This is a genomic window from Bacillus sp. SRL337, assembly GCF_984799155.1.
In genome coordinates, this window is the sequence record NZ_OZ481793.1 from 4,546,403 (window position 1) to 4,654,916 (window position 108,514).

Annotated in this window: 99 protein-coding genes, 3 tRNA genes, 1 pseudogene and 1 riboswitch (1 of these 104 only partly in view); of the genes and pseudogenes, 34 read left to right on the top strand and 69 right to left on the bottom strand. The window is 42.7% G+C overall.

All coding sequences use genetic code 11. The annotated features are described in order from the left end of the window. A protein-coding gene (locus tag AC4E8A_RS22710) for a DinB family protein (protein ID WP_490196085.1) crosses the window boundary here: on the top strand, positions 1-24 show its final stretch. Its footprint begins 471 nt before the window's first position; only the last 24 of its 495 coding nucleotides appear in the window; its start codon lies beyond the left edge, outside the window; its stop codon occupies positions 22-24. A 42-nt stretch (positions 25-66) separates the two neighbouring features. Here the strand turns inward: AC4E8A_RS22710 and AC4E8A_RS22715 are convergent, their stop codons facing one another. Next, positions 67-264, bottom strand: coding sequence for a DUF378 domain-containing protein (locus AC4E8A_RS22715; protein WP_490196086.1), 198 nt, complete (start codon positions 262-264; stop codon positions 67-69). Positions 265-469: 205 nt separating this feature from the next. Next, a complete protein-coding gene (locus tag AC4E8A_RS22720) occupies positions 470-1,471 on the bottom strand; it encodes a Gfo/Idh/MocA family protein (protein ID WP_490196087.1) in 1,002 nt (333 codons plus the stop codon). 249 nt (positions 1,472-1,720) lie between these two features. On the opposite strand from AC4E8A_RS22720, the gene AC4E8A_RS22725 reads away from it, so the two are divergent. After that, complete coding sequence (locus tag AC4E8A_RS22725; RefSeq protein ID WP_490196088.1) at positions 1,721-3,241, top strand: UDP-N-acetylmuramoyl-L-alanyl-D-glutamate--2,6-diaminopimelate ligase; 1,521 nt, start codon at positions 1,721-1,723, stop codon at positions 3,239-3,241. Positions 3,242-3,382: 141 nt separating this feature from the next. On the opposite strand, the gene AC4E8A_RS22730 is transcribed toward AC4E8A_RS22725, so the two are convergent. Continuing rightward, positions 3,383-3,826: a hypothetical protein gene (locus tag AC4E8A_RS22730; protein WP_490196089.1), complete on the bottom strand. Its 444-nt coding sequence runs from the start codon at positions 3,824-3,826 to the stop codon at positions 3,383-3,385. A gap of 48 nt (positions 3,827-3,874) precedes the next feature. Beyond that, complete coding sequence (locus AC4E8A_RS22735) at positions 3,875-4,114, bottom strand: hypothetical protein (protein ID WP_490196090.1); 240 nt, start codon at positions 4,112-4,114, stop codon at positions 3,875-3,877. A 267-nt stretch (positions 4,115-4,381) separates the two neighbouring features. Here AC4E8A_RS22735 and AC4E8A_RS22740 point away from each other — a divergent pair, with 267 nt between their 5' ends. After that, complete coding sequence (locus AC4E8A_RS22740) at positions 4,382-5,689, top strand: alkaline phosphatase family protein (protein WP_490196091.1); 1,308 nt, start codon at positions 4,382-4,384, stop codon at positions 5,687-5,689. A gap of 89 nt (positions 5,690-5,778) precedes the next feature. Next, positions 5,779-7,059 carry an MFS transporter gene (locus AC4E8A_RS22745; protein ID WP_490196092.1) on the top strand — a complete coding sequence of 427 codons (1,281 nt, stop codon included), beginning with the start codon at positions 5,779-5,781 and terminating at the stop codon, positions 7,057-7,059. A 63-nt stretch (positions 7,060-7,122) separates the two neighbouring features. Here AC4E8A_RS22745 and msrA read toward each other — a convergent pair whose 3' ends face one another. The 3 genes from msrA to AC4E8A_RS22760 all read right to left on the bottom strand — a co-directional run bounded on the left by msrA (position 7,123) and on the right by AC4E8A_RS22760 (position 9,400). Then, positions 7,123-8,082 (bottom strand): peptide-methionine (S)-S-oxide reductase MsrA, encoded by a 960-nt coding sequence (msrA, locus tag AC4E8A_RS22750; RefSeq protein WP_490196093.1) that lies wholly within the window; start codon positions 8,080-8,082, stop codon positions 7,123-7,125. Between the two features lie 61 nt (positions 8,083-8,143). Beyond that, positions 8,144-8,557 (bottom strand): VOC family protein, encoded by a 414-nt coding sequence (locus AC4E8A_RS22755; RefSeq protein WP_490196094.1) that lies wholly within the window; start codon positions 8,555-8,557, stop codon positions 8,144-8,146. A gap of 36 nt (positions 8,558-8,593) precedes the next feature. Further along, entirely contained in the window at positions 8,594-9,400 is an 807-nt protein-coding gene (locus AC4E8A_RS22760) for an AAC(3) family N-acetyltransferase (protein ID WP_490196096.1), read from the bottom strand. 229 nt (positions 9,401-9,629) lie between these two features. Here AC4E8A_RS22760 and AC4E8A_RS22765 point away from each other — a divergent pair, with 229 nt between their 5' ends. From AC4E8A_RS22765 to AC4E8A_RS22785, 5 genes and pseudogenes are all read left to right on the top strand, one after another. Then, positions 9,630-10,511, top strand: a complete 882-nt coding sequence (locus AC4E8A_RS22765) for an ABC transporter permease subunit (protein WP_490196097.1) — start codon at positions 9,630-9,632, stop codon at positions 10,509-10,511. Continuing rightward, positions 10,508-11,548: an ABC transporter permease subunit gene (locus tag AC4E8A_RS22770; RefSeq protein WP_490196098.1), complete on the top strand. Its 1,041-nt coding sequence runs from the start codon at positions 10,508-10,510 to the stop codon at positions 11,546-11,548. Before AC4E8A_RS22765 ends, AC4E8A_RS22770 begins: the two co-directional genes overlap by 4 nt. After that, complete coding sequence (locus AC4E8A_RS22775) at positions 11,542-12,153, top strand: hypothetical protein (protein WP_490196099.1); 612 nt, start codon at positions 11,542-11,544, stop codon at positions 12,151-12,153. The genes AC4E8A_RS22770 and AC4E8A_RS22775 overlap by 7 nt, the downstream gene beginning before the upstream one ends. A 280-nt stretch (positions 12,154-12,433) precedes the next feature. Continuing rightward, positions 12,434-13,924: a peptide MFS transporter gene (locus AC4E8A_RS22780; RefSeq protein WP_490196101.1), complete on the top strand. Its 1,491-nt coding sequence runs from the start codon at positions 12,434-12,436 to the stop codon at positions 13,922-13,924. 443 nt (positions 13,925-14,367) lie between these two features. Further along, positions 14,368-14,618, top strand: a pseudogene (locus tag AC4E8A_RS22785) (transposase); the annotation flags it as partial. 576 nt (positions 14,619-15,194) lie between these two features. Here the strand turns inward: AC4E8A_RS22785 and AC4E8A_RS22790 are convergent. The 5 genes from AC4E8A_RS22790 to AC4E8A_RS22810 all read right to left on the bottom strand — a co-directional run bounded on the left by AC4E8A_RS22790 (position 15,195) and on the right by AC4E8A_RS22810 (position 20,905). Further along, entirely contained in the window at positions 15,195-16,229 is a 1,035-nt protein-coding gene (locus tag AC4E8A_RS22790; protein WP_490196102.1) for a Gfo/Idh/MocA family protein, read from the bottom strand. 11 nt (positions 16,230-16,240) lie between these two features. Then, on the bottom strand, positions 16,241-17,218 hold the full coding sequence (locus AC4E8A_RS22795) for an ABC transporter permease (RefSeq protein ID WP_490196103.1): 978 nt from the start codon (positions 17,216-17,218) through the stop codon (positions 16,241-16,243). Next, positions 17,211-18,725 (bottom strand): sugar ABC transporter ATP-binding protein, encoded by a 1,515-nt coding sequence (locus AC4E8A_RS22800; RefSeq protein WP_490196104.1) that lies wholly within the window; start codon positions 18,723-18,725, stop codon positions 17,211-17,213. Before AC4E8A_RS22800 ends, AC4E8A_RS22795 begins: the two co-directional genes overlap by 8 nt. An 85-nt stretch (positions 18,726-18,810) precedes the next feature. After that, positions 18,811-19,782, bottom strand: coding sequence for a substrate-binding domain-containing protein (locus tag AC4E8A_RS22805; protein ID WP_490196105.1), 972 nt, complete (start codon positions 19,780-19,782; stop codon positions 18,811-18,813). Between the two features lie 133 nt (positions 19,783-19,915). Then, positions 19,916-20,905, bottom strand: a complete 990-nt coding sequence (locus AC4E8A_RS22810; protein WP_490196106.1) for a LacI family DNA-binding transcriptional regulator — start codon at positions 20,903-20,905, stop codon at positions 19,916-19,918. 198 nt (positions 20,906-21,103) lie between these two features. Here AC4E8A_RS22810 and AC4E8A_RS22815 point away from each other — a divergent pair, with 198 nt between their 5' ends. The 3 genes from AC4E8A_RS22815 (at position 21,104) to AC4E8A_RS22825 (ending at position 25,332) form a co-directional block, all read left to right on the top strand. Beyond that, positions 21,104-22,072, top strand: coding sequence for a sugar phosphate isomerase/epimerase family protein (locus AC4E8A_RS22815; protein ID WP_490196107.1), 969 nt, complete (start codon positions 21,104-21,106; stop codon positions 22,070-22,072). Positions 22,073-22,432: 360 nt separating this feature from the next. Beyond that, positions 22,433-23,896, top strand: a complete 1,464-nt coding sequence (locus AC4E8A_RS22820; protein WP_490196108.1) for a M20 family peptidase — start codon at positions 22,433-22,435, stop codon at positions 23,894-23,896. Positions 23,897-24,438: 542 nt separating this feature from the next. After that, positions 24,439-25,332, top strand: coding sequence for a vanadium-dependent haloperoxidase (locus AC4E8A_RS22825; protein ID WP_490196109.1), 894 nt, complete (start codon positions 24,439-24,441; stop codon positions 25,330-25,332). Positions 25,333-25,379: 47 nt separating this feature from the next. Here the strand turns inward: AC4E8A_RS22825 and AC4E8A_RS22830 are convergent, their stop codons facing one another. Both AC4E8A_RS22830 and folE read right to left on the bottom strand, forming a co-directional pair. Beyond that, positions 25,380-26,150, bottom strand: a complete 771-nt coding sequence (locus AC4E8A_RS22830; RefSeq protein ID WP_490196110.1) for an SDR family oxidoreductase — start codon at positions 26,148-26,150, stop codon at positions 25,380-25,382. Positions 26,151-26,174: 24 nt separating this feature from the next. Next, positions 26,175-26,807 carry a GTP cyclohydrolase I FolE gene (gene folE / locus AC4E8A_RS22835; protein ID WP_490198966.1) on the bottom strand — a complete coding sequence of 211 codons (633 nt, stop codon included), beginning with the start codon at positions 26,805-26,807 and terminating at the stop codon, positions 26,175-26,177. A gap of 296 nt (positions 26,808-27,103) precedes the next feature. On the opposite strand from folE, the gene AC4E8A_RS22840 reads away from it, so the two are divergent. From AC4E8A_RS22840 to AC4E8A_RS22885, 10 genes are all read left to right on the top strand, one after another. Beyond that, the gene (locus AC4E8A_RS22840; protein ID WP_490196111.1) at positions 27,104-27,982 is read left to right on the top strand and encodes a dimethylarginine dimethylaminohydrolase family protein; all 879 of its coding nucleotides are present in this window, start codon (positions 27,104-27,106) and stop codon (positions 27,980-27,982) included. A 277-nt stretch (positions 27,983-28,259) separates the two neighbouring features. Beyond that, entirely contained in the window at positions 28,260-28,949 is a 690-nt protein-coding gene (locus AC4E8A_RS22845; RefSeq protein ID WP_490196112.1) for a response regulator transcription factor, read from the top strand. After that, on the top strand, positions 28,946-29,950 hold the full coding sequence (locus AC4E8A_RS22850; protein WP_490196113.1) for a sensor histidine kinase: 1,005 nt from the start codon (positions 28,946-28,948) through the stop codon (positions 29,948-29,950). The genes AC4E8A_RS22845 and AC4E8A_RS22850 overlap by 4 nt, the downstream gene beginning before the upstream one ends. A gap of 101 nt (positions 29,951-30,051) precedes the next feature. Beyond that, entirely contained in the window at positions 30,052-30,813 is a 762-nt protein-coding gene (locus AC4E8A_RS22855; protein WP_490196114.1) for an ABC transporter ATP-binding protein, read from the top strand. After that, positions 30,803-32,749 (top strand): ABC transporter permease, encoded by a 1,947-nt coding sequence (locus tag AC4E8A_RS22860; RefSeq protein WP_490196115.1) that lies wholly within the window; start codon positions 30,803-30,805, stop codon positions 32,747-32,749. The genes AC4E8A_RS22855 and AC4E8A_RS22860 overlap by 11 nt, the downstream gene beginning before the upstream one ends. Positions 32,750-32,925: 176 nt before the next feature. Beyond that, positions 32,926-33,642: a 23S rRNA pseudouridine(2604) synthase RluF gene (gene rluF / locus AC4E8A_RS22865; protein ID WP_490196116.1), complete on the top strand. Its 717-nt coding sequence runs from the start codon at positions 32,926-32,928 to the stop codon at positions 33,640-33,642. Positions 33,643-35,640: 1,998 nt separating this feature from the next. Continuing rightward, positions 35,641-36,423, top strand: a complete 783-nt coding sequence (locus AC4E8A_RS22870; RefSeq protein ID WP_490196117.1) for an HAD-IIB family hydrolase — start codon at positions 35,641-35,643, stop codon at positions 36,421-36,423. A 132-nt stretch (positions 36,424-36,555) separates the two neighbouring features. Then, positions 36,556-38,046: a glycine betaine uptake BCCT transporter gene (locus AC4E8A_RS22875; protein WP_490196118.1), complete on the top strand. Its 1,491-nt coding sequence runs from the start codon at positions 36,556-36,558 to the stop codon at positions 38,044-38,046. 143 nt (positions 38,047-38,189) lie between these two features. Continuing rightward, a complete protein-coding gene (locus AC4E8A_RS22880; protein ID WP_490196119.1) occupies positions 38,190-39,038 on the top strand; it encodes a helix-turn-helix domain-containing protein in 849 nt (282 codons plus the stop codon). Positions 39,039-39,080: 42 nt separating this feature from the next. Then, positions 39,081-39,458, top strand: a complete 378-nt coding sequence (locus AC4E8A_RS22885) for a VOC family protein (RefSeq protein ID WP_490196120.1) — start codon at positions 39,081-39,083, stop codon at positions 39,456-39,458. Positions 39,459-39,612: 154 nt separating this feature from the next. Here AC4E8A_RS22885 and htpX read toward each other — a convergent pair whose 3' ends face one another. Continuing rightward, entirely contained in the window at positions 39,613-40,494 is an 882-nt protein-coding gene (gene htpX, locus AC4E8A_RS22890; protein ID WP_490196121.1) for a protease HtpX, read from the bottom strand. A gap of 201 nt (positions 40,495-40,695) precedes the next feature. Here htpX and AC4E8A_RS22895 point away from each other — a divergent pair, with 201 nt between their 5' ends. Beyond that, complete coding sequence (locus tag AC4E8A_RS22895) at positions 40,696-41,460, top strand: DUF1836 domain-containing protein (RefSeq protein WP_490196122.1); 765 nt, start codon at positions 40,696-40,698, stop codon at positions 41,458-41,460. A gap of 69 nt (positions 41,461-41,529) precedes the next feature. On the opposite strand, the gene AC4E8A_RS22900 is transcribed toward AC4E8A_RS22895, so the two are convergent. Then, positions 41,530-41,928 (bottom strand): DUF2062 domain-containing protein, encoded by a 399-nt coding sequence (locus AC4E8A_RS22900; RefSeq protein ID WP_490196123.1) that lies wholly within the window; start codon positions 41,926-41,928, stop codon positions 41,530-41,532. 208 nt (positions 41,929-42,136) lie between these two features. Between AC4E8A_RS22900 and AC4E8A_RS22905 the strand changes: the two genes are divergently transcribed. Beyond that, a complete protein-coding gene (locus tag AC4E8A_RS22905; RefSeq protein WP_490196124.1) occupies positions 42,137-43,825 on the top strand; it encodes a methyl-accepting chemotaxis protein in 1,689 nt (562 codons plus the stop codon). Between the two features lie 52 nt (positions 43,826-43,877). On the opposite strand, the gene AC4E8A_RS22910 is transcribed toward AC4E8A_RS22905, so the two are convergent. The 5 genes from AC4E8A_RS22910 to AC4E8A_RS22930 all read right to left on the bottom strand — a co-directional run bounded on the left by AC4E8A_RS22910 (position 43,878) and on the right by AC4E8A_RS22930 (position 48,801). Further along, positions 43,878-44,777, bottom strand: coding sequence for a YitT family protein (locus AC4E8A_RS22910; RefSeq protein WP_490196125.1), 900 nt, complete (start codon positions 44,775-44,777; stop codon positions 43,878-43,880). Between the two features lie 18 nt (positions 44,778-44,795). Beyond that, positions 44,796-46,268 (bottom strand): potassium/proton antiporter, encoded by a 1,473-nt coding sequence (locus AC4E8A_RS22915; RefSeq protein ID WP_490196126.1) that lies wholly within the window; start codon positions 46,266-46,268, stop codon positions 44,796-44,798. Positions 46,269-46,297: 29 nt separating this feature from the next. Continuing rightward, a complete protein-coding gene (locus AC4E8A_RS22920) occupies positions 46,298-46,849 on the bottom strand; it encodes a site-specific integrase (RefSeq protein ID WP_490196127.1) in 552 nt (183 codons plus the stop codon). Positions 46,850-47,028: 179 nt separating this feature from the next. Next, entirely contained in the window at positions 47,029-47,805 is a 777-nt protein-coding gene (locus tag AC4E8A_RS22925; protein WP_490196128.1) for a TerC family protein, read from the bottom strand. A gap of 285 nt (positions 47,806-48,090) precedes the next feature. Beyond that, positions 48,091-48,801: a DUF421 domain-containing protein gene (locus tag AC4E8A_RS22930; RefSeq protein WP_490196129.1), complete on the bottom strand. Its 711-nt coding sequence runs from the start codon at positions 48,799-48,801 to the stop codon at positions 48,091-48,093. Between the two features lie 185 nt (positions 48,802-48,986). On the opposite strand from AC4E8A_RS22930, the gene AC4E8A_RS22935 reads away from it, so the two are divergent. Beyond that, positions 48,987-49,124 (top strand): hypothetical protein, encoded by a 138-nt coding sequence (locus AC4E8A_RS22935; protein WP_490196130.1) that lies wholly within the window; start codon positions 48,987-48,989, stop codon positions 49,122-49,124. Positions 49,125-49,370: 246 nt separating this feature from the next. Here the strand turns inward: AC4E8A_RS22935 and AC4E8A_RS22940 are convergent, their stop codons facing one another. The 5 genes from AC4E8A_RS22940 to AC4E8A_RS22960 all read right to left on the bottom strand — a co-directional run bounded on the left by AC4E8A_RS22940 (position 49,371) and on the right by AC4E8A_RS22960 (position 55,456). Further along, complete coding sequence (locus AC4E8A_RS22940; protein WP_490196131.1) at positions 49,371-50,060, bottom strand: ECF transporter S component; 690 nt, start codon at positions 50,058-50,060, stop codon at positions 49,371-49,373. Then, positions 50,036-51,685, bottom strand: a complete 1,650-nt coding sequence (locus tag AC4E8A_RS22945; protein WP_490196132.1) for an ABC transporter ATP-binding protein — start codon at positions 51,683-51,685, stop codon at positions 50,036-50,038. Before AC4E8A_RS22945 ends, AC4E8A_RS22940 begins: the two co-directional genes overlap by 25 nt. Then, positions 51,658-52,545, bottom strand: coding sequence for an energy-coupling factor transporter transmembrane component T (locus AC4E8A_RS22950; RefSeq protein ID WP_490196133.1), 888 nt, complete (start codon positions 52,543-52,545; stop codon positions 51,658-51,660). Before AC4E8A_RS22950 ends, AC4E8A_RS22945 begins: the two co-directional genes overlap by 28 nt. Positions 52,546-52,556: 11 nt before the next feature. Continuing rightward, positions 52,557-53,396 (bottom strand): DUF4430 domain-containing protein, encoded by an 840-nt coding sequence (locus tag AC4E8A_RS22955; RefSeq protein WP_490196134.1) that lies wholly within the window; start codon positions 53,394-53,396, stop codon positions 52,557-52,559. 65 nt (positions 53,397-53,461) lie between these two features. Beyond that, complete coding sequence (locus tag AC4E8A_RS22960; protein ID WP_490196135.1) at positions 53,462-55,456, bottom strand: DUF4430 domain-containing protein; 1,995 nt, start codon at positions 55,454-55,456, stop codon at positions 53,462-53,464. Between the two features lie 146 nt (positions 55,457-55,602). After that, positions 55,603-55,791, bottom strand: a riboswitch (cobalamin riboswitch). 401 nt (positions 55,792-56,192) lie between these two features. On the opposite strand from AC4E8A_RS22960, the gene ahpC reads away from it, so the two are divergent. Both ahpC and ahpF read left to right on the top strand, forming a co-directional pair. Continuing rightward, positions 56,193-56,756, top strand: coding sequence for an alkyl hydroperoxide reductase subunit C (gene ahpC / locus AC4E8A_RS22965; RefSeq protein WP_490196136.1), 564 nt, complete (start codon positions 56,193-56,195; stop codon positions 56,754-56,756). Between the two features lie 13 nt (positions 56,757-56,769). Beyond that, on the top strand, positions 56,770-58,299 hold the full coding sequence (ahpF, locus tag AC4E8A_RS22970) for an alkyl hydroperoxide reductase subunit F (RefSeq protein WP_490196137.1): 1,530 nt from the start codon (positions 56,770-56,772) through the stop codon (positions 58,297-58,299). Positions 58,300-58,341: 42 nt separating this feature from the next. On the opposite strand, the gene AC4E8A_RS22975 is transcribed toward ahpF, so the two are convergent. From AC4E8A_RS22975 to AC4E8A_RS22990, 4 genes are all read right to left on the bottom strand, one after another. Next, positions 58,342-59,916, bottom strand: coding sequence for a histidine kinase N-terminal 7TM domain-containing diguanylate cyclase (locus AC4E8A_RS22975; RefSeq protein WP_490196138.1), 1,575 nt, complete (start codon positions 59,914-59,916; stop codon positions 58,342-58,344). A gap of 131 nt (positions 59,917-60,047) precedes the next feature. Beyond that, positions 60,048-61,592 (bottom strand): malate:quinone oxidoreductase, encoded by a 1,545-nt coding sequence (locus tag AC4E8A_RS22980; RefSeq protein WP_490196139.1) that lies wholly within the window; start codon positions 61,590-61,592, stop codon positions 60,048-60,050. A gap of 481 nt (positions 61,593-62,073) precedes the next feature. Beyond that, a complete protein-coding gene (locus AC4E8A_RS22985) occupies positions 62,074-62,679 on the bottom strand; it encodes a hypothetical protein (RefSeq protein ID WP_490196140.1) in 606 nt (201 codons plus the stop codon). Positions 62,680-62,688: 9 nt separating this feature from the next. Next, positions 62,689-63,873 (bottom strand): Alp7A family actin-like protein, encoded by a 1,185-nt coding sequence (locus AC4E8A_RS22990; protein WP_490196141.1) that lies wholly within the window; start codon positions 63,871-63,873, stop codon positions 62,689-62,691. A 413-nt stretch (positions 63,874-64,286) separates the two neighbouring features. Here AC4E8A_RS22990 and AC4E8A_RS22995 point away from each other — a divergent pair, with 413 nt between their 5' ends. Both AC4E8A_RS22995 and AC4E8A_RS23000 read left to right on the top strand, forming a co-directional pair. Next, the gene (locus tag AC4E8A_RS22995; RefSeq protein WP_490198967.1) at positions 64,287-64,682 is read left to right on the top strand and encodes a MarR family winged helix-turn-helix transcriptional regulator; all 396 of its coding nucleotides are present in this window, start codon (positions 64,287-64,289) and stop codon (positions 64,680-64,682) included. 1 nt (position 64,683) lies between these two features. Next, entirely contained in the window at positions 64,684-65,871 is a 1,188-nt protein-coding gene (locus AC4E8A_RS23000) for an MFS transporter (protein ID WP_490196142.1), read from the top strand. A 232-nt stretch (positions 65,872-66,103) separates the two neighbouring features. Here the strand turns inward: AC4E8A_RS23000 and yiaA are convergent, their stop codons facing one another. The 3 genes from yiaA to AC4E8A_RS23015 all read right to left on the bottom strand — a co-directional run bounded on the left by yiaA (position 66,104) and on the right by AC4E8A_RS23015 (position 68,065). Continuing rightward, positions 66,104-66,574, bottom strand: coding sequence for an inner membrane protein YiaA (gene yiaA, locus AC4E8A_RS23005; RefSeq protein ID WP_490196143.1), 471 nt, complete (start codon positions 66,572-66,574; stop codon positions 66,104-66,106). A gap of 143 nt (positions 66,575-66,717) precedes the next feature. Further along, positions 66,718-67,443 (bottom strand): sulfite exporter TauE/SafE family protein, encoded by a 726-nt coding sequence (locus tag AC4E8A_RS23010; protein ID WP_490196144.1) that lies wholly within the window; start codon positions 67,441-67,443, stop codon positions 66,718-66,720. Positions 67,444-67,618: 175 nt separating this feature from the next. Next, positions 67,619-68,065, bottom strand: a complete 447-nt coding sequence (locus tag AC4E8A_RS23015; protein WP_490196145.1) for a DUF4385 domain-containing protein — start codon at positions 68,063-68,065, stop codon at positions 67,619-67,621. Between the two features lie 349 nt (positions 68,066-68,414). Between AC4E8A_RS23015 and AC4E8A_RS23020 the strand changes: the two genes are divergently transcribed. The 3 genes from AC4E8A_RS23020 (at position 68,415) to AC4E8A_RS23030 (ending at position 71,451) form a co-directional block, all read left to right on the top strand. Then, positions 68,415-69,860 (top strand): DEAD/DEAH box helicase, encoded by a 1,446-nt coding sequence (locus AC4E8A_RS23020; protein ID WP_490196146.1) that lies wholly within the window; start codon positions 68,415-68,417, stop codon positions 69,858-69,860. A 444-nt stretch (positions 69,861-70,304) separates the two neighbouring features. Then, positions 70,305-70,787: an RNA polymerase sigma factor gene (locus tag AC4E8A_RS23025; protein WP_490196147.1), complete on the top strand. Its 483-nt coding sequence runs from the start codon at positions 70,305-70,307 to the stop codon at positions 70,785-70,787. Positions 70,788-70,791: 4 nt separating this feature from the next. Next, the gene (locus AC4E8A_RS23030) at positions 70,792-71,451 is read left to right on the top strand and encodes a zf-HC2 domain-containing protein (protein ID WP_490196148.1); all 660 of its coding nucleotides are present in this window, start codon (positions 70,792-70,794) and stop codon (positions 71,449-71,451) included. 114 nt (positions 71,452-71,565) lie between these two features. Here AC4E8A_RS23030 and rlmH read toward each other — a convergent pair whose 3' ends face one another. The 12 genes from rlmH to AC4E8A_RS23090 form a co-directional block, all read right to left on the bottom strand. Continuing rightward, positions 71,566-72,045, bottom strand: coding sequence for a 23S rRNA (pseudouridine(1915)-N(3))-methyltransferase RlmH (rlmH, locus tag AC4E8A_RS23035; protein ID WP_490196149.1), 480 nt, complete (start codon positions 72,043-72,045; stop codon positions 71,566-71,568). 94 nt (positions 72,046-72,139) lie between these two features. Continuing rightward, positions 72,140-72,298 carry a CxxH/CxxC protein gene (locus AC4E8A_RS23040; RefSeq protein ID WP_490196150.1) on the bottom strand — a complete coding sequence of 53 codons (159 nt, stop codon included), beginning with the start codon at positions 72,296-72,298 and terminating at the stop codon, positions 72,140-72,142. A 118-nt stretch (positions 72,299-72,416) separates the two neighbouring features. Further along, the gene (locus AC4E8A_RS23045; RefSeq protein WP_490196151.1) at positions 72,417-73,637 is read right to left on the bottom strand and encodes a S1C family serine protease; all 1,221 of its coding nucleotides are present in this window, start codon (positions 73,635-73,637) and stop codon (positions 72,417-72,419) included. 201 nt (positions 73,638-73,838) lie between these two features. Next, positions 73,839-74,633 carry an MBL fold metallo-hydrolase gene (locus tag AC4E8A_RS23050; protein WP_490196152.1) on the bottom strand — a complete coding sequence of 265 codons (795 nt, stop codon included), beginning with the start codon at positions 74,631-74,633 and terminating at the stop codon, positions 73,839-73,841. A 5-nt stretch (positions 74,634-74,638) separates the two neighbouring features. Then, positions 74,639-75,448 carry a two-component system regulatory protein YycI gene (locus tag AC4E8A_RS23055; protein ID WP_490196153.1) on the bottom strand — a complete coding sequence of 270 codons (810 nt, stop codon included), beginning with the start codon at positions 75,446-75,448 and terminating at the stop codon, positions 74,639-74,641. Next, the gene (locus AC4E8A_RS23060) at positions 75,435-76,763 is read right to left on the bottom strand and encodes a YycH family regulatory protein (protein ID WP_490196154.1); all 1,329 of its coding nucleotides are present in this window, start codon (positions 76,761-76,763) and stop codon (positions 75,435-75,437) included. Before AC4E8A_RS23060 ends, AC4E8A_RS23055 begins: the two co-directional genes overlap by 14 nt. Then, entirely contained in the window at positions 76,760-78,535 is a 1,776-nt protein-coding gene (gene walK / locus AC4E8A_RS23065) for a cell wall metabolism sensor histidine kinase WalK (protein ID WP_490198968.1), read from the bottom strand. Before walK ends, AC4E8A_RS23060 begins: the two co-directional genes overlap by 4 nt. A 49-nt stretch (positions 78,536-78,584) precedes the next feature. After that, the gene (gene yycF / locus AC4E8A_RS23070) at positions 78,585-79,295 is read right to left on the bottom strand and encodes a response regulator YycF (RefSeq protein WP_119548086.1); all 711 of its coding nucleotides are present in this window, start codon (positions 79,293-79,295) and stop codon (positions 78,585-78,587) included. 283 nt (positions 79,296-79,578) lie between these two features. Beyond that, entirely contained in the window at positions 79,579-81,027 is a 1,449-nt protein-coding gene (locus AC4E8A_RS23075; protein ID WP_490196155.1) for a peptidoglycan DD-metalloendopeptidase family protein, read from the bottom strand. Positions 81,028-81,346: 319 nt separating this feature from the next. Next, positions 81,347-81,419: transfer RNA gene (locus AC4E8A_RS23080), tRNA-Phe, on the bottom strand. Positions 81,420-81,592: 173 nt separating this feature from the next. After that, positions 81,593-81,669: transfer RNA gene (locus tag AC4E8A_RS23085), tRNA-Asp, on the bottom strand. A gap of 101 nt (positions 81,670-81,770) precedes the next feature. Further along, positions 81,771-81,842, bottom strand: a tRNA-Glu gene (locus AC4E8A_RS23090). Between the two features lie 208 nt (positions 81,843-82,050). On the opposite strand from AC4E8A_RS23090, the gene AC4E8A_RS23095 reads away from it, so the two are divergent. Continuing rightward, complete coding sequence (locus tag AC4E8A_RS23095; RefSeq protein ID WP_490196156.1) at positions 82,051-83,079, top strand: ion channel; 1,029 nt, start codon at positions 82,051-82,053, stop codon at positions 83,077-83,079. Positions 83,080-83,277: 198 nt separating this feature from the next. On the opposite strand, the gene AC4E8A_RS23100 is transcribed toward AC4E8A_RS23095, so the two are convergent. From AC4E8A_RS23100 to AC4E8A_RS23160, 13 genes are all read right to left on the bottom strand, one after another. Further along, complete coding sequence (locus AC4E8A_RS23100) at positions 83,278-84,564, bottom strand: adenylosuccinate synthase (RefSeq protein ID WP_490196157.1); 1,287 nt, start codon at positions 84,562-84,564, stop codon at positions 83,278-83,280. A 550-nt stretch (positions 84,565-85,114) separates the two neighbouring features. After that, positions 85,115-86,479 (bottom strand): replicative DNA helicase, encoded by a 1,365-nt coding sequence (gene dnaB, locus AC4E8A_RS23105; protein ID WP_490196158.1) that lies wholly within the window; start codon positions 86,477-86,479, stop codon positions 85,115-85,117. 127 nt (positions 86,480-86,606) lie between these two features. Then, positions 86,607-87,056: a 50S ribosomal protein L9 gene (rplI, locus tag AC4E8A_RS23110; protein WP_490196159.1), complete on the bottom strand. Its 450-nt coding sequence runs from the start codon at positions 87,054-87,056 to the stop codon at positions 86,607-86,609. After that, complete coding sequence (locus AC4E8A_RS23115; protein WP_490196160.1) at positions 87,053-89,026, bottom strand: DHH family phosphoesterase; 1,974 nt, start codon at positions 89,024-89,026, stop codon at positions 87,053-87,055. Before AC4E8A_RS23115 ends, rplI begins: the two co-directional genes overlap by 4 nt. A 31-nt stretch (positions 89,027-89,057) precedes the next feature. Next, positions 89,058-89,993 carry a YybS family protein gene (locus tag AC4E8A_RS23120; RefSeq protein ID WP_490196162.1) on the bottom strand — a complete coding sequence of 312 codons (936 nt, stop codon included), beginning with the start codon at positions 89,991-89,993 and terminating at the stop codon, positions 89,058-89,060. 310 nt (positions 89,994-90,303) lie between these two features. Continuing rightward, entirely contained in the window at positions 90,304-90,537 is a 234-nt protein-coding gene (gene rpsR, locus AC4E8A_RS23125) for a 30S ribosomal protein S18 (RefSeq protein WP_044022817.1), read from the bottom strand. Between the two features lie 43 nt (positions 90,538-90,580). Beyond that, entirely contained in the window at positions 90,581-91,120 is a 540-nt protein-coding gene (gene ssb / locus AC4E8A_RS23130; protein ID WP_490196164.1) for a single-stranded DNA-binding protein, read from the bottom strand. A 77-nt stretch (positions 91,121-91,197) separates the two neighbouring features. Next, entirely contained in the window at positions 91,198-91,485 is a 288-nt protein-coding gene (gene rpsF / locus AC4E8A_RS23135) for a 30S ribosomal protein S6 (RefSeq protein WP_490196165.1), read from the bottom strand. A gap of 474 nt (positions 91,486-91,959) precedes the next feature. Then, positions 91,960-92,604, bottom strand: coding sequence for a DUF1129 family protein (locus AC4E8A_RS23140; RefSeq protein ID WP_490196166.1), 645 nt, complete (start codon positions 92,602-92,604; stop codon positions 91,960-91,962). Then, positions 92,582-92,935, bottom strand: coding sequence for a PadR family transcriptional regulator (locus tag AC4E8A_RS23145; protein WP_490196167.1), 354 nt, complete (start codon positions 92,933-92,935; stop codon positions 92,582-92,584). Before AC4E8A_RS23145 ends, AC4E8A_RS23140 begins: the two co-directional genes overlap by 23 nt. A gap of 145 nt (positions 92,936-93,080) precedes the next feature. Beyond that, positions 93,081-94,181, bottom strand: a complete 1,101-nt coding sequence (ychF, locus tag AC4E8A_RS23150; protein WP_490196168.1) for a redox-regulated ATPase YchF — start codon at positions 94,179-94,181, stop codon at positions 93,081-93,083. Positions 94,182-94,430: 249 nt separating this feature from the next. Then, positions 94,431-94,628, bottom strand: coding sequence for a DUF951 domain-containing protein (locus AC4E8A_RS23155; RefSeq protein WP_490196170.1), 198 nt, complete (start codon positions 94,626-94,628; stop codon positions 94,431-94,433). A gap of 13 nt (positions 94,629-94,641) precedes the next feature. After that, entirely contained in the window at positions 94,642-95,592 is a 951-nt protein-coding gene (locus AC4E8A_RS23160; RefSeq protein WP_490196171.1) for a mechanosensitive ion channel family protein, read from the bottom strand. A gap of 193 nt (positions 95,593-95,785) precedes the next feature. On the opposite strand from AC4E8A_RS23160, the gene yyaC reads away from it, so the two are divergent. Next, positions 95,786-96,406: a spore protease YyaC gene (yyaC, locus tag AC4E8A_RS23165; RefSeq protein WP_490196173.1), complete on the top strand. Its 621-nt coding sequence runs from the start codon at positions 95,786-95,788 to the stop codon at positions 96,404-96,406. Positions 96,407-96,448: 42 nt separating this feature from the next. Here the strand turns inward: yyaC and AC4E8A_RS23170 are convergent, their stop codons facing one another. The 11 genes from AC4E8A_RS23170 to rpmH form a co-directional block, all read right to left on the bottom strand. Beyond that, entirely contained in the window at positions 96,449-97,165 is a 717-nt protein-coding gene (locus AC4E8A_RS23170) for a DUF554 domain-containing protein (RefSeq protein WP_490198969.1), read from the bottom strand. Positions 97,166-97,330: 165 nt separating this feature from the next. Then, complete coding sequence (locus tag AC4E8A_RS23175) at positions 97,331-98,179, bottom strand: ParB/RepB/Spo0J family partition protein (protein ID WP_490196174.1); 849 nt, start codon at positions 98,177-98,179, stop codon at positions 97,331-97,333. Next, a complete protein-coding gene (locus AC4E8A_RS23180; protein WP_490196176.1) occupies positions 98,172-98,933 on the bottom strand; it encodes a ParA family protein in 762 nt (253 codons plus the stop codon). The genes AC4E8A_RS23175 and AC4E8A_RS23180 overlap by 8 nt, the downstream gene beginning before the upstream one ends. A 305-nt stretch (positions 98,934-99,238) precedes the next feature. Next, positions 99,239-100,132 (bottom strand): nucleoid occlusion protein, encoded by an 894-nt coding sequence (gene noc / locus AC4E8A_RS23185; protein WP_490196177.1) that lies wholly within the window; start codon positions 100,130-100,132, stop codon positions 99,239-99,241. Between the two features lie 259 nt (positions 100,133-100,391). Further along, complete coding sequence (gene rsmG, locus AC4E8A_RS23190) at positions 100,392-101,108, bottom strand: 16S rRNA (guanine(527)-N(7))-methyltransferase RsmG (RefSeq protein ID WP_490196179.1); 717 nt, start codon at positions 101,106-101,108, stop codon at positions 100,392-100,394. Positions 101,109-101,484: 376 nt separating this feature from the next. Beyond that, positions 101,485-103,374: a tRNA uridine-5-carboxymethylaminomethyl(34) synthesis enzyme MnmG gene (mnmG, locus tag AC4E8A_RS23195; RefSeq protein ID WP_490196180.1), complete on the bottom strand. Its 1,890-nt coding sequence runs from the start codon at positions 103,372-103,374 to the stop codon at positions 101,485-101,487. 62 nt (positions 103,375-103,436) lie between these two features. After that, a complete protein-coding gene (gene mnmE, locus AC4E8A_RS23200; protein ID WP_490196182.1) occupies positions 103,437-104,822 on the bottom strand; it encodes a tRNA uridine-5-carboxymethylaminomethyl(34) synthesis GTPase MnmE in 1,386 nt (461 codons plus the stop codon). A 654-nt stretch (positions 104,823-105,476) separates the two neighbouring features. Continuing rightward, a complete protein-coding gene (jag, locus tag AC4E8A_RS23205; protein ID WP_490196183.1) occupies positions 105,477-106,097 on the bottom strand; it encodes an RNA-binding cell elongation regulator Jag/EloR in 621 nt (206 codons plus the stop codon). Then, complete coding sequence (spoIIIJ, locus tag AC4E8A_RS23210) at positions 106,094-106,873, bottom strand: YidC family membrane integrase SpoIIIJ (protein ID WP_490196184.1); 780 nt, start codon at positions 106,871-106,873, stop codon at positions 106,094-106,096. The genes jag and spoIIIJ overlap by 4 nt, the downstream gene beginning before the upstream one ends. A 165-nt stretch (positions 106,874-107,038) precedes the next feature. Then, entirely contained in the window at positions 107,039-107,410 is a 372-nt protein-coding gene (rnpA, locus tag AC4E8A_RS23215; protein ID WP_490196186.1) for a ribonuclease P protein component, read from the bottom strand. Positions 107,411-107,585: 175 nt separating this feature from the next. Beyond that, positions 107,586-107,720 (bottom strand): 50S ribosomal protein L34, encoded by a 135-nt coding sequence (rpmH, locus tag AC4E8A_RS23220; RefSeq protein WP_006837292.1) that lies wholly within the window; start codon positions 107,718-107,720, stop codon positions 107,586-107,588. Positions 107,721-108,514: the final 794 nt, after the last annotated feature.

Sequence of the window (108,514 nt, forward strand, 5' to 3'; positions counted from 1 at the left end):
GAGAACCTCTGGGAACCAGTCTAAAAAAGGAAAAAGCCATTCCACTTTCGGAATGGCTTAACTTTATTAATCTTTGATTCTTCCAAATAATTTGATGCAGTATAGGGCAGACAAACCAACAAGAATATAAACAATTTTTGAAAGGATGGCGTCTTGTCCGCCAAAGATAGCTGCCACTAAGTCAAATTCGAATAATCCGACAAGCAGCCAGTTCAAGCCTCCAACAATTAATAATATCAGTGCGATTGAATCTAATGTTTTCACGATTTTTCTCCTCCTTAAAAGGTTTGTTATTCTTTCATGATTATTATATGCCCGTAATTACAAGTTCAAAACATTTACTGTGTTATTTTTGTATTGTTTTTGTTCACTATTTGTACATCGATAGTTTTTATACAAAATCCCTCATTGTATTTGTACCCGGCTAAAAGAATAAAAAACTGTCCCCTCTAAGGAGACAGTTTTAATTCTATAGCCTGATTGGACTGTTGCTTTCCAATGAATGGTAACATGCTTGTATAGCTTTAATATTGTTGATGGTACTCATGGATGTATAGACAGGCTTCCTTTTCTCCAGAATACATTTACTAAAGTGGTTTACTTGGATGACATATGGATTTCCTTCGAGGACTTCTTCTCTTTCTTCTCCTTTTTCATCGGTTATGGCGATGGAGACCCTGCCACCCGGGAAACGATCCGGCCGGTAGGCAAAGGGTACCTTGATCGTTCCCTTTGTTCCCGAAATTTCATAAGTGTCTTTCATCGGCTGTTCAAACCCTGATTCGAAGCTTGCCGTAATGCCATTTTCAAAGCTGAGTATGCCGACAGCTTTTGTGTCGACTCCGAACTCATCATGAATGCTTGCCTTTACATATACTTCAGAAGGTTCCCGGCCCAGAATATAGCGTGTGGAATGAATGCAGTAGCACCCAACATCCCAAATGCTTCCTCCTCCAAGTTCTTTGTTCAGCCTGATATTCTCCGGATTCTTCTCTAAGTCCATTTTGAATGTAAACACTGATTGCATATGTCGTACTTCCCCAATAGCCCCTTCTTCAATCAGTTCTTTTACCCGTCTATGCTGCGGATGGAACTGATACATAAAAGCCTCCATAAACAACACATTATTTGATTCACATTCAGCTGCCATCTCCTCAACATCTCCAGCTGTCAAAGCAGCAGGCTTTTCACATAGTACATGTTTGCCTTTTCTTGCGGCTTTTGTGACCCATTCCTTATGCATTGTGTTAGGAAGAGGGATGTAGACCGCTTGAATTTCCGGATCGTCCAGAAGTTCTTCATAGCTTTGGTACGCTTTTGGAATTGAAAATTCCTTCGCTGCCTCTTCTGCCCTCCCGCTTAGACTCGCAATTGCTGTCACGTCTGCATACTCAGCATCTTGAAGAGCCGGGATAAGGGCTTTCTTAGCAATATTTGCTGTGCTTAAAATTCCCCACTTAATTTTACTCACGTCGTTCTCCTCCTTTTTCAGAATTCTTTTCATCTTCAGTTATATCACATGTGTGCTTCCTGCGAGACCCCGCAAGAAATCTTTTCCAGATTATTTTTCAGGGACTGGGGTATTAACGGATAGAAAATGAGCGAAAAAATACTCTGATGCTAGACAAGCATTCATTCCACTTTGTATACGCTCGCTGCTGTTACGGTCAAACTATAAACGAATCAGGATGACTGACTTCTTATCAAAGGGAGAGAGCCAATGAACATTGACTTTTTACAACAGGAACAGTTAGGAATCAAGTGCATCTGGGGACAACAGAAAAGACGAATCACCAATGTGAACTATGACTCTAGAAGGGTACAGGAAGATGCTGCATTTATTTGCATCAGCGGGGAAAATCATGATGGCCATTCATTTCTTGAAAATGCCATCCAAAATGGGGCCGCTGTTCTGGCCGGGGAAAATGCAGAAGTGCTTGAAGAAGCGAGCAAGAAGTATTCTGACAGAACCTTTATTCAAGTGGAGGATGCCAGGGCTTTCCTTGCCCGCTTGTCCATCTTGTTTTATAAAAATATACATGAAAAACTGATGACGATCGGGGTGACAGGGACGAACGGGAAAACCACTGTCACTGCCTATGTGAAATCATTAATGACAATCCTTGGAACACCTACTGGTTCGATTGGGACGACCGGCATCATTTCTTCAAAAGAGAAGATCAAGTTGAAGAAAAGTACCCCGACGACACCTGAGTCCTCTGATTTACACTACATTTTTAATCAGTTTTATCAACGAGGGGACCGGGCAGCTGCTATGGAAGTATCTTCGGTTTCAACAGAGCAGAAGCGCGTTGAGGGTATAGTGTTCGACATTGCGATACATACCAACCTTTCTCCTGAACACCTTGAGTTTCACAAAACGTTTGAAAACTACAAGAAAGCCAAGCTGAAACTTTTCAAACAAGCTAAAAAAGCGGTGGTGAACATTGATGATGACGGTATGGCACAGGATATCCTCGACATGTATTCCAGTGAGGTACTGACCTACAGCTTGAATAAACATTCGAGGGCAGATGTAACTGCCTCCAACATAAGAACCATCGGCCATGAGAGCTTCTTTGAGCTGAATGTACAGAATGAATCTTATATTGTACGGGCTCCAGTCATTGGAGATTATAATATCGCCAATGTCCTCGCAGCACTTTGTACGGCCATGCATGCCGGATACTCCATTCATCAGATTCTCCTGGCCCTGCCTTCCCTCGAAGGACCTGAAGGAAGATTTGAACTGCTCACCGAGTATGGCAACAGAAAAATCCTGCTCGATTATGCCCATACGCCGGCAGCGCTGGACAACCTGCTTCGTGAAGTCAAGAAACTGGAGTACCGCCGCTTGATTGTGTTAATTACCGGTATCGGAATAAGGGATAAATCCAAGATGCCGCTCATGGCTGAAACGGTTGAAGGAAAAGCGGATGAAATCGTCGTTTCCGTCGACCACCCTGATTTCAATGACCCTGATGAGATTATCAGCCATGTATTGGCAGGATTCTCAAACCCATCGGCTGAAAACATCTATACCGAGAGAACCAGGGCAGAAGGCGTCCTTTCCGCACTCGCCCTCAGTGATGAAAATGATCTGATCCTGTTGACGAGCGGCTGCATTAATGAAGCCCAGATTGTCGAGGGAAAAGAAGTACCCCATTCCGATAAAGACCTGATTAGAAGCTACTTCAATGATGACAGCACAGATTACGATTATGACTATATCCAGGCTTGATGAAAAAGAACCCATTGGATCGGGTTCTTTTTTTGGTAATTAATTTTGGCTTACCTTAGCTGGGTTGTCTTTCTGTTTCGCAAACACCTCGGAATTTCCAGTGACTCCCTTCACTCTTCTCTGATTCATTCTGTCGTGATTTTACCGGATTCGCGACTCGCTCCACCATTCCCCGGCCCTTCCTGTCCCGATTCCCCCGGATTCGCGACTCGCTCCACCATTTCCCGGCCCTTCCTGTCCCGATTCCCCCGGATTCGCGACTCGCTCCACCATTCCCCGCCCCTTCCTGTCCCGATTTTCACGGAATCGCGACTCGCTCCACCATTCCCTGGCCCTTCCTGTCCCGATTTTCACGGAATCGCGACTCGCTTCACCATTTCCCGGCCCTTCCTGTCCCGATTCCCCCGGATTCGCGACTCGCTCCACCATTCCCCGCCCCTTTCTGTCCCGATTTTCACGGAATCGCGACTCGCTCCACTTTTCCCCGCCCCTTCCTGTCCCGATTCCCCCGGATTCGCGACTCGCTCCACCATTTCCCGGCCCTTCCTGTCCCGATTCCCCCGGATTCGCGACTCGCTCCACCATTCCCCGCCCCTTTCTGTCCCGATTACCACGGAATCGCGACTCGCTCCATCATTCCCCGCCCCTTCCTGTCCCGATTTTCACGGAATCGCGACTCGCTCCACCATTCCCTGGCCCTTCCTGTCCCGATTCCCCCGGATTCGCGACTCGCTCCACCATTTCCCGGCCCTTCCTGTCCCGATTCCCCCGGATTCGCGACTCGCTCCACTCTTTCCCGCCCCTTCCTGTCCCGATTTTCACGGATTCGCGACTCGCTCCACCATTCCCCGGCCTTTCTGTCCTGATTTTCACGGATTCGCGACTCGCTCCACTCTTCCCTGACCCTTTCTGTCCCGATTATCCCTTTTCGCGATCACCCCAGTTTCGTTACTTGCCCCAGCACACCGACATACCTCCCTGCCGCTCCTCACCGGCATGTCTGCTCCAAATCACCAGCTAAACCGATCTGCTTCTCAGTTTTCTACCACACCCTTAAAAACCTATATCTTCCAGTCCCAATCTTCTGTTATATTAAATATACAAATAATTTTTGAAATTTTACGATACTTGGAGGCTCTCATGGAACGACTTACAGACCACTTGATAGTGATTTCATTCGATTGTCTTTCATCTCTGGATTACACAACCATAAAAGAAATGCCGAACTTTCAAGGACTTTTGAAAAAAGGTTCGTATTGTCCAAACGTAAAGACCATCTATCCTTCCGTTACATATCCATGTCACGCCACGATTGTAACCGGTAACTATCCCAATAAGCATGGAGTCATTAACAACACCAGGCTTCAGCCCGGCAGCCATTCACCGGATTGGTATTGGCACAGACATCATATAAAGGGCACGACCCTTTACGATGAAGCAAAGAAAGCAGGCCTGACAACTGCCGCGTTATTATGGCCCGTAACAGCCAAAGCTGAAATTGATTACAACATGCCTGAAATCTTTGCCAACCGGCCATGGCACCATCAGATTGCCGTGTCACTTTGGAATGGAAGCACCTCCTTCCAATTGGAGATGAACCGCCGCTTTGGCCATATACGGAACGGCCTTTTCCAGCCTCAGCTTGATGATTTTGTATTGGAGGCCACAGTCGAAACCATTCGTGAGAAGAAACCAAATCTGATGCTTATCCATTTCACCGACCTTGATTCCCACCGCCACTACCATGGGTTTTCTTCTGAACAGGCTCATGAAGCCTTGAAAAGACATGATGAACGGCTCGGAAGAATCACTGAAGCGTTAAGAGAAGCAGGAATTTATGAACAGTCCACCATTATCGCTCTGGGAGATCACAGCGCCCTGAATGAATCCAAGGCCATTAAACCGAATGTCCTGCTAAAAGAGGCGGGCCTTCTCAGTGTGAACAGCCAAGGAAAAATCACTGATTGGAAAGCCTATTGCAAGAGCTGCGATGGCTCGGCATATATATATGTAAAGGACCCAGATGATCAAGTGACCTTTAGAAAAGCGAAAGAGCTCTTAGACAAAATGAAAGTGGATACGGACAATGGCATTGAAAACATTTTGACCGGAAAGGAGGCTGGAGATAGAGGAGCTGATGAGACCTGTGCTTTCATGATTGAAGCTTCGCTTGGATTTTACATCACGGAAGGGCTGCAGGGGGATTATCTTGATGGAATCACCTCTGAAGATGTAGAAGCCGGTAAATACACCTTCGCATCCCATGGATACTCACCTGAGAAGCCCGATTATGAGACCATTTTGATGGCAGCGGGCAAAGGAGTGAAAGAGGGAGCACTCATTCCTTCCATGCACCTTACAGACGAGGGGCCGACTTTCGCCAGACTTCTTGGACTCCATCTGGGCAATACGGATGGCGCAGCTATAGATGAGTTGTTAAAACTGTAAATTTTTTGTAAAACTTACAGGCTTTCAATCTCCATTCCTTTTATTTTTTGTACAATTAAACAGAAACCGTTTCCGGGAGGTCAAAACCGATGAAGTCTTTTACAAAAGAAGAGAATAGCTGGATGCTCTACGATTGGGCCAATTCAGCATATTCCATCATCATTTCCACTGCTGTTTTTCCATTGTTTTATAAGGCCGCTGCCACCAATGCGGGGGTAAGTGCCGCCAATTCCACTGCGTACCTGGGTTACACCATTGCCATCGCCACCTTCATTCTGGCGATGTTGGGCCCGATACTTGGAACCATCGCTGACTATAAAGGATTTAAAAAGAAATTCTTTACCTTCTTCTTTTTCCTTGGCGTTGCGGCTACAGCCCTTTTAGCTTTTATTCCAAGTGATGAATGGTTCTTGCTGCTAGTCTGTTATACTTTTGCAGCTGTCGGTTCTGCAGGGGCAAATGTTTTCTATGATGCTTTCCTGACTGACGTCACCTCAGATGAAAAGATGAACAGAGTTTCAGCCAGAGGCTTCGGGCTGGGCTATATCGGCAGTACCATTCCATTCATCATCAGCATTGCAATCATTGTATTGTCACAAAGCGGCACCATTCCTCTGTCAACCACAACAGCCAGCAAAATTGCCTTCCTGATTACCGCGTTATGGTGGGGATTATTTGCCATTCCAATGTTTAGGAATGTTCACCAGCGCCACTATATTGAACCTGAGCCAAAGCCTGTCGTTAACAGCTTTAAACGCCTTGGCAAAACATTTAAAGAAATTAAAAAATACCGTTCGTTATTTTTGTTCCTACTGGCTTATTTCTTTTATATTGATGGTGTCGGTACCATCATTACGATGTCCACTGCCTATGGAACTGACCTTGGCATTTCATCCACCAGCCTGCTGATCATCTTATTTGTCACGCAGGTTGTCGCTGCTCCCTTTGCCATCCTGTATGGAAGGCTCTCAGAGAAGTTTACAGGGAAGAAGATGCTGTATGTCGGTATCATCATTTATATTTTTGTCTGCATCTATGCTTACTTCCTGGAAACAACCTTGGACTTCTGGATATTGGCTATGCTGGTCGCTACGTCCCAAGGGGGTATTCAGGCCTTGAGCCGCTCGTATTTCGCTAAGCTGGTACCAAAACAAAACTCCAATGAATTCTTCGGATTTTATAATATTTTCGGGAAGTTCGCATCCATCATGGGACCGCTGCTAGTCGCCATGACGGCACAGTTGACAGGCAATTCGAGCACCGGGGTCTTCAGCCTTGTCATTTTGTTCATCATCGGGATTGCCATTCTGTCCCGGGTACCTGAACCAAAGCATCATATTGCTGCAGTGGATACAGCCAAAAAAGCCTAAATAAAACCGCTTGGATTTGTAAAATCCAAGCGGTTTTATTTTTTACTCTCTCCAATTCACTTTCTACCTTCCCGGAAAGAGAATCTTAAAGTCCTCATACCCCTCTTTTTCAAGGTCTTTTACAGGAATGAACCGCAAGGCTGCGGAGTTGATGCAGTATCGTAAACCGTTTTCCCCCGGGCCGTCCTCAAAGACATGTCCAAGATGGGAGTCAGCCTCCCTGCTCCGGACCTCCAACCTTGTGCTTCTGTGGCTCAAATCATATTTTTCCTTCACACTTGCAGACATTACCGGTTTTGTAAAGCTCGGCCAGCCGCAGCCGCTGTCATATTGGTCTTTCGAAGTGAAAAGCGGTTCACCTGATACGATATCGACATAGATTCCTTCTTGTTCATTGTCCCAGTATTCATTTTTAAAAGGGGGCTCAGTACCATTTTCTTGAGTGACATGATACTGAATTGGTGTAAGCGATTCTTTCAGATGCGAAGTATCCTTCGGCCAGAATTTCTTTTGGTAATCCTGCCTGCCCGATCCCCTTCGATACAGTTCATACCGGAAACTATTTTTCTTGTAATAATCCTGGTGATAGTCCTCAGCTGGATAAAAAGGCTGAGCGGGGAGGATTTCGGTAACGATCGGCTGCTGAAACCGGCCGCTCTCCTCCAGCTTCCTTTTTGATTTTTCCGCCAGCTCCTTTTGTTCCTCGCTGTGATAATAGATACCCGTCGTATAAGCATATCCTCTATCACTGAACTGTCCTTCTGAATCTGTCGGATCGATTTGCTGCCAATACATCTCCAAGAGCTTCTCATAAGGAAATTCTTCTGGATTAAATAAGATCTGTACTGCTTCCCTGTGTCCTGTGTTCCCCGAAATCACTTCTTTATAGGATGGATTTCGGGTATGTCCCCCTGTGTAACCTGAAGTGATGCTCTCAATGCCTTCCTGCTCATCAAAAGGAGAAACCATGCACCAAAAACAGCCGCCGGCAAAGGTCGCCTTATGAGATTGTATTTGTGTCAAAATGATCTCCTCCTATACAGTTTCTTTAGCAGCTGCAGCCGTTTCACGTGAAACATATGATTTAACTGTCAGATTTCCCTTCAAACTCAGGGCTCAGCTCGCTCCAGACATCAAACTTATTTCCATCCATGTCCCAAAAGACAAAATTCCGGCCGGCATGACCCCTGTTCTCTATATCGCCGACCTTCATCTGCTTATTTTTAAACTCTTTTTGAAGTTCTTCCAAAGCAGACAGGCCATTGACTTCAAATGTCATTGAAAAATGTTCTTCTCCATTTTTGTCAAAGAAATTAGATGATTGATTGCTGCCTGCTTGCACCAGAAAGAAGCTTTGATCAGCCAGATTTATGATGGCCTTATCCTCATCCAGATAGTTTATTTCTGCCCCCAGATTCTCGCTGTACCAGTCAGCGGCTGAAGCAGCATGACGGACTGGAATGTAGGTGGTCCCTACCCTCAACAGTTTCTCACTCATTGTTCTTTTCCATCCCTTTCCATGGTCAAGTATCTATTATGAATGTTTCTCTTGAAGCCATTGCCGGGCAAAATCGACAACTGGACGCTGTTTCATGAGCCGGCATTCGGCGATTCCAATCTCTACTGGTTTAACATGATGGCAATCTTCAAAGTCTTTCCCCAATTCTTCAAAGTGATCGGAATCATATAGAATCTCTTCATACTCCTTCCATACACGATTGCCGTTCTCCTTCATTGCGGTTCCTTTTTTGACTTTCTCCCGATTGGGGATGCTGTGCTCGGCAAAGTGCAATGACGTGTTGCTGTCATGGGTCACCCCGAGCAACAGGATCGATCCAGCGAGTTCGTAAATCTTCGCAAGTGGTGAGTGCAGGCCAAACCCTTCCTCCAGGGGCTGTTCACTTATTATGTAGTCGGCATGTTTCCCCCAGGCTGCAAAAGAATATACAGGATGAGAACTCCTTTTGACCCCCGGGAACGTCCTGAAAGCCTCGACAATGGCCCCCATGCCCCTTACAGGAGTTGTATCCGGATCGTAGGCTGGCATTTCCGAGCGGATGACCGGCCACCATTCTTCCGGAACAGGAGGCATTTTCCACTCTGCTGGGTCAGAGTTATCAGCCGATTGGGCAGGCATGATCAGTGTCCCTTCTTCACCGACTGCTTCCATCAGCGCCGTCACAACCGCGACTGCCCCTCCACATACCCATCCTAAGGAACTTAGAGATGAATGGACAATAAGTGTCATTCCTTGATGTAAACCCAGGTGTTGAAAATCCTTAATTAAGCTTGAGGCTGTGTGCGGAGTCTGTACCTTTTGAATCGCTATTCTCTCTGTCATGTCTATCCCCTTCTAAATTATCTTTTTTATCGTTCACCGATTCCCTAATTATATATCAATTTCCAGTTGACTTTCTCCGAGTATTTGGACTTTTATAAAAAATCATTCTTGAAGGCATATATTGTAAGTGTTATAGTTATCTAGTGAAATAATCTGAAAAATTTGAAATATATTCGTAACAAAAGGATTCAATTTCCTTTACCTTTTTCCGATGAGGAGGAGACTTTTAATGAAGCAGATCATGTGGCTGCCCCTTCAGTTTCTGCTGACGTGTGCAGGTTTATTTTTATTCAGCGCTGCTGGTTCCTTGCTTTTTTATGATCATGAACTTGTCATACATATTGCAAAATACTTTCATACCTTGAAACAAATCTTTCATGATTTATTACATCCCGGATCTATCTTTATCACTGTAGGTGATGAAGGAAAAAACTATCCAATCTTCCCTATGCTTCTGAAGTTATTTGGATATTCCTTCCTTCTTTTGGCATCTGCATTTGCGATTGCTGTTATCGTTTCTGCTTTCATCAGCTATCTCATTATGTTTCTGCCGCAATGGGCAAAACGGATTTGCTTCCGGCTTCTGGATCTGTTCGATTCCCTTCCGGACGTATTGATTGTCGTATTGCTGCAGTTGTTCATCATCTGGCTTTTCAAACAGACGGATCTCTTGTTGTTTGATATCTATAAACTCGGCGAAGATAAGATTTATGTTCTGCCGATTGTCTGTCTGGCCGTCCTGCCGATTGCCTTTCTTACGAAGCATTTCCTGTTCCAGATAAGGGAAGAGGAAGACAGGCCGTATGTAGAATATTCTTTTTCCAAAGGTTTTTCAAAGGCGTATACTTTGTGGGTCCATTTGTTCCGTAATGTCTGGATTCAATTCTATTATCATATCAAGCCGATCTTCCTGCTGATGCTGTCTAATCTCCTTATCATTGAAATCCTGTTTAACATCAACGGGTTCATGTACGTCATGCTGGCAACTGCTACATTAAAGCCGAGTGCCTTCTTTATAGGAATGCTGATGATTTATATCCCATTCTTCATCATGTTCAGCATCGGCCGGATTCTATTGACCAGAACGATCGGAGGGGAGCTTGAGGTATGAGCGTGTTTAAATCTTTACGATTTTGGATTCCATTTGGAATTATCGCCGCATTGATTGTCGGGAGCTTTCTTGTTCCGGTCCTTTATCCTGACCTTCAGGAATCGGGCCCTCCCTATATAACGGACCCGGATACCCATAAACTGCTTGCTGCTGCGCCTTACACTCCATCCGAGATGCCGCCTATGGGAAGCGACAAGCTCGGCAGGAACATTTTCCTGCTTTTGATTGACGGCGCTAAGTATACTTTGCTGGCCGCATTAGCCATTGCCCTTCTGAGGATGTTCGGCGGGTTTGTCACTGGGCTTCTTTATGCATTCATACCGGGATGGCTCCGTTCAGCCATCAAGGGATTCTGGGATACATTCAACTTTATTCCGCTGGCCATCGTCGGATACATCCTTCTTCACCCCCTTCAACTGGCATATGAAGCTGGAGCATTGACAAGTTTCCGCTTCATGGTGATTGAAGTGGCGGTCATCGCACTCATGGTCATCCCGTCCCTGGGAATGTATGTCGGGCAGGGGATGAATGATTTTATGAAACAGGAGTTCATTGATGTATCAAGACAAATGGGCGCCAGCCGTTTTCATTTAATCCGAAAACATTTAGTGCCCCATTTTGGACGGCATTCCATCGTCTTGTTTTCAGAGCAATTGTCCCAAACATTGCTGCTTCTGATTCAGCTCGGTGTCCTTCATATCTGCCTGGGTGGTCTCATGACAGCCAATTTCGGGATCATGGAAGTCATTCCAGAGTATTTTTCCGCTATAAATGAATGGGCGGCAACTATTGCTATTAATATAAAACAGGTTTTCGTCCGCCCGTATATCGTTTTGGGTCCGCTTTTGTTTTTTTCCGTCACCATTTACTGTGTAAATGAAATCAGTGCTGTTTTGAGATCTGTTTTAATCGAAGGGAATCCAGCCGGCATGAAGCTATTCAGAAAGAAAAGGAAAGCAGCCGGATATGCTTCTTCCCATAAACCACAAAAGGATGATTTTACATTTGCAGACCATAAGGGTGAAAAAGCATGCTGAGAAAAGGTTGTTCTGCCATAGCGATTTTACTGGTTATAAGCTTGCTTGCTGGATGCAGAGTCATCTGGGTTGATAAGACATTGGAAGAACAGGAAGCACCTGAACTTTCAAAAGGAAGAGAAGAAATAAAGCTCGAAGCCACTCTTCAATCCGACCAGACCAGAATGATTATCCGGGGAAATGCCAACCTGCCGGAGGGTGCAATTCTTCTAGCTGATTTAAAAGAATATCCCGAGGGGGCCGAGCAGACGGACGTCTTGAATGGCGAGGTTGAGCCTGCAGATGAAACGGCTCTGGAAAAAGAGGGAGAAATGAACGAGGATGGCAGTTTTCTTATCGTTATGGACCGCCCTGACATAGAAAAACGTTATCGGGCAGCCATCCGATTTTCCCCTGAGATTCAACCAGAAGATATTCAACAAAAATTCGGAAAATCGGGCGAGCTGATTGGTGAAAGTGAAGGCTTGTATCAATATGAAATGGACGGCAGCAAGATTACTGGAATTGCCAAATACACGCCGGTTTTCTCATTGTCTGATGGAGGCTGGTATAGGGGGAAATTCGACATGTCCCCAAACATAGAAGATGCACGCCCATCCCATTAAAAACTCCTTGGCTTCCAAATGCCAAGGAGTTTTTTTATTGTTTATATTTCCTATTTATAGTAGGGAATGAGCAAACAGTCTAATGCGCAAGCTATGTCTATTGGTCCATTTATTATATTTACATAATATAATTTCTTTTTTCACATTGTAGAACGAAGTACTTTTTTCCTATTTTTTGCTACAATTCACAATACTTTTACTCCTTAAATTCTTCAAAAGTATTTTGACAAAACGGAAAATAATAATTATTATAGTAAAGTATTTCATAGGAGGTAGACATATGTCCAAATTAGACAAACAAAGAATTGTTGAAAGCGTCCCTCAAAAGGGATTTTTCGGCCATCCTAAAGGTCTTTTCACGTTGTTTTTCACAGAGTTCTGGGAGAGATTCTCCTACTATGGCATGAGAGCCATTCTTGTATTCTATATGTATTACGAGGTATCAAAGGGCGGACTGGGTCTTGATGATAACCTTGCTCTTTCCATCATGTCCATTTATGGTGCCCTGGTTTACATGTCAGGGGTCATTGGAGGCTGGCTGGCTGACCGGGTATTCGGAACATCGAGAGCGATTTTCTATGGCGGAATTTTGATCATGCTCGGTCACATTGCCTTATCAATACCTGGAAGCCTTTCCATGTTCTTTGTATCCATGGTATTCATTGTTATTGGTACTGGTTTGCTGAAACCAAATGTATCCAGTGTCGTCGGTGAGATGTATGCTGAAAACGACAGCCGCCGTGATGCAGGGTTCAGTATTTTCTATATGGGTATCAACCTTGGGGCATTCATCTCTCCATTACTGACTTCAACCGTTTCAGATGCCTATGGATTCCATTGGGGATTCGCAATCGCAGCTGTAGGTATGTTTGTAGGATTGATTGTTTTCATGATAACAAAGAAGAAAAACCTTGGACTGGCAGGAACGTATGTCGGCAACCCGCTGACAGCTTCTGAAAAGAAAAGGTACTCTATCATCTTTGGTGCAGCGATTGTCGTCATCGGCGGTCTGTTGGCCATCCTAATTCCTAATGGCCTGTTTACTGTAAGCACATTCATTAATTTAATCGGTATTTTAGGTATCATTATTCCGACCATCTATTTTCTTGTTATGTACTTCAGCCCGAAAACGAATGAAGTTGAGCGTTCCAGAGTCCTCGCTTACATCCCGCTTTTCATTGCGGCCGTTATGTTCTGGGCGATTCAGGAGCAGGGCTCCACGATCCTTGCGAATTATGCAGATAAACGGACAGATCTTGATTTTGCAGGCATCAGCATCTCTCCAGGCTGGTTCCAATCACTGAACCCGTTGTTCATCATTGTGCTGGCTCCTGTATTTGCTTCAATGTGGGTAAAACTTGGAGACCGTCAGCCAAGCATTCCTAAGAAATTTTCCCTTGGGTTATTATTTGCAGGGATATCCTTCCTTGTCATCCTGATCCCGGGTTATATCAGTGGAGATGCATTGGTTAGCCCATTATGGCTTGTTCTCAGCTACTTCATCGTCGTTCTTGGTGAATTGTTGATTTCACCTGTTGGATTATCAGCGACAACCAAACTGGCACCTGAGGCTTTCTCCGCTCAGACAATGAGTGTCTGGTTCTTAGCAAGTGCCGCGGCACAAGCTTTGAATGCACAGCTGGTGAAATTCTATACTCCTGCCAATGAAACGATATACTTCGGTTCTATCGGTGGAGCAGCGATTCTATTAAGTATCATTTTGTTCGTCCTTTCTCCGATCATCAAGAAGTTCATGAGAGGGATTAATTAATTTATAGGAATAAAAGAGAACCTCAGGAGCGGTCGAGGTCACTGAAAAAGTCTAAGAAAAATTAAGAAGGCAGAATCGTTCACTTCAAAGAGCGGTTCTGCCTTTTTTATTTCATCTTTTTATGACGTTCCAGGTGCGCGACTCCGCGGGGCGGGCGGTGAGCCTCCTCGGCTTCGCCTGCGGGGTCTCACCTACTAAATGTGGAAGCGGCCGTTCAACGACGTATGGGTTGGAGGGTTCCTGCATGAGATATAGAAATCATGAAGAGTGGAGCGATTCGATGATGACTTATCGCAAGGAGGAGCTGGGAAGTACGCTAGCAGCTGGGCTTTGGAGCTGGATTCGCAAGGAAGGAGACTGAAATCCCCTAGTCGTTGGCCGCTGGAACTAGACGAGTCCCGCTAGTCCCGCAGGAAATCGCACACCTTCCACTCCAATCAACGTTGAATACCATTAACGATGTCTCAGACGTTGATATTTCGAGCGTTCAAAATATGGCTTGTCCTTCAACTATTTCTTGGATATGGCTCCAAAGGAAACCGTTATTGATCCAAGTTCTCTGATTAATTTTCGTAACCTTAGGTTGAAAGATCTGAACTTATTAGACATGCTTATCAATAAGAGCGTTGAGATAGCCATTGAAAAAAAGATTATTAACAGTAAGTCCATTATTATAGATGCCTCCCACACAAAAGGCACGCTGTAAGTTGAGAGAATTATTGGGGGATGCGGCCTATTCAGAGAAAGACACCATTGAATACAGTTTCGATTTCCCTGAGTGATTAGCGGGTTCAATTTGGAAACCAGTTTGATTTCAGTTCTATTAGGAAGAGGATGAATTCTAGTTCAATAAGGATGCGGGTATGTAGGCTGCAAGGCAGGACATATGGCTATACGGAAAGCTAGCATGGAAAAAAGGATGAGGCAATAATCAGAAGGACACTTATTATTTTGATGACACTGCATGTAAGGGTTACAAGGAAGGATTGAAGAGTAAGACACCCGAGGGTTCTTCCACATTTTTCCGATTTAATTTTGTATCGTTCTTTTGCCTTTTCCTTAAAGTATTCACTCTCCTGAAATTTTGCCTGAGAGGAATGCTGATCGGACTTTTGGGAAACGGAATACGTCCATTGGCAAGGAATTACAAGGTGCCATGGCTTTTACGGTAAACTTTAAAAGGGTTCTAAAGCTAATGGGAGAAAAAGAGCAACATCTGCGATGCTTTCCAAGAAAAAAGCCTAATCCATGATGGACTAGGCTCTGACGATTAGATTGTAACGACCCTATTCGTCTTTGCTCCTTCCAATATTCCTAGAATGACCTTAAGAGATAAAAGGGCATCCTCCCCCGTCACTAAGGAAGGCTTGTCATTCAAGACACAGTCGACAAATTCATCGATCACTCCGCTGGTCGTCTGATTATCATTGGTCTGGATGCTTTCTAGTTGATAGTTGACTCTTTCTCCACCTTTGGTAATGACTTCTAGTTGATAGTCGTCACTGTGATAAATCTTCATAATCCCTTTTTCGAAATAGATTACCGTGCTGTTATCTTCTTCCCCGTAATACGTCCACGAAAAGGATGCACTCCCCAGCCTGCCTTTTTTTGTTTTTAGGCTGCAGACGAGATTGTCGCATACTTCAATCGGGTTTCCGTTCTCATCCACCTTATCCAGAGCTCCTTGAAAGGCGCTTACCTCCGTGATTTCATCATCCAGGAGATAATGCATCAGGTCAATTTTGTGAATCCCCAAATCCCCTGCAACGCCGAGGCCGGAACGGTCTTTCTTGAAGAACCAGGTAGAGTTGGATTTATTGACTCCCCAATGCTCAGGTCCTGCATGTCCAAAGATCGTTCTGAAGGAAAGGACTTTACCAAGTTCATTCTTCTGGATGATTTCTCTTGCTTTCTGATGCGCACGAGTAAACCGCTGATTATGGTCTACCATAAGTTTTTTCCCTGATTGGTTCTGGGCATCGACCACTGTCCGGGCTTCATCAACCGTAAGGGCAATGGGTTTTTCACATAGTACATGCTTGCCGCTCAAGAGTGCATTGGTGGAAAAAACATGGTGATATTCATTCGAAGAGCAGTCACTGATGACGTCTATCGTCTGATCTGCCAACAGTTCCTCAACAGAAGAGGCTGTACCCCCATTGAACATTTGAGCCAGCTTCTGAGCTCTCTCAGGGTTCCTGTCATAAAATATGATTTCATCAACGTGGGGATTAGCGAAATATTCTGGTGCGTGACGTAATTTCGCAATCGACCCACAGCCGATAATTCCTGCTTTTAATCCCATTCATTACACCTCTATTCTTTCTTTTGGAATACTACTGCTATGATGATAATCAACCCTTTTACAAATCCTTGCAGATGAGGCGATACGTTCATCAGATTCATCATGTTATTAAGAATCCCGAGGATGAGCACCCCGAAGAAGGTACCGATGATCTTTCCGCGTCCTCCGGTCATTCTGGTTCCGCCGATGATGACCGCTGCGATGGCATCCAGTTCGTACTGCACCCCTGAGCTGGAAGATGAAATGGAGTTCAAGCGGGATGTTTCTATGATGGCTGCAATACTTACCAGAAGACCTGTCAGTGTATATACACCAATTTTCACACGGTCGACCCGAATAGCTGAAAGCAGAGCGGCTTTTTCATTGCTTCCAAGAGCATAGACGTATCTTCCAAACCGGGTCTTATGCATCAGGATATAAACCAAGACCGTCATGATCAGGAAAATGATAATCGGATAGTCAATGATCCATAGATCACTGTTGGCAATTGCCGTGAAACCAGTTACTTCACCTGAAACACTTCCACCTTCGGCAATATACAACGCGATCGAACGGGCACCTGCCATCATTCCCAGTGTGGCAATAAAAGAGGCAATTTTCCCCTTGGCTACCATCAAACCATTAAGGAATCCCGCAAATGATCCAACGATAAACGCCGTGAGGATAGCCACAAGTATACTTCCCGTCGCATTCAATGCAAGGACTGTAATAACCCCGACCAAAACCAGGACAGAACCCACTGACAGGTCAATGCCGCCGGAAAGCATAACGATCGTCATCCCAAGCGAAACAATCCCGATAATGGAAACCTGCATTAAGATGTTCAGCTGGTTATTGAGATCAAGGAATCTCGGACTCATGATGGATGCCGCAACAAAAATAATTAAAAATGCAATGATGACGCTATACTCTGACCACAGCCAAGAGAGGCGACTTTGTGTATTCGATTTTGTATCTCCCGTATTTGCTTTCAACTGAGCATTAGCCAATTTTTTCAGCCTCCCTTTTTGAACCTGTAGCATACCTCATGATTTCATCTTCTGTTGCCTCATCGCCTTTGAACCTGGCTGTAATTTCACCTTGATACATGACATTGATGTTGTGGCAGACCTTCAAGACTTCAGGAGCTTCAGAAGACAGGATGATCACGGCTTTGCCCTGTTCTGCCAGTGATAGGATATGATGATAGATTTCCTGCTTTGCACCGACGTCTATCCCCTGTGTCGGATTATCAAATATGATAATGTCCGTATCCACCTCAAGCCACTTAGCAATAATCACTTTCTGCTGATTTCCACCGCTGAGCTTGTCGATGGTGATGCGTGGATTGTGAACCTTGATATTGAGCTTTTCTTTATAAAACTGAAATTTTTCCTTCTCAATCTTTTCATTGATAAAACCTGTCTTTTCCACATTTCCGATAGAGGACATGGTCATGTTATGAATGACACTTAAATCTTTGATAATGGCATTTTCTTTCCGATCCTTAGGGACAAATCCCAAACCTGCCTTCACAGCTTTGCTTGGGTGATCTATTTTTACCAGCTGGTCATTGATTCTAATTTCACCATTGTATTTTTTTCGATAGCCAAATAAACTTTCGAACAGTTCGGTCCTGCCGTCCCCCGCCAATCCGGTAAACCCGGCAATCTCTCCTTTTCGCACTGTAAAATGGATGTTTTTATAGTTTCCTTGATTTGTTAAGTTTTTCACTTCAAGCAGGACCGGGCCCAGATCATGATGGGTCTTTAATCGATCTTCGGAGATCGACTTTCCAACCATCAATTTGGTTATGCTGTCCACGTCTTCGTTTGCTATACTGCCTGTACCTACTAATTCACCATCTCTAAGTACGGTATAACGGTCACAAACAGCTTTGATTTCATTCAATTTATGAGAAATATAGATAATGGAGACACCGGAGTGTTTCAAGTTCGTCATCAGTTCAAACAAACGTTCCACTTCATGTTCCGTTAATGAGGATGTTGGTTCGTCCATGATAATCAGCTTTGATTTATGCAGCAGGGCTTTGGATATTTCAATCAGCTGCTTATAAGATGTATCAAGGTTCCGTACATATTCTTTCGGGTTAATTTGAATTCCAAGCTGTGAAAGAATATCTTTTGTCTGCCTGCACATCTCTTCCACTTTGAGGAATCCGAATTTGCTGCGCAATTCGGAGCCCAAAAACATATTCTCATAAACTTTCAAATCAGCAACCACATTCAGTTCCTGATGGATAAAACTGATTCCCTGCTCTTGTGATAATCTTGGGTTAAGCATTTTCACCTGGTTTCCATTAATATACATTGCACCGCTTTCAGGCTGATGCACACCGCCTAGTATATTCATCAACGTGGATTTCCCTGCGCCATTCTCACCAAGCAGAGCGTGAATTTCCCCTTTTTCCACTTCTAGTGTGACATCTTTTAAAACACGTACGCCATTAAACGACTTATGGATGTTTTTCATCGTCATGAAAGGATTTGAAGACATATATAGTCCCTCCTTTATAGAAAAAGGGAGACTGGCTCAAACGCCAAGGGCCAAGCCCTTATGAGACAGCCTCCTTATCTTTTTTTTAGAATTTAGAGTTAGGATCGTAGTACTCGTCAACGTTCTCTTCTGTAACCTGTGTTGCTTCCTTCACGACCATCGTTTCTTCCGGCTCATCGCCTTGGGCAAGGTCTGCAGCAATTTTCACCGCATCTTCAACCATTGTCGGAGAGTATAGGAAAGTTGCAGAAATCAGTCCGCCTTCCTGGATGTTCTCAAATACTCCTTTACCGCCGCCGGCACCAGTGATGAATTGGATATCATCACGACCTGCTTCTTTAATTGCTTGCAATACTCCCAGTGCCATACCATCATCCTGAGTGAAAACAGCATCGATGTGGTCATGGGCCTGAAGGATATTCTGCATTACTTCCAATGATTTTTCAGTAGAGAAATCACCGCTTTGTGAAGCAATCACTTCAATGCCATCTGTGCTTTCCATCGCTTCCTGGAAGCCTGAACCGCGCTGTTCAGTAACAGAGCTTGGAGGACCTGTAATTTCAACGACTTTACCTTCTCCATTTAACTTTTCAACAAAATATTTACCAGCATTGACACCGATTCCTTCGTTGTCGCCTTTAACAACCACTGTTGCTGCATCGTTTTCAAGTTCACGGTCGACAATGACAAGAGGAATCCCAGCGTCTTTCACTTTTTGACCGACAGGAGATAATGCTGCTGATTCGATTGGCAGCATAACGATTGCATCTACATCCTGTGCAATAAGATCATCTACATCGTTCGCCTGTTTATTCGGGTCTGCCGCATTTGTCATGACATACTCAATGCCTTCGCTCTCTTCAAGGGCCTGTGCCTGTTTCTCAGCACTGTCAATAAGAGCTCCCATCCAGCCGTGGGTAGCTGATGGCAGCGAGATACCGATTTTGATCGTATCATCGTCTGCACCGCCGCTTCCCTCTTCGGTATTACAAGCGGCCAAGCCAAAAACCATTAGTAAAGATAAACATAATACAAAAAATTTCTTCAACCTAAGCACCCCTTTGTTTTTTAGACCTTTAAAAAAGCCCCTATTTCTTGCTCCCCCTCCATGTAATCGATTACATTTACATCTAAGGTCAGCGCTCTATTATTAACTGAAAGATTAATAACAGAGCGCTGAGCTTAGCGGATCACCCGGAAGTGGAATCGCGTATCACCAGCTCATGTTCTAGTATGATGCTTTCGACCTTTTCTCCTCTTATCTGATCAATCAGCATTTTTGCGGCCATTGTCCCCATTTTATACATCGGCTGAGCGATAGTTGTCAGTGTAGGGTGTGTCATATTGGAAAAGTCGATTTTATCGAATCCTACAACAGCAATATCATCCGGTGAGTGAAACCCATTATTGTTGATTTCCTTAAGTGCACCGATTGCCAGCAGATCAGATACCGCAAATACCGCTGTGGGCTTTTCCTGGAGATTCAATATTTTCTTCATCGCATTCTGGCCATGATCGAAGCCAAGCTGCTGAACGGTGATGACATACTCCTCATTAAAAGGGATGCCATGCTCTTCCAATGCACGCTGATACCCTTTCTTACGCAGTCTGGCGTACAGGTTTTTTTCATCTGAATTAATTAATGCAATCTTTTCGTTGCCAATTTTGATTAAATGTTTGACTGCCCGATAAGATGCTTCTTCATTGTCAATCGTAATGTAAGGTATGCCGCTGTCTTCAGAATACTCGCTGCATTGGATAATGGCGTGATTCTCGGCAAGCTGTTTTAACGTTTCAACATTTACGGCGGGATCCATGGAGATAATACCGTCTGCCATCTTCTTTCTGACCATGTCGAAATAAATATTTTCCCTTTCAGGATCCGAATCTGTTTCACACAAAAGGATATTGTAATTTTGACTTATGGCAACCTGCTCAATTCCTTTAATGATTTCAAGGTAAAAAGGATTGGAGATGGTCGGAATCATGATCAGCAATATGCGGCTTTCGGAATTTCTAAGATTTCTGCCAAGCATGCTCGGTTCATAATTCAATTTCCTGATCGCATCTTCCACTTTGATTCTTGTCTTGATCGCTACTGAGTTTTGTCCGTTTAATACTCTTGATACTGTTGCAACTGACACACCGGCCTCTTTTGCAACCTGTTGGATGTTTGCCATCGTTTGTCTAGCCTTCTTTCTCTGTCTTGAAGGTGTGTAATCGTTTACAATTCAAATGGTAATATATCCCCAATTCTCTGTCAACACAAAATTTTTTACCTAGTTCTCTATTGATTTATTCGTATTTTTTCTATATGTTAAAAATGTAATGGATTACAAAACAATAAATTCTGAACATTTAATCAAGGAGGTATTCTTTTGAAATTAGGTGTCTTTACAGTTTTATTCTCAGATAAAAGCTTTGATGACATGTTAAAATATGTTTCTTCAAAAGGGATTGAGGCTATTGAGCTGGGTACAGGCGGATACCCTGGAGATGCACATTGCAAAGTTGATGAACTGCTGGGAGACGATAACAGCCTCAACAGCTTTAAACAAAAAATCGAGGACCACGGCTTGATAATCAGTGCATTAAGCTGTCATGGAAATCCTCTGCATCCCCAAAAGAAACTGGCTGAACCTGCCGATGAAATACTGGTAAAAACCATTAAGTTAGCATCCAGGCTGGGAGTGCCTGTCGTGAATACATTCTCCGGATGCCCTGGTGATCATGAAAATGCACTGTATCCAAATTGGCCTGTTACACCTTGGCCGCATGACTTCCAGGAAGTACTTAAATGGCAGTGGGAAGAGAAGTTGATTCCTTACTGGAAAGAAAAGAATGATTTTGCCGAAGCCCATAATGTGAAAATTGGGTTGGAGCTGCACGGAGGCTTTTCTGTCCATACGCCTTCCACAATGCTCCGCTTGAGGGAAGCCTGCGGGCCTGCTATAGGGGCAAACCTGGATCCAAGCCATATGTGGTGGCAGGGAATTGATCCCGTCGAAGCGATTAAACTACTTGGCCGCGAAAACGCCATTCATCATTTCCATGCGAAAGATACCATCATCGATCAGCAGAACATGAATCGGCATGGTCTTACCGATATGACCGACTATTCGGAGCTTCGCGATCGTTCCTGGTATTTCCGGACTGTCGGATTTGGTCATGATCAAAAAGTCTGGGCAGACATGATCAGCACGCTTCGCTTATATGATTATGACTATGTTGTCAGCATTGAGCACGAGGATGGACTCATGTCGATTAATGAAGGATTTACCAAAGCAGTCGAAACTCTTAAACCTGTCATGGTCAAAGAGTCTGTAGGTGAAATGTGGTGGGCTTAATTTTGTAAGCGGTATCTTTTAAGCTTTATTTCCTTGTGGAGATAAAGCTTTTTCTTTTGAAGAGGCTGTTTTCGCATACATTGTTGCTTTCGGAAAAATCCCAAAAGCCGGATTTTCCCCCTGCATACTGCGTTTTTCGCTCTGAAAGAAGAGAGAAGCTCTTTTCTCTCTTGCTAAACAGATTTTTTTCCGGTTCATTACTCCACTTTCTTTCGGAATTATTCCCAAATAGCAGCAAAGTTCACGAAAAGAGCCTTTGGATAACAGGAAATGAGTTCAACCTTTTAGCAAAACTATTTACAGACTATTCTAAAAATATACTTTTTAAATTATACTAGTGATAAAAAGGGGGAGAACCGGTTGAAAAAGGGGAAGTTATTTCTGTTGATGATGCTGGCTCTGCTATTTATCTTTATTTCCGTAACCGCCTACAATTTATTTTCGATAAAATCCAGACAGCCGGACCCGCATCCAACTCAAAGTGCTATCAATCAAGAAGAAGCTGTTAATCACCTTTCGGAAGCCATCACCTATGAAACTGTATCCTATCAGGACCGCAGCAGATATGAGTTTAAAGAATTTGAGGAGTTCATTGCGTTTCTGGAGACAAGCTATCCTGCTGTACATAACCAGCTTACACTAGAAAAGGTAAACGATTATGCCCTGATATATAAATGGGCTGGGGCAGATTCATCTAAACAACCAATCGGCTTAACAAGCCATTATGATGTGGTGCCGGTATTGGGGGGGACAGAACGAAATTGGGAGCAGGATCCTTTCAGCGGGACTGTTGTGGATAATGAAATCTGGGGCCGCGGTACCCTTGATGATAAAATTGGGGTGATCGGAATCCTTGAATCACTTGAATTTCTTTTAACCGACCATTTTCAGCCGGAAAGGGATATGTACTTCATGTTCGGTTTCGATGAAGAAATCGGCGGTGACTTAGGTGCCAAGGCAATCGCTGACACCTTGAAGGAACGGGGAATCCAGTTTGAGTTCGTACTGGATGAAGGCGGTGCGATAGTGGAAGAAATGGTACCTGGAGTCGAATCTCCTGTTGGAGTTGTCGGTATTTCAGAGAAAGGGTCGGCAACGGCAACCTTGTCCATTGAGGGCAGCGGCGGACATTCCTCACAGCCAAAGAGCAGGACGAATATAGGAAGAATCGCTGGCGCTATTGCCAAACTGGAAGAAACTCAGTTTCCCGGAGACCTTAAAGGGCCCGGTGAAGATTTATTTGAATACGTTGCCCCTGAAATGAACGTTGGGATGAGATATATCTTCTCTAATAAGTGGATCTTTGAGCCGATTATTGAAAACGTCTTACTAAAGGAGCCTGCCTCTGCTGCCTTGATCAGAACGACGATTGCCCCGACGATATTCCAGGCAGGCGAGCAATATAATGCCCTGCCTGAAAAGGCTTCTGCTGTCATCAACCTGCGTTTGATGCCGGGAGATTCTTTGCAAGATGTAAAGACTTTCATTGAGGAAACCATTGATGATGAAGGAATACTGGTGGAAGTGGCAGGAAGTGAGGCAACGAAGGTATCCTCTGTTGAAGGGGAGCCCTTTCAAACTGTCCAGCAGGCAGCCAGGAATGTGTATGACAAAGCCGTCATTGCCCCTTACCTGATGTTTGCCGGTTCGGATGCCAAACACTATGACAGCGTTTCAGATAACACCTACCGATTCCTGCCTGTGCAAATCACCTCTGAGGATCTGAACCGGATGCATGGGACAAATGAACATATCAGCATTGAGAATTATATCAAAGCAATCCAGTTCTATATTGAAGTAATTAAAGAGAGTAACCAAAGATAATGGATTCGGTTTTGAGGATGAAAGAAAGATGACACACTCTGCGGGGCGAATAGCCTTAAAATGGTGAAAATCAAATCTGTTTCTCTAAATCTAATGAATATCTAGGAGTGATTGAGCTGGAAAAAAGGTAATCTAATGCGGGCCTAACGGTACTTGCTTGGCTGCAGCGGCCATTGCCCAACGGATTTCCCGCTGCCTCACTGCCAGATGTCAGCACGCTGGATCCAAAGAGTGGTTCAAGAAAAAATTGGATTATGGATTTTTTCTGATATCAACTGGATTTATCGTTGGGGTTCATTCCTGTTCAAAGGGAATGTTTCCTTTATCCGTACATCGCTAACGGCCGCTTTCGCTTTTTATGCAGCCGATAAGGGTCAGCACCGCCCGCGAGCCGCACACTTGGAGCAGAGCCCACAGTTCTTATCAAAAGCTCTTTTCGTTCCCCCCCATAAACAGGATTTTTTTATGATGTAATAAATGATCTTTTCACCTACTCCTCTTGTACACCTCTTTCATATGATGGTGAAAAGGAGGTGATTTTTTTGAAAAAACGCTATTTAGTATGGTCGGATGTTCCCTATGCTGGCGAAAGTTCACCTCCCGATGATCCGGTGACACCTTCTGCCGGTTCTTGGCCGCTTACCTATTTAAAGCGCACACAAAATGGTGAGATCATCACCCCAGCGGGAAAAAAGGTAGATTTGGCTCTCTTACATCCTGATAAGATTGATTTTCGTAAAGAACTTAAAGTAGTGCAAAGATCTCTGGATACTTTGACGCCAGAACAAAAACAGATTGCTGTCTATTACGGAGCAGGAGTGCCTACTAAGCAGTGGACACCTGTAATAGACCGGCTGATTGATACCTATAATGTCTCTCCGACTGCTTCGGCTCAAATACAAGCTTGTTTTCATGGAGCTGTCAATGATGCCATGGTCGTGACCTGGGATCTCAAGTACAAATGGGATACAGCAAGGCCGAACCAATATGACCAGACACTAAAAACACTTTTGTGCACACCCCGTTTTCCGACTTATCCTTCCGGGCATGCTGTCATGTCGGGATGTGCCGAGGCTGTATTAAGTTACTTCTTCCCTAAAGAGGCCCGCAAGCTGAGAAAGATTGCAGAAGATGATGCTGACAGCAGATTGTATGGAGGCGTGCATTTCCCTTCAGATAATAGTGAGGGGCTGCGCTTAGGCAGAACTGTTGGAAAAGCTGTGATCAACAATGTAAAAAGCCAGCAGGGATTTGATCCAAACATTATTTCCCCTGTCTATAAAAATGCCAGCCTCTTTCCTGAGGATTACCGTCAATTCATCCCCTATGATTTTCCTGCCGGATGCTCTTCATTGACTCTAGGAGACGAAAAAAGGCAGAAAAAAACCCCGCAGAACCAGGATGTCCCCAAGCCGCTCCTAAAGAAGCTTATGTAATTTAGAAAGCACAAAAAATCCCGCATCAATGTTGATACGGGATTTTCTCATGAATGCAGCAGCCCATTCCGGTTCACGACATTGATCCCTCCGGAAGCTGAGATGATGCTCCCGGTAATCAAATCCGACTTCTCATCACAAATGAATCCGATGATACGGGAGATATCCTCGCCGGTACCCGACCTTCCAATCGGTGTCCGGTCATCCTTGATCGCCCTGGCGGTGTCAATGGATGATTCTTTCATATCTCCCCTGATATCGCCAGGACAGATCATGTTGGCGGTAATCCCATATTCAGCTTCCTCCAGCGCAATGGATTTTGTTAAAGAAACCAATCCTACCTTCGCTGCACTGAAAGCCGACCGGTAAAGCCAGCCCGGGGAGTGCTCGGCATCCTGAAAGCCGTAATTGACAATACGGCCGAATTTTTGTTCTCTCATAATCGGAATCGTCAGTTTGAGAAAATGAAAAACAGCCGTTAAATTCCCGTTAATCATCTCTTCCCACTCGGCATCGTCATAATCAATCAATTTCTTACGTTCAAAAATATAGGGGCCAGCATTATTAATCAAATAATCAATACGCCCGTAACGGTCCATCGCCTGTCTGACAATCCTGACGATGTCTTCCTTCTTTGTGATATCCCCTTGAACAAACTGGAGCTGTTCAAGATAAGGTGCCCACTCCTGCTTTAACTGTTCAACCCGGGCAAAGTCACTTTTGAAATTGACGGTAACCGAACAGCCTCTCTCAAGGAAATGCTCCGTCACCTTTTTACCGAGCCCCTTGGAACCGGCAGTAATCACTGCATGTCTCATTTTCACTCACCTGCAATATCAACTTTATCTATTAAGAAGAGAAATGAATTCCATTCTTGCATCAGCTTGATCAGCATACAAGCCCCGTACCGCTGTAGTTGTCGTAGATGAATTTGATTTCTTGATGCCGCGCCCGCACATGCACATATGCTTCGCTTCGACTACAACCATTGTGCCCTGTGGTTCCAAAATCCCTTCCACAGCTTGGGCAATTTCATTTGTCAGTCTTTCCTGAACCTGAAAACGTTTGGCATACCCTTCGACCATACGGCCGATTTTGGATAAACCAGTGATTTTCTTATCTGGTATATAACCAACGTGTGCGACGCCAAAGAACGGTGCAAAATGATGCTCACACATGGAATAGAATTCAATGTCCTTTACCATCACCAGCTCTTTATGCTCAACGTCGAATGTCTTTTCCAAGTGAAGCTTTGGATCTTCCCTGTATCCCTCTGTATACTCCATGAATGCCTTCAGCACTCGGAACGGCGTTTCCTGAAGCCCGTCGCGTTCAGGGTCATCTCCGCAGATCTCAATAAGGTTCTTTATCCCATCCATATACTGACGGGCTTTGATGATATCTTTATCTAAATCTCCAGAAGTCCCTTTGAATAAATCCTGGAGCCTTTTAATCATGAACTGATCTTCGGTCATTAACATAATAAATCTCTCCACTCTATTATGAAATAAAACCTTAAGAGAACATCTTACGGTTTCATGTATCCCTACTATATCACAAAAGTTATAAACCTTTTATGGTGGAACGCTTCTTGAAAATCATTACCATTTTCATCTCGATACTCTCCATTACTACTTCACCGCTTTAAAGCAGCCGGGGACAGTCCCCGGCTGCTTTAAAGCGGTAAAGCGCATCACATTAAAAAAACCATAAATATAATCAGCTCATACAGTCTATCCTAAGGGTAAATTCATTTATGAGGAGAGTTATTATGAGTACTGGATCCCCCAAGAGCCACAGAACGTTTTGCAACAGTGAGTATGACACTTTGAAGCGGGTCATTCTTTGTGAGCCTCACTATATGACGATCAGGGATGTCATCAATGAAACCCAGCGAAAGTTTAAGGATGAGGGTATACATATAGAAAAAGCAGTTGAACAGCATGGAGAGTTCGTCAAAACACTTAGAGACAATGGTGTGGAGGTTGCCCTGCTGCCGTATCATAAAAAATATCATGAACAGGTTTTCACAAGGGATATCGGGTTTACCCTCGGACAGACCGTTTTCGTTGCCAGAATGGCAAGTGAGGTCAGAAGAGGCGAAGAGGCTGTCCTGAAGCAATGGCTTGAGGATGAAGATCTTTCCTACTATAACCTTGCGGAAGACAGAATTGAAGGCGGAGACGTAGTCATCGACCAAAACACTGTGTATGTGGGGCTCAGCGACAGGACAACCCAGAGTTCCGTCGATCATCTTCAAAGCCTCCTGCCAAACTATGATGTAAAGGGCATTAAATTCAAAGCCGAGTACCTTCATTTAGACTGTGTATTCAATGTCATCTCACCTACAGAAGCACTCATATTCCGTGAGGCTCTGACAGAACAGGACATAGAGTTCTTCGGCTCACGCTATGAGTTGATCGATGTCTCGAAAGATGAACAATTTACACTAGGAACCAACCTTTTATCTATCGGCAGCAAGAAAATTCTCAGTCTCCCCGTCAATAAAGAGGTGAACAAGAAACTGCGAGATAGAGGTTACGATGTGCTGGAAGTCGATATCACTGAAATCATCAAATCAGGCGGATCCTTCCGCTGCTGTTCCTTGCCGATCTTGAGGGAAAGCAGTGGAGATACATCGGCACATTAGTAGTTAGTAAAAGGAATTTCAACTCAGGTATGAAATAAAAAACTAAAACCATACTATTTGGAGGATGAAGTCGCTTGGACTCCGTTCTCTTTTTTTATTTTAATATTACCGCCGTATATGCCCTGCCTCGCGTCCCATGGAGTTGAGCACCGATAATGGAAAACCTTAATTTTGTTATGTTCATCATCGCTTTTTGAAATTTCCCCAACACGTGTCGTACTCAAGGTGAATTTTGCTATAATCGTATTAAAATCAGGTAGACAGTGTGGTGTTATAAATGTTTAGGATTCTTGTCATTGAAGATGACTCAACCCTATTTAATGAGATAAAAGAACGGCTTTCCCAATGGTCATATGATGTGAAGGGAGTCAATGACTTTGGGCAGGTCCTACAGGAGTTCACCGAATACAAACCGGAATTGGTCATCATTGACATTCAGCTGCCAAAGTTTGATGGTTTTCACTGGTGCCGGCTGATTCGTTCCCACTCCAATGTCCCGATCATCTTCTTATCTTCCCGTGACCATCCTACAGATATGGTTATGTCCATGCAGCTTGGGGCCGATGATTTTATCCAGAAGCCGTTTCACTTCGAGGTGCTGGTGGCCAAGATTCAAGCCATTTTACGAAGGGTCTATAATTACAATACTGAAAATGTTCAACTGAAGACCTGGAATGGCGCCGCAGTTGATTACGAAAAAAATACCGTTACAAACGAAGCAGGAATGATCGAACTGACGAAAAACGAGATTTTCATTCTCAAACTGCTGATAAAAGAAAAGAACAAAATTGTCAGCCGTGAAAAATTAATGGAAAGCTTATGGGATGACAAACGTTTCATCAGTGACAATACCCTCACTGTCAATGTAAATCGGCTCCGCAAACGCCTTGAAGAGATCGGGCTTGGCCATCTCATCCAAACAAAAGTCGGACAAGGATACAGCGCAAAGGAAGAGACAGCCTTATGATCAAAATCTATTTGCGGGAAAGACTCAGCTGGATTTCACTCATCTTATTCTTACTATTATTCCTGCTCTTTTTCGCTTATCTCGATACATCCACCCGACTGGAACCAATTGTTTATTTCGTGTTTCTATCATTGATCATTTTTTCAATCTTCCTTGCCGTCCGTTATAACAAAGAGACAAAGTTTTACAGATCCTTAATCGAGCGCGCCAATGACCTTGATCCGTCCACCCTTGCCCGCAGCGAAAGTCCGTTTGAACAGATCATTGAGGACAGCTTAACCGGGCAAACGGAAACATTGAGAAAAGCTGCTTCTAAAAACCTTGTGGAACTCGAGCAGGAAAAAGACGACCTCCTCTCCTGGATTCATGAGGTAAAAACACCGATGACCGCCATGCATCTCATGATTGGGAGGATGAAAGATGAACCGATGAAGGCTGCCCTGACCTTTGAATGGCTTCGAATTCATCTGCTTTTGGATCAGAAGCTTCACCAAAAAAGGATATCTTTCATAGATAGTGACTTGTATATAGAAGAAACCGATTTGGAAGAGCTGCTTCATGGAGAAATCAAAACACTGCAATCGTGGTGCATCCAAAAAGGGATCGGGTTTGAACTCAACCTGGATAAGACCCTTGTCATCAGTGATGCCAAGTGGCTTGCATTCATCCTCAGACAGGTATTGTCCAATGCGGTGAAATACAGCAGGGACTCTGATATTATCATCAAAAGCAGCTGTAAAGATGAATTAACCTTACTCACGATACAGGATTTCGGGAGGGGCATCGATCCTAAGGACCTTCCCAGGATTTTTGATAAGGGCTTCACTTCTACCTCCCACCACCAGGACAGTGCATCAACAGGGATGGGGTTATACCTTGCCAAGAAAGCAGCCGGACCTCTTCATATCAGTCTTTCAGCTGATTCCAAGCCAGGCACCGGCACCACCTTTTTGCTCACCTTTCCTCAAGAAAATGATTTTATCAATATCAGGAGCATGTGACAAAACTGTCACATGCTTTTGCACATTGTTAGATGATTCGAAGGAACTTTGCCCGCCCCCTTTCTATAATGGACTTATCAACCTAAAAGGAGATTGAAGCCATGACTATTTTGGAAGCAGCTAAAATCCATAAAAGCTACGGGAATAAATTTAATAAACAAGACGTCCTGAAAGGAATCGACCTATCGATCGGGGAGGGGGAATTCGTCGGCATCATGGGTGCATCCGGTTCGGGAAAAACCACCTTGCTCAACGTGCTTTCATCCATTGATAAAGTGAGCGGCGGAAGCATCATAATCAACGGAAGCGAAATGACTTCCTTAAAAGAAAAGCACCTGGCAGAATTCAGAAAGAGCCACCTGGGGTTCATCTTTCAGGAATATAACCTGCTCGATACCCTGACTGTCAAAGAGAACATCCTTCTGCCTTTATCCATCACCAAAACGCCAAGGAAAGAAGCAGAAAGACGTTTCAAATCCTTAGCTGAAGAGTTGGGAATATACGAAATCAAGGATAAATATCCTAATGAAATTTCTGGAGGACAAAAACAGCGGACCTCTGCAGCACGGGCTTTCATTCATGAACCAAGCATCATTTTTGCCGATGAGCCCACGGGAGCCCTTGATTCCAAATCAGCATCCGATCTCCTCAATAAACTTAGTGATCTGAATCAAAAAAGAAATTCCACCATCGCCATGGTCACTCATGATCCGACTGCTACGAGCTTCTGTACAAGAGTCATTTTCATAAAAGACGGCCAAATCTATACCCAGCTTGTCAAAGGTGAACAATCAAGGCAAAGCTTCTTTAAAGACATCATCAAAACACAGGCTGTCCTTGGCGGTGTGCAGTATGAACATTAATGAACTCATCTTCCGCAATTTGAAGAAGAACCTGAAAAATTACTATCTGTATGTCTTTGCGCTGATCTTCAGTGTCGCCCTTTACTTCGCCTTTGTCACCTTACAATACGACCCGGCAATGGAAGGAACAAAAGGGTCCATCAAAGGGGCTGCAGCCATTAAAACAGCATCCGTATTACTGGTTGCCATTGTTGCGATTTTCCTCTTGTATGCCAACAACATTTTCATCAAAAGGCGCAGCAAAGAGATTGGATTGTTTCAACTTATTGGATTAACCAAAAACAGGATCTTCCGAATTTTGACCGCAGAAAATTTCATTCTTTACTTTGGGAGCATCATTGCCGGGATTTTAATCGGCTTTGCTTTTTCAAAGTTGATTCTCATGATTTTGTTCAAAATCACTTCAGTGGACGCCGTTGCCTCCCTTACCTTTTCTGAGAGGGCACTTATTCAGACATTGATTGTATTTGCAGGAATCTATCTGCTGATCATGTTTTTGAACTACACCTTCATCAAGAGGCAAAGTATCCTGTCATTGTTCAGGGTCATCTCCTCTACAGAAAGCAGGGTCAAAAAGATTTCCATTTGGGAGATCCTCATGGGCACACTCGGTCTTCTGCTCATCGTGTCAGGCTACTATGTTTCTTCTAAATTATTTGGCGGTGATCTCACCACGATCAATGAATTATTCTTTGCCATGGCATTCATCCTGGCATCTGTTATCATCGGAACATACTTCTTTTACAAGGGATCCGTACGTTTCATAGCCAACATAATTCGACAAAGAAAAAATGGTTACCTGAATATAAACGAGGTCTTATCCCTTTCATCCATCATGTTCCGGATGAAATCGAACGCCCTGCTTCTAACCATCATTACGACCGTTTCAGCACTGGCAATCGGCCTCCTTTCTTTAAGCTACATCTCTTATTATTCAGCAGAAAAAATGGCTGAAAATAATGTGCCGTCTGATTTTGCTTTTACCCAAACGGATGATGCCGAGCAATTCATGAATAAATTGGAGAAGAGCAGCATTCCATTTACTGAAACCCAAATTGAGGTTCTGCAAGTACAGCTGGATACAGCCGATATCATGGATATAGATATGGATAAATTAATGGTGAACCCTGAAGATATGACCTATCCTGTCATCAGTGAAAAGGCTGCAGAAGGCGTTGAGCTTGAAAACGATGAACTCCTATTTACGGGCTATGACGATATGTTAATGTCTTTCCTGTCACTAAGAGATTCAGGAAAAGTTACGTTGAACAGCAACTCTGGGGAAATTCCACAAAAATACCTGGGAATCCGAAAAGATCATTATATCTCCTGGTATTTCACTGCAGGTGGTCTTCCTGTTGCAATCGTAGATGACTCGGTTTTTGAAAAATTAAAGAATGACTTGGATCCGGAAATTCAAAAGGCCTCTGCCCTTTACACAGGAATTGATATTAAAGAGCCCTCACAGCTTGAAGAAGCAGATGCTATCTTCAGTGAAGGCAGGTTCGATCAAGAAAATCCTAACGATTCACAGTTGGCTATGGCAAATAGACAAAAGCAAATGATGGGGCTTACAATGTTCATCGTCGGCTTCCTTGGACTGGCATTCCTGATTACCTCAGGCTGCATCCTATACTTTAAACAAATGGATGAAAGCGAAAGTGAACGCCACCACTACACCATCCTGAGAAAGCTTGGCTATACACAAGGAGACCTGCTGAAAGGCATACAACTGAAACAAATCTATAACTTCGGAATACCGCTTGTCGTGGGCTTGCTTCACAGCTATTTTGCCGTCAAATCTGGCTGGTTCTTGTTCGGAACCGAACTGTGGACACCGATGATCATTGTAATGGGGCTCTATACGGCTCTCTATTCAATCTTTGGTTTCCTGTCCGTCCTGTATTATAAAAAAGTAATCAAGGAAGCACTATAAATGGTATACCCCTTGCTGTCATGGCGGGGGGTTTAAACTATAAATCAGTCACTCTTCAAGATTACCATTCTGCCAAACGATCATTTCTTTGGATGATCTTCCTTCTGCCGCCGCCCTTCCTTGAAAACCCGGCGCTAATTGGATATTCTTAAGACAACAAAGATAATGATGAAGGTGTGTTGAAATTGCGTATAAATAAATTTATCAGTGAAGCCGGAAAAGCTTCAAGGCGAGGAGCAGACAGGCTGATTGAAGAAGGCCGGGTAACCATCAACGACAAGCAGGCCAAGATCGGCGACCAGGTCAATCCTGGTGACGATGTCAGGGTAAGCGGACAGCAGATCCGGGTTGCCCGGAACAATGTTTACATTGCATTGAACAAACCAGTCGGGATTACGAGTACAACTGAAAAGGGCGTCAAAGGAAACATTGTTGATCTGGTGAACCATCCACTAAGAATATTCAACATCGGTCGGCTTGATAAAGATTCTGACGGCTTGATCTTGCTCACGAATGATGGAGATATCGTCAATGAAATACTCAGGGCGGAAAATCAACATGAGAAAGAGTATATCGTTTCTGTAGGCAAACCGATTACCCCCGAGTTCTTGAAACAAATGTCCGAAGGCGTCAAGATACTGGGGACCAAAACCCTGCCCTGTGAAGTCGAGCAGCTTTCAAAGTTTGATTTCAAAATCATCCTGACCCAAGGGCTGAACCGGCAGATCCGCCGTATGTGCGAGGCGTTGGGATATGATGTCTTCAGGCTTCAGCGCGTGCGCATCATGAACATCCATTTGGGGAACCTGCCGGTGGGACAATGGCGCGACCTGACCAAGAAGGAAAAACAGCAATTGTTCCGTGACCTGGATTATGAGCCGAAGGAATGGTGATTTGTACCACTTAAGGCAGCCTGACATCAGTTAGCCAGCAGAACTTCTTCACCTGGAGAGTCTTCAATTCTAGGCGAGGGCTGGATTTATATTTTGTTCGATTATGGATGTCCCTGCTTTCGCTGCGGGGGACATCTTTTTTGTGTTTTCGATCTTTTGTACACGCCCTTCGAGAATCATCATCTTTGGGTTTTCGAGTTTGATGTACCCCGCTCGCCTTTCGACGGTCATCCTCTTATGACTACACCGATTTGAGTTTTTTTTGAATCGACCACCTCATTGAGCCCCTATGACCACATCGATTTGGCTTTTCCTCTGAATCGACCACCTCATTGAGCTCCTATGACTACATCGATTTGGCTTTTCTCTGAATCGACCGCCCCATTGAGCCCCTATGACCACATCGATTTGGTTTTTCTCTGAATCGACCCCCTCATTGAGCCCCTATGACCACATCGATTTGGTTTTTCCTCTGAATCGACCGCCTCATAGCTCCTCTATGACTACATCGATTTGGCTTTTCTCTGAATCGACCGCCTCATTGACCCCCTATGACCACATCGATTTGGCTTTTCTCTGAATCGACCACCTCATAGCTCCTCTATGACTACATCGATTTGGTTTTTCTCTGAATCGACCACCTCATTGAGCTCCTATGACCACATCGATTTGGTTTTTCCTCTGAATCGACCGCCTCATAGCTCCTCTATGACTACATCGATTTGGCTTTTCTCTGAATCGACCGCCTCATAGCTCCTCTATGACCACATCGATTTGGTTTTTCTCTGAATCGACCACCTCATTGAGCCCCCTATGACCACATCGATTTGGTTTTTCTCTGAATCGACCGCCTCATAGCTCCTCTATGACCACATCGATTTGAGGTTTTTTTGAATCGACCGCCTCATAGCTCCTCTATGACCACATCGATTTGGCTTTTCTCTGAATCGACCACCTCATAGCTCCTCTATGACCACATCGATTTGGCTTTTCTCTGAATCGACCACCTCATAGCTCCTCTATGACCACATCGATTTGGTTTTTCTTTGAATCGACCGCCTCATAGCTCCTCTATGACCACATCGATTTGGTTTTTCTCTGAATCGACCACCTCATTGAGCCCCTATGACCACATCGATTTGGTTTTTCTCTGAATCGACCGCCTCATTGACCCCCTATGACCACATCGTTTTGGCTTTTCTCTGAATCGACCACCTCATAGCTCCTCTATGACCACATCGATTTGGTTTTTCTTTGAATCGACCGCCTCATAGCTCCTCTATGACCACATCGATTTGGTTTTTCTCTGAATCGACCACCTCATTGAGCCCCTATGACCACATCGATTTGAGGTTTTTTTGAATCGACCACCTCATAGCTCCTCTATGACTACATCGATTTGGCTTTTCCTCTGAATCGACCGCCTCATAGCTCCTCTATGACCACATCGATTTGGTTTTTCTCTGAATCGACCGCCTCATCGACCCCCTATGACTACATCGATTTGGTTTTTCTCTGAATCGACCACCTCATTGAGCTCCTATGACCACATCGATTTGGTTTTTCCTCTGAATCGACCACCTCATTGAGCCCCTATGACCACATCGATTTGGTTTTTCCTCTGAATCGACCACCTCATTGAGCCCCTATGACCACATCGATTTGAGGTTTTGTTGAATCGACCACCTCATAGCTCCTCTATGACCACATCGATTTGGTTTTCCTCTGAATCGACCACCTCATTGAGCCCCTATGACCACATCGATTTGGCTTTTCTCTGAATCGACCACCTCATTGACCCCCTATGACTACATCGATTTGGCTTTTCCTCTGAATCGACCGCCTTATAGAACTTTTATGTTTTTCAATTTTTATGCATGCTCACTCAAATCCGGCAAATCCATGCCCGTCCACCAAAAATCAGTCACCTTTTCACCAAATCCACTCTATTTTTTATGGAATAAGGGTATATATTACTACTAGAAGAAGGAGGTTACTATGGCATTCTATATATTCGACGTAGATGGCGTACTGACTGATGAGCATGCACGTCCCAGCAAGGATGTTTTAAGTATGATCGAGAAGCTTCACCAACAGGACGAACAACTGGCCTTCATCACCGGCCGCTCAAGGAAGTGGCTGAAGGAAAACATTTTTTCTTCCCTAAATAAAGACCAGGATTGGTCCGGATTATACTGCGTGGCTGAACATGGGGCAATCAAAGGAAAAGGCCCCGATATTGACTCATGGGATCTTGACCAAGATTTTATCATCCCTGAGAAAGTAAATGAGCCGCTGAAAAAAATCAGTAAAAAACCTGACTATGACGGACTGATCGAATGGGATGATACGAAAGAATCGATGGGAACAGTTGAAGCTGTCCATGGTGATCCAGGAGATGAGGAACATCTTGAGAAAACAAGAAAGGCACTAAAAGCTTATTCAGAAGAAGCAAAAGAAATCGCGGACAAGCACAACAAAAAAGTGGTGGTCTCCACTTATGGTGTGGATGTTGTTCCGCCTGACCTGTCCAAGAAAGTGGGAGCGCAATGGGTATTTAAGCAAACTTCCCTAAATGCAGAACCTGTGTTTGTTTTTGGCGACAGCCAGGGAGATTTCATCATGGCTGAAACGGCCCGCCAATCAGGTGCCAAAGAGGTTACATTCTTCTGGGTGGGAGAGGGAGACGCTCCTGAAACGGAAGATGAGAATATAACTGTCGAAGCTTCTAAGGGCAACTATGCGGAGGGAACAGAAGAAATAATCAAAGATATGCTCTAAAAAAGGCGGTTATCTGCCTCTTCTAAGCAGATAACCGCTTTGCTGTCTGCTTCCGAAAGCACCATTTCCAAAATCATGTTATACTTATAAAGTTGGATACTCTCAAATTGATCATTTTTTGAGAGGTGAAGTATGAAAAAAGCTACACAAGTATTTTGGTATGCATTAGCTATTTCATTGATAGTCGTAATTTGGGGAGCTGTTGCCCCGGAAAATCTAAACACGTTTTCTTCTAAATTGACTGGCAGGATCTTAAGTGATTTTGGCTGGTTCTACTTGTTGATTGTTATCGCCATTCTTCTTTTCTGTGTTTTCCTCATGTTTTCTAAATTCGGTAAGTTAAAACTGGGAAAGAAGGATGACGAGCCCGAGTTCAGCAGATCTTCTTGGTTTGCCATGCTCTTCAGTGCCGGTATGGGAATAGGCCTTGTCTTCTGGACAACCGCGGAACCTATATCGCACGCATTTATCAGCAGCCCTATGAGCGAGGAAGGATCTAATCAAGCAATTAAGGAAGCCTTGAAATATTCCTTCTTCCATTGGGGCATCCATGCCTGGGCCGTTTATGCCATTGTCGGTCTTATCTTAGCGTACTTTAAGTTTAATAAGGGAGCGCCTGGTCTGATCAGTGCGACACTCACCCCCTTGTTCGGAGAAGCGATGATGCGGGGGCCGCTCGGTAAAATTGTCGATGTGCTCGCAGTATTTGCAACTGTCATCGGTGTCGCGGCGACACTTGGATTCGGGTCGGCCCAAATCACAGGCGGCCTTGCCTACTTATTTGACACTCCAAATACGTTTACTATTCAGATTCTGGTATTGGCCATCGCCACAGTGCTGTTCATCTGGTCTGCCTGGTCTGGGATCGGAAAAGGAATTAAATACTTAAGCAACATCAATATGGGCTTAGCCATCCTTCTACTGGTCCTTCTATTTATTGTCGGGCCCACAATGTACATCCTCAATATGTTTACAGATACCCTGGGAAGATATATTTCTGATTTCTTTGATATGAGTTTCAGACTTGCTCCCTTAAATGAGGAAAATCGCAGCTGGATCAACGGCTGGACAATCTTCTACTGGGCATGGTGGATTTCCTGGGCGCCATTTGTCGGCATCTTCATTGCCCGTATTTCAAAAGGACGGACAGTGAGAGAGTTCTTATTTGGTGTATTGCTCCTCCCTTCCGTGGTGTGTTTCATTTTCTTCGCTGTATTCGGCGTTTCAGCCTTGAATCTGGAGCAGCTCGGAACTGCAGCGATTTCTGAACTGTCCCTGGAAACATCCACTTTCGGAGTACTTGCAGAGTATCCGCTTGGCTTCTTCATGTCGATACTGACCATTTTAGTGATTGCCATTTTCTTCATCACCTCTGCCGACTCCGCCACATTTGTGCTGGGGATGTTGAGTACGAACGGTCAGTTGAACCCTGGTAACTCTGTTAAAATCGGATGGGGCTTGATCCAATCGGCGATTGCTGCTGTCGTTGTCTATTTTGGCGGTACCCAGGGCTTGCAGAATATGCTGATCATCGCCGCCCTTCCATTTGCCATTGTGATGATTTTAATGGGCTTTTCTTTCTTCAAAGACATCCAAAAAGAAGCCCGTTCCCAACGGAAATAAATTAAGAGAATTGAATTAATCCATAGAGTATCCAATCGAAAGCACTGTTCCAAAAATGGGACAGTGCTTTTCTATTTAAATGGGAATCTAGTGTATAATGAAATTATCAGAATAGTAAAAATGAGTATTTGGGACTGATTATCTTGGCAAATAATAAGAGTGAAAATTATATTCTGCGTGCCAGAAGCAAGCAGTTCTATTGGGAAGGGGACGGTCAGCTCTCCATTAAGACCTTCGCCAACGGCAAGGCTTACTATAAGACTCCCGATGGCTTCTTTGCAGTTGGTGAACATCGGCATCTGATTCTGAATGAAGGCCCCTACACCATCATGATAGACGAAGAAACGGAGGTCGAGTCATTCTGCGTGTTCTTTGATAATGGTTTGGCTGGAGAGGTTCTCAGAACATTTCGTGATTCTGCTGGCAGCCTTTTATCTGACCCCTTTAAACAAAATAAAAGCGTCGATTTCTTCGAAAAAACCCATCAAACAACAGCCAGGCTATCGTCTATATTCAAGAGACTTCAAAATGATCGGGCAGCAGAGGAAGAAGACTATCATTTTCTTATGCAGGAATTGCTGCACGGACATATTCAGCAATTATCAGCTGCTCATACCCTTGCTTCTATCCGCACATCTACACGTGAGGAACTCTACAAGAGGATCAGTATTGCCCATGATTATATCAGGGCGTGTTTTCATGAACAGATTACGTTAAGTGACATATCCAAAACAGCTTGCCTTTCACCAAACCACCTTCTTAGGAACTATTCTCAAATTTATGGAAAAACCCCGCATCAGCATCTCACAGCCTTCAGAGTAATGGAGGCAAAAAGACTGCTCGCCGGGAGTGAACTCAATATGACAGACATTACCTTCCGAATCGGGCTTCAAAACCCGGTGTCTTTCAGTAAGTTATTCAAACAGCAGACAGGGTTCTCTCCCCTGCACTATCGGAAAAAAGTGAGAATGGATAAGAATAAGCAAACGTAAAAAGGTAGGATGAGGGAGAAGAAACAGAAGGGGGATTCAACTATGAACAAAGATGCGATTCAAAAAATCGGACAAATCGGAGTACCGGTACAGGATATCGGGCGTGCTGTAGAATTCTACAAAGAAAAATTGGGACTAACCTTGCTGTTCAATACAGATCATATGGCCTTTTTTGATTGCAACGGGCTTCGGCTGATGCTGACACTTCCTGAAAAGGAGGAATTTGCACAGGCCGGTTCTGTCATTTATTTTGATGTCAAAAGCATTACCGACTCCTATGAGAAACTCAAAGAAAATGAAGTGACCTTCCTGGATGAACCACATGTGGTCGCCAAGATGGGACAGACCGAAACGTGGATGACCTTCTTTAAAGACACAGAAGGCAATACCCACGCCTTAATGAGTGAGGTCTTCGCCTAAAATCAACGCCGGAATCTGGCATAAGACCTGGCATTGATTTTTATTTCCGCTTCACTCTCTAAATCCATGCACTTATGACCATGGCAGTATGCAGAAAAAAAAGAAGCCGCACCTGGTATGAGCAGGTGCGGCCTTGTTTGGTCTTTATCTACTGTTACCTGCCTTCAAGCCTGTTGATACGGTCATCTAGATCAGGGTGTGTGGAGAAGAGGGCAGACTTTCTTTTTCCGTTGATCTTCAATGTCGCCACAGCTGTATCCCTTTCTTCTACAACACGGTTTGAGTAGGCTTTAAGCATACGAAGGGCATGCACCATCTTGTCTTTGCCGGCAAGATCTGCACCGCCTCTGTCAGCATGGAATTCCCTGTAACGGGAGAAGGCGAAGACAACCAAGCTGCCAAGTATCGAGAAGACAATCTGGAATACAAACACAGCAATGAAATGGACGATTGGCGCAATATCCTCTTTGACGAAACGGGAAGCAATCCAGGCCGCAATCCTCGCAAGGAACACGACAAACGTGTTGACGACCCCCTGCAGCAGCGTCATGGTGACCATATCACCGTTAGCAATGTGAGCTATCTCGTGGGCAATGACTCCTTCTACTGCATCGTCATCCATTTCTCGGAGTAATCCGGTTGAAACGGCAACGAGGGAGCGCTTCTTGGAAGGACCGGTTGCAAAAGCGTTGACTTCCGGTGAATCATAGATGCCGACCTCAGGCATATGCATTAATCCAGCTGCTTTTGATAAGCGGTGGACTTTTTCGACTACTTCTTGTTCCATAGCAGACATAGGCTTGGCCGGATCCAGCACTCGCACATTCATCATTTTCTTGGCAATCCAGCGGGACATAGCAAGCGATATAAATGAACCGGAGAAACCGATGATGGCACTGAATATCAGCAAGGCACCAAAGTTGATGCCGCCTTGGGCATTAATATAATTCCCTGCCCCTGTTACGGAGAAGATAATACTAATCGTTAATAATACAAGAATATTTGTCAAAAGAAAGTACAGAATACGTTTTCCCATTCAATCTCCCTCACCTTTTCAAGTTCATATGAACTTGTGAATGAACTTATTATATGATTTTTCCACTGAAATTTCAATCCTTTAGTAGTTATATCGAAAATATTTTAGCTGTTAAAATTTATGAAAGATTGACGGGTATAGAAGGAACCAGTAGGATAAAAGAATATTGGAGACAATTTGTAAGGGGCAGGGGTGAAGAAAGTGGAGACCTTCAAACTTTCCAGAAAAAATATGGCCGATTTGTTATCTTCTTTTAACGCGGCAGCAGAAACTACACCTTTGAAGGTGCTTCAGGATGCCTGGACAGCTGTCCATGAAGACGACATGAAAAATGGAAAAACCGTTAAAGCATTTATTGCTACAGAGGTTCCTTCCATTTTCAGAAAGTTTTTTCAAACAAGCTGTGGGGAAATTGGGTTTTCCATCAATGAAATCGTCTCATTGGGAAATCAAATTGAATTTACAAATCTCTCCCCAAGTGCGGTCCAAAATTGGGTGAAGCGGGATATTAAAGAGCTGATCGGCACACCGCAAATAGGCAGGAAATATACAGTTGACCAGGCCGCCATCCTGTTTATTGTTGAGGATTTGAAGACTGCTTTGGACTTTGAATCCATTCGAAAAGTACTGACTTTGGTTTTTAATAACCCGGAAGACCGCACAGATGACATGATCAATCCAGTGGATTTATATTCCGCTTATGCCTCCGTGTTTGACAAGCTGCACCATCATAAATGGCCAAACTTGAATGACCCGGCAGCGGACTCATCAGTAAATGCTCAGTCTGATAAGATCATTAAAGAGGAATGCAGGAGAATGATGGCCACCTTTGATGGCTTGGCAAAGGAAAATCAAGAAATTGTCCTTAATATTCTGATCGCCTCGGCACTTACTGTACAATCCGTTTACTATCAGTCTGTTGCCAGGAGATACGCAGGAGCCGCATTGTTTTTGAAAGACCTGTAAAAAAAGATCGTTCCCTTCACTGTTTCACTCAATGAATCAGCGGGAGCGATTTTTTTTTAATGATATTTTTTATAAATCATAAATATGACTATAAACAGGATAACGGAAGAAATGATCATATTTACACGACTTCATGTTCTCTATTGTATGGTTAGCAGCCACCACATATTCAACTTCAGATATTTCATCGACCTGGCTGTGTTTTGGAAAGAAGAGACTTCCTGTTTTATAGTTTAGAAAGAATAATGCAGGCCAGAGAGGTGTGCCTAACAAGCCTCCTGCAAAGGCTGCCAGAATATTAGCCTTGAACATTCTCGCCAGGCCGGCAGATATGATCAGCCCTAAGCCAAAAGTCGGGAACCAGCAAGGGATAAATCCAAGGGTTATTCCATACGCCACTTGTTGTGGACTTGCTTTTATACGAGAAAAGCGCAGCAGATAGTATTTGCTGATTCTTTTTAATTTCATCGCTTTAACCTCCTTTACTACTTCATTTATTATATCAATCTACTTTGTTGCAAAATTAATTCCAACATCCATCTACTCTGTCACACTCACGGACTTGCCTGCAATATTTTCATTATGCTTCTCCTTGTTTAATAAAAAAAGATTTAAGACTCATAGAAAAACTCCGATACATAGGAGGTGTGAATTAAATCTAAAAGGAGACAACATCATGAAATTATCCATCAAACAAAAGCTTATCGGAAGTTTTATCATTGTTTCATTGATTTTCGGAGCTTCCTCTGTTTACTCTTACAAGAGTATCAAAAGTTCCAACGAATCTTATGAGTATGTGATAGAGAGAGTCGATGAAGTAAGGTCCATCATCCAGTCAATAGAAACAGACCATGCACTACAAGCAGGATATTATCGAGCTTTTATGTTATATAACGATAATTCTTATGTTACGTTAATGAATGAAGCGAATAACAGGATAAATGAATCAATTGCGAAAGGTAAAGCCCTGTCCACGATACAAGAAACGGTTGATCGGCTGACCTCCATGCAGGAACTTAATGATCAGTTCCTTGAGTCAGCCAATGAGATAGTCGCAAATAGTGCAAGCGATAAAGACAATGCCTTATCAGATGGCTTGCGTACTATTGCCCCCATCGCAAATGAATTAACGAAAGAAAGCAATTCCATGCAGGATTGGCTTGAAGATATCCAGCAATCGAAGTATCAAGAAACGTTAGCTCAATCAAATCAGGCAAAAACAGCTATTCTTATTATAAGCATTGCTGCAACTTTGATAGCCATTGCCAGCGGCATTGTCATATCATTGTTCCTTACACGTCCCCTCAATAAATTGGGGCAAGCAGCCAAGCAGGTAGCAGCTGGGAATCTCAATGTTGAAAAGTTAAAATTGAAAGGCAAGGACGAAATCTATTCACTGAATCAATCTTTTGAAAAGATGACAGAGAATCTTCGTACGATGATAAGCTCCATCGCAACGAATTCTGATCAGGTGGCAGCATCGGCAGAACAACTTAATGCAAGCGCCGAGCAATCCAGAACAGCAAGTGAGACGGTCTCTTCAGCTATACAAGAAATAGCAGGTGGTGCCGAAACAACCACAATGAAATTAGAGAATAACTCCCAAGCCTTACAGGAGGTACTCCAAGGCGTCCTCCACATATCGGAGAGTTCGGCCAAGGTATCGGAGTTATCAAGAAATACGACCCTGGAGGCTGAAGAAGGCGGTAAGCATGTCCACAATAACTTATCTCAAATGAAATTCATTCAAGAGTCAGTAAGCCGGTCAAACAAATTAGTCTCTTCACTCTCAGAACGTTCTCAGCAAATCGGCGGAATTCTTGATGTCATCAATGGGATCGCTGAACAAACCAATCTCCTGGCGCTGAACGCTGCTATTGAGGCTGCCAGGGCAGGCGATCATGGGAAAGGATTTGCTGTTGTAGCGGAAGAAGTGCGAAAGCTTGCCGAACAATCCCAAGCATCCACCCAGAACATTTCAGAACTGATTACTCTGATTCAAGAGGATACAAAAGATACAGTCAAAACTATGAGTGAAGTGGTAGTAAATGCGGAGAATGGGGTAAAAGTATCTGAACAGACTTCTGAGAAATTCGCCCTTATTTTGAGCAGCGCTAAAGATATGACACCTCAAATCGAGCAGGTGACCGCAACAGTGCAGCAAATCTCAGCGAGCATTGATGAAGTTACAAATTCAGCAATAGAGCTATCGGGTCTTGCTCAATTGAATGCGGCAAGCTCTGAAGAAGCTGCTGCCTCCACTGAAGAGCAGCTTGCTTCCATGGAAGAAATCAGTTCCTCATCCAAAGCACTTGCCGATATGGCAGAAGAACTGAAAACGTTGGTAAGTAAATTCACATTATAACGTTGGAACAACAAGAGAGAGGCGGGACACTACCCAGCCTCTCTCTTGAATTTTAATGAATGTCCCGTTTTTTAAACCTTCCGCCACGAACCTCATTGATATCAGCTACTGCCAGGAAAGCCGATGGATCCAGATCTTCGACGATCGATTTTAATTTAGCCTCTTCCAATCTCGTAACGATACAAAAGATGACCTTTTTATCGTCACCTGAATAACCTCCCTCACCTTTTAAGTACGTCACTCCACGTCCTAATCGGGCAAGGATCGCATCACCGATTTCCTGGTCTTTATCACTGATGATCCAGGCTGATTTCGATTCATCGAACCCATCAATCACAATATCAATCGTTTTAAAGGCGATCACATAGGCAAGAACCGAATACATTGCCCGATCCCAGCCAAGGACAAACCCACCCCAAGTAAATATAAAAACATTGAATAGCATAATAAATTCGCCAACGGAAAAAGGAAATCTCTTATTTAACAGGATTGCCAGAATTTCACTTCCGTCCAAAGCTCCCCCATAACGGATGACCAGACCTACGCCAGCACCAAGAACAATTCCGCCAAACACAGTGGCCAGCAGCACATCTTGAGTGAAGGCGGCAACTGTATGAAGGTAATAAGTGGCGACAGATAATATCGCAATTCCACAAACAGTCGACAGTGCAAATGTCTTTCCTATTTGTTTATACCCCAGAAAGAAAAATGGAATATTCAATAAGAATATGAAAACACCGATTTTTATGCCGGTGAGATTATATAAAATAATGGAAATTCCGACAATCCCGCCGTCCATAATCAGATTCGGGACCAGGAACACTTCAATGCCCAACGCCATCAGGATGGCACCTAACAGAATAAAGAAGCTTCGTTTAATGACTTTTTTAGGGCTCAGCTTCTGATGCTGCAATTCCCTTTGGATCTGCTGCTTAATATTTTCATCATTCACCTTCTACTCCCCCCAGTGTCATTCTTTTATATTTAACATTTCTTTTAGCGGCTTCTTGCTTTGTCTGGATACAAGTATATAGAGAATATCCCCTTTTTCAATGACGGTTTCACCATAAGGAGTGATCAATTGGGTGCCGCGGATAATTGCATTGATCAGCACATCCTTTGGAAACTCTATTTCTGCAAGACTTTTTCCTACTAGTGAAGTTTCTTTATTGGCTTCCACTTCAATGATCTCAGCATTTGCTTTTCCTATCGAAACCAGTTCCAGCGTATGCACTGGTTCCGCTTTTGTTGGCCCTGTTAAACCAAGTTTCTCCGCAAATTTGGATATGGTAGATCCTTGAATCAAGGCAGAAGTCAATACGACGAAAAATACGACATTAAAGATCATAGGTGAGTTCTCCAGTCCTGCAATTAATGGGAAAGTTGCAAGAACAATCGGGACAGCACCCCTTAATCCGGCCCAGGAAAGGAATATCTTTTCGTTCAGCTGATAGTCCATTTTTAACAAGGAGAGGAAAACAGCAATCGGCCTTGCTGCCACTATAAGGATGGCTGAAAGCAATAAACCTTTCCAGACAACCTCAAAAGTGAAGAGCTGGGTTGGGAAAACTAATAATCCGAGGATGACAAACATAAGGATCTGCATCATCCAGGCAAACCCTTCATTGAACCTGAAAATAGAATGCCTGTAAGTCAATTCACTGTTTCCTATTAACATCGCAGCTACATAAACCGCCAGAAGTCCACTTGCATTGATCAGGTCCGTTATGCTGTACGCCAATAGGGCAAACGCCATTGTAAACACCGGATAAAGACCGCTGGAATCCAGGTTGATCTTATTAATGCATAGAGACCCAAGCTTACCGAAGGCTATACCGAGCAAAAGCCCTATTCCCATTTGCCAAAAGAAGGAGCCGATTAATAGAAAATATACCGGGTCTTCCGCAGTCAATAGCTCAATGAAAGAAATGGTCAGGAACACAGCCATTGGATCATTTGTGCCTGACTCTACTTCAAGAACAGATCCTAACTTCCCTTTTACATTTTGTCCCTTTAATACTGCAAATACAGCAGCTGCATCTGTGGACCCTACAATCGATCCAAAGAGGAAAGCTTCCAGCCAAGAGACGTCCAATATCAGTTTGGCTGCCGCAGCTACAACCGCAGTAGTGATCAAAACACCTGCTGTAGCCAGCGATAATGCCGGCTTGGCAACAGATTTGACGGTGGTGATCTTGGTTTGCAATCCCCCTTCAAAGAGTATGACCACTAATGCCAAGACACCGATAAGCTGCGTCACTTTGGCATTGTCAAAGTAAATGAATCCCAATCCATCACTCCCGGTTATCATACCGACCAAGATGAACAGGACAAGTGCGGGTACGCCAAGCCGAGTCGAAAACTTCGTTGTAATGACTCCAATAATAAGCAGTAACGCTGCAAGTAATATGAAATAATCAGAACTTATCAATAAATTGTCCATCCTTTCCAACTCTCACCTCTGCTTGTGGATTACAAATTCACATCTACCTTTATCGGCCTTTCAGAATGTTTGTCTATTCCAATGTAATGCAGCGTTTCTGATGGTGTGGAATGATTGAAGATTTTTTGGAGGATCGATAAGGCTATGCCTTTTCGATATGCGTGGTATCCAAACGTTTTCCTGAGGGTATGGGTTCCAATGTTTCCTTGGACGCCTGCTTCCTGCGCTGCTTTGTTGATGATACGGTAGGCTTGCTGCCGTGTGATCGGCCTATTATTTTTCTTAGACTTGAATAAATAGTCACTTTCGAGCAGTGTACAGTGATCCAGATAATCGATCAGAGCATGCCTCACCATCTTATTTAAAAAGAATTGGTTATCCGTATCAGGTGGGCTGTAGAACTCTTTAATGGCATCGTCTTCCCGGATATCACCCACTTTAACCTGGAGGAGGTCACTGATACGCAGTCCTGTGTTAATACCCAGGACAAAGAACAGGTAATCTCTTTTCGACTGTTGATATAACAACTTTTTTATATCGTGAATATCTTGAATATTTTTAATTGGCTCAACAAACTCCATAATGTTCCTCCGTCATGTTACTTAATAATCATTATACGTGTGTTTAGTTACATTAACAAATCTTATGTTTTGTTATATTTTTATAGAACTGTATTCCTTTTCAAGGAACTTTTTAAAATTGATGTTTCACGTGAAACAAAAAACGGACTCATAACAGAGAGCCCGTTTTCTTATAGCTTTTATTCATTACCTTCCTGAGCGGAAGAGTTCTTTCCTGGTGCAAACCATCCAAACAGCGCAATGGCGACCAAGACACCATAGAAAGTGATGGTCCAGCCTGCGCTATGAGGGAAGTGATGATCCAGCACACCAATATCCTCATGGGCAAGGGTGATGACAGCAAGCTTCACACCCACCCAGGCCACAATTGCATAAGCTGTTGTCTCCAAAGCCGGTCGTTTCGCGAGCAGCTGTACAAACCATGTGGCTGCATACTTGATCAAAATCAGTCCGGCAATACCTCCCAGAACAACCACGATGAACTTACCGGCATCCATGCCGCCAAAGTCACCTAGACCCGAAGCAGGAAGACCAAGTGCCAAAGCTACTGCTGCAAGAATGGAATCAATGGCAAAAGCAAGGTCTGCCAACCCAATCTTTCCTACTGTCGGCCAGAACCCTTTTCCTTTTGATTCTGCTTCAATTTCCTCTTCAATATTTTCATTTTCTTTACCAAACTTGGCGGTGATCAGATGTTTGCCTCCTAAATAAATTAGGTAGGCAGCACCAATTGCCTGCACCTGCCATACGTTAGCAATAAATGAAATAGCGAAAAGTGCTCCGAATCTGAAGAAGAATGCCATGATGATTCCATAGCTGATAGCTTTCTTCTTTTGATCATCCGGTAAATGTTTTGCGATTACAGCAAGCACTAGTGCGTTGTCTGCAGAAAGCAAACCTTCAAGACCAATCAAGATTAATAATGCCCATGCATATTCCAGCCAGATCGACTCCAAAATACCTCTCCTTCCTAAAACGTAAAGTATTTGCAGTAAAGGTCTGGCTAACAATTTGCATTGCCAATAAAGCCGGAGGGAACCCTCGTGATGACGACTTTTATTGTACAGCTACTCCCCTTTACCTTTATATAATGCAGACAAATCTTGAAATTGTCAAAAAAGAGCATTTTTTATGGAAAAACTGAAAAGGTATATTTCGCTTCGCCTATTTTATCCTTCAGCTATAGTATCTATTCCTTTTCAGTCTGGTTGTTAAACTATGCTTGAATTGCCGGAAAGCGCCTATTCCATATCAACCGGATTCTGGACATGATCCTTATATAGGTCTATATAGATATTACCGTTGGCAGACAGAACTGCGTACATAACATCCTTTTCTTTCAGCTGGCGCTTGTCCAATTCTTTTCTAAGCAAGCTGGCGGCTCCATTATTTTCATTCAGATTCTTTCCGATGACTTCCCCATCCATGATCAACTCGATTGGCAGCCTGGGCGCCTCCTGAGCAGATACCCCGATATCCTGTTTTGTGACACTTCTGAATTGAGGCTTTTTTAATACGGTTAGTGTTCCATTTGTTTCCACAACAGCAAATAAGACCTCCTGAATGTCAAATACATCCTTTTCCCTTAGCTGCTGGTTCAAGTAGTCCAGTGCGTAACGCATCTTCCTCATATTATGTTCAAGGATTTCACCATCCTGAATCACGACCGTGGGATCACCAGCAAGTATTTTTCTCGCTTTGCGGCTTTTTAACGATATCCATTCAATAATGAAGAAAATAAGGACAAAGATGATAAGGGCAATGATAAAGTTCTGGGCTTTAATAGACGTGTTAAAGGATAAATTGGCTGCAATGGCACCCAGTGTGATGGCAGCTGTAAAATCAAATACCGTCATTTGGGAAATCGTCTGCTTGCCGACTATTCTAGCACCTGTAAGCAAGAGCCCCAAAGCGGCTACAGACCTTATAATAACCTCATAATGATCAGGCATGATCACAACTCCTTTTCATTTTTATTAGGATTTCCGTTTCCATAAAAAAACACCCCCTCTAAATGAAGTGGTGAAAAGAATGCTTATTCATCCAAGCGCTTTCAAAAGACAGTAGTTGAATACTCAACGAAATATCGGGAAAAAGTAGTATTACTTTAAGGTGTTCCACCAAAAGGAGCTTAGAGATGAAAAAAGACAAGGAACCCCGCTGCGATGAAATGGATTACTTACATCACTTCCTGATTGAACAAATCAACAGGATCACTGTGGAGGACCAGGGGGAGCAGATGGAAGAAGAGTTGAAGAATCCAGAACTTCAATAAACGAAAAAAGAAGGAATCTGAAACGACTCCTTCTTCTTTCGTTTAGGCTCTTTTCTAACCTTTGTTGCTAGTTGTCAATAATTCTGAAAGATAGTGGAGTAATGAACCGGAAAAAAAACCTGTTTATCAAGAGAGAAGAGAGCTTCTCTCTGCGTTCAGAGCGAAAAACGTAGTATACAGGGGATAAAACCGGCTTTTGGTATTTTTCCGGAAGCGACAATATATGCGAAAACAGCCTTCGTTTATCTATGTGCTTTCAAATAAACCATACTTTAACTTAAACCTTTGAATGATTTTAAGCCAGCTGGCTCCGAATACCCAGAGGAAAAATACATTGCAGACTGCATGAGCAAGGTCAAAGTAAAAACTGCTGCTATAAAATACTAAAATGGCCTTCCAATCCAACTCTTGAATAAGCCCGATAATGACCCACAAATTCATGATCCAGCCAAAGAGTATACCGACAGCAAAACCGTAGAGGCAACGGCCGGCCTTGGTTCTCATTAACCATGTCTTGCCCAGCATCCCTGCTGTCAAACCAATCATTCCCCAAGCATACATTTGCCAAGGAGTCCATGGACCCTGTCCCAAGAACAGGTTCGACACGATAGCAGCTAATGTACCGACGACAAATCCGCTTTGAGGTCCTAAAGCGATAGCCGACATGATAATCACAAAGGTTGTTGGCTGCACACTTGGTATCGAGGCAAACGGCACCCTGCTCACAGCTGCTATAGCAGCCAAGATGGCAATTACGACAAGCTCCCTGCTCATGGCTTGTTTCTTGGAAAAAGTGATCATAAGCGGGAAAAAGGAAGCCGACATAATGAGAAGGCTCAACGCAAGGTAATGACGGGTATTAAATAATGGAAAGCCAACCAAAAAGACAAAGATCAGTATCGCTGTCCCGATCAGTATCGGCTTTTGACGAGCCATGTATTCTTCGCCTCCTCTAATGTGACTACAGGATGGACATTGCTGTTACGTGTTACACGATTTAAGACTGTCGTGTAGTAAGTATTTTCATGAAAGAAGTTCTTCGTTTTTTCCGTAACAGTGATTTCCCCTTGGAACAGCATGCTGCACCTTGTGGCATAGCTGGCGGCGAATTCAATATCATGAGTTACCATCACCACCGTCAGACCCTCCTTTACTAAAGGAGATAGCAGATCACCGAACGCTTTTTTGGATTGAGGGTCAAGGCCTTTCGTTGGTTCATCAATCAGCAGAATCTCTGGTTCTGCCAGCAAGGCGCCGATCAATGCTGCCTTCTGAACCTCTCCGCCGCTTAAATCATAAGGGTGGCGGTCTTGAAGGTGGCTCATATTGAATTTCTTTAATAGCTCCTGTATTCTCCCATCCGCATTCTTTAAACTAAATTGCTCTGCGAGGTATTCATATTCTTGTTTAATTGTGTCCTGAATGAAGAAAAGTTTTGGGTTTTGAGGAAGATAGCTTACCTTTTGAAGCTCCCACTTCCTTACTTTCTTTCCCCTGAATCTCATGCTCCCATGCTGCGCCTTTATAATGCCCCCCAGGACTTTCAAAAGTGTCGATTTGCCTGTCCCATTCGCTCCCACTACTGCAAGCCAATCTCCCTCATAAATCGTAAGGTCAAGGTTATGAAGTACAGGCGGTGAATTTCGATCATATTGAAAATCCACTTCTTTTAACTCAAGGATTGGCTGTTTAGATCGTTCCTTCATCTGGGGAGGCCCAATCCATTCAAAATCCTGGCTGTTCAGCCATTGCCTCGCTTCCTTTACATTCAAAGGAATAGACTGCGGGTTCAGACCTTGTTGAAAGGCCAAATACAATAATGCAGAGCTCGGCAAAAAGCTCCTCATTGTTTTATGGTCTGCAAGTTCCTGGATAAATTTTCTTGGCAATGTATCATGCAGCACTTCTCCATTTTCGAGCATGATTACCCTGTTGGCAATTGTAAAAAGCTCCTCCAAACGATGTTCTACAATGACAACGGTAATGCCAAATTCATCATTTAACCGCTGCAGCATGTGAATGAATTCCTTTGCTGCAATCGGATCCAGCTGGGCTGTCGGTTCATCCAGAAGCAAAACAGACGGCTCCAGCAATAGAACAGAAGCCAGGTTGATTAATTGTTTCTGCCCGCCGGACAGCTCGTCTGTCTTTTTTTCCAGCAAATGATTCAATCCAAAGAAATTCACCATTTCAGCTGCTTTTTTGCGCATTTGTTCTGTGGAGAAACCCAGATTCTCCATTCCAAAAATGAGCTCTTCCATTACGTTGTCCATCGCAATTTGGTTTTCGGGATCCTGAAACACCATTCCAAGTTCTTTGGCTTTTACCATCAGATCCAATTCATCGAGCCGTTTCCCTCGAAAAGAAAGAGACCCTTCTGCCTTCCCGTGTGGGGCGATTTCCGGTTTGAACAGGCGGAGCAGTGTTGATTTCCCGCTTCCCGAGGGACCGCAAAGAACAACAAATTCCCCCTGTTCGACCTTTATATTAATATCTGTTAATGCGGCTGTTTCTGCATCCGGATAGGTGAAACTTAACCCACGCGCCGATAATATTTCCACTTGATCAACTCCCTTCCTTCCATCCAAACCGGAAACCCGATGAAGACAAACCATACAACTAAATAGAACCATTCCCTGCCATATAGCCAGACGGGTTCCAGCACTGGCATAAGCGTCAGGATGCCATCTTCGAGCCACCAGCCAAACAACACCAGTGAGCCGCATGACAGAAGATACGTTAAAGCAATCCAGTCTCTTCGTTTCATATAAAAGGGCTGGTACTTACTCCTATTTCCTAATCCATATCCTCTTGCTGTCATTGAATCTGCCGTTTGTATCGATTCCTCCAGCGACCATGTCAGGAGGATCTGCAGTAGAAACATTCCCGAGCGGGCACGGCTTTTGATCGGCCCGCTTGTTACCGATAATCCCTTAACACCCTGAACATCACCGATTTCAAGCAGCCTCCTTCTCAACAGAGGGACAAATCTCATCGAGAGCATAATCAGCAGCGCCCACTGCGGAAAGAATTTAGAAAACAAAAAAACAAATTTATCCGGTGTAATGACCATATTAAACGTGATGAACAGGGCCAGAATGGCAGCAAGGGTCAGAGCAATCATCACCCCTTGCCATACAGCTTCCAGCACCACTTGATTATCAAACAAATAAAATAAAATATGATTGCCCCTTCGATTAAAAAAGGGTGTCAAGAGAAAGATCAGGACACCCATAACTACAATCATCATTTTCCATTTTTTCAGTTCTTTTCCTCCATCCAGCAAACGATTGATGAGGAATATGATCAATGCAGCGGCTGCCAAAAACACCGGATGCTGATACAGCATTAGCCCTGCTATAGCAAAGATGTAATATATTAATAGAATAATAGGATGAAACGAACGAAATCCCCGTATCATTTTGCTTCAACTCAATCCTCTAAATAATTCTTCGTGTACCGCCACTTAATCGTTTCTCCCGGATTGACACCGTATACCCCTGCACTTCTATCCAGCGGTGTACCGTCTACAAATGCTTCCCACCCGCTCATTGGACCTTCATCAAATTCATATAAGTTACTGATCCCTTCGACATATGCAGTTGCTCCAGATCCACGGACACTTATTTGGATTCCCCGTGCTTTCACAATCTTTTGCGTAATATCAAGGACCGTGTCACCAGCTTTCCATTCTACAGCCGTGACAGACAATATAGTTCCCTTTACATCAGGGGCTGCAATGGTAATGTTGACTGTTTGTTTTGGTTTAGCAGGTTCCTTTGGCGTTTCCTGCTTTGGCGGCGGGGTTTCCTTCGTCTCTTTTTCAGCAGGCTGCTTTGGGGTCTCCTTAGCTGTATGCTGTTTTTCTTCAGCAGGCTTTTTTGTTTTATTCGTATCCTTTGGTGCAGGTTTGGCTGCTTCACCTTGAGACGTACCCTCATCTTGATTACTTTTCGGTTTATTTTCTTCCTTACTTTGGGGATCGTCATCAAGCTTATTACTTCCATCAGTGGTTTGTGCGGCGGTTTCTGTATTGTCTCCGTTTTCTTCGGCAGTTTCCGAACCGCTGCCTTCCCTATCAGAAGATCCTGCCACTGATTCCTGTTCATCAGCTTCTACTTTTTTTTCTCCTGAAGTTAACCCGGATTCTGACATCCCACTCGCCTGTTCAGGAGAATCTCCCCCCGTCTCAGGCAATCCGGCAGTGTCTTTGGCACAGCCGCCTAATAGGATGAAAATCAGTATCATAGCTGCCATCAACCAACGTCTCATCCAACTTCCCCCTTCCTTACAATGAATGAGGGTAATCCAGCATAACTGGATTACCCGGAATGTTCTTAGGCTGTTCTTTTTCGATTAATGCAGAAAAGAATGAAACCGGCAACCAGCAAGCCCAATCCCGCTAACATAATAGCCATCGTATTGGTTCCCGTTTCAGGTAACTTCTTCCCTTGATTTTTCTGGTCTTTTGTTTTTTTATTTGTATTTTTAGCATCAGCGGCCTTCTCAGGCTGTTGCCCCTGGGCTTGCCCAGGATCTTCTGTTTGTCCGGAATCACCTGATTTTTCGGGCTGCTCTGTTTCCGGCTGCTCCGGCTGTTCTGTGTCTCCCGGTTCCCCCGGCTGTTCCGGCTGTTCTGGAGTTTCCTCATCGGCATCCTGCTTAAACTGGTAAACAAGTCCGCTTCCAGTCACGAAATTCTGATAGGCTTTCAGTGCTAATAATGCTTGCTGTGTCCCCATGGAGCTTGATTCCACATCATCGAGCAAATGACTGAATCCGCCATCTGCTTGTTGGAACTTCATTAAATGCTGGACAAGATTACCTCCGGACTTTGTAAGCTTTTCCCCTGTTGGATCGACTCCAACAGAAGCAAGTCCGATAATTGCCTGGGATACAGATTCACTGGAATCCCCGCCATTAAACTCAATATCAAATCCGCCTGTCTCATCTTGTGTCTTTGAGAGATAAGAAACAGCTCGGTCAATGGCTGCTTGGACATCATCCTGATCCCTGTATGGGGCTAAGGCTGATAATGCCATTCCAGTAATATCCGGACTTGGATTTGTTCCAAAGAAGCTCCAGCCGCCGTCTTCCAGCTCCAAATCCAGGATAGCTTTTATCATCTGATCTCTAAAGCCCTCTGGCGTTTCATACCGTCCACTGTCCACTGCCAATAAAGCATAGATATTCATATTAATAGATGGATTTTCCAGACTTCTATGACTGACCAATGAATCTATTAAATTATATCCTTCAATAGATGCAGCATTCGCATCTGCTGCCGATAATCCAATTATTACTTTTTCCAAGTCAAACACGTTTCGGAAACTTCCTTCTACCGATTTGACTCTCTCTTTCACACTCTGGACGTATGAAGGAGGGATCTCTCCAGTTGTATTGGCAGCTCCCCAAACCCACCATTCATTTCCATATGTAAGGGAGACCTTGTTGGCATTCATGTATGACAAAATTTTGTCCATGCTATTAGTGATCATTTCGTCTGTGAGCGGCTCTGCCTCTTCAACAGGCACCTCCGGCTCTGGCTGAGGATCTACAGGTTCACTTGGTTCCTCCGGCTCCTCTGGTTCTGGGTCAGCAGGCGGGAGGTAATGATCGATTGTTAATTGAATATGATCATTTGGCTGTACTGTATAAGAAACAACCCCAACTTCTGAAGCGGTTCCATTAATCCCAAAACTCCAGTAATCTCCTTCTTCCAACACGGTCTTCCCAATATTATCAATGGAAGTAAACCATGAACCATCGACAGAAGCATCGACATCAACCCCATGTTTGGCAGCTGCCTGGATTAAAGCACCATATGCGCTGGCACCTTTCATTAACGTCACTTCTGTTTCAGGAATGATTTCAGTTCCATCTTTCCCTACAGCAGATACTTTTGTGCTTACCGCAGGGGTTGGCCATTCAGTGATGGCAAACAGAAGATGCTCCCCATTCCTTACTAAATGCGTGGATGCTCCTACTGAAGAAGATACTCCATTTACATTAAAGGACCAATAGGCATCTCCACTTGGAGTCACCCCCCCTATACCGTTAATAAATGCACCATATTCTCCAAATGAAGCATCAATTTTCTTATTATTCTTTTCCCCTGCCTCCAATAATACCTCATAGGCATTATCACCTTCTTCCACCTCTATGGCTGTCAAAGGCAATATGACTTCACCATCCTCATCAATGGCCTTGACTGTCACCGCATTATCAAGTGCAGCCGCATGGATGACCGGCTGAACAAATGAAAGGTTGCCGACTACAAGTAGAATGATGGCAAATAAAGCGGTGAGACGCTGTGCAAGTGCTTTGTTCATCGTAAACTCTCCCCCTGTTTAGTAAATTTGCTCAAAAAAAATACACCCCTATTTCAAGAGATGTGTACGTCCATATGGTTCCGTTCCGTTATGTATAAATACATTATGGCCAGAATCCTTTGTACACCTCCCTATCCGCGTAGGTCGAATGGCGTCAAAAACAGGCAGGTCTCCTGGCTCATGATCAACATCTTCTATCACCTTCCCATCATTTGACAGTGGCATTCCAATAGAAAACTCCCATTTACAGTGGCGGGACCGCGCCGGCATTTCACCGGTCTTCCCTTTTAATGATTTACCATTTAGGCAAATCAACCTGTTCTTTCCGTATTCAGTTATTTATAGAATAGTCAAACATGCAGAATCTGTCAATGATTCCAGATACAACTCTTATCCTCGAGCAGCAGCAAGTATAAGTCTGAAAATTTGCGTAACTTGGATGTTTCATCTAAAACCTTCTCAATTCTATTTCTCTATTGATAAAACAGCTGTAAAAATAATTAGGTTCCTGAATGAATAGATTCTCCAATATTGTTAACAATAGAGAGGATTGTTTTTGATCTAAAAAATTTTTCATAAAAAGAATTTCCTTTTAAATCAAGACGCAAAGGGAAGTTTTTTATAAAATTCAATGCTTTCCCTTTGACAAGTTTCCCAGATAATATGATAATGAATATCGAATTAGAATTATTCTAATCTCTATAAGGGATAAAAAAACATTAGGAGGCCATTCAATATGTCATTAATCGGAACTGAAGTAAAACCATTCAAAGCACAAGCGTATAAAGATGGAGAATTCATCGAGGTAACAGAAGAAAGCCTAAAAGGTCAATGGAGTGTATTCTGCTTCTACCCTGCAGATTTCACATTCGTTTGCCCGACTGAGCTTGAAGACCTTCAAAATAACTATGATGAACTAAAATCACTTGGTGTAGAAGTTTATTCTGTTTCTACTGATACACACTTTACTCATAAAGGCTGGCATGACAGCTCTGACACAATCGGAAAAATTAAATATGCAATGATCGGTGATCCTTCTCAAAGAATCACTCGTAACTTTGAAGTACTAAACGAAGAAGATGGTCTTGCTGACCGCGGAACGTTCATCATCGACCCGGATGGTGTTATCCAAACAGTTGAAATCAATGCTGGCGGAATCGGCCGTGACGCAGACGTTCTAGTAAGCAAAATCAAGGCTGCTCAATATGTACGAAAGAACCCAGGCGAAGTTTGCCCGGCTAAATGGCAAGAAGGTTCTGAAACACTTAAGCCAAGCCTTGACCTTGTAGGTAAAATCTAAGGAGTTGGATTAAATGTTACTTGATGCAGATATCAAAGCACAGTTAGCCCAATATCTTGAATTATTAGAAGGCGACATCATGCTTAAAGTAAGTGCTGGTGAAGATGAAACTTCCCGCGACATGCTTATTTTAGTAGATGAACTGGCTACCATGTCTTCCCACATTAAAGTCGAGCATGCTGATTTGAAGCGCACTCCAAGCTTTAGTGTAAACCGTATCGGCGAAGATACAGGTGTTACCTTCGCCGGTATCCCTCTTGGACATGAATTCACTTCATTGATCCTTGCCCTTCTCCAAGTAAGCGGCAGGGCTCCGAAGGTAGATGAAAATGTCCTCGAACAAGTGAAGAATCTTAGTGGTGAATACCATTTTGAGTCTTACATCAGCTTAAGCTGCCACAACTGTCCAGATGTGGTACAAGCCTTGAACCTGATGAGTATCTTCAATGAAGGTGTCACTCATACCATGATCGATGGAGCTGCTTTCAAAGAGGAAGTAGACAGCAAAGAGATCATGGCGGTCCCGACTGTTTTCCTTAATGGGGAAGAATTCGGCAGCGGACGCATGTCAATCGAAGAAATCCTCGGAAAACTGGGAGGCGGCCCTGATGCTGCGGAGCTTTCCGGTAAAGACCCTTACGATGTCCTTGTGGTCGGCGGTGGTCCAGCCGGTGCAAGTGCTGCTATCTATGCTGCACGCAAAGGAATCCGTACAGGGATCGTTGCTGAGCGATTCGGCGGACAAGTCATGGACACGTTAGGCATTGAGAACTTTATCAGTGTCAAGCAGACAGAAGGTCCTAAACTTGTTGCCAGCCTTGAAGAACATGTGAAAGATTATGGCATCGATGTCATGAATCTTCAGCGTGCAAGCCGCCTTGAGAAAAAGGATATGATTGAACTTGAGCTTGAAAACGGCGCAGTTCTAAAGAGTAAATCTCTTATCCTATCAACAGGAGCACGCTGGCGTAAAGTCGGTGTTCCAGGTGAAGAGGAATTCAAGAACAAAGGGGTAGCCTACTGCCCTCACTGTGACGGTCCTTTATTCGCAGGAAAACATGTAGCGGTTATCGGCGGAGGAAACTCAGGTATCGAAGCAGCTATTGACCTTGCGGGTATCGTTAAGCACGTAACAGTCATTGAATTCAATGCCGATCTTAAAGCGGATGCTGTATTGCAGGATCGCCTGTACAGCCTTCCGAATGTTACAGTAATCAAAAATGCTCAGACAAAAGAGATCACAGGTACTGATAAAGTTAATGGCCTCACATATGTAGAGCGTGATACTGAAACGGAACAGCATATCAATTTAGAAGGTGTATTCGTCCAAATCGGTCTTGTGCCAAACACAGATTGGTTAGGCGATGCCCTGGACCGCAATCGCATGGGTGAGATTGTTATTGATAAGCATGGTGCTACAACCATGCCTGGAGTGTTTGCTGCAGGTGACTGTACAGACAGTGCTTATAAACAGATCATCATCTCTATGGGATCGGGTGCTACTGCAGCCTTGGGTGCATTTGATTACCTGATCCGTAATTAATATCAAAAAGAACCGCTTCCATACCCGGAGCGGTTCTTTTTATCAAACGGACATCATTTCTTCCCGATAGAGGTGAACCCTGTTTCGCCCCTCATTCTTAGCTGAATATAGAGCTTTATCTGCATAGTTAAGCAAGTCATACAGTGTTTCATTTTTTCCTTCGGTTGTTTCTGCTACACCGAAGCTTACTGTCACCAAAAGACTTGCCTCTTCCAGTATCAAGGGTTGCCTGCTAAGATAACTGCGAATTTTATCTGCCGTCGCCTTTCCTTCTGATCCTGAGGATCCCTTCAGTGCAAGAACGAATTCTTCTCCACCATAACGTGCAAAAATGGCGCCTTTCTGCAATTGAGTCTGACAAGCCTTCACAACATGCACCAATAATTGATCGCCAACAAAGTGTCCATATTTGTCATTCACCCGTTTAAAAAAATCAATGTCCATCAACATGACAGTATATGGAATCGATTCCCTTTTGGCATCTTCAAGCTCTTGATTGCCTTGTTGAAAGAAAGCACGGCGGTTATATACTTGAGTTAGCTCATCATAGTAGGCAAGCTTCTCTAATTGCCCTTGCAGCATTTTCACTTCGGTAACATCATTGAAAATCATTAAGAAGCCATTATGCTTCTGATCTCCCTGCAGGCGTGACACGCGGACCTGGTACGTGCACTCCTTTTGATCGCGGCCTGAGCCTGATTGCAATTCCTGATGATATGGAGCATTTTGAAATTGAAAGGGAAACGCATTACCTGAGATGGAATCCCACACCTTCATAAATTCCCAACCAAACATTTTTTTTGATAGTCTTGGATACATCCTCTGGCCTGCCTTGTTGAATTCTATCAATCTATAGGATTCATCCAATACTATAACTCCATCATTAATGCTGTTAAATATGGCATCTTTTGCGATTGGCATAATGCTGAACATACGTGAAGAACGAATTGCCCAAAAATAGAAGAGGGAAGTGAGCCATAAAATCATTGGTACCGGGTCAATCCCTTGAGGCGTCAGTCCAAGCAAATAAATAAAGGCTGTGATCATCGGGACAAGCTGCCCCCACATTAGCGAAAGAAGCTGCAGACGGTAATCCTTATCGGTTTCCCTCCAGCGGGAGAACACGAGTAAAAAAGCGACAAACAGACTTGTAAAAGTATAGAGGCCTTGAACTACATACCAAATGCCGATTTCCTGGTATACAAAAGGAGCCCCCAATTCCGGATGGACTTCATATGCCCTGTAATAAAAATGGTGAAAATCATTCGTTGCTACCATAACCAGGCTGGTAAAAGGAATGATCAACAGGGCCAGTAACTTGTTAGGTGACAGATTCATTCCTAAATACCGCATGATGAAAATCAAGCCCATCGTCGCGGAAAACGGCATCCCTAGATATTGAATGATTGTCCAGAATTTAACCTCTGCAAGGGTGGTCGACATCAACCCAAAGGCTGCGCCAAAACAATAGATGGAGGTGAAAAGAGTATGAAGAATAAACAGTGGGGCAATATTCCTATAATGGTGGCGCTTCACAAAAACATAGATACACAGATACAAACTGAACACACAGGAAGTGCAGATCAGAGTGACATAAGCTGTTAAGTCTGAATTCACTATCATAGACCTCTTTTACTATCTTTTTTCTTTTAATGTAGCACATTACAATTAGTTTGTCTTATCCACTAATTAACAAAATAAAAAAGAATCCTCAATCTGCGTAACAGATCAAAGATTCCTTTATACGTTTAACTAGTCACCTTTTCATCAATTGCTTCTTTTTCCAATGACCTCACTAAAGAAACCCTATTCTCATTTAACTTCAGTGTCTCTGCTGTGGACTCATGGATTTCGTTGAACAGTTCAGGGTTATCAGACAGCGATATACCATAGGATGGGATCATTTCTTTTAATTTTGGTTCCCATTCTTTTAATTGATCCGGGAAACATCTTTGGAATAATTCCAGCATGACATTGACTGCTGTAGAAGCCCCTGGGGAGGCACCAAGCAATGCAGCAATAGATCCGTCAGCAGCACTTACAACTTCTGTACCGAACTGAAGCGTTCCTTTTCCACCTGCCTCGGTGTCTTTGATTACCTGCACACGCTGGCCTGCTACGACAATATCCCAATCCTCGCTTTTGGCATCAGGAATGAATTCCCTTAGCTCATCCATACGTTTTTCATGTGATAACATCACCTGCTGGATGAGATATTTCGTCAATGACATCTCCTTAGCTCCGGCTGCCAGCATTGTAAGGACGTTATTTGGCTTAACAGAGCTGATGAGATCCATATTTGAACCCGTTTTCAGGAATTTCGGCGAGAAGCCTGCAAATGGCCCGAATAGCAGTGATTTCTTGTTATCAATATACCTGGTATCAAGATGGGGAACGGACATAGGCGGTGCCCCGACCTTCGCCTTTCCGTATACTTTTCCATGGTGCAAGGCAGCAATTTCCGGTTTATTGCAAACCAAAAACAGTCCGCTTACAGGGAATCCGCCAATACGTTTTGACTCTGGAATGCCTGTTTTTTGCAGAAGGTGCAGGCTTCCTCCGCCGCCGCCGATAAAGACAAACTTTGCGGTATGATATTCAATACGGTTGCTCTCGGAATTATGAATCTTTACTTCCCAGGAGCCGTCACTCGTGCGTTTGAGGTCTTCAACACTATGTTTATAGTTGATTTCGACATTTTGGCTCTTAAGATGGTCAAACAGCATGCGCGTCAAGGCACCAAAGTTAACATCTGTTCCAGAATCAATTTTTGTTGCGGCTATCGGTTCAGCCGAAGTACGGCCATTCATGATGAGCGGTATCCACTCCTTGAGTTTCTCCGGTTCATCTGAGAACTCCATTCCTCGGAATAATGGATTACTTGAAAGCGCTTTAAATCGCTTTTGTAAAAAACGGACGTTGCTTTCCCCCTGGACCATACTCATATGAGGAATCGGCATAATGAAGTCCTGCGGATTCTGAATCAGATTGCTGTTAACAAGATACGACCAAAACTGCCTTGAAACCTGGAACTGTTCATTGATCTTGATGGCCTTAGTAATATCAATCGACCCGTCAGCCTTTTCGGATGTATAGTTAAGCTCGCATAACGCGGCATGTCCCGTTCCGGCATTATTCCACTCGTTTGAACTTTCTTCACCTGCGCTGGCAAGTTTCTCGAACACTTTAATTTCCCAATCCGGAGCCAATTCTTTTAATAATGCCCCTAATGTCGCACTCATGACTCCGGCACCGATCAAAATAACGTCTGTTTTCTTCTGTACGCTGCTCATGATTACCTTCCACATCCCCTATATTTGAAAAATGATTAAGACGCTCATGCTTAGATGTCTATCAAACCTAAGCGCCGCCGTGGCAGACAACAATACTCTATCCATTGTAATTATTTCTTATTCTATTATAATAATTTTTTAAATTTAAAAAATATCATTGTCTGATAATTATAAACTAATTTCGACAAATTGTAAAAAAAGGACAGCCATATTCCTGCTTAAAATTTCCTTGTAATGAACATTATTGTTTGAACGCCGATTCTATTCGTCGAGGGCAGTTGAAAAAGGGGGCTTAGCTAATGCCGCTGCAATTGCCAAGTAAGTTTTCGTGCAGCATTTTGTCTTTAACCAAAAGAAATTGGCCCAATAAAAAACCGGGCCAAAATATGGGAGTTTATTCTATTAGCTAATTATGCTATTCATTCAATAAGACAGACAGTGATGGCCGTTACAATGCTCTATTTAGCAAAATGGCGGCATTTCATTTGTTCATATGAGCCAGAAAACCGCCAAGGAGCGAATCTTTGTCTTCTTCAACAGGGGTTTCTTCCTCTGCAGGCCCTGCTTCTTGCCTTGCCATCTCCCAATCAAAGCTTGCCAAATCATCTTCTGTTTCCTCTGGTTCCAGTTTTCTTTCAAGCATTTCCCGTGAACCATCCATTATTTCCTCATGTACAGATTCATGTTCCGTGCCTACGACTTCAATATTTTCTTGAAGATAGAGCGCTTCCTCAATATCCAAAGAGCTGCTGTTAAGGGTGGCCAAGACCGAAGCAGCCCTTACCGGATCAGCTAATAATTGATGAATGATACTGCCTAATAAAGCTTCGGAATGGGAATGCCGAAGCCAATTACGCTGTTCTTTCGTCAACGATTTTGGAAGGGGGATGGTGAGCATTTCCTTTTCCTTTGATAGAGAATGGTTGACGCCTTCCAACACCATTTCTGCAATTTTACTTGAGAAGTTTCTTCGTTCTCTTTCTTTCATAACCTGCAGTTGCCTGATGATATGGTCAGGTGTATCGGACGGCAGCCGGAACGTGATGGCTTGTCCTCTTTCAATCCTGGTAACTCCGGATTTTTTCATGAGATCACCTTACTTGTTTACCGTTTCTTTTTTGGCTCCGCTTTCTTTCTTCTCCTTCTCATTGCTTTGTACGAAGTCAGAAATGAGCTTATAATAAGCATTTGCCATCATCCAGATACTTTCTTTTTCATCTTCAAAAAATTCAATATTATATCCATCCAGATTGTTATTCAACGCCTTGATATATTCCTTCAATACCGCTGAACCGCCGCCTACAAAGTAGCAGATTTCGGTTTGGGAGTTCTTCTGCCACACATTCCGTAAAAAGCGGTATTCCTTCTTGGCCAGCTCCAAAAGAATCCGGTCCGTGATATCGTGAACACTTGTCCGGCTTCCTTTCACCATAATATGATTGCGGTCATTTTTCCTCGTAATGATATCCACTACATCTCTGCGGCTGTCCAATTCGATCCCGTGCTTGGTTCTGATTTCTTCCCGGATTGCTTCCAGGTACTCTGAAATCCCAATATTGAAGCCTTGTGCCTTGTCATCGTCGACATTTCTATTTTTAATGACAGCAATATCGGTAGATAATCCGCCAATATCCTGGATAAGGATTCTCTTATCGATTAGATCCTTATTTATGATGTTCAAGTCATTGTCCATAACCAGGTTAATATATGCTGCAAATCCTTCTGGATATACCTTTACCTGATCGAATTTGATGTTGACCTTTTTGCCCTGGTACTTAGGAGTTACAAGAAATTCCACCTGATGGACCGAACCTAAGAGTTGTGCACGATAGCCAACATCTTTTCCTTCTTTAACTTCCCTTAACGGCAGGCCCGTTCCGAGGGTGTAGTTAGCATCTATCACTCCACTCTTTTTGTCGGAATATTCCGAACCTTCTTTGTGTACTGCATCCAACGCCAAGGCTGCAAACAGCATGACAAGAGTTTGGTCTTCTTCGGATTTAGTGCTGCCGGGATCTAATTCTGTTGCATTGTCACTTTTTGTTGCAAGATTTCCAACTCTGTAAATAATGTTATTTTCTTTAAGAGCAGGGGAGTGGACCCGTATATGGATTCCATCAAGTGGATCCTTTTCATTTAATTCTTCTATTCCAATGACCGGCCTGTCTTCGGTATCTCTTGCCATGACATTCGGTATGTACAATTCATGATCCAATTTACCAAACAAAGCCTTCACGCAATCATTTCCTACATCAATTGCTGCAATTCTGGATACGGTCACCTAAACCATCCTCTCATTTTTAAAAAATTCTATCTTCTTCTTATTTAAGAATAAAGCAGGCAGGTGAATGCGTCAATAAGGCCATAGTTGTGTTCAAACAAGAAAACAAGTTTACTACTATGTACACAAAACTAACAAACTGTATACATATCGTCCCATAAGCATGTGTACAGTTTTGTATACATGTACACTCATTTGAACACATAAAGGATACATTTTGTGTACATGTATACAAAAATGAATACATAAAGTTTTTGGTACTTTTACCCTTACATTTTCAGGAATTCTACACTGGAAAAAACCTACTTGACCTGTTAAACTTAAATAGTTACCATTGATAACTATTATTTCAGTGCCTATTTTTGGAGGTGGTTTTCATAAAGATTTCACAAAAGTTCTTTCATCAATTGTTAATGTTATATCGCCCATTTGAAAATCAGTTGAATGTTCAATTAGGTAAGCATCAACTTCACCGGGCACAGTGGACAATCCTTTATTATCTGGCCAATTACGGATCTGCGACATTGATAGAACTGGCTAAATACCAGGGAGTCGAAAAACCGACGATTACAAGGACGACCAACGGATTAGAAGAATTGGGGTTTGTTGGACATATTCCCGGAAAAGATAAGCGGGAAAAGCGAATAGACCTGACAAAGAGAGGATGGACGTTGTATAAAGAGGTGCGGATGACGATTGATGAATTTGAAGCAGACATATTAAAAGGAATATCAGAAGAAGATCAGCAAGAAACCATAGATTTAATGGTGAATATACGTAACAACATACTTGAATGGGGAGATAGATAAAGTGGAGCAGACAACGAAGACGAAACTATGGACAAAAAATTTCATCCTAGTTTCAGCAGTCAATTTTTTCTTATATTTAGTTTTTTATTTACTACTGGTTACGATAGCTGTTTATGCCGTGGAACTTTTTGATGCTTCAGAAAGCCAGGCAGGCCTCGCCACCGGAATCTTCATCATCGGTACATTGATTGGCAGGCTGGTGATCGGGCGGATGATCAATTTGACCGGAAACAAGCCGATGCTGTTCATCGGTCTTGCTTTTTTCACTTTGACATCAGGCTTTTATTTAATCAATGCCGGCATTACCTTCCTGCTCATTGTCCGCTTTATACATGGAATAGCACTCGGTGTGGCAAGTACTGCCACCGGCACCATTGTGGCTCAAATCATACCTCAGACGCGTAAAGGGGAAGGCATTGGGTATTACAGCATGAGTATAACACTGGCTACGGCAATCGGGCCGTTTATCGGCCTTTATATGAGTCAGCATACCAGCTATCAGTCGATTTTCGGCTTCTGCCTGGGATTGGGTATCGCCAGTCTTATACTGTCATTATTCATGAAGGTGCCGGAGGTGAAAACAGCCGCTAAGGAGCAAACAGGCTTGAAACTTTCAAGCTTCATCGAACCCAAAGCTGTTCCCATTGGCCTTGTGACAATGTTTCTTGCATTGGGCTACTCTAGCGTGCTTTCGTTTCTGAACTTCTATGCCATCGACATAAACCTGGTAGATATTTCGAGCTTCTTCTTTATCGTCTATGCGGCAGCTATTTTCGTTTCCCGTCCAGTTACAGGACGCCTTATGGATGTAAAAGGAGCCAACTCTGTGATGTATCCGGCTTTTGTCTTTTTCGGGGGCGGTTTACTGCTTTTGAGCATCAGCAGCAATAGTATCACCTTCTTGCTATCGGCAATTCTTATCGGATTCGGATTCGGCAACATGCAATCCATCACACAAGCCATCGCGGTAAAATTAACGCCTCCGCACCGTATGGGATTGGCCACATCCACATATTACATCTTTCTGGATGCAGGACTTGGATTTGGGCCTTATTTCCTTGGATTCCTTATCCCATCCACTGGGTACCACAACCTGTATCTTATTATGGGAATCATGGTTCTGGCCTCAACTCTTCTTTATTACTTCATGCATGGCAGTAAAGAGAGACCTGCCGCAGCCGAATCTTAAGCCTGGTTAACTCCTTTGATGGCTAGGTAAACGTAGGTGATTTCACGTATCTTTACAGCGATTTCTCTTGGTTCATGAAGGTATCAAGGGCACATTGCACATCCAGGATCAGCAAGCCACTGATTTCTTTTCATAACACCCAAACGGATAAAGATTTTGAGTAGGTGCTCTTTAATGGCAGCGGCACTATACTAAAAGGCGGTACTGTTGGACAGTACCGCCTTTTAGTATTTCAATCTCTTTCTTTAGCCATCTGAGTATCCCGGATATTCTTCTGGATGGTGATGGCCGCAAACAGACTAAGAACAAAGGACATCGCATAAAATCCCTTTTCACTTAGAATGATACTTCCAGCATTATAAAGTCCGATGGCCATCAATGATATAGCTACAATGACGGCAAACCAACTGATGCCGTAGTAGATGCCTGAGACAGGGATGTCCTCTTCTTTATCCCTTACTGCTTTTTGCAGGGATACTGCTGCATACAATCCGAATATCAATACGGCAAAGTAATACCCCTTTTCATTCAGCTCCATCCCCGCATTGAACAGGCCAATCAGATAGGCTGACATCCCGACCACTAAAGCAGCCCAGCTCGCCCCTTTAAATGCTGCTGTCGGCTCCCCTTCTTTTCTTTCCGCCTTGATCTTCGGCTTCCTTTCATCATTCTTCATTAATGGGTTTTCATTCAACTCGGACATAAGGAGCTCCCCCTTTGTATTCATTACTAGATGATACAAGGATTATTATAGCAATTTTTTACATAATTGGTTGATATTATTTGATGTAAAATGTAACTATTCTAAGCCATATTTGGCCATTCATACTATTTCCGAATACGCTTTTATTTAAGAAATCCGCAACTATCCAACAGCAAGTAAATGCCTGTAAGCAATAGTATTATATATGTAAATATGCGAAATACATTTTGATTCACCCATTTAAATAAACGTTGCCCTGCATACATTCCCAGGAATACGGCCGGGAGCGCCCACAAACTTGATATCCAAATCGTTTTATTTGTTCCTGCAAAAATCACCTGGATGATGATACTGATGAAATAGATAAATAAGTAAAAAGCGAGTGTCGTGCTCCTTAACGTTTCTTTTTTAGTATCTGTTCCTGAGAAATACACTAATAACGGCAGTCCCGGCATGCCTATACTTGTTGTGAAGAAACCGGAAAGCCCGCCAACAAGTAAGTCCCGCCTTTTATTTTGACCAATGCGGAATTTGAGAATTAACATGACAGTCAGAACTAAAATCAGAATGCTGATTCCCGTTTTCAAAAAATTGATATCAATCAACAAAAAAAGCAACATACCAATGGGCAGGCCGGCACTGCTTCCTGCCAGGAACCTTTTAAGGGTTACATAATCAATGTCATGTCTGATCTTCATTATTAAGGCACTTGATATAAAGAAAGACAAAATCAAGTTCAGTTGGATTGCTTCAATTGGTTCAAATAGTAACAGAAGAAATGGTGTTGCCAAAATCGAAAATCCAAATCCGGTACTCGTTTGAAGGATTGAAGCGATTAGAATAATGATGATAAATGCTGAGGTTTCCATAGCTCCGCCTTTCTTACTGTATGACTCTATTCAAAAAAAGATACCGTTAGAGGAACAGTACCTTCTATAGCCATTCTAGCATCAAATGTATTGGCAGTGCTTGTCCAAGTCCCCAGCTCTGCGTTCTTTCTTCCCTTGATATAGTGGGAGATCAGAGGGAATGATACTGATTGCTTCAGCCATATTTCTTCTGATGTTCTTTTTTTCGCTTCAGATACTCTTTATCCTCTCGTGCAAGCTTCCATTTTTCCATAAAGATAGATGCTGATTCTGCCTTTTCCGGATCAATCTGCCTTTCGTTTATTTTTCCCTGGTCGTCATATTTTTTTCCGCCTTTGTAATTCGTATAGCGGCGTGCACGGGTATAACCCATCTGCAGAAACTTCCTAGCCATGTCCATACCGACAAAATCCTCTTTCTCCTTATAATCCAGGAACATCCCATATATTTTGTCAGATGATTCCTCCGCGATCTCAGGTGTCTTGAACCGCCAATGCTGCAGGATTTCGCTCTTATAAGGCTCCACCAGCAGTACTCCCTGTTCCCCCCTGCCCACTCTATATAAGTCAGGATTTTCGCGGAAATCAATGTTATCAAAGTCCAAATCATAATCAAAAGCCATGACTATCATCCTTTTTATTGGAGGTTTACCCTTGGCACCCTATTGGTATGCATTGAAACGTTATAATTGCTTCCTGAGTACTTCGTCATATTCCTTATCAGAAACGGAGATATAGGTGCCTGACTCCAACTGCATCAATGGAGATTGGAGTCGCACACTTGAAACGAAAATCTGGCTGCATCTAAATAATTGGATTTTTTAAACTTAAATCAAACGTAAAATTTAAACAAAAGCCGATATGTCCTGCACTTTTCAAGTATAATGAACCATATTCAGATCATGCATATGATATTTCTTTGTGAGAATCCTATACATAGGAAGAAGAAAAAACAAAAAATGAGGTTAATAAATGAGTAAAAGAAGTTTTGCGGATTATCAAGTAAGCGATGAAATAAAAAGAGCACTGGATGTCTTAAAATATGAATCGCCTACTGAAGTTCAAAGCAAAGTCATTCCAGCCGCAATGGAAAACAAGGATCTTGTCGTCAAAGCACAAACAGGAAGCGGGAAAACCGCCTCCTTTGGCATTCCTGTCGCCGAAATGATTGAATGGGAAGAAAAAAAGCCACAGGCTCTGATTCTTACTCCTACCAGGGAGCTTGCGGTTCAAGTCCGTGAAGATATTACGAACATTGGAAGGTATAAACGCATTAAAGCAGCGGCCGTCTACGGAAAAGAACCTTTTGCAAAACAAAAGGATGAATTGAAACAGAAAACTCATATTGTCGTAGGTACCCCTGGCCGGGTCATGGACCACATCCAACGGGAAACGTTGGATTTAGATCAAATCAAGTACCTTATCATAGATGAAGCGGATGAAATGCTTAATAGAGGGTTCATCGATGAAGTGGAAGCCATCATCAATGAACTGCCTTCTGATCGGGTGACAATGGTATTTTCGGCTACACTGCCTAAAGATGTTGAGAATTTGTGCCACAAATATATGAAAGACCCTCTTCAAATTGTCATTGAATCTACCGGGATAACAGCGGAAACCATTGAGCATTCACTAATTGAAGTGAGAGAAGAAGAAAAGATGCCGCTTCTTAAAGATATCACGGTCATAGAAAATCCCGACAGCTGCCTGATTTTCTGCCGTACCAAAGAACACGTCGATACAGTGTACAGCGAACTGGATAAAGCAGGATATCCTTGTGAGCGACTGCATGGGGGTCTGGAGCAGGAGGATCGCTTCTCTGTGATGGAAGGATTCAAATTGGGCAACTTCCGCTATCTGGTTGCCACGGATGTCGCTGCCAGAGGTATCGATATTGATAATGTGACACTGGTCATCAACTATGACGTCCCCATGGAAAAAGAGAGCTATGTGCACCGAACAGGAAGAACCGGCCGTGCCGGAAATAAAGGAAAAGCCATTACGTTTTCAACTCCCTATGAAGAAAAGTTCATTAACGCCATTGAAAAATACATCGGCTTTGAACTGCCCGCTATAGAAGTTCCAAGCCATCTTGATGTCACTGCAGGAAAAGCTGCTTTTGAAGAAAAACTCAGCGGCAGGCGAGTTGTAAGAAATAACAAAACTGCCAGAATCAATCAAGATATCATAAAGCTTCATTTCACCGGCGGTAAAAAGAAGAAGATCCGGGCCGTTGATTTTGTCGGGACGATTGCCAAAATCCCCGGAGTCACAGCAGAGGACATCGGCATTATAACCATCCATGATCAAATGTCTTATGTAGACATCCTCAATGGCAAGGGCTCGCTGGTATTACAAGCCATGGAAAAAGCAACGATCAAAGGGAAGAAGTTAAAGGTTAGTAAGGCCATTAAATAATATCATTATCAGGGAACAAAAAATCCCCCTCACATTTACAATGATGGGGATTTTTTGGGTTTATTTAGTGCCGTTTTTGGAGGAAATTTTCACTTGGGATACGGTTCTTTCTAGATAAAGATTTTTAAATTGTTGTCTTCTTATATCTCGCTAATTTTCTTTTGACTCTCACAACTCAAGCATCTCTTTATTCCTCCTTTACTCTATTGGTGTTAGGAGCATTTGACTGTATAGTGTAGAAAGGTGTGTCTAAATTTTAGGAAATTCACTATTTTTTTGCTGAAAAATAAAAAAGGTGTAACGAAGTCCAAAAAATTCGGAGATATATATGATTGGATTTTTAAATAGGTGCTTTAACGTAGAAAAAACTCAATTTAAATTTACCGCAAAAATTTGTTGTAACGTATTGTTCTACATAAGTCTGATAACAAAGGGAGGGTAGCAGTGAATAAAAATAATATATTTAAAGAATATGGAGATTTTATCCTGAAATATTTACTCACTTTAACAAATGACTTTCATGCTGCAGAAGAATTAACACAAGAAACATTTTATCAAGCCATAAAGTCCATTCATAACTTCGATAGAAACGGAAATGCAAAATTCTCTACATGGCTTTGTTCGATTGCTAAAAACGTTTGGTTACAAGAAGTAAATCGTGAAAACAAAAAACAGCAGTTAGTAGAATCTTTAGGTAATGAGTGTGCAAGAAATTATGATGTCGAAGATGCTTTTATTCAAAGTGAAGAAAAACTGAATTTTTTTAAGAAAGCACGTGAACTTGATGATGTAAAACGGGAAGTGGTCTATTTAAGGTTACTAGGTGACTTATCTTTTAGAGAAATAGGCATCATTGCTGGGAAGACAGAAAATTGGGCAAGAGTAACTTTTTATCGAGCAAAGCAAGAATTGAGGAAGGGTGAATAATAGTATGGAACACAATGTTTTTAAAGATTTATCCCCTGCTTATATTGATCAATTAACTAGCAAAGAGACCAACAAGCAAATGGAGACACACATGGCTCAATGTGAAGATTGCCGAAATTATCTATCTGCAATGAAAGAAGACATCATTAGAGAAAGCATAAATGAACAAGAAAAAGATCACAATAGTATTGATTATTTAAAGAAAGTCCGCTCAAAAAACAGAAAAAAGATATTGGTCATTGTCTCGTCTCTATTATCCGTTTTTCTTTTGTTGACAATTGTTTATTATTTTTTGTTTGTAAACATGTGGTTAGCAAATACAGACCATGTGGAGACAGATATTGATAACCAAGATGGGACTGTCACTCTATCATTTAAACCTAAAAAAGAGGATCACTATCTTTTAACAATAATGAAAAGTGAAATTTCTAATGAGGGATATATACATTCTATATTTGTTTATGAAAAAAGAGATGATTTCTCTACTTCTGCTACCATTTTAAAAGATGGGACTAGTTATACCTTCACGTTTCTAGATGAAAACACCTTATTGCTTGATAATGGAGAAAAACAAAAAATAAATGGAAAAGATAAAATATCTATACATTACAAAGATAAAACCGAAGAAGTCTTCATCCAAGATTTATATAATGAAACCTATTAACAAAAATAGAGAACTCATTTATATATGATGAGTTCTCTATTTTATTTACGAGCCAAAAAAAGTATTTTTTTACTCATTCTTTATCTATTAAGAGTTCCACCCTCTGTTTTACCACTATTTGTGGTACGGTTCACCCCGATTAATCCGAAAAGCCCGATAAACCTGCTCAACCAGTATCAACCTCATCAACTGATGGGGGAAGGTCATTTTAGAAAACGAAAGAGTCTCATTCGCCCGCTTCAGCACCTCTTCACTCAATCCGAGCGAACCCCCGATGACAAAAGCAACTTTACTCTTCCCGTACGTTGCGAGCTTGTCCAGGTTATCCGCCAGGTCCTCAGATGTTCTCATCTTGCCTTCGATAGCCAAGGCAATCACATGGGCATCCGGCGCTATTTTGGCCAGGATCCGCTCGCCCTCTTTTTCTTTTACCCGAATCATTTCTGTTTCGCTTAATTCCTCGGGTGCTTTTTCGTCGGAAACTTCAATGACTTCGACTTTCGCATATGCACTCAAACGTTTTAAATATTCATCGATTCCCAGCTTAAGATACTTTTCTTTCAATTTTCCAACAGTCACAATTGAGATATTCACAATTCACACTCTCTTCAAAGACAATTTACAAACACGTTATCCACAAAAGTTATCCACATATCAACAATCACTATCCACATATCGTATGGGAATATCAGTTCGCCACAATATATTCTGCTGTCTGTTCGCAATATTCACAGGTTGTGGATAAGTCGTGAGAATCTGTTAATTGTTCTAACTTTGGTGCAACTTCATATTCATCCACAATGATGTCCATCGCAAGTTCTACGTGCTCTTTACAGCAATAAATCATATTTTTTTCCTCCACCTGAAACTTTAGTTATTATATTTAATTTATCCACAAGCCATCATATCATTAAAAAAGAAAGCAGGAAAGTAATGGTCACTTTCCTGCTTTCTGGTTATCCACATTACAGACGGGATTCATCTGTCAGCTTCATGGTTACCTCTTGAGGCTCACCATTTCTGTAAATGGCCACTTTCATTTGATCGCCAACCTCTTTTTCATTGTAAAGATGTTTCCGCAGGGCGATAATATCTGTAATCTTTTCACCATCAAGTTCCACGATGACATCCAGTTCCTGCAATCCTGCCTGGGCAGCAGGGGAATTAGGAACGACTTGGCGGACCATGACACCATCCTTGATATCATCAGGAAGTTTTAATGTTTCCTGTTGATGATATGCGGTAATTTCATTCACATTTTCAAGTGAAACACCCATAGCCGGCCGCTTCACTTCACCAAACTCTTCTAAATCCTCAATGATCGGCTGTGCAGCGTTGATTGGAATCGCCAGCCCAATACCTTCGACTGCTTCCTGGGCAATCTTCATGGAATTGATTCCTACCAGCTGCCCAGCAATATTTACGAGCGCACCTCCACTGTTTCCTGGGTTGATCGCTGCATCTGTCTGGATGACTTCTGCCTGCCAGTCTTCCATTCCATCCTGATTGATATCCACCGGGATGGTCCGCTCCAGTCCTGAGACAATCCCTTGCGTTACAGAACCGGAAAATGCCAGCCCAAGCGGGTTCCCGATCGCAAGTACCGGTTCCCCTGTCTTTAATTCATCCGAATTCCCAAATTCAGCTACAGCTTTAATTTCAGCTCCATCCACCTCTAAAACAGCGAGGTCTGTCCAAACATCACCGCCTTGCAGCTTTGCCGGCACCTTGGTTCCATCAGACAGTGTCACTTCAAGCTGGTCAGCTCCTTCAATGACATGGTAATTCGTGACTATGTATGCCTTGCCGCCTGCTTTCTTGTAAATGACACCTGATCCCGTGCCGGCTTCCTGTCCGGTTTGTTCCCAGAAGCTTTGTGAGCGGATATTGCTAATGCCTACAACTGCATCCTCTGCCCTTGCCACTGCTGCTGTCACATCACTGGTTACATCAACAGAAAGATTTTTAGTACCGCCGTTTTGGCCATTGTGGTAAGCTTCATCGGTCTCTGCCAGATTGCTGCCCGGGTTATAAGGAAGGACGTCCCAATCAGCCAGCTTCGGCAGGGCGACAATGACGAGGATGGCTCCCAATACGATGCCGACAAGACTTGCAAGGAAGTACCCTCCCCGATTCCCTTTCTGTTTCGATCTTGTATTTTCATAATCCTGATCATAATAGCCCATCTACAGATACACCCTTTCCTTTACATCTCTTATATTTTCCTACATGGTCAAAAATATAGTCAGGTAAAACGGAAATTTGCTTTCATTTTATAAAAAAATCTCAGAATTATCCACTTGGAGGTATGTAAGAGTGATAAAAAATAAAAAGATGAAAGCATCAACGCTTTCACCTTTCCCTTTCAATTAATGCGGCTAAACATTTTAGACTGCGACCAATTGTGTAGGAATTTTCGGATCAGTATCAAGCAAATCAAATTGCTCGCCGACCTTGATTCCTTTTGACTCCAGTGTTTGAGAGACACTCATCCTGGCCAGGTCTTTCATGTTATTATCTTTACTCAAGTGGGCAAGGTAGATGCTCTTAGTCTGATCACCGAAGACCTCACTCATGGCGATGGCCGCATCCTCATTGGAGACATGCCCCACATCGCTCAAGATACGGCGTTTAATGCTCCATGGATATCTGCACATTCTCAGCATGTCCACATCGTGATTGCTTTCAAACACATACGTATTGGCGTTGGAGATAATCCCTTTCATACGGTCACTGACATAACCGGTATCCGTTACCAACACCAATTTTCTTCCTTCATGGTGAAAAGTATAGAACATCGGTTCAGCAGCATCATGGGAAACACCGAAAGATTCAATATCCAGTGAGCCGAAGGATTGGACCTTTTCCATACCGAATTCAAACTTTTGGTCAAGCGGAACATTTCCAATCAATGGATCCATCGCTTTCCACGTTTTTTCATTGGCATAGACAGGAAGCCCATACTTTCTGGCCAATATTCCAATTCCCTTTATATGATCACTATGTTCATGTGTTACCAGGATTCCCGATAAGTCTTTGATTTTACGGTCAATATTTTGAAACAAAGCTTCCATCTGCTTACCACTCAGGCCAGCATCCACGAGGAATGAGTCCTGATCTGTTTCAACGAAAATGGCATTCCCCGTACTGCCACTGGCTAGTACACTAAAATGCATAGACATTTCTCTCACTCCAGTAATTCTTTTTCTGTATTAGTAAACTCAATGATGTTTCCTTCAAATGCATTAACGAATAGATGGTCGGTCTTCCCTTCCTTTGTCACTGTAAAGTGCCATGCGGGTGATAAGACCTGTCTTTCTGCTTCCGGCACAAGTGTGTAATAACCAATTTCAGGTGTACCTATAGTACTGCCGGTAGGCAATTTTTCTTTATAGTAAAGGGTCTCCAGAGCTTGTAAAGGAGTAATGACTGATTTCTTATCGGGAAACTCATCAAAATCCGTCATTAATGTTTGTGTATAGGAAACGATTTTCCGATCCTCATTATAATAGATAGCCAGTTCCCCATTTATATTTTTGAAAAGGGTCTTTCCATTATAGGTCTGATAATAAAGAATTCTTTGCTGGTCCTCATCAATTCCCCAAAAGGAGTACGACTCTCCATGCAGAACATTTTTGGCTATAAAATCGTTAAGTTCTTCAGGATTAAACTTCTCACTGATCACATAACTGCTGTCTTTCAGTGTGGAGGTGATAGTAGTCGTATCCAAAACCTCAACCGATTGAGCCTTCAACTCTTTGATCTCTTCTTGGGTAAATGCTTTCGTTATGGCATTGATATAAGGCTGGCTTTCTGGGTCTTTGGAGGGCGGCTGATCATATTTAATATCCTCAAGCTTCAATTTATCTTCCAGCTTGGCCTCACCCAAAAAGTCGTACTGATTTTCATTATACTTGTTAATGAAGAGCGTTAACAGGAAAATGTCCAAAATCAGAAAGACTATAATAAAGATGGTTTTTGTTTTACTCCAATCCAAGAGGAACCCCCCCAACATCATCCGGCTGGAATCTAATCCATGATCCTGCGAACTTATAGTACCAGGCAGGTTCCAGGGCAGCAATATTTGAAGAAGTCTGGGACATCTTAAAGCCCGGAATGATATCTTCAATCTGTTCAGGGTTAACATTGTCCGCTATAAGGCGATCCAGCACATCCCTGCCGGAAGGAAGAGTGATACTGTCGGTTTCATCAGTCATAGTCATACCCTCAAAATTTGTATAAGGCCTGGAGTATTTAAATATATTCGTGTTACCCAGAACTACAGAGTACTCAGACATGCCGCTTTCATTAAACACTGGAAGGTCATGTATGAACATACGATACTGGGCAAGCCGCTGAGACTCACTCACTCCGAAGAATTGATAAAATCCATTCTTCTCAGGCCAGCCGCCGTGATCGTTAATAAAGCTGCTTGTTTGGGTGATCAAACTACTTACGCTCGCATCTCCTTCTGCTTCTTCTTCAATATTGACAAAAGAAAATGTCTTGTTGTTCGTATTCACTCTCATTAAACTGGAATCATCATTGTACTCGTCTCCAATATTGATCAATTCACGGCTTACCAAATTAGGTTCACTGAATAAAGCATCTACAAATCTATTCAGTGAGATCGTACCCAAAATATATTTATAACTGTTCATTTCAATAGGGTTTTCTGAAAGATATATCCGGCGGCTTTCAGTTGGGTCATAAGCAAAATATTCCGGGTGTTTAATCGACTTTGAAACGAAATTCTCATTAAAGGACTCCATTGCTGACAAATCAATACGCCCTTCGTACACTCTTTTATCAGAATAGGAGACAAAATAAACAGACGAAAAATCAGGAGATTCTTCTTTTGTCTTGACAACAATGCGGTCGAAATTATTTGCCGGAAGATCTGTATTGTTAAAACTCGCTATGTTTTTATAAAAATCAAAGGAAATGAGGTCCGGAAATATCAATTCCACACGGTCTTGCCCATGAACCAATTCCTTGAATTCCTCATTGCTCAACATCCTGGTGATATCCGTAAGCCCATAGATATTCCAAGCAGCGATTTGATTGGCCATACTTTCAATCTCAAGATGCCTCTGCGTTCCATACGTTTTATCATTTCTATGATAAAGGAGTTTAAAAGGAAGGAAAACTTCCCTCATATCCTTTTTGGCACTGATGATTATATCCTCGGAAATATTATTCTCTTCGATTGGCTCTAAACTCGGCTGATACGTCCATAAATTCCAGGTCAAAAAAATACTTGAAACCACAAGAAATGTGAGGGTTACCGATTTAATTTGTTCATATTTCATAGCCATTCATCCTCTAGTGTACTGTCATAAGGAAGGGAAAATGAGATGGTTGTCCCTTTCCCTTCCTTACTATCCGCCCATATGGTACCGCCATGTGCCGAAATCATTTCCTTTGCAATGGCAAGTCCCAATCCGGTGCCTCCCATTTGTCTTGAACGGGCTTTATCCACCCGGTAGAACCGCTCAAAGATCTTGGTCAGATTGTCTTGTGGTATTCCAAGCCCCTGGTCAGATACACTTACGACAATCATTTCTTCTTTCTCTGTAATATTGAATGTAATCAGTCCGCCTTCAGGCGAATACTTTAAGGCATTGGATATGATATTATCAAGAACCTGTGTCAATTTATCTTTGTCAATATCAACAAAGAGAGCCTTTTCTGGCATACCCCTTTTAAATGTGACATTCTGATTCTTGGACATTTCAAAACGATCGATGATTTTATGGAAAAATCCAACGAATTCAATCCATTCTTTATTAAACCGATAATCCTTACTGTCCATTTTAGAAAGCTGAAGCAAATCATTGACCAGACGAATCATCCGCTCCGTTTCATTCTGGGTTACATCCAGAAAGTGAGGGGCAATATCCTCATCCTGCCAAGCACCCTCTGCCAGTGCCTCAAGGTAACTTCTCATTGTCGTTAGCGGCGTCCTCAATTCATGGGAAACATTCGAAACGAAATCTCTTCGTTCCATATCGATCTTTTCCTGTTCGGTAATATCATGAAGAACGGTTATGATTCCATTAACAAAACCAGTTTCTTTCTGGATGATGGAGAAGTTAGCTCTTAGTATATAAGGCTGCTCTTTGGTACTGTAATCAAGGATGATTGATTCATGCTCATTTGAAAGATCATCAAAAGTATAGTTCTCATCCAAACCTAATAGGGAAACCAGCGGCTGTGATAAAACTGTTTCACGTGAAACATTCAGCATCTTTGCAGCTGGATCATTGATTAAAATAACCCTGCCTTTTCGGTCAGTTGCGATGACTCCATCGGTCATATAGGAAAGGACAGAAGAAAGCTTTCGTCTTTCTCCTTCTGTGGTAGCCTGGGCTTCCTGAAGTCGTTTTGTTAGATTATTAAAAGTAATGGCAAGCTGGCCAATTTCATCATAGCCATAAACCTTTACTTTTCTTGAAAAATTCCCTTTTGCCATTGCCAGAGCCTGTTTCCTCATATCAGAGATCGGCCTTGTGACGGTTTGGCCCAGAAGGACTCCAAGAATAGCCGTAATGACTAGAGCAATGGCTGTTCCCGTAGAAAAGATCTCGTTGATTTCTTCCAACTGCTGATAGACTGTTTCGATTTTGGCGATGATGTATATCGCACCGATTTCCTCTTTGCTATTTTTGATAGGAGAGGTATACACCCAAATACGGTTTCCTGCTTCATCAATGTATGCTTCGTCCATCACTTTTCCAGTCGCCAGTGCCCTTTTCACCATGGTGTCTGTAGCACGCTGTCCTACTGTATCAACATTATCCTTCCTTGAGGAGCCAATGATGCGGAACTTGCTGTCGATGACCCTGACCTCGGATATATCTGTACCTCCGAAGTCATCGAGGATGCTCGCAATATCGGTCTCAAGTTCCAAATCTTTGTCTGTCCGTTCTTTAAGCATTTCTTCACGTATATTATATTCTAAAAACCTGACATTCTCTTTAATGTTCTGGGTGAAATTCGTAATCAGCTTATCCTCCAGCTCCCGGACAAAATATACACCGATGATCTGCATAGCTAAGAGGATAAGCAGGACATAAATCAAAACAAATTTTAAATGTATCGAACGGGTAATGCCTACTTTCTTCATTTAATTACTCCTGTTCTGGATTCCGGAGGTAATAACCGACTCCTCTTCTTGTCACAATCCAATTTGGATGGCTTGGGTTGTCCTCAATTTTTTCACGAAGGCGTCTTACTGTTACATCGACAGTCCTTACATCTCCGTAGTAATCATAGCCCCATACGGTTTGCAATAGGTGCTCACGTGTCATGACTTGTCCGATATGCTTGGCCAGGTAATGCAGCAGTTCAAACTCACGATGGGTGAGTTCTATCGTTTCTCCCCTCTTGGAAACGATGTAGGCATCTGGATGGATCACCAGTGAGCCCACAGCAATCTCATTCGTTCCTTCTTCATCTGTCTGCTGGGCAGCACCGTGCTGATGCCTGCGAAGATTTGCTTTCACACGGGCAATCAGTTCCCTTGTACTGAATGGTTTGGTGACATAATCATCCGCTCCCAGTTCAAGTCCAAGAACTTTATCAATTTCTGAGTCTTTGGCTGTCAGCATAATGATAGGCATTTCATATTTCTTTCTGATTTCACGGCATACCTCCATGCCATCACGATTCGGCAGCATGATATCCAGCAATACCAGATCAGGCTTAACTTCTTCGGCCATTTTAACAGCTTCATCTCCGTCATAAGCACAATGAACTTCATAGCCCTCTTTCTTCAGATTGAACTGTAATATATCCGCAATCGGCTTTTCATCATCAACTACAAGTATCTTTTTATCCATAGTCCCCAGTCTCCTTCTTCGTTAACTTTTTATCTCCATGATAGTATTTCTATTTTTGTGTGAAATTGTGCAAAAAGCGTGCTAATCCTATTCAGGGTTGATTCTAATTTATCACTTTATCGGCATTAATTCATCTATTAGCTGGATTTTAGATGGTATTGTCTTTATATTGTAATCTTTCCCTAACACTTGGTTTATAGACTTTTTCTTCAGGGTAATATAAAGAAAACGCCTCTGGGCCGGCTGGCCAGAGGCATATAATGATTTACATCGATTAGTATGATTAGTAAAGGGTTAACGGATTAATCAGTGTACCATTCTTATAGACTTCCAAGTGTAAGTGGACACCTGTTGACTCCCCAGTCTGTCCCATGACACCGATGGAAGATCCGGCTGACACTGTCTGGCCTGCCGACACACTGATGCTGCTCATATGAGCATAAACAGAGCGGTAACCATTGTTATGGTCAATAACGACTTTATTTCCATAACCGCCTGAATCCCAGCCTGCAGAGACAACCGTTCCATTATCGATGGATTTGATTGTCAGGTTGTTAGGTCGGGCAATGTCAATGCCTTTATGCATATGGCCCCATCGTTGTCCGACTTTGGATGAAACGTATCCACCGTTTGTCGGCCAGGTGAAGCTTCCAGAACCTCTTGAAGGTGTAACTTTGATTCCTTTAATTACGATATATTTAACCGGTTCTTTTGTAACCTTTTCATCTTTGACTGTACGGTCCACCTGGACACCGTTTTCTTCTTTAGTAAGGTAAGTAATGGCTCTTTCGCCATCCTGGCCTTCTTGTTTGACTTTCATATCACCTTTATTTAATGAAGAGTCTTCGATCACTTCTTTTTCATAAGCAATCGCTTCAACTGCAGATTCTTGTCTTTCCACCGCTACGTGAACAATCGGCTTATATGTTGTTACATTGATTTCCTGATCGATTTGAAGGAGGCTGTCCTCATTCAATTCAGGATTTAGCTCAAGCAACTTTCCTGAAGTCAGCTCATGTTTTTGAGCGATGCTTCCAAGAACGTCACCCTCTTGAACTTTATACTTCTTCTCTTCAAGGGTACCTTTAAGGAGGAAGTCAACGGCTTTATCAGCGGTCAGGATTTCACCTGGTGCCGCCTTTGTTTCTTTAAATTCTGCTTGTTCAGCTATATTGACAGATATCAGTGTGGAATCTTCGGCAGAATCAGGAGTACCTTCTTCCAATTCCTTCAATTCTTCCTCTGATACAAATTTAAGTTTCAGTTTTTTTATTGTCAGTTCAGCCTCTTGCTGATCTTTCACGAGTACAGCCGGTTTATCTCCGAATGAAATCGAAACAGCCTTTGCTTCAGCCTTCACAGACTCAGTAATTTGTTGAATGACCGTTTCGTTATCGCCTGCAGCCCTGAAGACCTGTTCCGGGATGATGGATAGGCTTTCAGCAAGTTCCAGCTCTATGGACTCAAATTTTTCCTCTTCCGCATCCAGCTTGCTTTCAATGGCTTTTTCAATCGCTGCTTTGTCTGTAACTGCACCATAATATTCTTTCCCCATGTAAACATGGTAGACCGTTTCTAAGTCAGAATTATCATTTGCGTATGCAGATCCGAATGTAATGGCAGATAGTGCTACTGTGGTCATCGCAGCTCTTTTCAAGAGTTTCACTGATTTATGTATTAAGTTATTTGGACTTTCTTCTTTAGATGTATGAATGGTATTTCTCCACATCATCGGTCTTTCCTCCTAGCTAAAAGACAAAGAAACCAGGACACAATCAACATCTTAGTCTCTTTTACCTAAAAAATAAGTTTAGTTTAAAATAGTACTTTACTAATCTACCATAATTCTGGCAGAGAAAGAGAAACGTTTTCATAATGTAACATAATTGTATAATTAGTTACAAATTATGCCTTTTGGATGTAATAATTCGTAGAATATTGGAAGGTAATGGGTAGGTCAAAATAAAGGGGCGGTTAGTCACATGTTTGGAGTAAAAGCGAAATAAAAAAAGCATCGCGAGAGTCATGTCGTCGCAATGCTTTTTAGGTGATGGCTCAGGACGGAATCGAACCGCCGACACATGGATTTTCAGTCCATTGCTCTACCAACTGAGCTACTGAGCCATAATAGTTTCGTCTTTCGCTGAACTTCGAATCTCTGTGTCAGCTCCATCACTCATATCCTCACGCACCTCCAGTGCGCTCCGGTATTTGCTCAGACGCTTCCTTGACCTTCTCGTTCATTGAAACCCTATTAGTTTGGAATCGTATCCATTGTGAACCTTATAATATGTAAATGGCGGTCCGGACGGGACTCGAACCCGCGACCTCCTGCGTGACAGGCAGGCATTCTAACCAACTGAACTACCGGACCAAAGATTTTTGCCGACAGGCAAAATATCTCTCCTTAATGTAAGGAGCAGATACAAGAGTCAAAATATCCTTCCTTAATGTAAGAATAAGATATTTATAAAGTGACCCGTACGGGATTCGAACCCGTGTTACCGCCGTGAAAGGGCGGTGTCTTAACCGCTTGACCAACGGGCCGTGTTATTGGAGCAACGAAGATAATAGTACCATAGAAGTTGAAGTTAAGGCAATAACTTTTTTAAAGATAATGTCGAAAATAGTACTTTTGTGACCTTTTCTGCATTTTAGAGATTTTCTTTAGCATGAAGTTTATTATGTCTCTAGTTACGAATTGTCTGTCCTCTTATGTTAATATGGAAGAAAAAAGCAGGGGGGAGTAAATTTAGTGACTATTTTCTTGAGATTATGGAAAGAGATTTCTAAGATGAATTTCAGAACGATCCTAGTGCTCTCGGTTGTTACCGTCTTATTGGGCACTGTTTTCATTCATTTACTCGAACCGGACACCTTCCCGACCCTTTTTGAAGGATTTTGGTGGACAATGACCACACTGACCACTGTCGGGTATGGAGATTATTATCCAGTGACCGTTGAAGGAAGGATCCTCGGTGTCTTTCTTTTCATCTTCGGGATTGGTATCCTCGGACTGTTGATCAGCAAAATCATGGATGTGCTGGCAACTTACAACACACTCAAAAGGGAGGGAAAGCTTGTGTATAAGGATAAAGGGCACTTCATTTATATAGGATGGTCCACTAGGACAGAGAGAGCCATCAAGGAGGTTCTTGCTAACCGGAGTGATATGGACGTCGTGTTGATAGAACAATTGGATTCTTCACCTATATCCCACGATCAGATTCATTTTATAAGCGGGGATCCTTCAGATGAAGAAGTATTGATGAAGGCAAATATTTTAGAGGCAGAACGGGTAGCAATCTTTTCAGATATGAGCATTACAAAACCGGTACTGGCCGATGGCAAATCCTTATTAATAGCCTCAGCGGTGGAGGCACTATCTAAAAAACACAATGCCAATATTCACTCGATTGTGGAAGTAATGGAAGAAAAGAACATTCCTTTGTTTAACCACATTGAGGTTAATGACTTCATATTATCCAATGATTCAGTATCGTTATTAATGGCTAAAGCGACACTTCAGCCGGGAACCACCGGCTTGTTCAGGCAGCTGCTGAGCAAAAGGTTTGGAAAAAACATTTACGAATTCACTCCACTATCTGGTTGGAAGACCTATCGGGATGCTTCTCAAATTCTATTTGAAAGCGGCGCCGTTTTAATCGCTGTCAATGAGGATATGGATTTCAGCAATGCAGCAGAGAAAAACCTGAAAATGGATGACACGCTATACATAATCTGTGATGACCATGTCTACCAAAATCTTAATAGAGGGTCGTAATGTGATGATGCAGTATATAAAAAAGCTTGAGGAAAAATCCTCAAGCTTTTTTGTTTAGGCTCTTTTCGTGGACTTTGCCGTTATTCAATAGGTACTCGCCCCTTTTTAAGGGGAAATCCATGGAATACAAAGGGAAAATCCGGCTCATGGGATTTTTCCGGAAGCAACAATTAATGCGAAAACAGCCTTTGTTTAAAATCAGCCCCACACACTTCTGACTACATTTGTTTGAGAGCGGTCAGGACCTACAGAGAAGATCGACAATGGGATACCAGTCAACTGGGACACACGCTCAAGGTAATGGCGTGCATTTTCAGGCAGTTCACCTAATGTTTTGCAGCCTGTAATGTCTTCTGTCCAGCCAGGAAGTTCTTCATATACCGGCTCACATTCTGCCAGGATATTCAGGTTTGCAGGAAACTCATTGATGACTTCACCTTTATACCGATACGCCGTACAAATTTTCAGTGTCTCAATCCCTGTAAGGACATCAATGGAGTTCAAGGACAGATCTGTCAATCCGCTGACACGGCGAGCGTGGCGCACAACGACACTGTCGAACCAGCCGACACGGCGTGCACGTCCTGTAGTCGTACCATACTCGCGGCCGACCTCACGGATTTGATCTCCAATTTCATTCGTCAGCTCTGTCGGGAAGGGACCGTCGCCAACACGAGTGGTATAGGCTTTCGATACACCCACTACATGTGAGATTTTTGTCGGGCCTACACCTGAACCAATCGTCACTCCACCTGCAACAGGATTTGAGGATGTTACAAATGGATAAGTACCCTGGTCAATATCCAGCATGACCCCTTGAGCTCCTTCAAAAAGGACACGGCGGCCTTCATCAAGGGCATCATTCAATACCACAGAAGTGTCGCATACATAATGCTTGACCTGCTGGCCGTATTCATAATATTCATCCAAGATTTCCTCAAGCGTGAAGCCTTCTGTTTCATAAAAACGCTCTAACAAACGGTTCTTTTCCTCAAGATTTCTAGTAAGTTTTTCTTTGAAAGATTCAAAATCAAGAAGATCGGCGATTCTGATTCCGTTACGCGCCGCTTTATCCATATAAGCCGGCCCGATTCCTTTTTTGGTTGTACCAATTTTATTAGCGCCTTTTCGTTCTTCTTCCACTTCATCCAACTTCAGATGGTAAGGCAGGATGACATGCGCACGGTTGCTGATGCGTAAGTTATCAGTCGTGACATTGCGATCATGAAGGTATTTCAACTCTTTCACAAGCGCTTTTGGATCTACTACCATTCCGTTTCCGATCACAGATGTTTTATCATTATAGAAAATTCCGGATGGAATCAAATGTAATTTGTATGTTTCACCATCAAATTTGATTGTATGGCCTGCATTATTACCACCTTGATAACGGGCAATAACCTCAGCATTTTCTGAAAGGAAATCCGTTATCTTTCCTTTTCCTTCGTCTCCCCACTGTGTTCCGACTACTACTACTGAAGACATAACAAAAGCACCTCCGCTAGGGTTAATAAATCGTTCTCTTATCAAACACCACTATTTTATCAGTTTAAAGATAGGAAAGTCAACGAAAACACGAACATTGCTTATATAGTATATTTTATTTGTTCGTAAATACCAACTGACTACCTATTAGTTTGTGTAAATAGACCTTTCACTATGAATTCTTTTTATGTTTTTTGGTCCGTTTCCCCACAAAGAAAGGATTAATAGCCTGCACACCCTGTTTTTAAAACCGGTGTGCAGGCTGTCACCAAGGGGTTCCTCATGAATCAACCTATTTTAAATCAGAATACTGCCTATAACCGGGGGGTTCCTCACAAATCGCCCTATTTTAAATCAGGACACTGTCTATAACCAGGGGATTGGACTAATCAGCCGCGTTACTAGCAGGAAAGCTATTTAGAATCAGGTAATTCAACGATCATCTTCCATTGTCAGTATCCGGGCGTTATCATCGGTGGAATATCCCTAGAGCCTGCGATAATTCCATCACAAACACGTAAAAAGAGCCGGGAACATACTCCCCGACTCTTTATGCTCCAGGCGGAACACCGGCATCATCATACCTTCTTTCCAGGTTGACGAACTTGTTATATTCTTTTACAAAGGCAAGGGAAACGGTTCCTACTGGGCCATTACGCTGCTTGGCAATAATGATTTCTATGATATTCTTATTCTCTGATTCTTTATCATAATAGTCATCACGGTATAAGAAGGCAACGATATCGGCATCCTGCTCAATACTTCCCGATTCACGGATATCAGACATCATCGGCCGTTTATCTTGTCTTTGCTCAACCCCACGGGAAAGCTGGGACAAGGCAATGACAGGGACTTCCAATTCACGTGCAAGTCCTTTTAGCTCACGGGAAATTTCCGATACTTCCTGCTGGCGGTTTTCGCCTGAACGGCCACTTCCTTGGATAAGCTGCAAGTAGTCTATAAGGATCATTCCCAGACCATGTTCCTGCTTCAAACGCCGGCATTTGGATCGGATTTCTCCAATTTTGATACCTGGTGTATCATCAATGTAAATTCCAGCATTTGAAAGGCTTCCCATGGCCATCGTCAGTTTCCGCCAATCTTCATCCGTCAGGGAACCGGTACGCAGATTCTGTGCATTAATATTGCCTTCGGCACAAAGCATACGCATGACAAGCTGCTCGGCACCCATCTCCAAACTGAAGATCGCTACGTTTTCATCTGTTTTCGTTGCCACATTCTGAGCTATATTAAGGGCAAAGGCTGTCTTACCAACCGAAGGCCGGGCAGCCACAATAATGAGGTCATTCCGCTGGAAACCTGCTGTCATCTCGTCCAAATCGGCAAATCCTGTAGGGATTCCCGTCACATCTTCCGTACGGTTATGAAGAAGTTCAATATTGTCATATGCACGCACAAGGACGTCTTTGATATCATGGAAAGCTCCGGCATTTTTACGTTGTGCCACTTCCATAATATTTTTTTCGGCCTCACTTAGAAGGGCATCGACTTCATCCTCACGGGCATACCCATCCTGTGCAATGGTAGTCGCTGTTCGAATCAGCCTTCTGAGCAGTGACTTTTCTTCAACGATTTTGGCATAATATTCAATGTTCGCTGCAGTTGGAACAGAGCCTGCCAGTTCACTCAAGTAAGAAACTCCACCAACATCTTCAAGCTCTTTCATGGCAGAAAGCTCTTCAGTGACCGTAATCAAGTCAACTGCTTTCCCTTTGTCGCCGAGATTAAGCATTACATTAAAGATTTTCTGGTGGGAACTGCGGTAGAAATCTTCAGGGATCAAGGATTCCGATGCTTGAGTCAAAGTACTGGGTTCGAGAAATATTGCCCCAAGTACAGCCTGCTCGGCTTCTATGTTTTGAGGTGGTACATGATTGGATAATATTTCATTCATATAGTGTAAACCTCCAGGTAGAAGGATCTTTTTCAATATAAAAAATGTGACCGGCAGAACCACCTGATCACATTCATATAAGTCTATTCTATTTTAACACGTTTTTCGGTAAAATCGATTTCCAATATTAGTTTTCTTCTGTGACATGCACTTTCAGAGTAGCCGTAACATCTTGATGAAGCTTAACCGGTACGTTCGTGAAGCCCAATGAGCGGATTGCATCATTCATTTCAATTTTTCGCTTATCCACTTTAATTTTATGCGTTTTTTTCAGTTCATCCGCAATTTGCTTGCTTGTGATAGAACCGAACAGGCGGCCGCCTTCCCCTGATTTGGCTTTCATCTCGACCGTTAGACTTTCCAATGTGCCTTTTAATTTCTTTGCTTCTTCCAGTTCTTCTGCAGCCTGCTTCTTTTCTTTATTCTTTTGGCCTTCCAGCTGGCTTACACTTGAGGTAGTCGCTTCTACAGCTAGACCCTGCTTGATAAGGAAGTTATGTGCGTATCCATCTGCAACATTCTTCACTTCACCTTTTTTCCCTTTACCTTTTACATCTTTAAGAAAAATGACTTTCATGATTCTTTTCCCCCTTCAAAGTATTCATCCAACACAACTTTCAGACTGTTTTCTGCTTCCTCTACGCCAACGCCTGGAAGCTGTGTAGCAGCATTTGTTAAGTGGCCTCCTCCTTGGAGGCTTTCCATGATGATTTGGACATTGACTTCTCCAAGTGAACGGGCGCTGATTCCAACAAGGTCATCCGTTCTTTTCGAGATGACAAATGAAGCCACGACGCCGTCCATCGTCAGAAGAGTATCAGCTGCCTGTGCAATCAGCACAGGGTCATAGATGACATCCTCTTCACCTTTTGCTATTGCAACACCATCATAGTAGAAATCGACCGTCTCAATCAGCCTTGACCTCTTGATATACGTATCCACGTCTTCCTTTAGGAATTTCTGTACAAGGACTGTGTCCGCGCCCTGACCTCTTAAATAGGAAGCGGCGTCGAAGGTCCTTGAACCGGTTCTTAGCGTAAAGCTCTTAGTGTCGACGATGATCCCCGCTAATAATGCTGTCGCTTCCAGCATGGAAATTTTTTCATGCTTCGGCTGGTATTCTAAGAGTTCTGTCACAAGCTCGGCTGTTGAAGATGCATAAGGCTCCATGTAAACAAGCAGAGGGTTCTTGATGAAGTCTTCCCCTCGGCGATGATGGTCGATGATAACAACCCGTTCAGCTCTCTGGAGAAGGCGTTCTTCAATGACCAACGACGGCTTATGCGTATCCACCACAACAAGCAGGGTATCATCTGTCATCAGATCCAGTGCTGCCTCAGGTGATATGAACCTCGAATGCAGATCTGGATTAGACTTGATCTCATTCATCATCCTTTTCACACCAGTGTCAATTTCATTGAAATTAACGACTACATAGCCTTCCTTCTGATTCATTTGCGCTACTTTGCGAACCCCTATCGCTGCACCTATTGCATCCATGTCAGGCATTCGGTGCCCCATCACGATGACTTTATCACTCTCAACCATCAATTCTTTCAAAGCATGTGAGATGACCCGTGCACGAACCCTTGTCCGTTTTTCCATAGGATTCGTTTTCCCGCCATAGAACTTCACTTTGCCGTTCGGCTGTTTGATTGCGACCTGATCCCCGCCGCGGCCAAGCGCAAGGTCAAGGCTTGATTGGGCAAGCGTACCAAGCTCGGGAAGGGCTGATACCCCCGTTCCGACACCAAGGCTTAAGGTGAGCGGTACATTCTGTTTGGAAGTTGTGTCTCTGACATCATCCAGAATTGAAAACTTATCTTTTTCCAGCTGTTGTAAGATTTTTTCATTAAAGACGGCAATGAACCGTTCGGAAGAGATCCTTTTTAATAGGACACCAGATTCTTTAGCCCATTTATTAAGAATGGATGTTACCATACTGTTCAAGCTGCTCCGTGTTTGATCATCCATCCCTTGAGTAAGTTCGTCATAGTTATCAAGAAAAATAATGGCAACGGCAGTTCGTTCTTCCTCATATTGTTTCTCAATCTCAGTTTGTTCCGTTACATCGAAGAAATAGAGGAGCTTTTCCTCAAGCTTTAAGATGACTCGGAATTTACGTTCATTCAATGTAACGACTTCAGTGTCCACTTCCTGCTTAATCAACGGAACAACGGAATCGGCGACATCATAAAGCGAACGTCCAACCAGTGTATCTTCATTGAAACAAGAAGCCATGAACGGATTGGTCCACTCTATATAGTAATCATCATTAATGAGCATAATACCGATGGGCATCTCCATCAACGCTTCTTCGCCGACCCTTTTTAACCGGTAGGAGAGGGTGGAGATATATTCCTCTGTTGCTTTATACGTCTTCTTTTCATAATAAAATGCGATATAAAATACGCCGGCCAGCAGAACAAATCCAATAACGGCAATCCACCAATTGTACAAGGCTGTTGCCCCCAGCACAAAGGCAGAAACAGCCGCAAGGCCATACAGCGGATATCTGACCAATCGTTTTTTATAATGTGATGGCATAATTTCAGCTCCTCAAATAAGAATGCTAACCTTATGACTTACGTTGAAGGCGCTGTCTAAGATCAAATCCCAAATCAATAATACCTATAATTCTCATGAAATCTACCAGCAAGAAGCCTAATACAGTGACTAAAACCAGTAATCCTTTCGGCCATTTTTTCAGATGGGCGAAAAAATAAATGAATGAGAAGCCTTGCACTACCAGCAGCAGCTGTAGGACATAAAATAGATTATACAGCGCCCAATGAAGATATGTACCCATCTCCGGCCTGACAGTAATCATCAAAATCAGTGTAATTAAATAATACCATACAATGCTTTGCGGAAGCTTCCAATTTCTGAAAGCCGGGAACTTGGCTGACTGAATTCCCATTTTTCTAAGCAGAGGGAAATTCACACTGATGATAATCAACATCACTGCCAGAGAAGATACCAAAAAGACCGACGGAATCAGTACATCAAACAATTCCATTGCAGTATGAAGTTCTTCTATTCTATTCGGCGGTACAGGCTGACCCAAAGTTTCTGCCATCTTGATGGATTGATTCACGACATCCTTAGCCTGGTCTATCGCATCCTCTATTATATTCATATTCAGAAATAGGATAGATACAACATATTGAATAACGAGGCTGACTAAAAAGACTAAGCTTGAAGCGAGATAAATCGACATTTTTGATTTTTCCTTCTGAAGCATCATCCCTATAACGATACCCACAGTCCCAAAGGACAGGGTTAAAGGGATCGTGATCAGGAAAGCCCCTGCCAGCAAAGAAATAAAGACAGCTCCAGCGAACATCGTAAGTGCCGGCTTCAGCCCGTGCTTCTCACTGTATATAATAAAAGGAAGCACGAGAAAGAAGGTGGTGACTATGCTGATAACCGGTACATACGCGGTCAATAGCAGCAATACAGTATATATCGCGAGCAACAATGCTCCTTCCGTAAGTATACGGGCGTTTTTCACTAAAGCACCCCTCAATCATCAAACCTAAAGTGCGCTTCTGCACTTAAAGTCCTTACCTAGTTTATATGTAAACACCACTAATTTTATCGATATTCAGACACAGATTCAATTCATTAACATTGAACTCTAAAAGGTTCAAAATCCTCTCACAAATCAGCTTCCTTAAATGCGGCTTTACTATCTCATTCTCAGTATAACTAATAAGGAACATTCGCAAACCTTGAGAACACCGCCTTTACTGTAGAAAAAGGCTTTTGAAGAGATAAAAAAGAACAGCAGAAAAGATTCCTGCTGTTCTTTCATTTAATAATTATTCACCTACAACGTAAGGCAGTAATGCCATTGTACGCGCGCGTTTGATAGCACGAGTAAGTCTGCGTTGGTATTTAGCGCTAGTTCCTGTCACACGACGTGGAAGGATCTTTCCGCGCTCAGAGATGAATTTCTTCAGAAGATCTACATCTTTATAGTCGATGTGTGTAATTCCGTTTGAAGTGAAATAACACACTTTACGACGTCTGCGTCCGCCTCTGCGCATTGCCATAGATAACGCCTCCTTGCATATTTATTTTGTATTTATAAGAAATTTAGAATGGAAGATCGTCATCCGAAATGTCGATCGGCTGACCGTCATTTGCGAATGGGTCATTATCCACACGCGTATAGTTCTGGTTCTGGTTGTTGTTGTTATTATTGCGCTGATTCTGATCTTGACCATATGAATAGTCTTGTTGTTGTCTCTGACCGCCGCCATAATTGCTGCTGCCGCGTTCACCTTGGTAAACGGAACCTCCGCCTTGGCTGGAGTTCTTAGGCTCAAGGAATTGAACGGACTCAGCAACGACTTCAGTCATGAAGACACGCTTGCCATCCTGTCCCTCGAAATTACGAGTTTGGATTCGGCCGTCAACACCGGCAAGGCTTCCTTTTTTCAAGAAGTTTGCCACATTTTCGGCTGGACGACGCCATACAACGCAATTAATAAAGTCCGCTTCACGCTCACCCTGCTGATTCGTAAAAGTACGATTCACCGCAAGGGTAAAAGTAGCCACGGGTACCCCGTTAGGAGTGTATTTTAATTCTGGATCCTTCGTTAAGCGACCCACGAGTATTACTCGGTTCATCATCAGAATCAACCCCTTCCTTCCAACAAATGTTCCACAAGAAACAAGTCAGAAGTTTTCGTTTTCAAAAAACGGCTGGATTATTCTTCTTCTTTGATTACGATATGACGGATGATATCGTCAGAGATCTTAGCTAAACGATCGAACTCAGAAACCGCTTCATTGTTGGAATGGATTTTCACCAATTGGTAGTATCCATCACGGAAGTCGTTGATTTCATAAGCTAAACGACGTTTACCCCACTCTTTAGACTCGATGATCTCCGCACCGTTAGATGTTAAGACGTTATCGAAACGCTCAACAACTGATTTTTTTGTTTCATCATCAACGTTAGGACGGATAATGTACATAACTTCGTACTTTCTCATCTTCTAGTCACCTCCTTATGGTCTATGCGGCTCTTCTCGGCAGAAGAGCAAGGAGCAATATATTCACATTACTCACAAGTTAGAATTATATCATAGTGGACAAACTAATGCAATACGCCACGGAAATACGTTGAATTTCTTTCTTCTGCCAGGCTGTTTTCGTTAACGTTGCTGCTATAACCAGATCTAATTCACCCAAAAAACATTTGTAAACAAGATAGAAAAGAGCTGCTTCCCTATTGAATGGGAAAACTTCTAGTACCCTTTGGGAAATCCGGCTTTAGGGATTTTTCCAAAAGCTATTATTGAAGCGAACAGCCTTTCGCAGAGTTCTGAAATAAATTCCGACTCCAGGTATGCGGCTCTGCGCGGCTGGCAGTAAAAAAGCGGAAGCAGTCGGACTACCGGCATTTCCGGCAGGAGTTTTCGCTCGTTCATATCCTAAGATAGGAGATCGATTTTAGATAGCTTTCGTTAGAACTTGATGACCCTATAACGCAGTACCCAAGATAATCCTATTAGAATGACTCCAATGACAAGGGAGGTATACACCGGCCAGGCCATTTCATACTGAAAAGCATTTTGCAGTTCCAGATAGACAAGCAGACCTATCCAGACCACATTAATAAGTGCACCTAAAGATAACAGCCATAAGTTGGATTTCTTTTTGTAAGTGGTCCATTTCATCAATTTAAAGGTCAACAGCACAACAGCTCCCATGAAAAAGACCGACACAATAATCGGGGTAAGGGATATGCTGTTCTTATCAGGGAAAAAGAGGGAGAAGATTCCCGTGATAAGGAAGTACCAGCTCATCCCTGAAGCCGTAATATATACATACATGAGCACCTTGTCTTTTAATGATTCTTTAGGAAGTCCTTCGAGTAATTCATCACAGTATTGTTTGGGTTTATTTCCGAATATTTCTTCTGCGGACTGGCCATTACCCTGTGCTTCCAGCAAATGTTCCAAGATTTCTAAAAGCAGTTCTTCACCCGCTTGCTCATCAACATCGCTTGATCTGATGTAAATAAGCATATCTTCATAATACTTTTTATTTCCTTCATGGAGATTCTCTCTCCTGACGTTGTTAATTTCAATCATTTCCTTGGCAGTCATCTGAATTTATACCTCCTTTTATAATCAAGTTCACTGAGGCACCAAGTTTTGACCACTCAGCAGTGAACTGTACCAAAGCCATCTTGCCGTCGTCCGTTAACGTATAGTACTTCCGATTGGGTCCGCTTGCTGACTTTTGCATTTTCCCTATGATCAGCCCTTCCTTTTGAAGTCTTAATAAAATGGGATAGATTGAACCTTCACTTACAGAATCCATTCCTTTGGCGGCAAGTTTCACATATAGCTCATAGCCGTATGTCGGGCTGTCATTAATGACCGCCAAAATACAGCCTTCCAAAATTCCTTTTAACATCTGACTTTTTAGTGACATATCGGTAAAATCCTCTCTAACTTGTTTTGCAAGGTACCAGCACAAAAAAATAATACCTTGTTTTGCAAGATAGCTATAGTTTAATGGTAATTGCATCCATTTGTCAATAGAAAAAGCTGCCCAATTTTAAGGACAGCTTTGACCATTAAACATTAAAGCGGAAGTGGATGACATCTCCGTCTTTAACTATATATTCTTTTCCTTCAAGTCTTACTTTCCCGGCTTCACGAGCGGCAGCCATGGTACCATTGGAAACAAGATCATCATATGACACTGTTTCGGCACGGATAAAACCTTTTTCAAAGTCAGTATGGATGATGCCTGCACACTCAGGTGCTTTCATGCCCTGGCGGAATGTCCATGCCCGGACTTCCTGTACACCTGCTGTAAAATAGGTTGCAAGCCCAAGGAGATCATAGGCAGCACGGATTAATTGATCCAATCCTGACTCTTCAATGCCAAGTTCTTCAAGGAACATTGCTTTTTCTTCCTCATCAAGCTCGGCGATCTCTGATTCGATTTTCGCACAGACAACGATGACTTCTGCATTGTCGCCCTTTGCAAACTCACGCACCTGCTGAACATATTCATTATCAGAAGGATCTGCGATATCGTCTTCGCTTACATTGGCTACATAAAGGACAGGCTTGATTGTCAAAAGGTGAAGGCCTTTTACGACTTTCAACTGTTCGTCGGTAAATTCAACCGTACGAGCGGATCTGCCCTCTTCAAACGCTTCTTTCAACTTCAAGAGGATTTCATGCTCATAAGCAGCCTCTTTATCTTTTTGCTTAGCTAATTTTTGAACGCGTGTAATTCGTTTATCTACTGATTCAAGGTCGGCAAGAATCAACTCCAGGTTGATGACCTCAATATCATCAAGCGGATTTACTTTTCCAGAGACGTGTGTGATATTTTCATCAGCGAAGCAGCGGACTACCTGACAGATCGCATCTACCTGGCGGATATGAGATAAGAACTTATTACCAAGACCTTCGCCTTTACTTGCACCTTTAACAATTCCGGCAATATCGGTAAATTCGAATGCAGTCGGCACTGTTTTCTTAGGTTCAACCAGCTCAGTCAATTTATCGAGACGGTAATCAGGAACCTCTACTATTCCGACATTGGGGTCGATTGTACAGAATGGATAGTTGGCAGACTCTGCTCCTGCCTTTGTGATTGCATTAAATAGAGTTGATTTCCCAACATTCGGCAAACCAACGATTCCAGCTGTTAAAGCCATTTTGGTCACTCCTCATTAAATGGAACTATATTTATTCTGCCTGTTACCCGGCAGTAAGTGTCTACGTTTATTCAAACCTTTTCTAATTATAGGTTTTAAGTGATAGAAACACAAGGGGAGGGGAAGGGAGATACCTAGGATTTCATTCCACCAGTTAAATATATGTAAAAAAATCACCCTATTATGTATTCTTCCAGTACAGAAAAGAGAACACCCATTTGGATGCTCTCTTTAATTTCCCTTATTTATCTATTCACCTGCAGATTCCAGAACCTTCTTCATTTTCTTGGAGAAATCCCTTCGTGGAAGCATGATGCTGTGGTCGCAGCCCTGGCATTTAATCCGGATATCCATGCCCATCCGGATGATTTTCCAGCGGTTAACACCACATGGGTGCGGCTTTTTCATTTCAACGACATCATATAATTGAAAGCTTTTTGGCTCCATATCCATTTCCTCCCTACTCGCTATCAAGCTGCTTCATACTTTTCTCGATAATTTCCTCTTCCTGTCTGTTATACATAACCATACGCGGGAATGGGATTTCAATTCCATGTTTATCCAGAATCAGTTTAACATCTTTTCGAATTTTACGTGCAAGTGCCCAATGCTGCATTGGTGCAGTTTCTGCAATGATCCGCATTACTACATCAGATGCTCCGAGCGTTTGTACACCTAACAGATCAGGTGGATTTATTAATTCCTCGTATTTTTGTGGCAAGGTCTGCAGAAATTCACTTATCACTTTTTCGGCTTCTTCTATATTTTCTTCATAGGCTATGCTGACATCCACGATTGCAATGCTATTGTGGATGGAAAAGTTGGTTACCTCGGCAATATTCCCATTTGGGAGGATGTGCAACTCTCCTGTCCAGCTCTTAATCTTGGTGGTGCGCAAGCCTATCTCTTCAACAAATCCTTCTGCATTGCCTACCCGTACATAATCACCGACAGAAAACTGATCTTCGAATATAATGAAGAACCCTGTGATGATATCACGAACGAGGTTCTGTGCTCCAAAACCGACTGCCAGTCCGACGATTCCGGCACCGGCTAAGAGAGCCCCAATCTCCACTCCCAAATTGGTTAACACCATAGTTATCGCTATGAAATAAACAACATAGGTCAAGACATTCTCCAAAAGTTTACTTAATGTAGCCTCTCGTCTTTCCGTGATTTTGAATGGGGAACGTGACCTTACCCTGAATATATTCCTGATGACTGATTTTCCGATTTTAAGGATCACAGCCGTCAATATTATGATTAAAAGAATCTTTACAGCCCCGATACCGATAGTAATCCAGAAATCATCACTGATTAATCTGTCCCAGAATCCTTTCGCTGCTTCCTTGGTAGTTTCAACTTGTTTTTGAACTTCATCTTTTGCATTTCCTTCATTTGTTGCACTCATAAGAATCTCACTCCTATAAAGCTCTCAGAAAATATATATCATTGTATCAAGTTTACCCTCGTTTGAATAGCAGCAAGCAAACTGTCAAAAATTTGTTTAAAAAGTCTTAGTTTGTGACAAATACATAATACTATGAATAGATAAGCCTGAGTTTCCGTATACTGTTAATACTATTTGCAAAGGAGTGGAAGGAATGAATCTGAAAAAAGGGTTATTTGAGCGCAAACCTGAGCCATACCGTGTGCTGCATGATGATGACAAAGCAGCAGCGTCGATTTCTGCGGAACTGCTCACAATGCTTCCAGCAGCTACAAGACCCGTAGTAATCGTTTGTATCGGAACGGACCGCTCAACAGGCGATTCCTTGGGACCACTCGTCGGCACCTTTTTAGAAGAAAAAGTAACGGACGGTTTTCATATTTATGGAACACTGGATGATCCAATCCACGCCGTTAATTTGGAAGAGAAGCTCGCAGAAATCATGAAGACACACCATAACCCCTTCATCATTGGAATTGATGCCTGCCTGGGGAGATTAAAAAGTGTCGGTGCCATTCAATTGGGAAGCGGACCTGTAAAGCCAGGGGCCGGCGTTAACAAGGAACTTCCGGATGTCGGGGATATCCATATCACCGGCATTGTCAATGTGAGCGGCTTCATGGAATTTTTCGTTCTGCAAAATACAAGGTTGAACCTTGTCCTTAAGATGGCCAGAATCATTTCAGAAGGAATTTATTCAGCAAGCAAAATAAGACCTCGAAAAGAGTCATTTTTCAAAATGACTATAAGTGAAGAAAAGCAGCCATTGCTTTAATCTGAAAACACACCAGGCACGGGAGGCTTAGTGTGTTTTTTACTATATTATGTACTCTTGATATCCATAGATAATGGAAACAACTGCGGCTACCACTACTATTCCGGGAAGAAGGTTCGCAACACGGATTTTGGTTAATCCGACCAAATTAAGACCTATGGCAAAGATCATAATCCCACCGGCAGACGTCATTTCAATGATAAAAGAGTCCATGACAGCCTGCGGAACAAAGCGATCGATCTGTGTAGCAAACAAGGCGATCGTTCCTTGATAAAGGATGACAGGGATGGCAGAGAACATTACCCCAATCCCCAATGTAGTCGTAAGAATAAGGGAAGTGAAACCATCAATGATCGCCTTTGTATAAAGTACATCATGCGCTCCCCTGATCCCGCTGTCCAATGCACCTATCACTGCCATTGCACCGATGACGAATATTAGTGTTGCGGTCACAAACCCCTGGGATATGCTTGTTTCACCTTGCGATCCCAATTTCCTTTCCAGCCAGCTCCCTAAAGAGTTCAATTTATCGTCAAGGCCCAACCACTCACCAATCACTGCCCCTAGAACCAGGCTGATTATAACGATAAGGAAATTTTCACTTTTCATCCCCATTTGCAACCCAAGGACCATAACTGCCAGCCCGATCGCATACATGACCGTTCCTTTCATATTCTCAGGTATACGATGGAGCAGCTTCCCTAGGAGAGTCCCTATAATGATGCATGCTCCGTTTACAATTGTTCCTAATAGTACCATAGAATGTTCCCCTTTTTCGATTATCGAAATACTTTCTACTAAAATAGCACTTTTCATTTGAATTGCCTACTATTATTTTACATTCAGGAGAAAAGAATCATCTTCAAACTTATAAGGATACAAAAAGAACCGACCATTCTAAATGGTCAGTTCAAAAAGTTATGCTTATCTATCTTCCATATGACTCAACAGCTCAAGAATTCGATTTAAATCATCTTGAGAAAAGAATTCAAATTCAATTTTCCCTTTTTTCTTGGATTGCTTTATCGAAACGTTAGTTCCGAATCTTTCCCTTAAAAGAGTCTCCTGTTCTTTAATGAAGACATCTTTCTTTTCCGTCTTTTTTGTTTCACGTGAAACATTTTCATTTAATTCATGAATCAGCTTCTCCAGCTGCCTGACATTTAAAGACTCTTTGATGATTTTTTCTACAACACTTTGAAGGTTCTCTTTCTTCCTTAAGCCAAGCAATGCACGGCCGTGTCCCATCGTAATTTTATCATCAATAATCAGCTGCTGGATTTGCGGAGGCAGGGATAGAAGGCGGATATGGTTTGCGATATGCGGCCGGCTTTTACCCAAGCGCTTGGCGAGCTGCTCTTGGGTGAGATCTAACTTATCCATTAACAATTGATAGGCATTACCTTCTTCAATTGGAGATAAATCTTCTCTCTGAAGATTTTCAAGTACAGCAAGTTCCATCATTTGCTTATCTGTCAGTTCCCTGACGACAACCGGAACCTTATCGAGCTTTGCAGCTTTGGCAGCTCTATACCTTCTTTCTCCTACAACAATTTCATATCCTTTAATGCTTTTTCTCGCAATGATAGGCTGGAGGATTCCATGCTCTATAATGGACTCCTTTAATTCTTCGATGGCTTCCGGTTCGAATACCTTACGAGGCTGATAAGGGTTGGGTCTTAATTCTTTCAAGCCGATTTCCTGTACCGCTTCTTCTTTAGCGTCAACATTGGTAAACAATGCGTTGATCCCTTTACCTAGTCCTTTAGCCATTAGCAGCCACTTCCTTTGCTAGATCTAGATAAACTTCTGCACCTCTGGATTTGGCATCATACACAATGATTGGTTCTCCATGGCTCGGTGCTTCGCTTAACCGAATGTTTCGGGGAACAATGGTACGGTATACTTTATCCTGAAAGTATTTCTTCACTTCTTCGATGACCTGGATCCCAAGGTTGGTCCGGGCGTCGAGCATTGTCAGCAATACTCCGTCAATGGACAGGTCGTGATTCAGATGCTTTTGCACAAGTCTGACTGTGCTTAGGAGCTGACTCAACCCTTCCAGTGCGTAATACTCACATTGGACCGGAATGATCACAGCATCAGAAGCTGTTAAAGCGTTGATCGTTAATAATCCCAGAGAAGGTGGACAATCAATGATGATATAGTCATAGTCATCTTTCACTTTTTCAAGAGCCCTCTTTAAGCGTACCTCCCTGGAAATGGTCGGCACAAGCTCAATTTCCGCACCCGCCAATGAAATGGTAGCCGGAACAGCATATAGACGTTCGACTGTTGTTGGTTTTACTATGTCCTTGATTTCGGCATCATCTACTAAAATATCATAAACACATTCCTGGACATCGCCTTTTTCAATGCCCACCCCACTTGTGGCATTCCCTTGCGGATCAATGTCCACAAGCAGCACTTTCTTTCCTATGTATGCTAAGCATGCCCCCAAATTGACGGATGTCGTCGTTTTGCCTACGCCGCCTTTTTGGTTGGTAATGGCAATTATTCTGCCCAAGGTCTTCACCTGCCCTTTAAACTTCCAGTTCTATTTAGTCTATGAATAATAAATAGTTTTATTGTCTACCTTCTATTCTATCAAAATTCAGGAATAGTTTGTCTTTCATTTCAAAAAAATTCTATTTCCAATTATTTTGGTTATCCACATACAAAAAGTGAGAAACCATTAAGCCGTTTCTCACTGAATTTATTTTATTAGCATTGTTGTCTATGGATGATTTCCGCTCGCGATGCACGACTCCGCAGGGCGGGCGGTACAGGAAAAGGTAAAAAAGTGAATCAATAAGAATAGCAGACTATGAATTATTTTTTCTTAGGAATACGGATCGTAAACTGGTAGTATTCTTCATGCTCTTCTTCCTCGGAGTCCAGGTTGATTCCGCTGTCTGAAACCATGGACAGGGACTGGCGGATGGTATTAACCGCAATTCTCATATCTTTGCTGAAAGCCTTCCGTTTCGGCTTCGGTTTCTCATTACCCTCAGAGAGAATTTTATCCACTCTGTCTTCTGTTTGTTTCACATTAAAGTTCTTCTCTATTATCTCCTGAAGCAGGGTTACTTGTTTTTCTGCCTTCTTCAATGGTATGAGTGCTCTTGCATGTCTTTCCGTAATCTGCTTGGAAAGAATCGCTTCCTGCACTTCTTCAGGAAGTTTTAACAGCCTCAACTTGTTGGCAACCGTTGATTGTCCTTTACCAAGCCGCTGTGCCAGCGCTTCTTGGGTAAGATTATGAAGTTCAAGCAGCTTGCCGTAAGCAATGGCCTCTTCAATCGGTGACAGTTCTTCTCTTTGCAGGTTCTCTATTAATGCAACAGAAGCAGTTTCTGTATCTGTCATATTCTTTATAATGGCAGGTACGGTTTCCCATCCAAGCAATGAAACAGCCCGGAATCGACGCTCGCCTGCAATGATTTCATACTGGTTCTCTCCGCTTTCACGCAGGACGATCGGCTGTATGATCCCATGAGTATGAATTGTTCTAGATAGTTCTTCAATCTTCTCTTCGTTAAAGATCGTTCTTGGCTGGAAACGGTTTGGGACAATTTGAGAAACAGGGATATTCTTTACTTCATCTCTGTCGTTTGTATCTGTGATAACTGATTCTACTTCTTGATCATTCCCTTGATCATTTTCCTGATCAATCTCTTGATCTTTTTCTCCCAAGCCAAAAAAACGAGAGAAAGGATGCTTCATCTTCCTACACCACCTTTAAGGAACTCCCTTATTTACTATTCTCTATCATATGACAAGTTCCTGCAATTACTTTGACATTTAAATACATTATTAATCGACAGTATTTTCATCAAGCTGCTTAGTTAATCCCTTGTTCCTGACATGGAAATCAACAGGCAGCAACAAAAAGATGAATAGATCTTTTCTTTTTGCGTGCCATTATCGTTTATCATTCAAAGTAATTTACAGGAACCAGTTACTAAATATAGATTCTAGGTTGTTACTCTAATGGAAGCTTGTTCGGTGTTCCCGGTTTTCTTGGGTATTTCTTAGGTGTCGGCTTCTCTTTTTGAATAACAATGATGTTTCTTTCACTTTCTTCAATCGGAAGCTGAAAGGAATGAACTTCTTCCAATTCTCCCCCTAGTGTTGTGATGGCTTTCTTTGCTATGTTCATTTCATCTGTAGCACTTGCTGCTTTCATGGCGACGAAGGTTCCATTTTTCTTCACTAATGGAAGACATAATTCGCTTAAAACAGACATCCTGGCTACGGCTCTTGCAGTAACAAGATCATATTGCTCCCGATGTTCCGGTTTGCGGGCAAATGTCTCGGCACGGTCATGATAAAAGTGAGTGCCTTCGAGACCAAGCTTTTCTGATAAATGATTTAAGAATGTAATACGTTTATTTAATGAATCGACTATGCTGATATCAATCTGCGGAAAGCAGATCTTCAAAGGGATACTCGGGAAGCCAGCGCCTGCACCGACATCACACACACGCATATTACGGTTGAAATCCAGATAAAAGGCTGCTGTGATCGAATCATAAAAATGCTTCAGGTATACTTCTTCTTTATCTGTGATGGCTGTCAAATTCATTTTATTGTTCCATTCGACAAGGATTTCATAATATTCTTCGAACTGGGACAGCTGCTTTGTAGTCAGATGGATGCCTTTTGCGCTTAGCATCTCAGTAAACTGGGTACTATTCATTGGTTCAATCCTTCCATAGTGCTCTTTTGAAAAGGTTGTTGAATTTCCATGTCATTATGCAAGTCTCTGCGGCACGGTCGGTATTATAGCGGCTGTTCAGATCCGTACAGACTGTACCGTTGCTCTGGGATAATAGCAGCAGGCCGATTGGATTTATCTCAAGGCGAGGGATCGAATCTTCTAGTTGCCTGCCGCTTGATGCGGGTTACGTTCCTTTGGAATGTAACCTTGATCTCACCTGTTCCGCTGTTTCCGCAACAAGCTCGCATATCTTTTCACGCCAAACAATCTGCTTAGACTGTTTTACACAAAATCATTTTCTTTGAAAATGATCGCTTGAAGCTGCTTAACCAAACGAACATTATTTTTATCTTACTTACTCAGCAGATACCTTCGCGATTTTACCTTGTTCAATATAAACAAGCAAAATGGAAACGTCGGCTGGATTCACTCCCGATATCCTTGAAGCTTGGGCTAATGATAGCGGACGAACTTCTTTCAGTTTTTGCCTTGCTTCGGAAGCTAGGCCGTTAATGGCATCATAGTCGATTAAATCAGGAATCTTCTTGTTTTCCATCTTTTTCATTTTGTCGACCTGCTGAAGGGACTTCTCAATATAGCCTTCATACTTAATTTGAATTTCCACTTGCTCTTCAATATCTTCTGTAAGCGGCTCTTCTCTTGGTGCTAATAATTTGATGTGTCCGTAATTCATTTCCGGACGGCGGAGAAGCTCGGAAGCAAGAATGCCGTCTTTCAATTCGCTTCCGCCTGCATCTTTAATCACATTTTGTGTTTCTTCGTTTGGCTTCAGCCTTATGGATTGCAGACGTTCTTTTTCTTCTTCAATCGATGCTTTTTTCATCAAAAAGCGCTCATAACGTTCATCTGATATCAACCCGATGTCGTGGCCGATGTCCGTCAGGCGAAGGTCAGCATTATCATGGCGGAGCAGAAGGCGGTATTCAGCACGGGAAGTCAGGAGACGGTAAGGTTCATTGGTTCCCTTGGTCACCAGATCATCAATCAGGACTCCGATATAAGCATCAGAGCGGTCTAAGATTACTTCATCTTTATCCAAAGCTCTGCAGGCAGCATTGATCCCCGCCATCAACCCTTGTCCTGCAGCTTCTTCATAACCCGATGTACCGTTGATTTGTCCGGCAGTATAAAGGTTTTTGATTTTCTTTGTTTCTAATGTTGGCCATAACTGTGTCGGTACGATCGAATCATACTCGATGGCATATCCGGCCCTCATCAATTGAGCTTTTTCCAAGCCTGGGATTGTGGCAAGGATTTTCATCTGAACGTCTTCTGGAAGACTTGTCGATAATCCCTGCACATACACTTCCTGCGTGTTTTTTCCTTCCGGTTCAAGGAAAATCTGGTGCCTTGGTTTATCATGAAAGCGCACCACTTTATCTTCAATAGATGGACAATAACGCGGGCCGGTACCTTTGATCATTCCTGAGTACATAGGCGAACGGCTTAAATTATCATCGATCAATTGATGAGTTTCCGCATTGGTATACGTCAGCCAGCAAGGCAGCTGATCAGTGATGTATTTTGTCGTTTCATAGCTGAACGCACGTGGAACTTCATCTCCAGGCTGAATTTCCGTTTTGGAATAATCAATGGTTTTACTGTTGACTCTCGGGGGTGTTCCCGTTTTAAACCGAACCATATCGAAGCCAATTTCCTGCAAATGTTCCGACAGCTTGATGGAAGGCTGCTGGTTATTAGGCCCGCTGGAGTATTTTAAATCTCCAAGAATGATTTCGCCGCGAAGGAATGTTCCTGTCGTGATGACGACTGTTTTGGCATGGTAGGCCGCCCCTGTTTGGGTAACGACCCCTTTGCAATCGCCATCTTCAATAATGAGGCTGTCTACCATTCCTTGCATAAGAGTCATATTTGTTTCGTTCTCGATTGTCTTTTTCATTTCGTGCTGATAGGCAAATTTATCTGCCTGCGCTCTTAATGCCCGTACAGCAGGGCCTTTCCCAGTATTCAGCATACGCATCTGGATATGGGTCTTATCGATATTTTTGCCCATCTCACCGCCAAGTGCATCAATCTCCCTGACAACGATTCCTTTTGCCGGTCCGCCGACTGACGGATTACACGGCATGAATGCGACCATATCCAGGTTAATGGTTACCATCAGGGTTTTTGCACCCATTCTGGCAGCTGCCAATCCCGCTTCCACACCTGCATGGCCAGCGCCGATAACGATGACATCAAATTGTCCTGCTTCATATTGCATCGTTTTCGTTTCCTCCTTAATAGTGATGATTCTTATCGTTAAAATGTTTTGTAAATGAACCGTTATTTTCCTAAACAGAATTGAGAGAAAAGCTGGTCAATTAAGCTCTCATGGACACTTTCCCCAATAATTTCCCCCAGAAGTTCCCACGTCCGGGTCAAATCAATTTGGGCAATATCGATCGGGGTTCCCATCTCTACTCCATTAATGGCTTCATCAATGGACGAATGTGCCTGATTCAATAAGGCAATATGGCGGCTGTTTGATACGTATGTCATGTCACCCGCTTCAATTGATCCAGCGAAGAATAATGAAGAAATCGCTTCTTCCAGTTCATCAATCCCCTGTTCCTCCAATAAGGACGTTGTCACAATGGCGTGCTCTGTGGCCAATTCTTTCACTCTATCCATATCAATTTTCCGGGGAAGGTCAGTTTTGTTGATAATGACTATGACATCCATGCCTTCTACCGCTTTAAACAGCTGTTCATCTTCATGAGTGAATTCATCTGAGTAATTGAGGACAAGCAAGATTAAATCAGCTTCCTTCAATACTTGCCTCGATCTTTCCACACCGATTCTTTCAACTATATCTTCAGTTTCTCTTATACCGGCTGTATCAACAAGGCGGAGCGGTACGCCGCGGACATTCACATACTCTTCAATGACATCGCGGGTGGTTCCGGGAATATCGGTCACTATGGCCTTGTTTTCATGGACAAGGCTGTTTAACAACGACGATTTTCCGACATTCGGCCTTCCAATGATGACTGTAGAAAGACCTTCTCTTAAAATCTTTCCCTGCTCAGAGGTACGCAGAAGCTTTTCAATCTCTTCACGTACGTATTTCGATTTTTCCAGCAGTACATCATGTGTCATCTCTTCGACATCATCATATTCAGGATAGTCAATATTCACTTCCACATGAGCGAGGGTTTCAAGGATTTCCTGGCGCAGCTTGCGGATCAGCTTGGATAAACGACCTTCCATCTGGTTTAGCGCGACATTCATCGCCCGGTCTGTTTTCGCTCTGATGAGATCCATGACCGCTTCAGCTTGGGACAAATCGACCCTTCCATTAAGGAAAGCCCTTTTTGTGAATTCACCTGGCTCTGCTAAACGTGCTCCATTTTTGAGAACTAACTGCAGGACTTTATTGACAGAGACCAAACCGCCGTGGCAGTTGATCTCAATGATATCTTCCCTTGTAAAGGTTTTCGGGCCTTTCATGACAGACATCATGACTTCCTCCACGACTGCACCTGTTTTAGGGTCGATGATATTACCATAATTGATGGTATGGGAGGCAAAATCATGAACTGAATGACCCTTGATCCCTTTAAATACTTTGTCGGCGATATCGAAAGCGTCGTCTCCACTCAACCGGACGATGGCAATCGCTCCTTCGCCCATTGGAGTAGAAATGGCTGCTATTGTATCAAATTCCATCTCTCTCACCTCTTTTCCTGACGGTTTTATCTTTCCGAACACAACAAATGATCCGGTACAGCTTTTTTAATAAGATAGCCATTCCGGTAAAGAAATATCTATAGAAACAACGGAGTGTATTTAATAGGCGTACTATCCTCTAAATGATTAGAATATCATAATCCCTGTCGATGCAAAAGGTTGGTTCCTCAATTATCCACAAAGACATTTTGCTCATTCTCTCATTTTAACTTATCCACATGTGAATAACAATAAAGCGAATCTTCTTATACCGCTATTCTTTTTTCAAAAGCCCTTTTCATCTGAAGTACTCTGAAAGAAAGGAGCTGTTCTCTCTGTTTAGAGACAGAGTAGCCAGGGGAAAGATTCAGCTCTTTGGGTTTTTCTGAAAGCAGGAATCTATAGAAAAAAAGCCTTTATAAATGGAATCAAAGCAGATAATGTGCGAAACAATGCAAAGAATCTGGTTTTTTAAGCTTACTATTAGGTTCTCAAATCAGGATTCCAATCAACGAAAGGTAAGCAAGCCTGTAATTGTGATCTTAATAAGATCACCTTTTCAGTGATTTATCTTTCGTACCCACTCCCCAGACTTTTTTAGTTTCTTAACAATAAAAAATCCAGGCCGGATACTCAGCCTGGATTCTTTTTCTATTATCTTTTCGGAGCAATGACGATATATCGATTAGGTTCTTTGCCTTCCGAAAAGGTTTCGACTTTTCTTGATCTGACCAAAGCAGAATGGATCACTTTCCGTTCATACGACGGCATCGGTTCCAACGAAACTTTCCGATTGGTCCTGACCGCTTTCTCTGCAAGTCTATCAGCTAAGTTTGAAAGAGTCTGTTTACGTCTTTCACGGTAATTTTCGGCATCTAAAACGACTGTTAAAAATTGCTCAGAATAGCGGTTTGCTACAAGACCCGCCAAATGCTGCAGGGAGTTTAACGTTTGCCCCCTTTTTCCAATCAGCAAGGCAATCTTTTCACCTGAAAGCTCGAACTCAGCATTTCGGCCATCCACTTTTACTTCGATCTCAATATCTATTCCCATCATCTTACTGACAGAGATCAAATATTCTTTTACTTCATCAAATGGATTGATGATCTTCTTGACAAGAACTGTTGCAGGACGGGATCCAAAAAGGCCGAATAGACCTTTTTTCCCTTCATCCTGGACTTTAATCTCTGCTTCTTCTCTTGTGATGTTTAATTGAGCTAACGCGGATTCCACTGCTTCTTCGACCGATGGACCAGTAGCAGTTACTTCTCTCACTTTTTGTTTCCTCCATTTTTAGCAAGTTCCCTTTGTTCTTTTATATCAGGACCTTTAATGAAGTAAGTTTGAGCAATCATGAACAGGTTACCGACTACCCAGTACAATGAAAGGGCTGCCGGGAAGTTGATTGCAAAAATGACGATCATGACTGGCATGATGTAAAGCATCATCGCCATTTGCGGATTTTGATTGGCTGTTCCGGCCATCATGATTTTTTGCTGGATAAATGTAGTAGCACCTGCGATTAAAGGCAGCAAATACAATGGATCCGGCTGGCCAAGGTCAAACCAAAGGAAAGTATGATTCTTGATTTCTTGTGTCCGGCTGATGGCATGATAGAAACCGATGAGAATCGGCATCTGGACAATTAATGGAAAACATCCAGCCAACGGATTGACACCATGGGTCTGGAACAGTGCCATCGTTTCCTGTTGTAATTTCTGTTGTGTCTGTGCATCTTTTGAGCTGTATTTTTCACGCAGATTTTTCATTTCTGGCTGAAGTGCCTGCATTGCTTTGGAATTTTTCGTCTGCTTGATCATCAAAGGCAGGATCGCCAAACGGATAATCAATGTAACAAGAATAATTCCCAATCCATAATTTCCACCAAAAAATTCCGATACCTTTGTGATTAATAACGATAAAGGATAGACAATGTACTCATTCCAGAAACCTGTGCTATCTGCTGTAATCGGTTGGTTGTATTGCGTACACCCTGACAGGAATGCTACAAGCCCGATCAAGACCAGCACGGCTAATAATCTTTTTTTCACCCTCTGTTTCCTCCTGTATATCTGTTTTGGTTGGACAACCTGGCTTGTCCCTTAACTATTCCGATTATCTGATTTTCAATTACCGGAAACGGAAAACTCAGAGACATTGTAACATCTTTTACAGTTTCTATGCTGTAGAAACTTGTCTAAGTTCTTACGATTTTCCTATCTCTTTTTGTCATTCGATGGTTGCTGACTGACTTTTAACACCTTGCTTTTCTTCAATACATGGATCAAGCTTTTTTTCACTTCATGAAAATCCATATCGGCCGCCGGTTTCCTGGCGATAATGACGTAATCAAAATTGTTTTTCACTTCGTCTTTCAACTCCAGAAAAACCTGTCTGATATATCTTTTGATTTGATTACGGACGACAGCGTTTCCAATTTTCTTGCTGACAGAAAGACCGATCCGGAAAGACATCTGGTCTTCTTTTTGTAGTCTGTATACGACAAACTGCCTGTTGGCAATGGATGTCCCTTTTTTGAATACCTCTTGGAACTCAGCATTCTTTTTAACTCGTTGTTCTTTTCGCATTTACCCACCTGCTATTTCTAAAAGTAAATCTATTACCTGTTTTCTCTATTGTAGATGATTTTATACTGCGTTTGGCGAAACACCAGAAGCGAATTGCAGCTGCTGGTCCCTTCACCGTTACTTTGGCAATTTTCCCTACAATAATTGAAAAAAGACCACTGATAAATTCAGTGGCCTAGGCAGATAATACTTTTCTTCCTTTTTGACGACGGCGAGCTAGAACCTTACGGCCGTTTTTTGAGCTCATACGTGCACGGAAACCGTGGTTTTTGCTTCTTTTACGAGAATTTGGTTGAAACGTTCTTTTCATATATGACACCTCCCTAAAGGAATGGATAAAAATTATAGGTTTAAGACAGTCTTTTCAATTATAAGGAGAGGATCTTTAAATGTCAATACCACCTCTTTTTTAAATTGGCAAGAAAGATATCTTGAAATTATCATTGCTGAATTCCACCCCAAAGCCACGACTCCACAGGGCGTATACCATTTGAATTTTTCAAGAAGTAAAGCATGGGTAACTTTAAACATTAAATTACCAGCTTTTCTTTCTTCCTTTAGTAAAACATCACTTTAACTCGCACAAAATTTTTGGCAGCTGGCTAAAGATTTCCTCGACCAGATCTTCAACAAAAACATTCTTTCTTAAAATTGTACATTTCTATAGAAAAATCCTGTTCCACACCCCTTGTGGATATTTTTCGACATGAAAATAAACTATCCACAACACATATTGACACCTTTTTAACATATAAATAGCCTGTGGAAAAGTTTTTTCAACAAGAAAAGGGTATTGTGGATAAACTTTAAAAGTCATTGCAACTGCAAGGATATTCTGATATGATTATTGTGTTTTCACTCTGAATCACTATTGTTGGTAAAATGCGTTATCCACAATTGGTGGATAACTTGTGGATAGTTTATACAGAGCCTTTGTAAAAGGTTGTCCACAAAAGGTGGATATTGTCGAATAACCGTTTTTCTTCCTTATTATATATTTTTCCACATTCATAGTTTTGTATTTTTATGAATAACAACGTGTTACTAGAGAGTCAGCTTGTACAATTGTTGTACATACTCTTTGAGGAAAAGGAGGGGACCAGT

Bases quoted from the DNA above. Each gene is read 5' to 3' on its own strand.
- AC4E8A_RS22725 (WP_490196088.1), top strand. From the start codon at position 1,721: ATGAACATTGACTTTTTACAACAGGAACAGTTAGGAATCAAGTGCATC.
- AC4E8A_RS22730 (WP_490196089.1), bottom strand. From the start codon at position 3,826: ATGGTGGAGCGAGTCGCGAATCCGGGGGAATCGGGACAGGAAGGGCCG.
- AC4E8A_RS22740 (WP_490196091.1), top strand. From the start codon at position 4,382: ATGGAACGACTTACAGACCACTTGATAGTGATTTCATTCGATTGTCTT.
- AC4E8A_RS22745 (WP_490196092.1), top strand. From the start codon at position 5,779: ATGAAGTCTTTTACAAAAGAAGAGAATAGCTGGATGCTCTACGATTGG.
- AC4E8A_RS22755 (WP_490196094.1), bottom strand. From the start codon at position 8,557: ATGAGTGAGAAACTGTTGAGGGTAGGGACCACCTACATTCCAGTCCGT.
- AC4E8A_RS22760 (WP_490196096.1), bottom strand. From the start codon at position 9,400: ATGACAGAGAGAATAGCGATTCAAAAGGTACAGACTCCGCACACAGCC.
- AC4E8A_RS22765 (WP_490196097.1), top strand. From the start codon at position 9,630: ATGAAGCAGATCATGTGGCTGCCCCTTCAGTTTCTGCTGACGTGTGCA.
- AC4E8A_RS22770 (WP_490196098.1), top strand. From the start codon at position 10,508: ATGAGCGTGTTTAAATCTTTACGATTTTGGATTCCATTTGGAATTATC.
- AC4E8A_RS22775 (WP_490196099.1), top strand. From the start codon at position 11,542: ATGCTGAGAAAAGGTTGTTCTGCCATAGCGATTTTACTGGTTATAAGC.
- AC4E8A_RS22780 (WP_490196101.1), top strand. From the start codon at position 12,434: ATGTCCAAATTAGACAAACAAAGAATTGTTGAAAGCGTCCCTCAAAAG.
- AC4E8A_RS22790 (WP_490196102.1), bottom strand. From the start codon at position 16,229: ATGGGATTAAAAGCAGGAATTATCGGCTGTGGGTCGATTGCGAAATTA.
- AC4E8A_RS22800 (WP_490196104.1), bottom strand. From the start codon at position 18,725: ATGTCTTCAAATCCTTTCATGACGATGAAAAACATCCATAAGTCGTTT.
- AC4E8A_RS22810 (WP_490196106.1), bottom strand. From the start codon at position 20,905: ATGGCAAACATCCAACAGGTTGCAAAAGAGGCCGGTGTGTCAGTTGCA.
- AC4E8A_RS22830 (WP_490196110.1), bottom strand. From the start codon at position 26,150: ATGAGACATGCAGTGATTACTGCCGGTTCCAAGGGGCTCGGTAAAAAG.
- folE (WP_490198966.1), bottom strand. From the start codon at position 26,807: ATGACCGAAGATCAGTTCATGATTAAAAGGCTCCAGGATTTATTCAAA.
- AC4E8A_RS22840 (WP_490196111.1), top strand. From the start codon at position 27,104: ATGAGTACTGGATCCCCCAAGAGCCACAGAACGTTTTGCAACAGTGAG.
- AC4E8A_RS22845 (WP_490196112.1), top strand. From the start codon at position 28,260: ATGTTTAGGATTCTTGTCATTGAAGATGACTCAACCCTATTTAATGAG.
- AC4E8A_RS22850 (WP_490196113.1), top strand. From the start codon at position 28,946: ATGATCAAAATCTATTTGCGGGAAAGACTCAGCTGGATTTCACTCATC.
- AC4E8A_RS22855 (WP_490196114.1), top strand. From the start codon at position 30,052: ATGACTATTTTGGAAGCAGCTAAAATCCATAAAAGCTACGGGAATAAA.
- AC4E8A_RS22860 (WP_490196115.1), top strand. From the start codon at position 30,803: ATGAACATTAATGAACTCATCTTCCGCAATTTGAAGAAGAACCTGAAA.
- AC4E8A_RS22870 (WP_490196117.1), top strand. From the start codon at position 35,641: ATGGCATTCTATATATTCGACGTAGATGGCGTACTGACTGATGAGCAT.
- AC4E8A_RS22875 (WP_490196118.1), top strand. From the start codon at position 36,556: ATGAAAAAAGCTACACAAGTATTTTGGTATGCATTAGCTATTTCATTG.
- AC4E8A_RS22885 (WP_490196120.1), top strand. From the start codon at position 39,081: ATGAACAAAGATGCGATTCAAAAAATCGGACAAATCGGAGTACCGGTA.
- htpX (WP_490196121.1), bottom strand. From the start codon at position 40,494: ATGGGAAAACGTATTCTGTACTTTCTTTTGACAAATATTCTTGTATTA.
- AC4E8A_RS22900 (WP_490196123.1), bottom strand. From the start codon at position 41,928: ATGAAATTAAAAAGAATCAGCAAATACTATCTGCTGCGCTTTTCTCGT.
- AC4E8A_RS22905 (WP_490196124.1), top strand. From the start codon at position 42,137: ATGAAATTATCCATCAAACAAAAGCTTATCGGAAGTTTTATCATTGTT.
- AC4E8A_RS22915 (WP_490196126.1), bottom strand. From the start codon at position 46,268: ATGGACAATTTATTGATAAGTTCTGATTATTTCATATTACTTGCAGCG.
- AC4E8A_RS22920 (WP_490196127.1), bottom strand. From the start codon at position 46,849: ATGGAGTTTGTTGAGCCAATTAAAAATATTCAAGATATTCACGATATA.
- AC4E8A_RS22930 (WP_490196129.1), bottom strand. From the start codon at position 48,801: ATGCCTGATCATTATGAGGTTATTATAAGGTCTGTAGCCGCTTTGGGG.
- AC4E8A_RS22935 (WP_490196130.1), top strand. From the start codon at position 48,987: ATGAAAAAAGACAAGGAACCCCGCTGCGATGAAATGGATTACTTACAT.
- AC4E8A_RS22940 (WP_490196131.1), bottom strand. From the start codon at position 50,060: ATGGCTCGTCAAAAGCCGATACTGATCGGGACAGCGATACTGATCTTT.
- AC4E8A_RS22950 (WP_490196133.1), bottom strand. From the start codon at position 52,545: ATGATACGGGGATTTCGTTCGTTTCATCCTATTATTCTATTAATATAT.
- AC4E8A_RS22955 (WP_490196134.1), bottom strand. From the start codon at position 53,396: ATGAGACGTTGGTTGATGGCAGCTATGATACTGATTTTCATCCTATTA.
- AC4E8A_RS22960 (WP_490196135.1), bottom strand. From the start codon at position 55,456: ATGAACAAAGCACTTGCACAGCGTCTCACCGCTTTATTTGCCATCATT.
- ahpC (WP_490196136.1), top strand. From the start codon at position 56,193: ATGTCATTAATCGGAACTGAAGTAAAACCATTCAAAGCACAAGCGTAT.
- ahpF (WP_490196137.1), top strand. From the start codon at position 56,770: ATGTTACTTGATGCAGATATCAAAGCACAGTTAGCCCAATATCTTGAA.
- AC4E8A_RS22980 (WP_490196139.1), bottom strand. From the start codon at position 61,592: ATGAGCAGCGTACAGAAGAAAACAGACGTTATTTTGATCGGTGCCGGA.
- AC4E8A_RS22985 (WP_490196140.1), bottom strand. From the start codon at position 62,679: ATGAAAAAATCCGGAGTTACCAGGATTGAAAGAGGACAAGCCATCACG.
- AC4E8A_RS22995 (WP_490198967.1), top strand. From the start codon at position 64,287: ATGTTATATCGCCCATTTGAAAATCAGTTGAATGTTCAATTAGGTAAG.
- yiaA (WP_490196143.1), bottom strand. From the start codon at position 66,574: ATGTCCGAGTTGAATGAAAACCCATTAATGAAGAATGATGAAAGGAAG.
- AC4E8A_RS23010 (WP_490196144.1), bottom strand. From the start codon at position 67,443: ATGGAAACCTCAGCATTTATCATCATTATTCTAATCGCTTCAATCCTT.
- AC4E8A_RS23015 (WP_490196145.1), bottom strand. From the start codon at position 68,065: ATGGCTTTTGATTATGATTTGGACTTTGATAACATTGATTTCCGCGAA.
- AC4E8A_RS23020 (WP_490196146.1), top strand. From the start codon at position 68,415: ATGAGTAAAAGAAGTTTTGCGGATTATCAAGTAAGCGATGAAATAAAA.
- AC4E8A_RS23030 (WP_490196148.1), top strand. From the start codon at position 70,792: ATGGAACACAATGTTTTTAAAGATTTATCCCCTGCTTATATTGATCAA.
- AC4E8A_RS23040 (WP_490196150.1), bottom strand. From the start codon at position 72,298: ATGATTTATTGCTGTAAAGAGCACGTAGAACTTGCGATGGACATCATT.
- AC4E8A_RS23045 (WP_490196151.1), bottom strand. From the start codon at position 73,637: ATGGGCTATTATGATCAGGATTATGAAAATACAAGATCGAAACAGAAA.
- AC4E8A_RS23050 (WP_490196152.1), bottom strand. From the start codon at position 74,633: ATGTCTATGCATTTTAGTGTACTAGCCAGTGGCAGTACGGGGAATGCC.
- AC4E8A_RS23060 (WP_490196154.1), bottom strand. From the start codon at position 76,763: ATGAAATATGAACAAATTAAATCGGTAACCCTCACATTTCTTGTGGTT.
- yycF (WP_119548086.1), bottom strand. From the start codon at position 79,295: ATGGATAAAAAGATACTTGTAGTTGATGATGAAAAGCCGATTGCGGAT.
- AC4E8A_RS23075 (WP_490196155.1), bottom strand. From the start codon at position 81,027: ATGATGTGGAGAAATACCATTCATACATCTAAAGAAGAAAGTCCAAAT.
- AC4E8A_RS23100 (WP_490196157.1), bottom strand. From the start codon at position 84,564: ATGTCTTCAGTAGTAGTAGTCGGAACACAGTGGGGAGACGAAGGAAAA.
- dnaB (WP_490196158.1), bottom strand. From the start codon at position 86,479: ATGAATGAAATATTATCCAATCATGTACCACCTCAAAACATAGAAGCC.
- rplI (WP_490196159.1), bottom strand. From the start codon at position 87,056: ATGAAAGTCATTTTTCTTAAAGATGTAAAAGGTAAAGGGAAAAAAGGT.
- AC4E8A_RS23115 (WP_490196160.1), bottom strand. From the start codon at position 89,026: ATGCCATCACATTATAAAAAACGATTGGTCAGATATCCGCTGTATGGC.
- rpsR (WP_044022817.1), bottom strand. From the start codon at position 90,537: ATGGCAATGCGCAGAGGCGGACGCAGACGTCGTAAAGTGTGTTATTTC.
- ssb (WP_490196164.1), bottom strand. From the start codon at position 91,120: ATGATGAACCGAGTAATACTCGTGGGTCGCTTAACGAAGGATCCAGAA.
- rpsF (WP_490196165.1), bottom strand. From the start codon at position 91,485: ATGAGAAAGTACGAAGTTATGTACATTATCCGTCCTAACGTTGATGAT.
- AC4E8A_RS23140 (WP_490196166.1), bottom strand. From the start codon at position 92,604: ATGACTGCCAAGGAAATGATTGAAATTAACAACGTCAGGAGAGAGAAT.
- AC4E8A_RS23145 (WP_490196167.1), bottom strand. From the start codon at position 92,935: ATGTCACTAAAAAGTCAGATGTTAAAAGGAATTTTGGAAGGCTGTATT.
- ychF (WP_490196168.1), bottom strand. From the start codon at position 94,181: ATGGCTTTAACAGCTGGAATCGTTGGTTTGCCGAATGTTGGGAAATCA.
- AC4E8A_RS23155 (WP_490196170.1), bottom strand. From the start codon at position 94,628: ATGGAGCCAAAAAGCTTTCAATTATATGATGTCGTTGAAATGAAAAAG.
- AC4E8A_RS23160 (WP_490196171.1), bottom strand. From the start codon at position 95,592: ATGAGTGCAACAAATGAAGGAAATGCAAAAGATGAAGTTCAAAAACAA.
- yyaC (WP_490196173.1), top strand. From the start codon at position 95,786: ATGAATCTGAAAAAAGGGTTATTTGAGCGCAAACCTGAGCCATACCGT.
- AC4E8A_RS23170 (WP_490198969.1), bottom strand. From the start codon at position 97,165: ATGGTACTATTAGGAACAATTGTAAACGGAGCATGCATCATTATAGGG.
- AC4E8A_RS23175 (WP_490196174.1), bottom strand. From the start codon at position 98,179: ATGGCTAAAGGACTAGGTAAAGGGATCAACGCATTGTTTACCAATGTT.
- noc (WP_490196177.1), bottom strand. From the start codon at position 100,132: ATGAAGCATCCTTTCTCTCGTTTTTTTGGCTTGGGAGAAAAAGATCAA.
- rsmG (WP_490196179.1), bottom strand. From the start codon at position 101,108: ATGAATAGTACCCAGTTTACTGAGATGCTAAGCGCAAAAGGCATCCAT.
- mnmG (WP_490196180.1), bottom strand. From the start codon at position 103,374: ATGCAATATGAAGCAGGACAATTTGATGTCATCGTTATCGGCGCTGGC.
- mnmE (WP_490196182.1), bottom strand. From the start codon at position 104,822: ATGGAATTTGATACAATAGCAGCCATTTCTACTCCAATGGGCGAAGGA.
- rnpA (WP_490196186.1), bottom strand. From the start codon at position 107,410: ATGCGAAAAGAACAACGAGTTAAAAAGAATGCTGAGTTCCAAGAGGTA.
- rpmH (WP_006837292.1), bottom strand. From the start codon at position 107,720: ATGAAAAGAACGTTTCAACCAAATTCTCGTAAAAGAAGCAAAAACCAC.